The sequence below is a fragment of the Vibrio echinoideorum genome, from assembly GCF_024347455.1.
Classification (GTDB): Bacteria; Pseudomonadota; Gammaproteobacteria; order Enterobacterales; family Vibrionaceae; genus Vibrio; species Vibrio echinoideorum.
In genome coordinates this window covers 1,900,867-2,016,209 of sequence record NZ_AP025483.1, presented here as the reverse complement: position 1 = coordinate 2,016,209, position 115,343 = coordinate 1,900,867, and the positions used below count along the sequence as shown (strand labels likewise).

Below are 115,343 nucleotides of genomic sequence, written 5' to 3'. Positions count from 1 at the left end.
AGTTCTTTAGCTATTGGTAATTTAAATGCTCGCTATCAAGCTGGCATGAGAAAGGTGAACGCGAACCTTTCATTTGATTGATAAAGCCAATCATAAGTGAGCGTATTACTGGTCGGTTAAATGAGAGAATAGAAACAAAAAGCCTAGCGATAGAGCTAGGCTTTGATGGTGAGGTGTAAATATTGTGGGGTGTTAAATGTAGTGAAGTATAGAATTAAAGCGACTTAGTGACGCAGTAATTGACTAAAGCGGAGGTTGAAGGCTGCAGAGTCATCAGGGTCTAACATGATTCGAACAATATTGATGCCTTTAGGGGCTTTCAATGCTTCAAAGATGTTTGCCATATCTTTTTCTGTGTGGGCAACATAGCTATGAACGTCTTTGCCTTCGGTGCCTCCTAATGCTTCGCCAAGTTTTTCATATTTCCAAACCGCAATGTCATTATACGAGCGCTGTTTGCCTGGGTTAATCGCTCGTTCTGCACCATAACCAGAATTATCGAGAAGAAAAATAACAGCGTCCTTTTTATGGTGAATCAATGTAGCAAGATCTTGAGCGCTCATGGTAAACGCACCTTCACCTTGGATGGTAATAGATCGGCGATTGAGTTGTTCATTCGCAAAGTTTGCGCCTACGAACATACCGAACCCGGCGCCAAGTGACCCCCAGTTTCCACAACCGTGCATAATAATATCTGCAGGGAATTCAGCTTGTGTACTATTGATAAAGCCACCAGTATCGCCATACAACATATCACCTTCTTCTAGGTAATTTGAAAATTGAATGAACAGTCGATCAATAGTTAAGTCATTGTTTGTTGGTACAAAAGCGTCGCGTTGTTCAAATGCAAATTTTCTTCTTGGTTGTAATATCAATTGACCAGCTTCGATATCTTTAATCGCCCCCAATAATGTTGGCAAAAAATCACGTAAGTACACTTGGTCAAAGCGACGACCGTTGATTTCTACATAATCTTGACGGATCCAGATAGCATCTTGTTTTTTACCGAGTTGGGTGGAGAACACTCCAGTATCGAACTCGTTTAATGTGACCCCTAATGCAATAGCAACATCAGCACCGTCGACCATTTCTTTTGTATAGTCTTCGCTGACTTCACCCATATAAATACCAACATTGTTGTCATGTGCCTCAAAATCACCCATTTTGCAGGTAAATGTTGTTGCTACAGCCGCATTTAGTTGATTAACCAGTTCGATACCTTGAGGAACGAGTGCTTCACGTTGAAGTAGATGGCCTGTCACGACGCTACGGGTGCGTGAACGGTGCAATAGAATAACGGTTTCTTGCAATGCGGCTTCAAGGTTTGATATCGAAGACTGATCTAACATTAAGTCTAATGGTTTTGTTGGTGCATCGACATCCATTGTTTGCATGTCGTATGGGACTTCCAAATATACTGGCTTTTTAGTTTGCATGGCTTTACGTAGCATCTGGTCAACGTAGTAGGGTGCGGTATCAATGCTCTCAACTCGTTGGCTCACACAAGTAATATGTTTGAACATATCAACGTTGGTATCAAACTTATTACCAATAGCGTGATGATAAAGTCGTTCGGTTGGTGTTTTCAATACGCTAATGGCTGGTGCTCCGGCCAATACTAGAATCGGCGTATCGTCGGCATAAGCGCTGGCTAAACCATTGGCGCAGCTAAGTGAACCAACACCAAATGTGACCGCCATTGCCCCAAATCCATTTTGCTTGGCGTAACCATCAGCTGCGTAAGTTCCGTTAAGTTCGTTGCAAGGCATAATGTGTTGCACGCCATGGTCGCCATCAAGGATTTCGTCAAATAATGGAAGTACGTAATCACCGGGGATGCCGAAAATGTGGTTCGTATTTAGTTCTTTTAGGCGCATTAAGATGTAGGTTGATAGTGATACTTTTTTCATGGTGTTACCTCATTGAATTTTATTGTCAGCGGTTGCTGTGTTTGGATGAGGTAATATTAAAAGGATCATAAAAATCGATATAGACGACTTTTTGAGTTCGGCAATCTCATTTTTGGAAACCGTCCATTATGCTTTCGACAACAGCCCGCTGAGCTGCGGTCTGCAGATTTTTATCTCTATATAACAAGCTGAATCTAACCGGGCTGATGGTGTAGTCATCAAATATTTCAATTACCTTGTCAGCAGCGGCAATATCTTCATGGATATAGGTTGGAATGACCGCATAACCAAGAGAATCTAGTACGGCAACGACGACCATTTCCATATCCATAACAGTGAGGCGGCAATCGATTTTGAGTCGAAACTGTTCTTCGGTAGAGCGACGTAACACGGTTAGAGTAGGGTGAGAGAATGTACCAATGTAGGGCGTTTTATTGAATTCACCATTGGCGATTTCTGATTGATAAGAAGTCTGAAATTCGTGGCTTGCAACGAAGATTAACGGGACATCTATCAACTTTCTGGCGATGAGGTTTGTCTCGGGCAGTTCGCCGCTTGCAACAGCGATATCTACATCTTCGGTGAGTTCGGTTGAGCTATGGGAGTTTTTAAGTTCGATCGAGAGATCTGGGTTCTGTTTGAGTAAGTCTTTGAGGTATGGGTACATAAACTTAAGGTAGAACTGCTTAGTAGCAGATATCACCACTTTACCATGCAACTTTCCAGAGTCTTCATGTAACGCATCCAATGAATGAACAAAAGCTTCTAGGTGTTTATTGAGTGCTTGGAAGTATTTCTCCCCTTGGTTAGATAGAGTTAGCTTATTCTTACTCCGAATAAAAAGCTGGACTCCCAAGCCTTGTTCAAGCCCTACAATTCGTCGACTTACAGTAGAAAGTGGCAGTTTTACTCGCTCACTGGCTTTTTTCATACTGCCGTATTTTGCGACCTGACAAAATACATAATAGTCGTCTATTTGATTCTTCATGTTTTACCGCTCTAAATTCGCCCCTTTCTTAAAGAGTAACACATGAAAATACATGCACATTCGGTATTTAAATTGCAGTTGGTAATGTGTGTGGGAAACGGGGTAGTTAAGCGACATCCAACAAAAAAGCCCAGCGGATGTGCTGAGCTTTGGTGTGTTTCTATTTTAGGACGAGACACTAAGGTAGTTCGGTAAGAGCTACTTAGTAATAAAGATTTTCTCGGTTTCTAGTGACGTCATAGCGCGAACTTGGCGCCAAATGTAATAGAAAATGCCTAACATCATCAGCATGCTTGGGATAGCAATGGCTGGGTAGCTGTAAAGTGTCAGCTTACCAAGTTCTTCATTAAAGGCTGCAGTGCCGGCAGGGCTTGTGACAATCCAAGTTGCAAGAAAGTAGTTCATCGCAGAAGAAAAGGCGAAAGTACTCGCGAACATGTAGTTTGATGTCATGAGGCAACGGTCAAACTTTGCTTGGTTACCGAACTGTCTTAAACGCTCTTCAATTAGAGAGATGTTTAACAGTGCTGGCGTAAAGATAACTTTTTGGATGAACGGGTAGCGAGTGAAAGTAGAACCAAGAACCGCTAGACCAATCAGGCCGGGGATTAATGCTTCTTTTAATGCTAACCAACGCGTGTCTAATTCGAAGAAGCCAATGCCACCTGTTAATAACACACTCACAAAACCAAGTGCCGCGATGAAGTTAAATTTCTTGTTGCGGATTAGCTCCATACCACCGTAAGCGATAGGGAAAGCCAATGCGACAAGTAGCGCTAAACCCGTTCCTAAATGCTCTTCTCCACTGAACTTCATTAAGATGAATGACGGAAGAAATACGTTAAAAACGATTTCGAAAAGAGGGTTCGATTTTTTGTTTTCTGTGTTACTCATAATTTCTAAATACATTATGTTATGGATTTATTCTCAGGGATTGTTGTTTACCTCGCCTAAGATGTAAAGCCCTAAGGCACCATGCTGTGTAACGACATGTGACATTTACCTCGTTACAGACCGCTTAATGCCTTGAATTGAATAAAATAAACCCGTTAGGCTCTGCGTTTTTTAAAGGAATGCCAACCAGCACTTAGAATCGTTTTAATGACCACACTAAGCGCACTTAATTTGGGGTCGGCATTTTTCCCAGCGGCAATGCGCCACATTTGATGCTCGTACCAAACCAGTCCAACCATCGCCATTTTATCTAATGTCGGCTTACCTGTCGTTGGCACAGTTAATGGCATTCCGTGGTTTGGATCGTCTATCAGTTTATTGGGGAAGTCAGGGTCAACCGCCATGGTTCGTGCAATTCCAATAAAGTCAGTCGCGGAAGTTTGCAATGCTTCGTTCATTGCTGGTGCCGTTCGAAAGCCACCAGTGACCACCAAAGGTGTATCTACTAGCTTTCTTACCTTAACCATGTAATCCATAAAATAGGCTTCACGCTTTAACGTGCTTGCCTTTACAGGTTCGTTTTTATTCTTAGAACCCATCATCGAGGGGCTTTCATATGTGCCACCAGATATTTCAATCAAGTCGATGCCGTTGTTACTGAGCGTTTGTACAACTTGCATCGACTCTTCTTCGGTGAAACCGCCTTTCATGAAGTCAGCGCTATTGAGCTTAATCCCCACGGGAAAATCGTTACCCACTTCTTTGCGGATCGCACGGTAAACTTCGAGTACGAATCGAAGTCGGTTCTCCAATGAACCACCCCATTTATCGTTACGTTGGTTGTGTCTTGATGACAAGAATTGACTCACTAGGTAACCATGAGCGCCGTGAATTTGCACGCCAGTAAATCCCGTTTGCTTTGCTAGCTTAGCACTATGGGCAAACTTGTTAATCACGTCGTGGATCTCAGGATCAGTGAGCGCGCGAGGCGTGTTAAAGCCTTTCTCTAACCCGCGCTCTAAAGAGATTGCTGAAGGTGCGACTGGCTGATCACAAAGGAACTTAGGGATCTGTTTGCCTGGGTGGTTTAGCTGCATCCATATCTGTGAGCCGTTTTGTTTTCCGGCATTTGCCCAATGGCGAAAGATGCTGAGGTCACTTTTCTCGTCCAAAACAACGTTATTCGGCTCTCCAAGCGCATTTCTATCAACCATCACGTTACCTGTCATGGATAAACCGATGCCACCTTCAGCCCAACGTTGATATAGGGTTGTTAAGCCAGTTTTAGGGTTATGTTGCTTGTCGCCAAGTTGTTCACTCATCGCTGATTTGAAGAGGCGATTCTTGATGACTTGACCGTTGGAAAGAGTGAACGGCTTGCTGAGGTTGCTCGAATTCATGCGCTATTGGCTACTATCTTTTTATATGATGGCTTTAGTATGTCTTATTTTTTCGACTGTTCCGAGCAATCTGACTCATGTTTGGTTTATATGTGTTCAGTTTTGAACTTTATAGACATTGAGAATAACTGAATGTTTCCCCCTCAAGTGCCAACCACAAAAATAAGTGAGTGTGGCTTTAGGGGGATCTAAGAGGGCGGGTGTGAAAAAACTATCTGTCGAAGAGAAGATTGAAGCTTAGTGGGATCTTATCTGAAATGGCTAACCCACCAACGGTTGCTGAAAGCTTGTTTAGGTTATCTGTCGATATTCCAAAATCAGCGCCATTTACAATAATGGTTGAAGCTGAATTGACCATCACAAAGCCGTCCGCAGGAACCACCAAAACAGGGAAATTAATCTTCTTGGTCACGCCATGTAAGGTGACTTCGGCTTCGATAGTCGTGTTTTTCGGATCGCCAGAAAGTATGGAGGGATCAATTTTCCCGGATACCTTTACTTCAGGGAAAGTGATTGATTCAAAGTAGAGTTCATTGAGTCGCTGGTCACGAATCGCAACTCCGGTGCTTAGACTTTTTAAATCCAACATTATAGAAAACTGGCCATCTTCTGTGAGCCCTCCTGATAACGCTTTGATGGACGCAGGCTCAACAACAAACTGTTTCTTAATGGTTGCGAAGGTGATATTCGACAACTTTGAATCTAACGTGTAGCCGCTTTCCGCGAAAGATTGCGCAGAGATAACGGCACAAAAGAGACCGAGCGTAGGGATTAGTTTTTTCATAGTTTGGTCACCACATTGATGAATTTACAGGTCTAACGTTATAAACCGGTTCACTTTCTGAATATCTTTTGGGAAAGAAAGATAAATAAAAGCTTAGCCTAGCATGCAACAAATTACCCTAGGTAAGGGAGTACGTCGCCATATTATTGGAACCATGATCGGCTAGTTGTCCGGATTGTGTTTGTTATGTTATAACATAACTATAGATCGCTCTTACATTTAAATATTGATGATAAAAGTAAGAGGGAGGCGATAAGAATACGTAAGGAGATCACGTAATGAATGCCGTTTTAACCGAATCTTTGGCAACGAGTATCAGCCAGTCATCGAGTGCGAGTTTGATCGAAAACATTAAGGAACAGGCAAGCCAGAACCTATGTTTTAGCGCTTCAGAAGAGCCGACAGTATTATCCGATATATACAAAACTGGAATCAACATTGCGATTTGGCAGCGTAATTTTGATGAAGAACTAACGGATGAAATCAACGAGTTTATCGCTTTGAATCCCAAATTTAGTAAGTCTATTAGCCTTTCACCCGACAACGCTTTTGAGAAATTGGAGTTTGCGACGGATGGAACGGCTTCAAAGGCGCTATTAGACAATATGGCGGAGCTGGTGGATATGTTCTGTTGTTTGTTCGAGCTTGAAGAAGTCGGGCTACGCTTAGCGGTTTTGAATCAAGCAATGTGTCCACGTTTTCACTTTGATCAAGTGCCTTGCCGCTTAGTGACTACCTATCACGGCACAGCAACTCAATGGCTACCAAACTATTCGGTCGACCGCTCTAAGCTAGGTCGTGGAAGTAATGGACAACCAGATTCGGCTTCAGGGCTGTACAGTCACGAGCCTGATATTAAGCAACTCTCGAGTGGCGATGTTGCACTGTTAAAGGGTGAGCGCTGGAGCGGAAACGAGAACTCTGGCCTTGTCCATCGCTCACCAGTGGCTTCACCTGACGATACGCGGCTCTTGCTGACGTTGGATTTTGGTTAATCGAGCTATATACGCGAGACCATTTTCTGCAGTAAACGACGGATCTCTTTTTGTTCGTCTGGTTCTAATACACTTAAGTATTGTTGATTGACTTGGACAGGGATCGGCAAGAGATCTTCTTGGATCGCACGTCCGTTATCGGTTAGGTAAATATTGAAAGAGCGACGGCTGTTTGGGTCAAGCCGTCGTTCAATCAAACCAAGACGTTCGAGTTTGTCTAAGGTACGAGTCGTGGTCGAATTTTCTACTTTGGATTTTTGAGCAATCGCTCGTTGAGTCACCCCTTCTTTTTCCCATAAACACATCAATGTTGGCCAAAGAGCAATGGTTAATCCATGTTTTTTGAGTTCTGAATCAAATGTCTTTGCTGCATCGTTTGCGATTACATGGATCAACCAACGAGCGGTTTGCTGTTTATTAAGCACTTCATTCATTGATTCGTTCCTACGCTCCAGATTAAATCGGTTTAATTTACGCCAATGCAACCAGAATAACGGTAAACATTGCAGCTAAAGCAAGTACAAACAACGCACGCCATTGCGATACAAACGCTACGCTTCCATTAAATTGGATTTGTGTTTGAAAGCCTGTGATCATCGCCCAAGTTAATGGTTTTGAACGTAATTTATAGAAAAGAACGGCAAAGACGTGTACACCAACCAGAGTAGGAAGAACTTTTATCATGGCAAGGTGAACGTTTTCTAATACCGAAAACACGGAGTCATTCAACCAAACATTTGCATAGGGCAAGTGGTCAAGAAATCCAGCTAAGGCTAAACCTGAGACACACTGAAGAACTAAAGCCAGTAGCAGTGTTACAACCATCCAACCACCTGCAGGGTTATGACCCGGCTTTGTTTTTTCTTTGCCTTGTAGATAGTGAATAACCGATCTTGGTGAACGTAGAAATTGTCTGAATCGGCTTGTTTCACTGCCAACCCAACCCCAAATCAATCTCCAAATGATCAATGTCATGAGTGCCAACCCCAGTTGAATATGGGGTCCATTACCAGAAATACCCGATGCCATTAAACCTATAAAAAGCGCGGCTTGAGCCCAGTGATATAGGCGAGTTGATAGATCCCAAATTTTCATAGCTTCATTCTCTTTGTTGTTTGTTTACGTAACATCTGTTCGATTTGCATTAATTTACACAACAATAGTTGCAACCGCAACTATTGTTGTGTGAATTGAATTCATCAAAGCAAGACAAAACACCGAAACGAACCATCGATATCAGGCATCAAAATAAAATAACGAACGATAAACACAGCGAAGAGAGAACAATATGAACAAGACAATGGCGAGCCTACTGTGTACGACAACCGTTTTAACAAGTGCCTACGCAATAGGCTCACAAAACGATGCTACTCAAAGTCAAAACTTACAAAGTCATGCAAGCCAAATAGAACAGCGCCAAGACGCTTTTACACAGGTTGAAACCTTAGTTGAGAAAGCCAATGACACTTTGGATGGCAACGATACGAATTGGCTGGCGCTTGAAGAAACCAGTTTAAAGCTAACAACACATAGCGAAGCGTTACTGACATTGTTTCCGTCGGGCAGCCAAGAGGGGAGCAAAGCAAAGGAAACTGTTTGGAGCCAGCCGGAGAAATTCAATCGACTACTTGGGCAAATGGATCAGGGTTTTCAGGAACTCTACCGAGGCAGTCAAAGCAGTGATGTATCGTTAGCGGAATCAGGATTAGAAGCAGCGCAAGACACTTGCAAAAGCTGCCATCGCTCATACCGCTCTCGTTGGTAACGTCGTTTAAATTGTTCAACCAAATCGACCAGTCAAATTTACTTATCACATTTAGTCAGCCAAATTTATTCAGCAAGAAAGGAACAAACCATGAAAACTATTACATTTACCGCATTTGCCACTTCAATCTTATTTTCTGCTTTCACTAGTGCGGCAGACTACGCCGTTGAACTGGAGTGGAATACCAACAATTTAGAGCAGGTGCTCGACAACATGCCAGAGCAAAAGGCTGAATTCAGTAAGCTAATTGACCAAGGTGAAATCAAAGACATGTATGTGTCACATAGCGAGGTTGATGGCCGTTCGGTACAGTTATTACGTTTTGTTATTGAAGCGAATGACCCACAGCAAGTACAAGACAAACTGGCTCATTTACCGCTTTATAAAAAAGATTTAGTTAACATTGCCAAAATCATTCCGCTAGGTTCTAAGTGGCTAGATAACACGCCAGATTATAATAATTATGGTGTCACCATTACATGGAAACAGGGAATTGAAGCTCTTGAAATAGACCGTGTGCTTAGTATTGATTTGCAAAGAGTGATCAGTCTTAACCAAGCAGGTCTTGTAACATCCTCATATCTTGATACGCAAAAACTTGAGAACAATGTTGTTCGACCTGTGTATTCGGTTTCTTTTATTGCTCAGGATGCACAGCATGCAAAAGAGCTGAGTCACCAATTTGAGGCCGTTACGTTGGGGTACGCTGATGTGAATATTCAATATTTGGGTTACAAGCTTTCTTTGACTAATAACAAATAATCGTTGCTGATTGAGTACCGCTTATTAACGAATAACCCTAGTTATTGGTAATAGCCCCAAACTTTCTCAGATACTCAGATACTCAGATACTCAGATACTCAGATAAACAAACAAGCAAATAAATATAAAAGCGGACAGTATGAATAATCGATTGATCAATTTCCTAAACGAAATCGGCACTATTATGTATGTGGGCGGTATTTTGTCTCACATTGTTATAGGCGCAACGCTGGGGCATGAAACTGCCGAAATGGCGTACCACGTTGGTATGTACAAAGAGTTAAGTGCCTATATCCTGATTTTACCGGGCTTAGGACTAAAGCTATTTGCAGATTTATATTACTACTTCTCTGTAAAGCAGAAACCTAACTGGTTGAAAGTTAAGCTTGTGATGCTAGCGTTCTTGAGCGTCAATGCGTTCGCTTTCTTAGTGCCAATGATGCCTGAATTGGTCGAGCTTGCTAAGGCTTCAATACCTCAAGGGCAGGTTAGCCAAGCATATTTAGATAAAGCTCAAATTGAACAATGGATCGGTATGTCTAACGCGCTTCCGTTGCTCGCAGAGTTAGTGCTAGGTTCGTTCAAACCAAAACTGTTTGATGAAAGAAAGCTGAATAGTTAGATGTTTCTATTATTTAGAGAAAAGAAGCTTACATATTTAAGTATGAATCTTGACTTGAAAGAAAATAAAAACGCTATTTGGTAAGCTCTAGATTAAATAAAAGGACAGAACACCATGCGTTGTGTCCTTTTTTATTTGGTGGCTAAAAAATGCTGAAAGAATAGAGTGCACTCGATAAATCTTACTTCAAGAGATCTCTAGATATGATTTGAACAGAGGAGTTTTGGAGTATTTGTTTTGTGAATGCATCGCCGTTCGTGCCCTCGTTCACACATATCAAAATACAACTCGTTGGTTGGTTTCATTATTTATTTTAAAGCGTAAAATATATGCAGCTTGCAACCGTCTTGGCAACCAATTTGTTCGCCACGGTTTTTTACTTCCAAACTATAGGTTTCCTATGTTCAAGAAACTCTCGCTTAAAAATAAGCTAGCGATCTCAGCTAGCATGGCCATTATCCTGGGGGGGATTTTGGTCGAAGCTCTTTCTTTTCGTGCTTCATTACAAAGGCTCGATATTGAAGTCGCACAACGTTTAGAAGGGACGTCGGCATCTTACAATCAATATGTATCAGATTGGATCTTATCTAAAGAACGCGCGTTGACTTCTCTTCCGAAAGAATCACAACAAGACAGTTTAGTGACTCATCTTAAACAAGTTCGTGATTCGGCGTCTTTTGATAATGTATTTTTAGCCTTCCCTGATGGTTCACAAAAGAACGCGAACGGAGTGGTATTGCCACCAGGTAATGATGATCCTCGCCAATGGGGTTGGTACACCAATGCGGTAGCAAACCCTAGTAAAGTGTTTATGGACAACCCAACGGTTGCCGCTGCGACTGGTGCTAACGTTGTGTCATTGGGTACTGCGATGCAGTTGCATGGTCAGCAAGTCGTTTTAGGTGCGGATGTTGAGATTACCGACATTCTTAACAGCCTTGAAAAAGTGATTCTTCCTGGTGAAGGTTACATGTTTATCGCGACCAAGAAGGGCACGGTTTACACGCATCCAGACACCAAGTTATTGAACAAGAATATTAGTTCGCTTGGATTGGATTTTTCGGATGTACAAAAAGCACTAACGAGCAGAAAAGATACATGCATTGAGTTGAATGGTAGCGATTATGTTCTTTATGCGAGCGCGATTGAAGGAACAGAGCTGATTACTGTTAGCGTAGTGAATCACGACTCTTTGGTTGCACCGTTATTTGATGCTGTACTTGGCCAAGTCTTAGTGACGTTACTTGTTGTGATTGTATGTACGGTGCTGTTTAACCTGTTGTGTACGATTCTATTTCGCCCGCTAAACCATGTTTCGAAAGCCTTGGCACAAATCGCTAATGGTAGTGGTGACTTAACTCAGCGTATCCATGTTGAAAACCAAGATGAAGTTGGGGAATTAGCACATAACTTCAATACTTTTGTTGGTAGCCTTCAGCAGTTGATTGGTCATATTCGTGGTCAATCAGAACAACTTAACAACCAATCAGAGCAAAGTACTCAGCGTGCGAACCGTTCGGTGAACGAGCTTAACCATCAACAACAAGAAATCACGATGGTCGCGACGGCGGTAACAGAAATGGCGTGTGCAACGCAAGAGATAGCGTCACACGCAGAACAAACCGCAAAAGCAGCACAAGATTCAGCGACGAGTACTAACAGCGGTCACGCTCTGGTAGTAGACACCAAAGGCTCGATCAATAACCTAGCCAATGAAGTTAACGAAGCGGGTAACGTAATCAGTGAACTGAACAAGCACGCTCAAGAGATCTCGACAGTATTAGCGACGATTCAAGGCATTGCTGAACAGACGAACTTACTGGCTCTGAATGCAGCCATTGAAGCGGCTCGTGCTGGTGAACAAGGGCGTGGTTTTGCGGTAGTAGCTGATGAAGTACGAGTGCTTTCACAGCGTACTCACTCTTCTACGGAAGAGATCAAATCGACGATTGATATTCTACAGAAAACAACAGGCCAAGCCGTTGAGTTAATGGAGAGTAGTTCTAAGCTCGCATTGCATTCAGTAGAAGATGCCGACAGAGCTTCGCACGCTCTTGAAGAGATCAATACTGCCGTTGCTTTGATTAGTGATATGGCGACTCAAATTGCAACCGCAGCAGAAGAACAAACACATGTGACGGGCGAAATCACCCAGAACATCACGACCATTAAAGATGTGACTGACCACTTAGTTGTTGGTGCACAAGACAGCTTAACTGAATCGAACGAACTTAAGAGCCAGGCTGCAGGCCTAAGTGACAAGGTAGCAACGTTTAAGCTTGCTTAACTGACTTATTCGCTGATGCCTGATCGGTGAACTAGTGGTTAGCAACGCGCCAAAGCGACGTACATTACGTCGCTTTTTTTGTATTTATGAAGAACTGTTCAGCTAGGCGTTATTCTGATTCTGCAAACTCTCTAAGTGCGCTCATTGCTTCATCTGCTTTGTCTTTTTGAACAAAGATATGGTCGTGATAGTAACCCGCAACAACATTGGCACTAATGCCATATGACCCCAGCTTTGTGGCAAAAGCGGCCGTTAATCCAACCGCTTCAAGGCTAGAATGTACCGATAGAGTAATAAGGCTAAACACGCCTTCAAAATCGAGTTGGGCCTGAGTTGCAGCGTCTTCGTTTAATACCAACGTTAGGCCTTCTTTTTCACGGAATGTCGCGATTGGATCAAGCTGAATATAATCAGGCAATGCTCCATCAACCGTGCAAAAAACATAGTTCCCTTCAATTAATTCTGGCGACATGGATTTCAGAAGAATGTCTAAATCAGTAATGGCAGTCATATTTATTTCCTTGTAGGTGTGAACATGGCTTTTGGTTATGTTCACTGAGTTCTAAATTATGCGAATTACGATATGAGCTAACGGGTCATAAGTAAAATTAATAATTCTAATTAAACATCAGTTTTATTAATGATGGTGGCAGTCTACCAGCTTTTAGATTGTTCCATTTCATTGGATAAGTGATCGATAAAAGCTCTTAACAACGGCGTCACTTGTTTACGCGTTCCATAAATAGCATGCACACCCAATACTTTGGGTTTCCACTCTGGCAATAATTGTATTAATTGGCCTTCACGCACCAAGCCCTCGACGGAAGGAAATGGCAGTAAGCAGATACCGTTACCTTTGAGTGTGGCAGAAAGCAGAACTTCGGACGTATTTGCACTGATATTCCCTTTAATCGGCACTGATTCGAGCCCATTGGGGCCATTAAACTTCCACGCGGTTTTGCCAAAATAACTGAATGACAGACAGTTGTGGTGCGCTAAATCTTGCGCGTTTTTGGGTGCACCTTTCTCTTTTAGATATTGAGGTGACGCGCATGTTACAGAGCGGCACTCGCCGAGTTGTCTGGCGACGATATTTGAAGTCAGTTCATTGGTAATTCGCAGGGCGAGGTCAATTCGAGATTCGACTAGGTTGACGGTTTCATCTGTGGTGATGATATCGATAGACACCTCTGGCCATTGAGCGATGAAGTGACTGATTGCATCAATCAAAAAGCTATCAACAATAGAATAACTGGCTGTTATACGCAGTTGCCCCTTTAACTGCTGGCGGTTTTGATTTCTGATGCCGCTCAAGGACTCTTCAAGCGCGAGCAGTTCTCGCGCCACTTCAAGTGTCTCTTTTCCTGCGTTGGTTAAGCTTAGGCTACGAGTGGTTCTGTGAAGTAAACGTGTGTCCATCCAACTTTCTAGTTCTCCCAAATAGCGTGTCACTTTGGTTCTTGAGATGTCGAGGTGCTCTGCCGCTGAACTCAAACTGCCACGTTCGACTATTGTGACGAAGACATTCATTGCCTCAAGTCTATCCATTATTTTCACCATCTAAAGAAAAGGATTAACACACAGCATATGTGCGAACTTCATTATATGTCCGAAAAATGCAACAGTGAAAGTTAATTTGATGCCTATTTCATCTAAATCCAATCAAATAAGATGTTTTTCATACTCAACTAGCTGGCAGAAATTCAGCTTCAAATTACGGAATAAAACTATGACAAAGCTATCTAAGCTCCTTTTATCAAGAACCACGCTTTTAAGAACGATGAGTTTAGGAACCATATTGGCTGCATCAACGGCTGTGTCTGCAGCGGATCTAACGATCACCCATTACAATCCAGGTGAAAACGCGATATTCCCAGCAAGCTCGGTATTGGTTTCGGGTGAGAAAGAAGTGATTCTGTTTGACGCGCAATTTAGCGTCGCAGATGGAAAAAATCTGGTGGAAAAAATCAAAGCCACAGGTAAAGAGTTGTCGATGGTTTACATCAGCAGTGGCGACCCGGATTTCTACTTCGGATTGGAGCCGATTGTAGCCGCATTTCCTAACGTTGAGGTCGTTGCCAGTGAAGCGATTGTTGCGCATATCAAGCGTACCAAAGATGCAAAGCTAGAATACTGGGGCCCGATTTTAGAAGACAACGCGCCGTCTAAAGTCATTGTGCCAACCGTTCTTAACGACACTACGCTGAGCATTGAAGGTGAAAATATCGAAGTGAGAGAAATCAATACACACCAAGCTTACCTGTGGGTTCCATCTGAAAAGACTGTGTTTGGTGGTGTGTCCGTTTATAGCGGAGTACACGTATGGATGGCAGATACACAGTCAAAAGATATTCGTGAACAGTGGGCGCAATCACTAGAACGCATGAAAGCACTTGAGCCAGAGGTGGTGATTCCAGGTCATTACTTAGGTGAAATGCCAACCGGTGTTAACAGTGTTCAATTTACAATGGACTACGTGGCTGAAGTTGAAAAAGCACTAGTAAGTACCACTAACCCAACATCGGTTGATATCAGTGATTACATGAAGAAAGCATACCCACAATTCAAGGCAACAGAAGGCGACCTAGAACTAGGTGCCAAAGTACTAAGCGGTGAGATGGATTGGCACTAAGTTCATTATCTCGGTTGTGTTTCAGAAAAGCCTGAAGATTATGTGCTAGATTTAAGTTGATACACAACTGGAGATATCGATGATCTGGCTTTCAGTGAAGGTACTACAGATTGGACTTGTCTATGGATACAGGAAGTATCAAAAAACAAAAAGTGCTCCTATTTAGGAGCACTTTTTTTTGCACTTTGTTACGTGCTTTGTTGTTCATTAGCAGTTAGCAGTTAGCAGTTAGCAGTTAGCAAGTTAGCAAGTTAGCAAGTTAGCGAGATCGAAAATCATCAAGTTCGGCTTTCAACCAAACTTCACTGTTAACCGATGCTTTACCTTCACAGTGAACTTGGTAATGACGCCCACTCAACATGCTTTTTGTTGCTGAATACGCGATGAAATCTTCAGCAGACTCAATATCGTCGGCGTAATAATTAGCTTTCTTTTTTATATGCGCAGCCGCTTCTGGTCCGTTGTGAATTGCACCATTTCGTTCGTATTTGCACTGCGTTGATTCAACAAAGCTAAGCAGATGGTCAATCTCTTGTTGGGGTGAGGCCAATGCATAATTCAGCGATAGCAATTGGCTGGCCATTAACCCACATAGAAACAGTGTACGCTTCACCATCATCCTCTCCCTTCTAATCGGCTATTCATGAAAGCGATTAGAAATCAGTGTTTATAGATGGCTTTTTCTAACAAAGAAAAAAGCTGTGTAAATTCTTGCTCAATGGTGTCGCTCGTCCACTCTGATGAGTGAAGCGGGTGGTGGTAACGCACGGTACCAAAAAAGAAGCAGCGCGCAGTAATAGCACAATCCTCAATTTCAAAGACACCCTCTGTAACACCATCATTCAAAATCGACTCAACTTGCTGCAACAGATGGTTGATGTGTTTTGACTTTACGTGCTCGGGTGTTTGTTGCGCCAGTGATGAATACGACTCAAACAACTCAGGCTCGCCAATAAAAATGCTTCTCTTAATGGCCGTTAACGACTCAAACCACTCTCGAAGCTTTACTGATGCGCTTTCTGATTTATGCGTGATTTCGGTTAATGGCGCGGTGACACGCTCTAGCCATCTTAATGTTATCGCTTCATGCAGTTCCGCTTTAGTTGCAAAGTGTCGGTAAACGGTGCCGTGACTCACATTAAGGGCACGAGCTACGTCAACAACGGTCGTTTTTCTAGGGCCGAACTTACGTAAAACGATTTCCGATGCATCTAATATTTTTTCTTTAGTAAGCATTTCTAACTACCAATAAATTGTGTCTAAACCCTTATTTAAGACTTTGAAAATAAGAACTTTCGATAACGACAGTATTAGCCTGATGCTATCGATTACCGTCTACTCAGTCAAACGAGGTCATCGTTTAATGCAAAGGTATTGCCGTTTTACATAAGTTATTGCCGTTATACATAGGAGTTATTGCGCTCTTATATCAAATTGGTGCGTTGACAATGTAACAAATGACATTTATTGTAAATTGTCATTTGTTATTATCGAGTCTATCAGGATCATCACTATGCCGCTAAGTTTGATTGCAAGTCGTCCCCCTAAGGGCCGGCACCGCCGAGTGATATCGGTCATTATTGGACAGAAAAGAAAACATCATGCTTGCCCTGAGTTACCACGGCTTGATGGGAAAAGGGTACTTGTAACGGGCGGAGCCGCTGGCATTGGTGAGTTCATTACTCGTTCTTTACTTGCTAAAGGTGCGAGGGTGACGTCGTTGGCGAGAGGCTTGTCGGATGCGACGGATGACATCCTTCATGCCGAATCAATCTATATGGATCTTGCGGATCCTAAGAGTATTGTCAATGCTGTAGAACAGCTGGGGGAGACGCCATTCGATATTGTCATTTGTAACGCCGGGCTGGTGTCTAAAAAGGCTGAAATCTCACCTTCCGGCTATGAAAAAACATTTTCAGTCAATGTGTTAGGCCATCACATCCTTTACCGACTCCTTATGCAGAAAAATATGTTGGTTGACGATGCTCGCCTGGTGATCACCAGCGGAGATATTTACATTCTGGCAAATGAGTGTGCGGCTGACATCCCTTTTGATTGCACATCCAGTGCTTATTCACGAAGCAAGCTGGGCAATTTATGGCAAGTGCGGGAGTTATCAGAGCGTTACCCAAATATTCATCCAATCGCGGTTCATCCCGGTGTGGTTGCCAGTGGTTTTGCTGGCAGCAAAAAAGGGTTTCTTGCATGGTTTCGCACTAAACAGCTTGTGTCGGAAGAGCAAGGTTCTCACTCCTCTCTGATTGGTGCGACACAAGATCTTCCAAGAGGAAGTTATTGGCACAATGTGTTTGGCTTAGTTGACTTACCGGAGAATGATCCTGGTTGTGATGGATCTGGTTCTAGGAAGCTGTGGGACCAACTTGAATCGATTGCCGCACCATACTTGCAAGCGTGTGACATTAAGTTATCTGGAAAATAGAAATGAAGTTTCGTTATACATTAAGGTTAATATTTTTATGAAATACAAGTTCAATGCTCTTGTGCTCATGGGTTGTGCTTTATTGCTGATTGGATGTATTAGCAGCGAGCAGGAATATGATCATCCACTCTATGACACGTCTACTAGTGCGTTTCCAGTGCAACAGTTTGACTCGTTTCTAGAGTATCAACAAACCGTTCAAACTTGGCTTGAAGAGAATCGCGTGTTTTTGCAAGACGATCATGCGGCGGAGCTTTCTTATAATACCCCTTTTGAAATATCTCCAAACCAAGCAAACACACTGAAAAAGGGCATCATTTTTGTGCATGGTCTGGGCGACTCTCCTTGGTCTTTTGTCGATGTTGCCCAAGAGTTCGCCAATGAAGGTTACTTAGTACGTAGTGTTTTGCTTCCCGGGCATGGTAGTCGTCCCGCCGATTTGGTACCTATAAGTATATCTGACTGGAAAAACACGGTTAAAAATCAAGTCGAAATTATGCAGAGAGAGGGGCTGGAAGTCTCCTTAGCTGGGTTCTCTACTGGTGCAAATTTGGTGACGGATTATGCAAATAGCAACTCAAGCATAGAGGCTCTGTATCTGTTTTCTCCTGCCTTTAAATCTGACAGTGATATTGATTTCCTTGCGCCTGCTGGCGCTCTATTTGTGGATTGGGTGTTCCAAGGTGACCCGCAAAATCACAGCAATCAAATGAAATACAATAGCGTGCCTTTGAACGGCTTCGCGCAGTATTACTGGAGTAGTTACGAGGTTCAACAATCTCTAGAAAGCAAGCCTTTCGACAGACCTGCATTTTTAGCCGTCACTCAAGATGACAGCGTCGTTAATGTTAATGAAGTCCTTAAACTGTTTGAAACGCAGTTTACCAACGCAAACAGTCGATTCATTTGGTTTGGAGATAAACCCGATACGCTAGATAAACGCGTTGTTCATTTCGACAGTCGTGTACCGTCAAAACGCATCAGTAACTTCTCTCACATGAGCTTGTTATACCGTGAAGACAATTTCTATTATGGCGCTAATGGTCAATTCCAAATGTTCCATAACAGTACCGATCCTCTTGATTATGAAGCTTGTTTAAATAGTGATGAACCGTGGTATTCCGCTTGGGGATACAAGGAAGAAGGGAAAATTCATGCGAGGCTAACCTACAATCCATATTTTGACCAAATGTTGGATTACGCCAAATCTATCACTGCCCTATAAAGTCGATATTAGAAGGACACTAAAATATATCAAAGACTGTACCCTGCATTGTTGCTGTTGCTGTTGCTGTTGCTGTTGCTATTGTTATTACCGCCGCTGCTATTGCCGCTGCTATTGCCGCTGCTATTGATTGCGGGCCCAGCAAGCGCAAATTGGAAGGAAACGGATTCACACTTAAAGTTGGTTGCTCTATTAGATAGGGAAGATGGTTATTGTATCGGCTAAAGTGTCTTGTTACTTTTATCAGTATTTACACGGACCCTAAATTCAAGTTTAAAAGCAAAAACCTTGATATATATTTGATTGAAACCTCATTGCTCGGCGGTGATGTGTAATATAATCCGTGACAAAATATAAGAATAAAAATTAAATCATAGAATTTGTAAACGTTAGGGCTTAGTTAACAAAGTATTCCGTATGAACGCAATTCGTAAAGTTTATCAGTACGCAGAACCAAATCTTACCTTAGTGGGTTGGATGGGCCTTATCGGCTTCCCAATCTACTATGTTGTTTGGGAGTTTCTGTTCCCCCAGTCTTATGAAAACCTAACGTTGCGCTTGGTATGTTCGGTATTATTCTTCGGAATTATTTATCGTAATCGTGCGCCGTTTGAGTTACGGAAATACCTACCGGCTTATTATCAAGTCGCTATCACACTCTGCTTGCCGTGTTTCTTTTTCTACATGCTATTAATGAACAATTGGTCCAACGTTTGGGTTATGTCGTTCATGTCAGCCATTTTCCTACATATCTTGTTGGTCCATGTGACAAAGGTGATGTTCGCACAGACCTTTGCTGGAATCGCCATCGCAACATTGGGTGCATGGGTGGCTCAAGGTTTTTATCTCGAACTCTCGATGGACTGGACGCATGTGCCTATCTTTTTGTTTATCTACTTGTTCGGCAACTTATTCTATTTCCGAAACCAGGTAGAGCACGAAGCCAAGGTGTCGTTGGCAAAGTCTTTTGGCGCGGGTATTGCGCATGAAATGCGAAATCCTTTAAGTGGCTTACTGACGTCTATAGATGTAATGCAATCTATATTGCCGAACCCAAAAGTCGGTCAGCACAAAGTACAATATGAGCTGAGCGATCAAGAGGTGAGACAACTTCGTGAAGTGGGTGACGAGGCGATGGATATCATTCATTCAGGGAACGAGACCATTGATCTGTTATTGACCTCCATTGATGAAAATCGCGTTTCGCGTTCTACCTTTAAAAAGCATTCAGCGAAAACGGTGGTCGAGGATGCGATAGAAAGCTTTAACTACAAGCGTGCATTCGATAGACAGGCGATATCTCTGGATGTGAAGAGTGAATTCAGTTTCTTAGGAAGCGATACGCTATTGAAGTATGTGATGTACAACTTGTTCAAGAATGCGTTCCATCACCGAAGTCCAGAAGATTTTCATATTCATGTCACGATGCAAAGTGATGATATCGTCAATCAAATCGTAGTGACAGATAACGGTTCTGGTATTCCAAGTGATGTCATTCGCCGCATTTTCCAAGATTTCTATACTACGGGTAAATCGGGCAACTATGGCTTGGGTTTACCATTTTGCCAAAAGGTAATGAGCTCATTTGGTGGCGAAATTAAATGTCAGTCTGAAGTGGATGAGTGGACTCAGTTTACAATGGTTTTCCCCGTACTGACTTCAAGCACAGTTAAAGATATTAAGAGTGAACTGACCAAGTTAAAGAACGTGTTGATAGTGAGTGAGCAAAACATACTGATCACCAAAGCCAAGGAATTGGCTCGCACGATGGGGTTTGAGTTGACGGTCTTAGATGTTGCGTCGACACTTAATAAAAAAGAGTATCAATTTGAGTTCGACCTGATCTTTGTCGATATGGAGAGCTTAGATTTAAGAGCCAGTTGCCTTGATAAAATTGAGTCTTTGCTTTCATTCACAGAATCACGAATTGTCTATTTGTTCGAAAATCATCCGGTTAAACGCGTCCGTAACGTTTCTTTCGAGCCTATCTGGGTTGAAACACAAGCGTGGCTTTTGAATACTCAACTTACCATCGATCGCTTGCTGTTTGATTCGAGTTACGTGATACCAACCACGTCCGCAAAGCCTTTAGATACCACGATCAAACGCACCATTATGGTGGTTGATGACAACGAATCCTTACGTCGTTTTACTGCGATGCTTTTGGAAAAACAGGGCTTTGATGTGATTCAGAAAGAGGATGGTCAGCAGGCGCTAGATGCGTTGGATACCGATGATATCGACTTGATCCTGATGGATATTGAGATGCCAATTATGGATGGTGTTGAAGCTTCTCGCCGCATTCGAAGTGCTAATAAAGCGTACTCATCCGTGCCGATCATTGCGCATACTGGAGACAGTTCTCCTGTCACCTTGGAGAAGATGGATTCTTCCGGTATGTCTGATTTCATTGTTAAACCAGCAGATAAGAACCGACTGTTCGATAAAATCGCGCTGTGGATTTAGCTTTCAGTTTTCAAAACAGATAAGACAATAAGAAAGAGCTCAGCGAGATGCTGGGCTCTTTTTGTATCGAGACATGATAGCTTCCATTCCGTCCTGCCGTTTTTAATTGGTTGTTGTGGCTGTTTATATTAATTCCATGCATTTACACGAGCCAACTGTTTACAAGAGCTAACCGTTTACATGAACTAACTATGTGCTCGAGATCTAACTGTTTACACGAGCTAACGGCCTACATGAACTCTAACTGTCTACATGAATTCTAACCCTTTGCACAAACTCCAATTATCTAAACAAACTCTAAGCCAGAATGATTAAAGGCCTCGTGACACACCGTGAGAACATGATCGATGTCGCGTGGAGTCATGTCTGCATTTACCGAAAAGCGGATGATGTTTTTGTTTTTCCCAGTCGCGGGCCGACAGAATACAGCACCAAAAACGTCACGTTCCTCTAGGAAGTCACGCACACGCTCAGTGTTGCTTTCACTGCCACACTCTAACGCCACTATTTGAGATTCACTGCGAATGCTAAAACCGATTCGCTTTAGTCCCGTAGTGAGTGCTTTAGCGCGTTTGAACAAGATGTCTCGCTTGTCATCAGAGTCTTTAATGACCTCCAATGTCTTCTCTAAGCGAATGACTTCTTGTGGCAACACGGTAGAGCTAAAAATAGCGGGGTAAGCAACAAAAGGTAGCGTCTCTGACAATCGCTTAGGGCCTAGAATGGCACCGGCACGATAGGCAAAGGTTTTGGCCAAGCTGACGGTAATGAAATCCACTTTGTTGGTCAGTCCTAAAGCTTGAACCAAACCTGCACCATTTAAACCATGAGTGCCTAATGAGTGGGATTCATCGACGACCAATGCACAATCAAATTCTTGCGCCATTTCGTAGATGTCGCGTAGTGGGGCAATCGTACCAATGGTGCTGTAGACCGAGTCGACCACAATCACACCTGAACCATAGCGTTGAATCTGTTTACGCAGATGATTCATGTTGTTGTGCATAAAAGGGTGGGCCGTCGCGCCAGCAGCACGAATACCTTCCCATAAGGACATGTGTGCAAAAAAGTCGATATACACAGGCGTGTTAGGAGGGCAGATCGTTTGCAGTAAGCCAATGTTAGCCGCCCAACCTGATTGAGAAAGCAAGCAGCTTTCCATTCCCACAAAGTTAGCGAGCTCGGTTTCAAATGCAGGTTTAGACTGTTCATCTTGCAAGAAGATGGCAGACATCACCACATTATCATCGTGCTCTGAAATCGCATCCCGATGCGCTGTTTGTATCTGTTTATTATGCGACAAAGCGAGGTAATCGTTGCTTTGCATAACCACAGCATCATGGCTAGGGCGTTTCCCCAATACCAAGTGCCTTTGGCTTTCGTTTTGTGTAATGAGATCTTGAATATAAAAGTTCAAGCGTTCTTCAATAAAGGAAGGTAGTGGTTTGTTTTTAGATTTATCACTCATAATAAGTTCTCTTCGAATACAAAAAACGCCAGCGCTGACGGGAGATATATTGAAGAAAATAAATGAGCTGTCATTAGTCAAGTTGCATAATTTTGCACACCCTTGCAAACTCGGTATTTAAGGGTTTTAAGGTGATTTGAATTCCTTACGGTTCGGAATTCTAACTTGGTTTTGTATTAAGAATAATCACCGTTTTTCGCAAAAAGTTATACGGATTACGCGTCTGAATATTGGTGGATAAGCTGAATTAAACCGTCCAATTGCTGCTTTGTTTGCCCTTCGATGGAATAACCCATATTGATACGCAGGCAGTTGCCATACAGGTCTAGCGTACTGAAGAGTTGTCCAAGTCGGATATCTATCTGTTGATGAACGATACCTTCCGAGAAAGCGTGTTGATCAAGGCTTGGGATCTGTAACCACAACACCATTCCACCTTGAGGATTACTGATTTTCACGCCTTGAGGAAGGTGTTGGGTTAAATAGCTCAAGTATTGCTGCCTTAATGAAAGGAGCTGAGTACACCTTCTTCTGACATGTTTAGCGTATTGGCCTGATTCAATAAAGTCAGCGACAGCAAGCTGCGTGGGCAGAGCAACACCATAATTAGCTGCCGAGAACTGAGCCTTGTATTCATCGATGTATCTGCCGGGTAAACACCACCCTAACCGATAGCTTGGTGAGAGGCTCTTAGACACTGAACCGCACCATAATACATAACCACCTTTGTCATAATATTTTGCAGGTAGCGGGGTATGCGAGGAATAGGAAAGCTCTAAATACACATCATCTTCAATGATCGGGATTTGATATTGGTTAGCTAACTCAGCGAGTTTTTGTTTTTGGTGGGCTGACATATTGATCCCTTGAGGATTCATATGTGACGTGCAGAATATCGCAGCATCAACCTGTTTGTTTTTAAGATGGGCTTCCAGTTGTTGTAGGTCGACACCGTCATCTAAAGACGGGATCTCGATGATCTTGCGCGACATTCTTCCCAGCAGTTCTAGTATTCCATTGAAGCAAGGGGAGCTTATCGCAATCGTGTCGCCTTCTTTGGTACACGATTCCAGAGCCGCTTTAATGGCCGACATACAACCAGCAGTTATTACCATATCCTCGGGCGCGAAGTGCAGATCGAGTTTGGCGAAATGGGTAGAAAGCGCCTGTCGTAACATCGGCTCACCCTGTGTATCAGGATAATGATTGAGCCTGCTGCCCATCCGTTTGATTGAGCGACGAAAGCTGCGTTCTAGTTCAACAATCGATTGTTCATCATTGGTGGTGCTGGAGACCCCTAAAGGCCCATTGATTGAGTTGTGAGTCGATGAAGTTTGTCTAACTCGGGAAACCTTGCTTTCAAACTGTGCCCATTCCGGCGTGGAGTGAGAAGGCTTGTGAGGCGAGACAAAATAGCCCGCCTGTGGGCGTGAATGGATCCAACCCTGTGATTCTAATTCTTGGTAACAGCTCACTACGGTCGACATGCTGATGGCTTGTTGTTTAGCTAACTGGCGCAGCGAAGGCATACGCCCACCTTCGGGCCTTTTTCCTGCTTCAATCTCATCAATAAACTGATTCGCAAGCTTTCTGTAGATACTCATCGATACGACCTATCTCTAACTGTACTGGTTTTTATTGTAAAAATTGTATCTGTACTGGTTTTATTGATCAAGGGATACTCATTCAAAATAAAAGAGGAGTGAGCATGAAAAGAAATGATTTGTTGTTAGCTGTGTTTGTCATGGCAATTTGGGGATTCAATTTCTCGATGATCAAAATGGGTGTGACCAATGTCCATCCTTTATTAGCAACGGCGGCACGTTTTACTTTGGCGGTAATTCCAGTGATCTTTTTCGTCGCAAAGCCTAATGTCGCTTGGCGCTATCTAATGAGTTATGGCTTTGTGTTTGGTGTTGGCATCTGGGGTATGGCTTCGTGGTCTATCACGGCAGGCTTGTCTTCAGGGCTGTCATCGGTGCTGCTTTCAACCAACGTATTAATTGGCATGGCGGTGGGGGTATGGGTTTTCAAGGAAGCGGCTTCAGTTCGTAAGCTGATTGGCGCAATGTTGGCGATGTGTGCACTCGCGGTATTGGTATCAGCAGCGACGGGTAATGTCACTGTTAATGGCGTGATTTTGATCATGATTGCAGCGTGTAGTTGGACCTTAATGGGTGTGATTGTTAAGGCATCTAAAACGACTCAGGCTTTTGCGTTTAACGTGTGGGGAATGTTGTTTGCGCCAGTTCCATTGGTGTTGTTTGCTGCTATGTTGCATGGCGATCAGATTATTTGGCAGGGGATTGAAAAGTGGGATTGGAACACTACGATTGCCGTGTTGTTTCAGGCTTACCCAACCACGCTATTTGGTTACTGGGTGTGGAATAAGTTGTTGATCCAATATCCGTTAAGCACGACCGCACCGTTAACCTTGCTTGTGCCAATCTTCGCATTGATCAGTGGTTACTTTATGTATGACGAAGTACTGTCAGTCGCCCAAGTTGTCGCATCAGTATTGTTCTTAGTCGGGATTGGTTTGATCGTGAAACCTGCGAAGACCTTGAGTACCAAAATACCGGATAGCGCAGAGGATAACGGAAAGCTTGTTAAGCCGTTGTGATGTGATTCACTGCAAAGAAGCATGATGTAGACTAATCATTGAAACTACAGTGTTGAATAAAAACTAAGGCTTCGCAATTGCGGGGCCTTTGTGTATGCATTTTTCACCATGAGTTATCGTTGCAATATTGAATTCTCGTGTCTATTTAGGACTACCTAGTGCCTGATTATGAAGTGTTCTGGAGAAATGCTTGCTTTATTGTTATGTTATATCGTAACAATAAAGCAAGGATGACTTGCACTTTCGATATTTGGAAATCAATGATATGGACAACATTAATCAAGTCTTACTGGTTGCAGGAACACACGGTAATGAGCTCTCAGGAATCTATTTAAACAAACTCATCAAAGAGCGTTTGTATGCCGCCGATCGTTCAACGTTTTCGACCCATCCTGTTATCGCAAACCCTAAAGCGGTAGAGCAGAACGTCCGATATGTTGATAAGGACCTAAATCGTCAGTTTTCTAATGCTAACAACGACGACACTTCAGGCTTAGCTGAGTACACAGCCGCACGACAGTTTATAGATAGACACGCAAGCAGAGAGCAGCAGTTGATCGTGGATTTACACAACACGACCAGCAATATGGGGGCGACGTTAATCTTGCTTTCCAATGATGTTTTCTATCAAAAAATGGGCGCGTATGTGAAGCAGCGAATGCCTGAGGCCAACATTTTGTTTGAAGACAGAAAGCCATGGGATGAGCAGCCATACCTTTGCACCGCAGGGAAGCATGGTGTGATGATCGAAGTCGGGGCTCAAGCGCATGGTTCGCTCAAGTTCGAGACGCTCACATTGATGAAACAAATGCTGACTGCCGTACTCGATTACGTAGAGAAGCATAACCTTAAACAGATTAAAGAGTTGAAAGACTACAGTGCGTTTTTCTATGTTGAAGAGGTGAATGTACCGCTCGATCAAGACGGTATGCGAATCGCTACGGTGCACCCGAAAATATGTGGCCGAGACTTCGAAGTAGTGAAGCAAGGGGAGCCGTTGCTTGCGACTTTCTTTGGTTATGATGTTTCTTGGGAACGCGAACAAGATATCTATCCACACTTCATTAATGAGAGTGCTTACGCCAAAGCGAACATTGCGATGGCATTGGCCGAGAAGCGGTTAGTTTCGGTCAGTTAGTCCGTTGATAAGTTAATCGATTAAACAGTTAATCTAATAATCAGTTAACTGTTCGCAAAACTCATGAGTGCCGCGATTCGTTGCACTCATGAGTAATTTGGATCATCAGTGTTTTGCTACGCGCTTAATCAGTTAACCAAGCACGCGAGCAGTTGGCTTTCTAAGCCATTGTCGATGTTATGTCCGATCACTTCGATTCTTGTTTCAAGACAATCATCCAGTTCCGACTCCGTCAAACCATCTTCTGTTAAGTTGTAACCGAAGATACCACTTTGTGTAATGAACACCGCTTTCATTCGTTCCGCTTTCAAGCCCACTAAAAAGCTTCGTAAGCGCTGGTGGTCAAACTGTTTTTCGGGTGAAAATCGCCAACCCACACTTTCAAATCCTTCACCTTGGTTGCTCGCCTTTATCATACCGCTCTCTGGCATCGGTAATTCTGAAGCGAGTGGCTTATCTTGCTTATGATGATGATGATGATGATGATGGTGCCCATGAGCTTGATGATGGTAAAAGCTGGTGTTTCCATCAAACTCGTCTGAAGGGATCTTACCGTGATGGGCAAATATTAGCTTGGTGTCTGGGTGACAAACCTGCGCGACGTACTCAGCCAGTTTTTCTGCATCGCCACTTTTGTAGAGATCGACTTTATTACCCACGATGGTATCGGCAATAGTGATTTGCTGATTGAAGGTATCGTGTTCAGAATAGCGTGTGTCAGAAAGCTTACGGGCATCAACCAAAGTAACGTTCTTCTGCAGTGACAAGACTTTGCGGTAATGCTCTGAAGACAAGACTTCTAGCACTTCTTTAGGGTGACCAAGCCCGGTTGGCTCAATCAATAAGCGATCAGGTTTTGCCTCAGACAGCAGTTGATTCAGTGCGATCTGCATCGGTAAACCAGCCGCGCAACACATACAGCCGCCAGGCACTTCACGAATAAACACTTGTTGTTTGCTGTCGTTCCCTTGGATCAAACTGCCATCAACGCCAATTTCTCCAAATTCGTTCACCAAAATAGCCCAGTTTTCATCAGCGGGCTTATTCTTCATTAGGTTGAGAATCGCAGTGGTTTTACCCACGCCGAGAAAGCCGGTAATGATATTGGTTGGAATACCCAAGATAGGCTTTTTATCAGAGCTCATTGGCAATTCTCCGATAACCTTGCACAAGGGTATGGTTGGCTGAAACCACCGATTCTGAAAACGCCGAATATTCAGGTGGTACCTTTGAGATGTTATTCAAATCAAACCCTGAACCAATATTGGTCATCGGTGGTACGTGGAAGCTCTCGGGCAAGTCATGCCCGTCTACCACGCAGTTATGGCGAATTACACAGCCTTTGCCTATAAAGGCATTAAACACGACGGAGTTGAAACCGATAAATACGTCATCACTGACTTCACAAGGACCGTGAATGATAGAACGATGGGCGATCGATGAACGTTCACCAATAGTGACGGCAGCACCGGCTTTTGAGTGAATAACCACACCGTCTTGAATATTGGTATCGCGCTTAATCACTATGGCTTCCATATCGCCTTGTTCATTGACTTCGTCAGCACGAATAACGGCGTAAGGGCCAATAAACACGTTATCTTCAATGATGACCTTGCCACAGATAATGGCCGTTGGGTCAATGAAAGCGGTCTCCGAGACTTCTGGCATATGGCCGTTTGGATTTCTTCTTAACATATTGATTTCTTTATGTTGATGGGTAATGACTGTTGAATTAGCGTTTGAATGACAGCCTCATTGCTGAAGTTGGCATTTCGTTTGGAGTCTCATTTGGTACATGTACATGAGTGGTATGTGTATTGTTGTCTGTTGACCCTGGATTGCTATACACCTTGGTTCCGTTTACCCATGTATGCTTAATCTGAGCAGAGAATTTGTGTCCTGCGAATGGTGACCACCCACATTGATACAAGCTGTTTTTATTGCTGACCAAGGTTGGAGCTTGCGGATCAACCAAGACTAGGTCGGCGTAATAGCCTTCGCGAATAAAGCCGCGCTTTTGTATCGCATAACGAATAGACGGATTATGCGCGGTTTTCTCGACAACTTGAGCGACGGTCATTGTGCCCAATCGCACATGGTCAAATAGGCTCAGCAGGGCGTGTTGTACTAAGGGTAAGCCAGCCGGTGCTTGCTCATAAGGAACTTGTTTTTCATCCCATGTATGTGGAGCGTGATCAGTGGCGATGATGTCGATTTGGCCGGTGCTTAATGCCGCTAACAGCGCGTCGCGATCATTTGGATATTTAATGGCAGGATTACATTTGATTTGGTTTCCTAAGACGGCGTAGTCTTTGTTGGTGAACCACAAATGGTGCACACAAGCTTCTGCCGTAATACGTTTGTCTTGAATTGACCCTTCGTCAAACAGAGCCAGTTCTTTGGCTGTCGTGATGTGCAGCACATGAAGTTGACTGTTGTGTTTTTTGGCTAGTTCAATCGCGTAAGAAGAAGAGTCATAACAAGCTTTGTCGTCTCGAAGAATAGGGTGGTCTTCAATCGTGAAAACGTCTTTCTCTTTTCTTAATTGCTCTTGGTTTTGAGCGATCACCGGCCCGCTTTCGCAATGGGTGACAATAAGGACGGGAGAATCACGAAAGATGGCATTGAGCGCTTGAGGATCTTCAACTAACAGGTCGCCCGTTGAAGCGCCCATAAACACCTTTACACCACAATGTCGTTCTGGGTTGAGTTGCTTGATCTGTTCTAGATTGTCTTCAGTCGCCCCAAGATAAAATGAGTAATTTGCAAGTGAGCTTTGTGATGCGATTTCAAATTTTCGTTCTAAGGCTTCAATGGTTGTGGTAGCAGGGTTTACGTTCGGCATCTCCATATAACTCGTGATACCGCCTGCAACCGCAGCTCGTGACTCTGTGGCGATTGAGCCTTTATGGGTAAGCCCCGGTTCGCGAAAGTGAACTTGGTCATCAATCATTCCCGGAATCAGATAACAACCTTGGGCATCAATGATTTCATCGTCTGGTGTTGGGGCTATGTTCTTGGCGATCCGTTCAATTCGTTGGCCGACGATTAATAAGTCCGTCTCGGTGGTGATGCCTTCATTAACCACGCGGGCATTTTTGATGAGCATTGCAGACATAACGTTTCAATTTCTCCTTTTGGTTCGTTCTATGCAGTAGATATGTATAAGAGATAAGGGTTAACTTTTATTGGTATTGGTATTGGTATTGGTATTGGTATTGGTACTGGGTTCCTCTGCATCACCACATTCATCGCACACGCAACTGATCTCTAGTTGAGGCGTGACCACGGTAAAACCTTCCTGTTTTGCATGGGATTGAAGATCTTGAATAATGGTAGGGTTGATAGTCTGCTCACTGATCTTGTCGCATTTAGAGCAAATCAAAAATTGAGGGATCCCGTGTTCATGTTCGCAAAGAATATGGTCGCAAAGTATGTACTTGTTGGACACTTGTAGCTTGTGCGCTAAGTGTTGCTGTTCAAGAAAATCCAACACTCGATAAACCGACATCGCTTGAACATTTTGGTCAAAATGCTCTTTACAATAATCAACGAGTTCATACGCAGACAACGCTTTGTCGGTGTGAACCAATGCCCGCAATATCAATCGTCTTTTTGCCGTAAATTGTTGGCCATTGGCTTTGCAGCCTTGTTTTACGTGCTCAATGATCGCTTCAATGTCTCTCATTCAATCTACATAATTAATGATAATATTGATATGTTATAACATATCAAGTTGAGGTGTGAAACGTACTTTTTCTTTGTGGTGTCGAGGATAAATACTCAGGGTGATGAATATTAGTTTTGGCTGAGGTAGGTAATGAAAAGACTCGCCAAGCAATCATGGCGAGGGTTTACGGAATAATGAGCATGCTGAAATTTTTAAACCAAATTTACTGGCGCTTTGAGTGTTGGGTGGAAAATACCCTTGGCGCCCATGTCGACAATGGCATAGTCGTTGACTCCTTCAGTCATTCGGTTATGCGACTGACTAATCTTTAGTGTTTTTAACATTAACTCCTCAAGCTTAGCGTTATATTCTTTAAATTCGTCTTCGGTCAGCCTAAGCCTGGCAGTAATAAAGTAAGCCTGTTTGTTACGTGCATCGATATATTGCACGGCCTGTTTTAATGCATCTATGACTTGGTTTTTGAACGTGACGCTAAATTGCGCTTGTTCAGAGAAAGCTGTATTTGTGGGCACAATGACGTGGAATTTTAAGTCAGATAACATCGTTATTAGTTTTAACTGTTCAAGTTTCCTGAGGTAGATATGCAGTGATGGTTCGTTTAAATCATAACTGGCCATTAACTGTTGAGCGTTTGCTCCTTCATTTACAATATCTTGGAAAATAGTAAATAACGGCGGCTCTTTACAGAAGGCTGCATCTTGCTCATCCGTAAATAGTGATACCGAGGCTAATGCTTCTTCTGCTTCTGTGATAATGGCTGATAGAGGAAGCTGAATTAGTTGACATATCTTTTGTAACTTCAAAATAGAGAGCGATTGATGGCCGTTCAGCAATCGTTTAATGCTTATTTCGGAAAATTCTGTGAATTCTGAAACTTCTTTATAAGAGATACCTGCCTTTTTTAAATGGCGTTTGATTGTTGTGCAAATTTCGTCGTCAAGTGCGTCCATTACTCTATACCATCGCTATTTCATACACCTAAGGTAGCATAAAGTGTCACTTTTATTATTCCCTTTGAAATATAAGCGATCTTTTTTGATACTTCCTTTCGGTAGTCAATACTATTTGAGAGGTTGCGATGAATTTAAGGTTAGGGAATATCAATGTTGTTGTCACTGGAGGTTCTAGTGGAATTGGGGCGAAAATAGTTGAAGGCTTTGCTAACGAAGGGGCGAATGTTTGGTTCTGTGGCCGTTCTCAACATCGGATAGATAAGCTGCTTAAACAACTCGGAAAGGCGTCAAAGCAAGTTGTCGGAAAAGTGGTCGATGTTCATGATTTGGTACAAATGAAAGCTTGGATCGAGTCAATTCCGAATATCGATATTTTTGTTCCCAATGTAAGTGCACTCTCTGATGAATGGGAAGATGTTCTACAAAAAGACATTGCAGCCACGCAACAGGGCATTGCGTTAGTTTTACCTAAATTGCTTGAGTCGCGTTACGCTGCAATTACCTATATTGGGTCGAAAGCGAGTGGATATACAGTTTGTAACGCCAATGCTTATGGAGCAGGGAAGGCCGCGCTTGCCCATTATATGAAATCCTTGTCTTTGACCTACGTTCGTAAGGTGAGAGTTAATACTGTTTCGCCTGGAGACACATATATTGCTGATGGTTTATGGGGGCGGTGTAAGCGTGAAGCACCGGACACTTTCCAGAAAGTTATCGATAGAAACCCAATGGGTCGCTTAGCCACCCCTGAAGAAGTAGCCAATGTAGTCACCTTTATTTCAAGCCCTGTTGCGAGTTTTGTCTCGGGGGCTAACTGGTATGTTGATGGAGCATCGACTAGCCATGTTCAATATTAGCGATGTCGGCATAAACTATGTCGACATAAACTATTCATGTCGATTCGAATTAAATTCTGAAATGATACAAATCTCATATTTAATAACGGTTATTAAGTAACCTCTGTTGAGTTCGATATCAAATCAAGTGGCTGATTTTATTAGATATAGGAGAAAAGTCTCAGAAATTAATATTTAGAAAACTAAAGTTTTAAATTCTATTTATTAGGCCATTTATGGTTTATAACTCTATTTGGCGGCCGTTAAGTAGATGTTTTTTAGCATATATGTAAAATTCGAAGAGAGTTATCTTTCTGATTTGAAAGAATAATTCAATAGTTGAGATAAAAAAGTTGGCGAAAATCAGAAGCTTGGCATACACTTTCCTTGTAAATGACCTTATCTCATTGATTGAATAGGGTAAATGCTTTGGCGCTACTGGCGATGGTAGCAATGTTTAACATAGCTTTGAGGAAAGTTTTATGGCACTCACGAAGGCCGATTTGGCTGAGAACCTGTTTGAAACACTCGGATACAGCAAGCGGGATGCCAAGGAAACGGTTGAAGTGTTTTTCGAAGAAGTTCGTAAAGCACTCGAAAATGGCGAACAGGTAAAACTGTCTGGTTTTGGTAACTTTGATCTTCGCGAGAAAAACGAGCGACCAGGTCGTAACCCGAAAACTGGTGAAGACATTCCAATTTCTGCTCGACGTGTTGTTACTTTTAGACCGGGACAAAAATTAAAGGCCCGAGTCGAGAATATTAAAATCGAGAAGTAGCTAAGCAATAGACCACGCCTAGCGTGGTCTTTTTGTTTCTGATGGGCTTTTAAACTACGCTAAAACTGTTTCCTCTATCTTTATCTCTATCTCTATCTCTATCTCTATATCTATCCTTAGCCATTAGATTCATTAGTGACTTTTCGGTTAGTGCCCCCTCAATTCATTATCAAAACACATACCTAACTCTTTCTAATTCTCACTGTCAATTTAAGTGTTTATTTTTCGATCTAGCGTTCAAATAAACTGAACAGGCGTTAATTCTAATTGAATATAAATACCTAAATCTTTTTGCTGTAATGCGCCCAATTAATAATCGATCAAGCTAATTTATTGATCTGGATCTAGGGAGGGGCTGTGCGAAAAGCCGCTATCACTTGGGTGTTACTCTTATTACCGATTATTGGTAACGCAGCTGAATACCAACAAATTGCCAACATGTGTATCGCGTGTCATGGCAGCACTGACGACACATCATTTCCTTCTATTCCCAACTTGAAATGGCAAAACAAAGTCTATTTGACTGAGCAATTGTCAGATTTTAAAAGTGGAAAACGCACCGATCAAACGATGTCAAAAGTCGCGCAGCTATTATCTGACGAAGACATCGAGAAATTAGCCGATTACTTTTACAAACTGAATCATAAAGGGTCACCGCAATGAGTTTAGATAGAAGACAGTTTCTTAAAGCTGCAATGACGGCAACCGCAGTTTCTGCATTGCCAGTTTCTTGGGTATTTGCTGCGAACCGCCCTGAAGGTTTGGATGCTGTTGATGTAAATGCGTTGACGTGGGCGAAAGCAGAAGATCTGCCTGATTACTACACCGTTTTGAATACCAACCCTCTGAATGCTTACCCGCCAGAAAGTATGCTTGCTCCGGCAGTAACACCAGCAGATGTGCCTTTTGTTCGTTGGAATGGTCTGATGCCAGATTTTAACGCAATGCATCCAGAAACTTGGACTTTTGAAGTCAAAGGCGAGTCAGTAAAACAAAGTAAAACGTATACGATTGCAGAGCTGAAGTCGAAGTTCAAACATCATACTCAAAGCCTTGTTTTAGAGTGTGGTGGTAATAGCCGCAATAATTTCTACCCAAGTACAAAGGGCAATCAGTGGAACAATGCAGGTGTTTACTGTTCCCAATGGACGGGTGTTTTGCTCAGTGATGTTCTTAAAGACTGTGAGATCAAAGGCGATGCTGTCTATGTGGGTAACCATGGATTTGACAAACACTTAAGCGGCAAAGGAGAGGCCATCTCGCGTGGTGTACCTATTGCGGCTGCGATGAACGACAACGCTTTAATTGCATGGGAAATGAATGGAGAGCCTATTCCATATCTTCATGGTTATCCTCTGCGAACGGTATTTGGCGGACGCCCTGCATCGGTATCTCAAAAGTGTGCGACGGGTATTAGTATTCGCAACAAGATCCATGACGGTCACAAAATGGCGGCACCTGCTTATCAAGTACCAAAACATCCGATAGCGCCGGGTGAGAAGGTCGATAACAAAGATTTTAGAATTATTGAAGAGATGATCGTCAAATCGTTAATTACTTCACCAAAGAGCGGGACTGAGTTTTCACTCGGCAAAAAGGTGACGGTAAGTGGTCACGCTTGGGCTGGATTGAGAAGTGTGGAGAAACTGCAAGTCAGTTACGACTATGGTACGACTTGGCACGATGCCAAATTGAATAAGCCCGTAAATAAAGGGGCTTGGCAACAATGGGAAGCAGATCTTGATCTTCCTATGGCGGGCTACTACGAAATCTGGGCGAAAGCGACGGATAGCGAGGGGGACAGCCAACCTGTTGTTCAACCGCAATGGAATCCCAAAGGTTATCTGTTTAATGGCTGTCATCGTATTGCGGTAAGAGTGTCGTAATGAAGTCTATTGCCCAGATGCTTATCCATGAAAAATTTAATCACACCAATGCTAGTTATGGAGAAAAGCTCGGTTATCGCAAAGGAATAATGAGAGCTGCATTGGTGTGCAGTTTGTTAACGTCGATGCTTGTTCATGCTAATGAAGTCCCTGAAAATCCGGAAGAATATTACGGTGTCGATAAAGCTTCAGGTTTGATTATGGCGCCGGGGTGGGAGATTGTTAATGGTCAATGCAATGCTTGCCATACCAGTTTAATTGTTGCTCAAAATAGCGGAAACAGAGAGCAATGGCGAGAAACCATCCAATGGATGGTCGACACGCAAGGCTTGTGGGATCTCTCAGATACGTGGGATCCGGTACTGGATTATTTGAGTACGTATTATCAAGAAAAAGGTATCGATATGAATAAGTATCGCCGTAAGCCTATTGATAGCACGTTAATGCCACCGATGCCGGGAGAGCAGTAATGACGATAAATTCATTCAAATTGCTGTCTATATTCTTGGCGCCTGCCATTGCCGCAATGTCGCTTTCTGCGTGCTCTGATGAACCACCTAAAGCGAGCACAAATGTCATTCCGACGATTGAAGTGAAGGTGGAGGAAACAGAACCCTACCTACCAAACTTGGCCGCTGGTGAAAAATTGGTTCAAAATCTTTGTAGCCAATGTCATGGCGACAAAATTATTCCTTTCGTTCAATCTTACCCAAATATAAAAGGGCAAAAGGCGAGTTATATTCTCAAACAACTGCGTGATTTTAAGAGTGATGGTCGACAAGACTTGTACATGCAGTCGGTCGTAAAATCGTTATCGGATAAAGATCTTCAAGACGCGGCGGAGTTTTACAGTACTTTGAAACCGTTGGATTTATACAATCGGTCTAAAGAATATTCTCAACAATAGGTCTCTAGCAGTAGGCTGCCATAAGTAGATAAGTAGATAAGTAGATAAGTAGATAAGTAGATAAGTAGATAAGTAGATAAGTAGATAAGTAGATTAGTAGATTAGTAAGAGATTTGAGTAACAAGACTAGCGCATTGATTGGCTTGAGTAAGAATGACAAGAAAGGGCTGCAATTAATGCAGCCCTTTGATTTTGTGTTGAGTTATGTTCTAAACAGTTTACGCCGCTTTAATGTGAGTAGTGATGTACGGCTGCCATGCTTGTTGGTATAGCTCTAGAGATTGGCGTCTAAGGCTATTGATTTGCGCCGCCTCGATATCGTTGATTGGGCGTTTTTCTGCAATGGCATGACGCTCAATACCTTGAATGATTTCATACAGTTCGTGTTCAGGACCACTTTTCACATCTGCAATCGCTTTAAGGTGAAGTTGAACCTCAGCAATGATGTTGGTCTTAGGCAAACGAACCAATAGGTTAAGGTCACGGTAGCCAGAATCAGCAGGAGATTTGAATTTGTTTTTCAATTTCACTACGTCTGCTTCGCGACTTAGCGCTTCGTAGACTTCAACCAAGCTCTCTACATCATTTGCGATGATAGTGGCACGAGCTAAGTCGGTAATTCTTGTGACATCGCCATCCAGTTCCAATTCGATTTTCTCTTCTGCACGAGATTGAGACTTAACGCCAGCAAATAGCGCTTCAGAATTCGTTAGTAGGGCAGTACTTTTACAGATAGTTTCTAGTTCAGCTTGGCCTTGGTGCGCTTTGCTGTACAGAATGTCGAAGTCGGTGTAGGGCTGAGTCGGACGTGAGTCGAATGCTTTGATACCGTATAGGCCGCTTAGGCTGTGACGGAATACGTTTGACGATACTTGATTCTGCGCAGGAGTGCGCGATTGATCAGTTGAACTTGTTGAAACAGGTGCTGCTGCGAATGCAGGCGCTCGGCTCAATACTAAAAGCATTAGGGCCGTCGTACGGAGAAATACACTCATTCAAACTCCAAAATACAAGGTTACAAAAACGGGTAGTCAAAAGGGGTAACCAGTAACGCACAAGAGTAAAAACAGCTTAACTAAACTCACTACATATTAAATGGGGTTAGCTAAGGCAGAAACCAACTCTAACGTTTAATATTGCTTTAAAATGTGAACATATAGACAAATAATTCAAGCGTTTGTTCCCCGGTTTTAAGAATTTTGAACTCAGCCAGTGTTTAACTTTTAGCGGGAGCAAGGCGAACTTTAAACCAAGGTAAGGTTGCTCTTACCTTTCTATACTGTACCCTTGCATTATGACTGTTTAACATGAACGAAAGATGAATAATCCTGAATTTTGGCACAATAAATGGGCAGCCAACCAAATTGGCTTCCACCTTGAAGATGTGAACCCACTTCTGATTGAATTTTGGAAAAAGACTGAGCCTAGCTACGAGAAGAGTGTGTTCGTGCCTCTATGTGGTAAGAGTGAAGATCTGATTTGGTTAGCGACGAAGCATGAAGACGTTCAAGGTGTCGAATTAAGCCAGATCGCGGTTCGAGCATTTTTCTCTGAGCATTTATATACACCGACCGTGACTCGGATTAGTGGCCAACATGAGCTTTATCAATTCGATGAGCTGAGTGTTTACACTGGCGATTACTTCTCAGCGCCGATTCGACCTGTCGATATTATCTATGATCGTGCCTCTTTGGTTGCTTTGCCTGCTGAGATGCGCGTGCAATATATAGAACGCCTAAAGCAACGGTTAAAGCCAGGCGGCAAGATTTTACTTGTGACGCTAGATTACGATCAAAGCGAGATGGCGGGGCCTCCGTTTAGCGTACCTAAACTAGAGATTGATCAGTTGTTCGCAGGTTATAAGATCACGCTGTTGAATCAAGATATCGCAAACGATAAACACCCTAAGATTGCGAAGAAAGGCTTGTCTCGATTTAGTGAAGAAGTGTATTTGATTGAATCTGAAGCGTAAGCTCAGTTAGCTCTCAAGCGAAAAGATCCTTTCAATATAAAAGATGATAACAATAAAAAGACGGGCTCAGTAGCCCGTCTTTTTATTGTTCAGATTTGAATACATGATTGTTTAGGTGTGAAACCGTAATTGTTCAATTCTGAGTTAGTCGTTGCCAATTAGTAGTCTAGTAGTCATTAGCTAGAAAATGGTAATTAACAGCTAGTAAATCACTTTTACTTTTGACGCACTTTCAATCGCATCTTCAATTGCTGTTTCTGTACTGCTGCGACGAGTAAGCGCCACACCAAGGCGGCGACGACCATCGATGTCAGGCTTGCCAAACAAGCGAACTTGAGTTTGTGGTGCGTCTAGCGCCTCTGTAAGACCTTCAAAACGAATGTTGGTTGAAGTGCCTTGGCCTAGAATAACCGCAGATGCACATGGGCCATACTGAGTAATTGATTTGATCGGCATCCCGGTAAAAGCACGAACGTGCAGTGCGAATTCCGATGAGTCTTGAGACATCAGAGTCACTAAGCCAGTATCGTGTGGGCGAGGGGATACTTCGTTGAAGATAACGTGATCGCCTTTAACAAACAGTTCAACACCAAAGATACCGTGACCACCTAGTGCATTAACCACTTGTTCTGCGGTGTATTGCGCCGTTTTAAGTGCGTTGTCTGACATCACTTGAGGCTGCCATGATTCACGGTAATCACCGTCTTCTTGGCGGTGACCGATAGGTGCACAGAAGTGAACGCCATCAACAGCGCGAACGGTTAGAAGCGTGATTTCGTAATCAAAATCGATAAAGCCTTCAACGATTACACGACCAGCGCCAGTACGACCGCCTTCCTGTGCGTAATCCCAAGACTTCTGAATATCGTCTTGTGTTTTTATTACGCTTTGGCCTTTGCCTGATGAACTCATTACTGGCTTAACAACGCAAGGCATGCCCACGAATTCAACAGCGGCAGCGAAGTCTTCAAATGTGTCAGCAAAGCGGTATGGAGACGTGCTCAGTTTTAACTCTTCTGCGGCTAGACGACGGATACCTTCGCGGTTCATCGTTAACTTAGTCGCGTTAGCCGTAGGCACTACATTTAGGCCTTGTGCTTCCATCTCTACCAACTTGCTGGTGGCAATAGCTTCGATTTCTGGAACCACATAATCTGGTTTTTCTAGTTCAATGACAGCTTGTAGTGCATCGCCATCCAACATGTCTAATACATGGCTACGATGTGCGACTTGCATAGCGGGTGCATCAGCGTAACGGTCACATGCAATAACTTCTAAACCTAAACGTTGGCACTCAATAGCAACTTCTTTACCGAGTTCACCTGAACCTAATAGAAGTACACGAGTAGCATTTTCACGAGTAGCGGTACCAAACATAGAAATTCCTTCCGATCTTTTGAACGATTGATTGAAAACGGGGTGATCATACTTATTTGAATGATAAAAGCAAACGTTTGCGCGGTTTGTGGCGTGAATTAGAAGCACAAAAAAAGCAGCTCTATAAATTAGAGCTGCTTATTTAAAATATTGTTAACTACATGTACTTAAATTGCTAAGTAAGTCACTGGAATATCGGGGTTAATCGCTTCTAACGTAGACTGAGTATCGGCTAGGTGACTGATGCTACCATCGGCAATTTCAACTAAGGCAGCGTTTTCGATCTGTTCGAAATCGAAGCCAGCCAGTTTAAGTTGAACAAGCGCGACTTGTAGTGGCGGTAGGCTCGGGTTGAATGCCGCGTTTTCTGCGTATGCACCCGTAAAGATTTCACCCGTTGTCAGTTGTAGCGAAACGCCACTTAGATTTTTAGTATATGGCGCATGGCTACGGTTTAATGCTGTTAGTGCGCTTACCACAACAGGGCTGGTTTCTTCTGACGTGTACTGGTGATCCAGCTTAGTCATTAGGCCAGTAGTGATACCCAAATCAGCAGGGCCGAAAGAGTCTGGTAAGTATTCTTGCAGTGACATTTCATCACGCTGTGGTAATTGAACTTTAAGTTCTTTTGCCGTCGTCAGTTCGTTCATGAATTGGCGACAGTGACCACAAGGGCTGAAGTTGATCGTGATATCAGAAAGGCCTTCTTCACCTTTCATCCAAGCGTGGCTGATGGCTGATTGTTCAGCATGAACTGTTTGACCAAGTTGTGCACCTGCAATTTCCAAGTTTGCACCGAAGTACAGGCGACCAGATAGACCACGCACGATGGCACCAACATAGAATTCAGAAAGCGGTGCATAAGAGTATGCTGCTGCGATTGGCAGTAAAGCTAGGCGAGCTTCTTTATCAGAAAGGCCGCTTGCATCCAGTAAGCTTTGAAACTGCTCTTTAGAAATAGTGGCGTCAAAGTTGTCTGCTAATACGATGTCACTCAAAAGCGCTTTCATTGATGTTGGAGCACTTTCCAGCGCCAGGGTAATACGACTGTTCATGTTGAATCCTTAATTGACCTTAGGCTTTAATTCTATGCAATACTCAGGATTTTTCTGTGACAATGATCACTATTGCATTGTTGTTGTTACATTGGTTTGCATAATTAGAGTGAGGTCACAGATGAAATCGATTGCAAGGACAAAAACTGCCCTTGATATCGCATTTGCTGTCTGAAATTGGGTGCGTTTAGCTGGAAATTGATGAACAAATGAGAACAAAAAGCCCAAACAGACACTGAAATGCTCAGAGTTTCGCTTGGGCTCATTGGATGTTTTTAAAGCTTAAGTCCCAGTCTATTAGCTTAAACTGAAGCCATTAGCTGAAGTTGTAAACCATTAGGTTAAGCTGCAGCCATTAACTGAAATTGTAGGCCATTAACGTAAGCTGTTAGTTATTAGTTATTAGTTATTAGTTATTAGTTATTAGTTATTAGTTATTAGTTATTAGCTATTAGCTATTAGCTATTAGTTGCTAGTTACTAGCTTAAGCGTAGATCCAAACCACGATAGAAAATATGGTCGGTGCAATAATCGAGGTAATTACGCCACAAAGTACTAAAGCTAGGGAACTGAATGCCGCATCTTGTGGGTTCTTTTCAGCGCAAGTTGCCGTTCCCAAAGCATGCGATACTGTGCCCATGGTTAAACCTCGTGCGATAGGGCTCTTAATACCGATCAAATTGTAGATAGGGTAAGCAAAAATTGCTCCGAACAAACCGACAATAAGTACCAGAATCGCGGCAATTGCCGCTTCGCCACCTAAATGGCTTGAGACTTCCATCGCGATCGGTGTGGTGACCGACTTACCCAACAAACTCGCGATCAAACTTAAATCCGCTTTAAAAGCCACGGCGATCAGTGCGGTTGTGGTCATAGACATCACACTGCCTAGCGTGCAAGCAAACGTGATGATGCGCCAGTTGGATCTGATTTGAGGTAACTGCTCATATAAAGGGAAGGCAAGTGCCACTACCGCAGGTTGAAGCATGTAGGTAATCCAAGTGTTGTCTGCGTAATAGGTTTCAAAAGGTACTTTGAAAAACAACAGAATTGGAATGATGATGCCAATACTGATGAGCAGAGGATTACAAAACGGCGAATTAACTTTTTGGCTTACCCAACGAGCAAACAAGAACACTACAATAGTCAGTAGAATCCACATGATTATTGACCTCTCGAAAGCAAGCGGTCTAAAAACCATGATAAAGAAACTAGCACGATCAGCGTACCACCAACGGCACTTGCCATAATGGGTAATGCATTCGCGATAAGCATGTCAAAATGATCCATGAGTCCGACACTGATAGGGACAAACAATAAGATCATTAAACGAATAATCAAGCTTGCACCGGGCTGTACCCAGTGCTCAGGAACAATACCAACCACCATGGCAGCAAACAAAATCAACATGCCAAAAATACTGCCTGGGATTGAGGTATCCAATAAGTGCTGTAACGCGTTACCTGCTGTGAGTGCACCTATAATTAAGGTGAAGGAGATTAAGCAGTAAACGAGTTTGATCAATCTTTCTTTCAAAGTGTCACATCTCTTGATAATGAATTTAGCTCGCTAGCTTTTCTACGTATTGATAAACCGCTTTTAAGATAGCCATTTTCTTCTCGTCACTTTCATGTTCGTGTGCGAGGTTCTCTAGATTCAGCATGTACTCTTCCAGACGGCTTTCGTAAAACTCACGACAGTGGTTAGCCCATTTCAGTTGTTCAGCTTCGTCTAACGTCCACGGGAAATGTCGAGCGCGGTAACGGAACAACAAAGGTTTAATACGTTCGTCGCCAAAAGTGATGTCTAACGCTGCTAAGTTATTTGGGTCAGTTTCACGAATGATGTCCATTGCGGTTTTGTCGCCTGGTGAGAAGAAGCCGTCGTAAAGGTGAGTGTCTACGTCGTCGCTTTTCTCGTACTTGCGTTCTTGTGAATACAAACCGATCAGTTTTTCGCGGATCTCTGGATGTTCACGTAATAGCGCTAAGTTCTTTAAGCACTGTTGACGATCGATACCAATAGTTTCCGCATTTTCAGCCGTTAGGGTTTTCGCTGGCGCAAGAATAGGGCACTTGTTCAATTGGACGAGTTTGATGGGTACGGGAAGCTCATCTTCGCCCAGCTCACTGCGCTTAGTGTAGAGCCTTTCACGAAGGGCATCTGCATCAAGCTCTAGCAATGGGCTAGGGTCTTTGGCTAAGTCGATAACGATAACCGCATTTTGGTTGGTAGGGTGCCAAGCCATAGGCACAATCCAGCTCGTGTAATTACAATCGCGACCAAACATACCCGAAACATGCATTAAAGGCGTCATGTTTACGATGTCGACTAACTCATTCAATTTACGTTTGTGACGCATGCTGTAAAGGTAGTCAAACATTTTAGGCTGTGCAGCTTTCAACTTCTTCGCTAATTCAATGGTAGCAATAACATCGGCCATCGCATCGTGCGCGTTTTCGTGTTCAATGCCATTTGCCACTGATAGGTGTTCCAGTTTAAAACTTGGGTAACCTTCTTCATTTTCAGGCCAAGCAATGCCTTCAGGGCGAAGTGCATGTACCGCGCGCATTACGTCGAGTAAATCCCAACGAGAGTTGCCGTTTTGCCAGCTCCATGCATATGGATCGATGAAGTTACGGTAACAGGTGTAGCGTGTTACTTCGTCATCGAATCGAATGCTGTTGTAGCCAAGGCTAGTCGTGTTCGGTTTAGCAAGCTCTGCGTGGATCTTCGCGATAAATTCAGGTTCAGGTAAGCCTTGAGACATTGCTTTTTGAGGTGTGATGCGAGTAATTAGTGCAGCTTCAGGTGCAGGTAAGTAATCAGCAGGAGGTTGGCAATAGATAACCAATGGCTCTCCGATAACGTTGAAATCTTGGTCGGTACGAACACCGGCGAACTGACTCGGGCGATCTTTCGCTGGGCTGACGCCCCATGTTTCGTAATCGAAAAAGAAATAGGTTGGCTGATTATCTGAACTCATTGAATTTCCTGAACAGTAAGCGAAGACCGTCTACTGTGGCTGAAGGTTAGTTTTGTTCAGTATCTGATAGGATGCGGTACGCGTGCAACCCAGATCACAAATAAATTACAGTAAAACGGTGCATTCCTATTCGATCACGTCGCTGCACTGAGTTTTGAGTGCAATTTTGGTCATTTATTAACACGTGAACCCATCAATTGCTTACTTGGCGTTAACTGTCGGCATAGCGATAACAGCTTGACGATAACGGTACATCAAGTTGTCGACTGCAATTCGGCGAGTTATTAATCGCGAAGTATCAAGGCATAACCTGAACTTGCGTGCTGAAGTTCGAAGGAAGGCAGAGAGAAGGGGTGGGGGAGAGATACTAATCTGATTTGGTTTGAACCTTGCTTTACAAAGGGCATTGCCCACAAATGATACCGCTATTGCTTTAGCGTTTGACCCCGGCTCAAGCTAAGTGTTGTGACATTAGGTATTGGTATTGAGTGTAGATACCAAATAATCACCTTAGTTTAATTAGAATGTGAGGTTTTACGTCCATTTATTTGTCATTAATTGAATGATTACACCGCTAATATTTAATTTTTTCTTCAGTGTTTTAGTGATTTTTAAAAGGGTATATATTTCATTTTTATTACAAAATAGAATTAGTGATTGCGTGTTTCATTATTGAGACTTTATTGCAGCATGATGATCTATATAATAATATGTAAATACCGATTCTTGATTTATTAGTCCTAACTAATTCATGGTTATTTAAGTTTTATTAGTCTTTTATAAGGTAAATCGCTTTATTTCTATAAGAATATTAACTTATAAAAAGCAGGGAATTATATGTAAAACGAGTTTTATATATAATTAATACAGATGATTGAATAACACTAATTTCACTAATGTTATTTGTATCAATTTTAGTGATCTTATTCTCACTGCGCCTCATTTGTTTATAAATAAGTGTCAATATATATATTTTCTAAATAGGATTGTTGTTACTTAATTGTTAACTCTGATTGACGATTAAGTGACTCTAATAATAAAGCCAATTTTATATAAAGGATTAAAGAAATGAACAAAGTCTTTAAGGTTGTTGCTGTATCTGCACTTTCTATCTCTTCTGCGAGCGCTTTCGCTGTAAGTGACACTTTTGATGCAACACTAGAAGTAAAACAAGCAATTACGATGACAAAAACAAGTGATCTTGATTTTGGTATCATCACTTCAGACAACACAACGGATGTTGTTATCGCTCAAGCTGATGCAGGAGCTGCGGCGTTTACTCTTTCTGGAGAGTCTGGTGATGCAGTAACCGTTAGTATTTCTGATACAAACTTGGCTAACGGCGCAAATACAATTGCAGCTGAATTTGACTTTAATAACGCGATCACTCTAACAGGTGGTTCTGCGGATCTTAAAATTGGCGGTACTGCTCGTACTTCAAGTGCGACATTAGTTGCTGGTACATATACTGCAAACGTTGCAGTTGATGTCACTTACCAGTAATTATATAAAACAAGTCTAATATCTACGGCTGTTATTTAGCAGCCGTTATTACTATGAACGTTTTTTTAAAATACGCTGCCTATATCGGTTTAATTATTTATTCAAGCCCATTTCATGCTCTAGAAATTGTTCCTGAAAATATGGAAGTGAAATTTCCGGGTATGTATATCTCTGGATCGGGACAAAATGCAGATGCTAATCCGGCCAATAGTCAGATTCATGTGGTGCGTTTTTACGCTGAAGGAGAACCAGGCAAAAAAATTGTGGTCTCTCTTCCGTCTAAGCAATATCTCAACCATTCTCGTAAATCCAAACGTCTCCGTATTAGAAAGTTTTATTTTGGTTGTGGCTTATCAAAACGAGGTAGAGCAAAAATCCAAAGTAACGGAAGAAGCAAATTACTGTGTATTGGTGCAAAAGTGAAAATTGGCGCTAATCATCCTGCTGGCACTTACACCAGTACTATCCCTTTTGAGGTTAATTATAAATGAAGTTGTTTATCTCATGTGTTCTCGGCTTACTTTTCACCGTTCAAGCCCATGCCCAACTCCTTATCGCGCCAACTCGTTTTGTTTTAGACGCTGACACGTCTGTGACGGAAAAAATCGTGGTTGAAAACAATTCTGATCAACCCATTCGTCTTGAGATTAAACCGATCTATCGTCCAATCAAAGCAACTGGATTGGTACGAACCGATTCGAATGTGGCGGAATCTGAAAATATCGCCAATTGGATCAAGGTGTCACCACCCATCATTCGAGAACTAAAACCTAATCAAAGACGTACGGTTCGTTTACGTATGAATGCGCTACCCGATGACATGCCAGACGGCGAATACCGTGCTTACTTGTGGTTTTCTCCTATCGCAAAGGCGAGAGAGTTATCAGAAGTGAATTTGTCGGCTAAGGATCAATCTAATAATGGGTCAGCATTCCAACTTAATTTTCATATAAACAGCTACGTGCCTGTTTATGTTCAGAAAGGTAAGCAGATACAAGATGTGAAGTTTGCCTGCGACAACCAGAGTCTTACCATTCGCAATGATGGTAACTTTCAGTTCAATGCCAAGTTGAATGTTGATGATCACAGCGAAAAAGTGGTGTTGCTGCGTAATGCTGAACTAACGAAGCAGTTCCCTAGAGGGTCTAAGGTGTCTTTACTTCAAAACGATCAACCACTGCACGAATGCATTTTGTAATGCCTGCACTCTTGTCACCGCATATGCTGTTAACGTTTGTGCTGTTTACATCTGCGCTTTTGACATTTGTACGGTTAATACCAGTACAAGCAACTGCCGCGTCGCAATAGCGAACTGTGTAAAACAGAATGTTCAAACGCTCGGTTTGGCAAGCTCTCTTGTCGCTCCCTATATCTCTGTCTTTGTTGTCTTTTGGGGTACATTCAGAATCCATTGATGAGGCAAGCGAACTTTATCCAGCGCACATTGAGGTTCGAGTGGGGAGAGTGGGTGACAGTTTTTATCGCGTTATGATGGATGACTACGAAGAGCCGTTTATCTCGATCTCCAATGCGGCTTTTTATTTGTTAGAAATGAATGGCCAGTGTGATGAAAGCGGATACTGTGAAATCTACTTGCCACAAGATGTAGGGAGAGAATCGCCGCCGTATATCGTGGACACTCAGCAAGCCATTTGTTATCGCGATGACAACAATATCCAGACAATCAAATATGAAGTGATTGACTCGGAAACCTATATTCATTGGTATAGCTTGCAAGCCTGTATTCCGGCCAAAGTCCGTTGGGATATCGATGATTATCGGCTCACGGTCACGCCTGAATTCAGTTCCTTGACTGAACTCGAAGCGGTTATCTCTAAGATAAAGAGTGAATCTCGACAAAAAGCAGAAGACTTAAAACAGGCTGGCAATACCTCTGCGATTGAGCCACTGGCTAGCGTGGGGTTAGCGACTCGATTGGCAACCTCTGTTTATCAAGACAGTGAGACGGGCGCCGACATTTACGCTATCTCTGACACCATACTAACGACCGAAAATTCCCTGTCTCGGTTATCCATCGATACTCGCGAACAAAACCCCATCGTTTATTACAACATCGCGGTAGAAGCGCATGACGGCGAAGGCTCATTAGAAGTAGGGCATGTGTTGTTGGATGGCAGTGTTTTTACCGTCAATCAAACCTTAGAAGATGGCCTTTACTACACTAACCGAAAGCGTCAGTTGGAGTTTGGTAATCTGCAACTGGAGCGCACAACGCAACCTAATATCAGTGTCGATGTACTGGTAAATGGTATATATCAAAACACCTATCGCTCCGATGAATTTGGACGTTTTGTTGTCGAAGAAGACAATATTTCCCCTGGCGACACCATTAAGTTCCGCTATTACTTGTCCAAAGGTGTGTGGAGAGAAGAAGAGATTACGGTCGCGGGTTTAGAAGATGCATTCTTGCCTAGTAATGAGTGGGGCGTTGAAGTGGTTGGTAACGAAGGAGCCGACCGAGCGGGTGCAGTGTCACTGGAATATGGTTTGGCTGATTACTTCACGGTGGGCAGTGCTTTTATTAGGCAAGATGGAAAAGATCTTATCGGCTTGCAGGGACGATACTTACCAGCGCATTGGTTTGCTGGCCATATTGGTTGGCTCCCGGACTTTAATCGTTTTCCAATGGAGTTTGATGTTTTGCTGGGCAGCGACCAGTCTGCCTCTATTGAACTCAATAAAACTGACGAGTTGGATTTGGAGTCGATGGAATACGATGTGTTCAAATATAATCTGTCTCTTGCCAACATTACGGCATTTCTAACCGTGAGAAACGACGAAGATGAATTGAGTGTTGAGCCGAAACTGAATTCCAAGGTCTCGCGCAATCTGTTTCTCTCATATTCAGGTGATTATCGCTACACCAAGACTTCTCATCAAGATGACTATTTACACACCATTGGTTTAGCCAAAAGTGGTTTTTCAGACACGTCGTGGAATGTGTCAGGAACGGTCAATGGCTCTGGTCACCATGAACGCACAGAACTCTCTCTAAGGAATGCCTGCAAAGAATGTGTATTGGATCCGCTTAATGTTTTCCAAGAACTCACCACTAACGTATCAGCCCGATATCAAAAGCAGGATATCTCGTTTACTGCTTCGGTAGAAGCACGTGTGAATCCTTATTTCGTGTTCAAGTTAGAAGGAAATGAAGACAGATACGGCGTAGAAATGACCACTGAATTTGGCGCGAAAACCTATTTTGATGAGAACATCGGAGAGTTTGTTGAGTGGAATAAGTACAATCATTCAAAGCTAACTGGGCTTGTTTACGATCACCATAAACAGCCTATAGCCGGTGTTAGCCTACAAATACTCGATCAGCGAGCTGTCAGTGACTCGAAAGGTCGATTTGAATTCACCAGTGTTCCTGCCAGAGATAATCTACCTATTTATATAGATGAAGGCGCGCTCGACTTAAACCTGACGCCAATTCAAAACCCTGTGTTTGTGAATACCAAGCAAGTAGGCCTGACTCATGCTCATATTGAAATGGTGGTCTCTTTTGGTGTCGATGGTACGCTTGAAGGTACATTAGAAGACAATGCCTATTTGCACTTTAAGCACATACAAAAAGGCACCGAGTATTCGAGTGAGATCGAAAGCGATGGTTTCTATATGGTTGAAGGGCTCATCGCCGGGAAATACATTATCACCTTAGAAATGGGGGATAAACGATACGTACAAGGTGCCGATTTGGACGGGGATTTTTGGGTAAGCGACCTAACCTTTAACCTTATCGATTTTCATAAAGTGTATTAGGCCTGCTTAGTCTGTTTAATTTACATACCTTGCTTAATCATCTATTTGGGCTGCTTATTTTACTTAGCTTTTAGCTTACTTAGTCTGATGGAGGCGACAATATCAGCTTCATTTTTTGCCTCATGGTTAACTTTTGGTTTTTCAGATCTTTTAATATCGCCTTCCATTCCTGAAAGGTCACCGTGATCGGGTTAAAACTGTTTACGGGTTTAGTGACGCCGTAACGAACCGTTTCGACTTCAGGCTCAAACGTGCCGAACAGCTTGTCCCAAATGATCAGTACGCCCGCATAGTTTTTGTCGATGTATTGCGGATTTCTTCCGTGATGCACACGATGGTGAGAAGGAGTGTTAAAAATATACTCCAACGGGCCCAACCGTTTTATCCACTGTGTATGAACAAAGAACTGCAAACCTAGGTTGAGGAGCACAACGAAGATTACCCATTTTGGTTCGAATCCGATGATTACTAACGGCAACCAGAACAGCCACATCCCCGCGATTGGGTACATCAAGCTCTGGCGAAATGCGGTACTGAAGTTCATGTGTTCAGAACTGTGATGCGCCACATGGGCTGCCCACATCCAGCGAACTCGATGGCTTGCTCGATGGAACCAGTAATAGAAAAAGTCTTGTAGAACCACCAACACAATAAAACTTAGCACACCCATTTCGATGTCCATTAAGTGCCAACCAAATAGCCATAGATACAACTGAACCACTAACAAACCAGTTAATAAGTCCGAGAGTTGATGCATGCCTGCTAACACGAAGTTACACATCACTTCTGGCAGTTTGTATTGAGAATTATCCGGCAATCGGCCTTGTTTTTGGCCAATGAAATATTCGGCCAACATACAGATTACGAACAAAGGCGCTAAGACTAACAGCAGCCATTCTGGGTGATTGATCAATGAGTCGATGTCCATTCGCTAATCCTTGTGTCGCGATAGTTGTGTAATGTCTGACTGAGTTGATGAGTTGTTGAATTGGTTTACCGTGTTCCTTTTTTGGTAGAGACTTACCAACGAGTTACCAACGAGCAAAATGATCTTCGGTCAGGCCAAGCACATTGTCGATGTGATGGACGCTCCCATCGTTGTCTTCAATCGAACCAGAAAAGTGACCAATGAACTGGCGAAAGTTACTCTTTAGCAGCCATAAGTTGAGCTTTTCGCTGCGGTTATTCAGAGGCGTAAAGGTCAGGTTAATACGTCCATCTTGCGATGTGATCTGCCACGGTAAGTCGATGTCATCTCGATTGAATGTAAAGTTCGCTGGGTTAAGTAGGTGCCTTACACCATTCACCCATAATACATTCTCGCAACTTCCCGTTTCATTCACGCCCGCCGCTAGGTTCAAGCCAATACTTTTTCCGTTGATAAGCGTGTTGATGCTCGTCCAGCGCCAACAGGTTTCGCGCCTCATGTATCCCGCAGAAAAGTCATACCCCGCAAGCGCTTGTTCTAGGTTGATGGACTTGCTTTTAATTTTGATCTGACCCGTTACAGTCAAAGCATTGTGTTTTTGGGTGTAAGTCCAACCTGAATACCCCGTAGGGCTGCACATTGCCATCGGAAGACCGGTTTCATTTGAGACTAGAGTAATGTCGGCCTTGAGTAGTTTGGTATTGAGACGAACTCGCCATTCACCGTTGTTAATGTCGAAGACGATGCTTTGGTTAGCGATGCTGGTGGTTCCCTGAAAAGGAGATTGAGTCACTTGCTTATCAAACTCTAACGGCCTTAACCAAGAGCACTCGTCGAGTTGATTACTTTCAATATCGTATAGGTAAACAAAGGCGGAACTCAGATAACGAATATCAGCAATCGCGACCCCGATAACGTGAGTGGGCGTGACAATGCTGACAAACTGAAATTGTTTGTAGTGGAAGTGTTTTTGCCAAGCGTTGGCTTTTTTGTCCATTGTATTTCGATAGTCGAACTGTTCACTGTTTAGCGCTTTAGGCATGCCATCGAAGTGCCCAATAACGGCCTGACCATTTGAGTCAATGAGGCTAAGTGGTGCTGATTTGGTTTTTATCATCGCTCGTTTGTTCACATAAAATTAACAACCAGTGGTATTGTGATGCCTCAAGGGTTGAATTGGGAGGTCATGTTCGGACAAGAGTTAGCGATGAATCACGTCTTTGCTATGACATCGTTGTTATGATCGGCGAAGCTTGAGTGCTTATATGGAAAGTAAATTGGAAATTATTGCTGAATACATGCCAACAGAACATCGACATCAGTTGGGAACATTAGATATAGCGCTGCTGTTGAATACCTTAGAGCAACGAGGTATCGATATTGAAAGGCTACTCATGGATGTGGGTTTAGAAACCATGGATTGGCGAGACCCGAATGGAAAACTGACTTACGCTGATAAGCTTTCGTTGTTTAGCGCGGCTAATCAGAGTTTTCCGCACGATGGTTTAGGGCTTTGGTTGGGAGAACATGCCAGCTTGAGCCACTTTGGTGTGTTGGGTTATGCGCTATCAACTAGTCAAAATGTCGGGGAGGCAATCAAGTCGGGCTTTAAGTATTTGCGCCTGAATGGCCCTATATTCTCAGTGAAATTGTTTCTAGATTCCGAGCAAGCGGTGATTCAGATTGAGAACACATTGGAAGTGGGCGATCTCCTTCCTTTCTGCAGTGAGTACTTCTTAAGTTCAATCGTCTCTTTGTTCAAAGAACTGACTGGTCATGAGTTGGATATTCAAACTTTGGCTTTGCCTTATGTTCGCCCTAATTACGCCAAGCTCTATGACGAGCGTTTCCTGTGCCCGGTGATTTTTGAACAAAACCATTGTGAACTGCGTTTTGATGCGTCGGTATTGTCTCAAACGTTGCTTACTCACGATGCCGCGACACTCAAGCGTTATCTGGTGTCTTGCCAGTCCATAGTGGAGACGCTCGATTCAAAACATTTACTCACTAATCAGATCAAAACGATCTTCTATCAGACCGCCGGTAGCTTTCCGACTATTGAGCAACTGGCTGACGAGTTTGGCTGTAGTTCTCGCACACTCAGGCGTGAATTGACCAACTATGGTTCAAGTTATCAAGTATTGCTTACCGAAGTTCGAGTGGAGTTAGCCAAAGAACTGCTGCTCGGCACTACCATGAGCATTGATGATATAGGGGATAGGTTAGGTTACAGCGACCCCGCAAATTTTAGACGGGCATTCAAACGTTGGCTGAACAAAACACCGGCTCAGTTTCGTTCAGCGACTAAGAATTAACTTGGCGAACAAAGAATAAATAGGGACTCAGGATTGAGCTCTCTAGTGACCCCCCTTTATTGCTCCCTATTGACCAGAGAAGAACGACTCACGAAATTCAGAGACTTCTTTTTGATAGTAATCACCCCACGCTTGGCTATCCCAGTTTGAATGGCTTCCTGAGCGTTGCGAATCTAACGTTGCCTTGAACGCATCGAACTCTTGATGATAATCAAGAACCGTTTGTGTTTGTTGTTCGACTTGCTGCTCTCTGGCTTGGATACTTGATGTTTGCTCATCGTCCAAGTAGGTGTGTTGGAGCTCTGTTTTGATGGTGTTCATTTGAGATGGCGTATAGCTATCGGGAATCAGTGATACCGCGAGCTCGTATTGCTGAGCGGGTGTTTCGGTGTTTAAGGTTGTGGTGTCACTTTGCCAGTTGCTGATTAAGCTTTGGTAATGTTCGACAAAGTCATCAGCATCCACTTCTGTGAACTGATTTGTGCTCAAGGTGAAATCTAAATGCGTAAACTGATCAGAAAAAAGCTGGTGGGCGAGTTCTCCCCACACTTGTTCGGCCGCTTGTTTGAACAGGCCGACACGCTGTTCAAGTGAATCTAATGACTCCAAGGCTATCGAACTCTCCATCACTTGCCACTCTTGAGAAGTTTGTGGGTAGTGGCTCAACAATTGAAACCATTCCGCGGGAACTTGTTCTTTAAGCTGCGCCAGTTGTTGTTTGCAGTTGTTATCTCGTGTGCACTGAATCCAAAAACTATCGAGCTCGTTCATCAATGCTTGGCCTTGCAATGAAACGAAGTCTTCTAGTGAAACCAGAGTCTCGGCAATGCCAGTATCTTTTTCTCGTTCGCCTTTGTGTTTCTGTTTGTTATTCGCGCTAACTTCGGTAGGTTTGGCATTGCCAGGCTCTGTATTTCCAACCCCTGTATTATCGGAACTCATCGGGGTAGCCAAGGCACGGTCATTGGCGCTCTCCGTTTGGGTGAATTCGGTCGCTGGCGTGTTCGTTAATTTAGACGACCATGTGTAGCCAATCATGCTCGTCACTAGGACGAGCATGATGATTAAGATAACTCGATGCATTATTGATTCACCGGATTACTTGATAACAGCGCTGACAGGAAAGTGGTCAGATAGGTTGTAGTGCTTCCACAGCTCACTGCTGGTTGAACGCGGTACGTCCACACGGTTGTCGTTATGCGTTTTAACTGTGTATTCCGAACTTACGACCACGTAATCAAGGTATTCGACGTTTTCGCCACCCGACATAGGTTCGCCCGCAAAGTTATTGATACGAGGATCGAAAGTCGAAGCGGTATAACCAGAATACTGAGGTTCGCTTGCTTGGAGGTTGGCTAACATCTGTTGATAGTCATCTGGAAATTTGATCTTGTTAACGTTGAAGTCACCACTGTAGACCACAGTTTCAGACGTTGGGATATTCAAAGATTGAGCCAGTTTTCGCATCTGTTTGAACTGACGTTGTCGATAGTCACGCGCGGTATCGGTGTCAAATGATGCGGTGTGAGTACCAAACACGTGGTACGCCTGACCATTTTTGATGACCTCAGCGTAGTTAACCCCTTTGTCAGCGAAACAATCGGTGCCCGTGCAATCAGGGAAAACGTACTGAGCTTCATTAACGATGGGATAACGGCTGACGATGATCACGCCACCGTCGTAAATGTTGACGCCATCTTTATTCAGCATTTTGGTTTGATAAGGGTATTCTTTGGCAAGCTCTCGCAAAAACTCATCTCGTCCATTGGCGAAGACTTCTTGAAGTGCCAAGACGTCGTAGCCTTTTACATACTCTGGGATCAGGTCGTAACGGTCACCAATATGTGAAGCGATAACCGGTAACGCCCAGATGTTGTAAGTCATCACTTTCAAAGTGTTGGCGTCAGGCTCTGGCTGTTCATCCACTTTCTGTGGGGTGATGGTGTAGTAAATATCATCGTAGCGTGCGGTGTTGTCAGCTTTCAGTGCCAGTTCGGTATTGATATCGAAAGCATCGGTTGAGCTGCGGTGAATGTTACGGTCATCGTACAGTGTTAAATCAACATCGGATGCACTTAAACCATGTTGTAGTGACGAGTTATACCAATGTCCTTTCATGGTTTGGTTTAGCGTAACATTTTCTCCAACGGTGTTAGAAATCACAGTGTCGAACTCATATGTTTTTCCAGATTTTACACCCGTCCAACGATTGAAGCTGATTAGCTTTTTGGTCTCCCAAGGTCCAATCTTTTCCGCATGTTGTTGCCATTCGTTGCCAAGCTCTAGTAAGTCTGTACCAGTGTGATGGGTTTGAATGGTCATCTCTTGATTGGTGTTGTTGGTGAGATATACGTCCGTGTCTGCGATCGCAGAGGTAGAGGCTATTGATGTTGATGCCACAATTGCAGCTAACCAAGTCCATTGAGTTTTCATATTTTACATTATCCTTATTGATTGATGTCTAGGATAACGTAGTCAAGAGTTATGACATTGGAGTTATAACTCTATGGTAATTATCCAGATATGAGATATATGCCATGCTTTTATAAAATTGCTTACTCATTGAAAATGAACATATTGCTTTGTTGGAATGATAAGTGATACGCGCGTACGCTAACAAACAGAGGAATGATTTGTATCTGCGGGTAAGTCATTGTTGGTGTGTTTTCTTGGAAATCACAGGTCGGAAAATAACCAAAAGTGGATGCTGTGAATCACGGTAAGGGATAACGCTAACAGCCTTGCTCTATCAGCATAAATTTTGCCATTGTTCAGTAAACAGATTCCTCAAAAACAGGTATGATAGTGTCGTTTTTAATCCTGAACTGGGAAAGTCATGGCAAAGTTAACACTCCAAGAGCAAATGCTTAAAGCTGGCTTGGTAAATGAGAAAAAATTAAAGAAGGCGAAGAAGGGCTCTAAAAAGTCTCGCGTTCAGTCTCGTGAAGCAAAAGCGGCAGCAGAAGAAACAAAACTGGCGCAGCAAGCGAAAGACAAAGAGCTAAACCAACAGTTGAAAGAACAGCAGTTGAGCAAAGAAATTAAAGCTCAAGTGAAGCAACTGATTGAGATGAACAAGATCGAACAGAAAAATGGTGAGATCAAATACAACTTCACCGATGGTACTGTGGTTAAATACCTTTACGTAGAAGATCTGACTCAAAAGCAACTAAGTAAAGGTATTCTGAGTATTGCTCGCCAAGGCGAAAGCTATGTTGTTATTCCTACTGCGGTAGCGAACAAGATAGCAATGCGTGACGAAGAATCTATCGTTGATACTCAAGCTTCAAGCTCTGATGAAGTAGACGAAGATGACCCGTACAAAGACTTCGTGATCCCAGATGATCTAATGTGGTAATTCGCTTTACTTAGCTACAGCCCATTGGCGAGCTAGCGTAACGTCGAGATTCACAGTTTTATCTACAGGATCTAAGAATGCAGCGAACAATCACTCGATTGTCGCTGCATTTTTTTTGGTGCGAAGTGACTTCAATAATTCTTCAATTACTTCAAGCACGTCAACTACTTCAACAGTTATCCAAGAACGCCTAGCGTTCGGAGATTTCGTAAACAAGGTTATCACCTACGCGTGAATGCTCAGCAATACCAAAATTAGTGCTTTGCTCGTGTTGGTCATAACCATCGAAGTAACAGTCGCCAATTTCATTACGAGGGCAAACGTGAATGTGGTCTTTGATGACCAATTCGGTAGAACAACATGGGCAATGTTTGATATGTCCACTTAATCCAATAGATCTATTTGGTTTCATACATCCTCCTGATAGGCACTGTAAGTTAGTTGCCTATTTGCCCCCTAAGTTACGCAAATTAATGTGTCGTTATGATTTCATTTTTAAGTCAATGAAAAACGATTCAGAGAGTGAATGTTTTGGGTGCGATTGTCGATCCATTACCAAGAAAGTATGCGATGAATAAAGCCCAGAGAGAGGGCAATGGGCTTGGAAAAGTTTCAGTTTTTGTTTATATAACTTACTGTTGAGTTGAATTAATCATAAGTTGAGCACCTTGGTATCCCAATTGGGCTAGGGCTTCAGCATCAAAGTCAGTGACAATTCGAATGTCGCCAGCATGATAGGTGTTGTGGTTGTTTAATGTTGTCATCACATCGAATGAGTCTACAGAGTGCTGCTCTCCAATATCGATCATGCCTGAATATAGAGATTCAGCATTAAACTGACCAGATACGTAAGAATAGAATGGACGTACGCTTGCTCCGGCGGCATATTGCATGCTGCCCAGCCCATTGGCATTGATTGCCCAACTCCAGTCCCACCATTTCATCTCTCCAGGAATATAGCGGTGATCCCATTGGTAACGGATATTCGCTTGTTCTTCGCTATTGGTTCCCATGGTGAAGGTATGCGAGATCGTAGGTCGGTTTGTTGGGTGAGAACTCAGTGCATTACCGCTGTATCTCAGGAAACCCGTGAAGTTAACGTCGTAACTCATGTTTGCTTTGATTCGGTACGGGTAAGAAATGCTTGAGCGGAAAAGCTCGACTTGAAAGGGCAACACTGAATTGCTAGGCACGGTGATGATGGCTTGCAGTTCAGTTGATTCAGAGCGAGAGCCACTATTAGTATTTGAGAAGTGTTGGCCTTTTTCTAGAACCACTGTTACCTCCGTTTTACCGACTTGTGGCCAACTAAAGTTCTCGGTAACGGCGACTGAACCTGAAAGTTCAAAGCGGTTGGTTTTACGCCAATGTGTGGATTGCTCGAAACTAAGGTTAACGACGACCTGTTTAGGTTCATCACTTTCGTTGATCGCGTAAGCTGATACCGTTTTGATGAGTTCTTGGTTGGGCTCGTTGACCAAACCATGGCTAAATGCTGCGCCATCTAAGGTGTAGGAAAAGTTATCGATCGTGATTGCGGTTTTTTGATCGCAACGGTCACTTGTGCAGGTTCCATCACTGTTCCCTTTAATCTCCCAACCGTGGCTGAGCTGTTTGATTGCCATGTCTTGGCCAACATAGCGCCCATTGTCTCCGCCAACCCAAGCGAAACCCAGGTTATGAGCCAAGTAACTCAGTGGCCTAATGAAGCTTGCATGGTCATTCACTAAGGCTTTTTGAACATCTAGGTTGTTAGCTTCTTGAATCGCCTGATCTTCGTAATAAGGCAGACCTGCATCTGGGGTATCCGGATAGCACCAAGTGTTGTCGCTTGATTGCCCTTGTTTTATTAGGCCGTGATAACCAGACCCCATGATCACCCAATCGTCTTTAAGGCCTGTAATTTCCCACACGCTCATACGAGATATCAGGGCTGTTTTATGTTCTTGAGCTTCTGTATTAGTGAGTGGGCGATAAGCGGAGCGGCAGGTATCTTCGCCGAGCTTATCTAAGACGATTTGGTCTGAGTATATCTTTGCATAAGTGGTAAAGATATTAAAGATAGGGCAGTGGTGAATAGAATGATTTTACTGACGTTGAGCATAAATAAGTTCCTAAGTGCCATTATTTGGCTATTTTTATTGGATTCGATTTATTAGATCTTATAGGTGTTTTTAAAAGCCGAGGGTGACTAGCGGGGTGTACCTTGTCATATAAAACAATGCCAAAAATACTGAAATGAATTGAAAATAAATCCTTATAAATATCAGTTAGCTACAATAATGAACTTGTTATTTGAGAGCCGTTTATCTTGAGGTGTTCGGGTACTTTCAGTCCTTTGAATAGTGAGTGTTTAATTTTCAAGTATTTAACGTTATACAGACTGAGGTTCGTCAGTTTATTAACGACGTCTATTCGTCATCTTTATTCGTAATGTGATTGGTGAAGTGACAAAGAATAGCGGAAGGAAGTTTGAACCAATGACGAGTGTTTGTAGCGGTCGTGTTTGTAGTGATAGGCAGGATCAAAAATGCAGCAAACAACCTTTCGATTGTTGCTGCATTTTTAGTTTGTAAAACTTTAACTTAACTAAAATCAACGACTTAATGAATTAGGAGAAAGCGATTAAGCATCACCGGGCTTTTCTCGCTTACTGTTCCAACCCATGAAGTTGTAGATGTTGTATCGAGCAAAGCCTAATTGCTCATGTAAAGCAAAGTCGGTCACCGCGAAGTTATACCACAATGGCAGCCATGAAATCTGAGCCGCCATATAATCGGCTCTCACTGGAATAACATTTAAGCCGAAGTGGTTGAAGTAGAGCTCGCTACGGCGAATATGTAGGCCCGATGAAACAAGAACAATGTTGTTGAATTTGTGATGCTTCATTAGGTCGCTAGTCAGCTGAGCATTTTTCCACGTGTTGACGCTGTTAGGCTCTTGGATAAGGTCGTCCATCGGTACGCCAAGCCTAAGCAGTTGTTGCTCATAGATTTCAGCTTCAGTTACGCCGTTGTTCTGAGCATCGCCACCACTAATGATCACTTTGCATGTGGTTTGAGCTTTCGCACAATCTTTATATTGGCTAGCGGTTTCATTGATTCTTCCGTAAGAGAAGAAGGTCGGCTCGAATTCGCTAGTACTTTTGATTAACTGAGTGCCAGCACCGAGTAGAACAATTGCGTTATTTGAAGACCATTGAATGTCAGGTTTACCTTCATAATCGGCCTGTAGGTCGTTTAATAAGTAACGAGGAATTAGACCTGAACCAATCAACGCAAATGACGAGATAAGAACAAGGAACAAAAAATAAGAGGTCTTACGCCATTGAAGTAAGCGTGTGATGCCAACGAACAGCAGAATAAGTAATAGTATAATAAAGCTCATGAGGATCCTGTTATCGAACTGGTGCCAAGCTGATGTAGCATATTGAAGCGTCGCATCATATATCACTTATGTTGATAGTTAATAGCTAACTCATTGTATTATTGAACAAATGCACGATTTATTTCTATAAAATATTAAAGTCGGTAAAAGTACGAACAAAAACGCTTTATTATTGTTCGATTACTCCTTTTTAAATATATGCATATAAACTGTGAGGGTTATGCCTAACCTTTTGTCATGCTATTTAAATTCCCAGTCATCAATTTTCCTACACGTCAAATTATCAACTGGCTAAACTCAAACCATCAAAGTAATGCTGAACGAATTTAATGAACACTTGATGTTTCTTGGCTGGATAAATCACTTGAGGGTAGAACAAATAAATACTGTTGCCTTGTTGTAGGCACTCATCGGGTAGTACTTGTTCTAATTCTCCACGCTGGATCTCTTTCGCAACGTAATAGCTCGCGATACGAATGATGCCGTTTCCTGCCATTGCTTGTTGTTTGAGTAAGTGGTTGTCATTGCTAGAAAGCCAACCTGAGACATTAAGGTTGGCCGATTTTAAAGGCCACTGCGTTTGATGCAATGTCGCCAAACATTGGTGGTCGTTTAAGTCTTGAGCACTTGCTGGGCGACCAAACTGATCGAGATAGCCGGGCGTTGCGACTAAATCATGCTGATAAGCAATTAAGCGTTTTGCCACCATGTTTTCAGGTGGTGTATTAGTCGCGCGAAAGGCGATGTCGATATCGTCTTGGTTAAGGTTATAGTTGGTGTAACTGCTGTTTATTTCAAAACGGATTTCTGGATATTGCTGCTTGAAACGTTGGCAGATATCGAACAGGAATACCTCTGAAAACATCTTTGGTGCCGTTAAGCGTAACGTGCCTTTTACTATGTCGTGTTGCTCAGAAACACTGCGTTCGAGCTGCAACACTTGAGAACGAATCGTTAAGCCTTGTTGCAACGCGCGTTCGCCTTCTTGGGTTAAGCGCACACTGCGTGTGGTTCTGACTAAAAGAGGGCACTGTAAGTCGTTTTCTAAACGCTTGATTTGTTCTGAAAGGTAGCTTTTTGATATGCCGAGCTTTTCTGCTGCTTTGGTAAAGTTGAGCTGCTGAGCAAGTTCTACAAATAGGATCAGTCGTTCTATTCTTTTGTGCTCGTTCATTCACGTATTCCTTCAAAGCCATTACAATTCCATTGTTCGCCATACAGAACAATCATTTCGTAACTAGCATATTCTGTTTTTTCAAAAGAACAATATGATAGGAACATATTTCTTGGCAATAAACCTTCTAAGTGAGAACTGATATGACGAACAGTATTGAATCAACGAACAAAACGGATGGCAAAAAGATTCCGTTATCCATCCATCTCCCAAATGTCGGTCGAATTGCCTATGGCTGCATGGGCTTAGGAGGCGGTTGGAATGATAATCCTGTTTCCGCAACAGATGTAGCTCAAGCTCGTAGCGTTATAGACACGGCACTAGAGTCCGGTATTAATCTGTTCGACCATGCTGATATTTATACGTTTACTAAAGCCGAACAAGCGTTTGGCCAAGCAATGCAGCAAGCACCAGAGTTACGTGATCAGATGTTCGTTCAATCTAAGTGCGGCATTCGTTTTGAAGGTGAGGGCAATGTTGGTCGCTATGATTTCTCGGCAGATTGGGTTAGCCAATCGGTAGAGGGCATCTTGAATCGTTTGAATACAGAAAAACTCGATGTGCTGTTACTACATCGCCCTGACCCCTTGATGGAACTTGATGAACTGGCAAGAACACTTGAGAACCTGAAAGCACAAGGCCAGGTCGACTTCTTTGGCGTGTCGAATATGAACAGCCACCAAATCCAGTATCTACAATCTGCGTTAGGCCAGCCTATTGTCGCGAATCAAGTTGAGATGAGCTTAGCCAAACTGGATTGGTTGAATGATGGGGTGATGATTAATTCGCAAGGCCACCATCAATCTGACTTTGCGGCAGGCACACTAGAACATTGCCAAATGAATAACATCCAACTGCAAGCTTGGGGCTGTTTGGCACAAGGCCGATTTGCTGAGCAAGGTTTGTATTCAGAACATGAAAATGTGAAAAAGACTGCGCACTATGTGGCTCAATTAGCGAATCAATACGGCGTTGAAAGTGAAGCGATTGTGTTGGCGTTTTTACTTCGTCACCCGGCAAGCATTCAACCCGTTATTGGCACGACTAATCTAGAGCGAATCAAAGCTTCATCAGTAGCGACTCAGATACATCTGTCTCGTGAAGAGTGGTACAAGTTATACGTGTATTCACGTGGTCAGGCATTGCCTTAAGGATTGGACATGTTGAATCAGAAAATCGCGCAGCAATTAATTAGTGTTGCTTTAGAGACCGCAGAAAATAACCAACAAACGATTGCAGTCAGTGTGTGCGATACACATGGTGAGTTGTTGGCTTTTTTACGAATGGATAATGTGAGTGTACAAGCGGGATTGCTAGCACAAAACAAAGCCTATACATCTGCGAGGGACAGACAACCGAGTGGTAATTTAGGTGCTTGGGCGAGAGAAACTGGAAAAGATCTGAGTTATTGGACTGACCCAAAGATCACCGGTTTTAAAGGTGGTGTTCCAATCCAACATCAAGGGCAGGTGATAGGTGCAATTGGTATCAGCGGATTGAGCGAAGATAACGATGAAGCACTGGCTGAGAAAGTGATTCAACTTGTGCTGTAAGCGCTATTTTTGACTAAGTGACTAAGTGACTAAGTGACTAAGTGACTAAGTGACTAAGTGACTAAGTGACTAAGTGACTAAAGACAGGAACGACAGATAATAAAAAACCGACGCATGGGCATCGGTTTTTAATGGTCGAGCTGTTTGATTCAGAATTAAGCGTTCGCTTGCTCTAAATCTTGTTGCTTGTCTTTCTTACCCATTAGGCGGCTTGTAATCGTACCGGCTGTCATTGCACCAGATACGTTAAGCGCTGTACGTGCCATATCGATAAGAGGTTCGATAGAGATAAGCAGTGCTGCAATTGTTACTGGAAGGCCCATCGCGGGTAGTACAATAAGTGCAGCGAATGTTGCACCGCCACCCACACCTGCGATACCGAAAGAGCTCACTGTGATAATGGCAATTAGAGACAGAATGAAGTTGATGTCCATTGGGTCGATACCAACCGTAGGCGCAACCATGACGGCTAGCATTGCAGGGTAGATACCCGCACAACCATTCTGACCAATTGTTGCTCCGAAAGTTGCAGACAGGTTAGCAATCGCTGGTGGCACATTTAGCTTAGTGATTTGAGCTTCAACGTTCAGTGGAATCGTGGCTGCAGAACTGCGCGAGGTGAAAGCAAATGTCAGTACAGGCCAGATTTTTTGGAAGTACTCTTTCGGGTTTACACCAACAAAAGAGACCAGCACACCGTGGACAACGAACATCAGGATGATTGCTACGTAAGAAGCAACGATGAAACCCAGTAAGCTTAGGATGTCTGAAGCACTTGATGTAGCAACTACTTTCGCCATTAACGCAGCGATGCCGTATGGCGTCAGTGCCATAATCATCTTAACTAAGCGCATCACGATAGATTGAGCGGCTTCAACGAAAGTGCGGATTGGTGATTCTAGCTCTTCTTTTTCTGCCATTACCTTGCGTGCAGCGATACCTGTGAGCACACCAAAGATAACCACCGCAATGATTGAAGTAGAACGAGCGCCTGTTAGGTCTGCAAACGGGTTAGTCGGAATGAAGCTAACTAACATTTGTGGAATTGTTAGGTCAGACACGCTGCCCATGCGGCTTTCTAATGTTGCGATACGAGCTGTTTCACGAGCACCTTCTGTTAAGCCTTCTGCCGAAAGACCGAATGCTTGAGCGACGGCAATACCCACAATCGCAGAAATCGCTGTTGTTACTAGCAATACCGAAATCGTAATGCCGGAAATCTTACCCAGCGAGCCACCTTTTTCAAGCTTCACGACTGCCGCGATCATTGAAACTAAGACTAATGGCATGATCACCATTTTCAGTAGGCCGACATAACCACTGCCAACAACGTTTACCCAATCCAAAGTTTCTTTGACGGCTGGGTTGCCTTCACCCAGTAGCAGCTGTAAGCCTAATCCGAAAGCGCTACCAAAAACCAAACCTAATAGAACGAGGCGAGAAAGCGTGTTTTCTTTTTTCTGCTGTCCGTAGAGAAAGAAGAGGATACCAGTGAATACCGCTAAGGCAGCGATAGCTGAAAATGACATTTGTTTTCCTTATGAATTTCTTTAAATCGATAGGGCGCTTAGATATATGGGCGCTGATACTGTTAGCTACAGTAGCGACCTGTAACAAAACGTAAAATAAGGAAAAGTAATTTAATAGAACAATTAGTAATATCCACTCAATGGGATGGGTGGATATTCAACATTATGGTGAATAGATGACCTTTTTAGCGATATTTTGCCAATAAATTGAGCATGTCACTTGACGAGTAAATTTCGATATTTTGGAAGTTATTTTCGAATAATCTGAACAACATGGCTTGAGCGACATCTTTCGATTGAATAGGGCGTAGGTTTTTAAACTTCCCAAACATAAATGGCGATAACAGAGGAAAGACACTTTGTAGAAATTTTTCGTCGGTTCTCGGTTCATCCCTTTGGCCCACTAGCGGCCCAGGACGTGCGATGAAAAGCTGCTTGAAGCCAATACGTTTTAAGTTTTGCTCCATTTGCCCTTTGCAACGAAGGTAGTGTGAATAGGAATCAGGGGCAGCACCGTAACTGGATACCACTGCGACTCTTTGAACGCCGAGAAACTTCATCGATTGAGCAACCTGGCTAACCAACTCTACATCGACTTTACGTAATGCTTCTTTTGAACCCGCCTTTTTCTTGGTGGTTCCTAGGCAGATAACGCCAAGAGTGGGTGTTGATTTCGCGTCGTCCCAGCTGGTTACTTGCAAGTCATTGTGAATGAGTGTGTGGAGTTTGTTCGAGCTAAATTGTGAATCAAGTGATCGTCGGGATAAAGCATAGATACTTTCGACCGCGGGTTCGTCAATAAGTAACTTTATGACGTGATGGCCAATTAGCCCAGTAGCACCAGCCACAACGACCGATGTTTTATCTCCAGAAATACTCATAGCTATCCTTAACGCTTTGCAAGTGCTTGTTTAATATAAACAGTGTTTGAGTTTTAAGCGAATAAAACTTACATAAGGCAGTGTTCAGCGCTAAAGCAATCCAATGATTGTCAAAAGTTATCAGTACTGATAGTGGGAAAATAAAGTGCTAGAAAGCGAAAAGCCCGCTGGGCAACGGGCTTTTCGCTTTCTAGGTGAAGGACAGTGGGATTTTCTTCACCTTTTTACTTGTTTTCTTACTCGATTTAATTGGTTTTCTTTTGCTTTGGTTTGCGAACATTCCACCTCCTAAATCTTTGTTTTATTTATTCTTTAGTTTGTTGCTTTTTGCTAGTAGTCGACTGTTTGTTTCAAGTGAGGGCAATCACTTTTTGTTACTTGTTACGTTCTTACTTAACTTACTCTTTTGCTTAACTTGCTTTGTTGTCAACCTATCAATGGAGAGATTAATAAGTCTCTTTAAACAAAGCATAATCAATGCCAAAACGTAAGTTGTTGATTTTTCGCTTGGGTGGTTGCTTAGTGTTACTTTTCTGTCTTTTTGATTCTCAATTTGAGAAATGATGAGGTGTATTTGTTCAAATAAGGAACACTCTCTGCGTTTTCTACCAGATAGCCATAGATACGACTCTTCTTAACACGTAAACTGGCTTGAAATTTACATAGACAAGGATGAGCTATGAACCTCAAGTTCGACACTCTCGCACCCACTCAGATCTATCACTTGATGACCCAAACGGTTGTGCCTCGCCCTATAGCGTGGGCATTGACGGAGTCTTCTGAACAAGTATTCAACTTGGCCCCTTTTTCTTATTTCACACCAGTGTCGAGTAACCCACCTTTATTGATGTTGTCGGTTGGCAAGAAGCCAAGTGGTGAGATTAAAGATACCACCCGTAATGCCCTTGAAACGGGTAAAATGGTGATTCATATTGCATCAGCAAGCTCTGCAGAAGCGATGACCGCAACAGCGGCAACACTCGATCATGGTGAATCAGAAGTGACTGCGAATAATATCGAGTTGGTTGAATTTGATGGCTTTTCTCTACCTCGAGTTAAAGAGTGCGCTGTGGCTTTTGGTTGCACACTGTATGAAGTAAAAGAAGTCGGTGATGTTCCACAAAGCCTTATCTTTGCTCAAGTTGAGACCGTGTACATCTCTGAAGATGTGATCGATAAAGACAGCGATCGCCTTAAGATCGATGCGTTAGCTCTTGACCCGTTATCTCGACTCGGCGGTGGTGAATACGCCACGCTTTCCAATGTGTTCTCAGTGGCTCGTCCTAAATAGTGCGATCAATTCAGCTCAAGCAGAATCAGTGTTATTGAAACTCGTCTCCTCAAATTTAAGTGCCCTTACGTTTATGCTAGATACCAAATACTCACAATACATCCAACATCGCATTGATCAAAAAACTAAGCCGCTAGGCGCGCTGGGCTTATTAGAAAACGTCGCTCATCAGCTCGCTTTGATTCAGAGCCAAGGCAAAGAAGCTGCGGTAGAACATATCGAATTGAACAAGCCAAGTATTATCATTTTTGCTGGCGACCATGGCATAGCAGATGAAGGCGTGAGTATTGCTCCAAGTGCTGTAACACAACAAATGGTGTTGAATTTCTTACAGGGCGGCGCGGCCATTAATTGTTTCTGTACCGTAAATGATATTGATATCACTGTCGTAGATACTGGTATTTTGTTACCTGTGGAATCTGATAGCCCGATGCTGATCTCTCAGCGCTTAGGTACGCGAACCAATAATTTTGCCAACGAAGCGGCAATGAGTTTAGAAACGGTTGAACGTGGGATTGAACTAGGCACAGAGCTTGTATCTAGAACCATTTCAAATGGCACGAATATCATCATGTTTGGTGAAATGGGCATCGGCAACACCAGCAGCGCTTCAGCGATTTTAAGTGCATTAGCGAATCGTGCTGCATCGGAGTGTGTTGGCCTAGGAACCGGCATTAACAGTGAGCAACTGGAACGTAAGAAAGCGGTTGTGGAACAAGGTGTTGCTCGTTGCAAAGGTTTAGAGCTTAAAGAAGTTAAAGAGCTTAAAGATATTAAAGAAGTGCTTGCTCAAGTGGGCGGCTATGAAATTGTTCAAATGGTGGGGGGCTTCCTTGGCGCTTACCAAACCAAAACCCCTGTGTTGGTCGATGGCTTTATCGTTTCAGTTGCTGCGTATGTCGCGACCTTAATTGAACCTAATTGCCGCGACTACATGATCTTTGCTCATCGCTCTGAAGAGTCGGGACATCAAATTGTATTAGAACTGTTGGCCGCAGAGCCATTGCTTGATCTTGGATTGAGACTAGGCGAAGGCACGGGCGCGGCGTTGGCAATGCCAATCATTCGCGCCGCGGCTGAGTTTTACAACAACATGGCGAGCTTCGAGAGTGCAGGAGTCACAGTCTAATGAGTGACGCGCCACAACGATCATTGAAAGACAAAGTCAATTATCAATGGGAACTGTTTTCATTGGCAATGGGCTTCTTTTCTCGTTTACCTATGCCGAAGAACACTCCCTATTCATCAGAGCGTATGAATCGTTCTGGACGTTACTTTTCAACGGTTGGTTTGTTACTTGGTGTTCTGTGTAGCGGTGTATTCTTGCTACTCGATACGGCATTGCCGAGTGCAGTTGCTATCTTCTTGATGATGAGCTTTAGCTTGATGCTGACGGGGGCTTTTCATGAAGATGGTCTAACCGATATGGCTGATGGTATCGGCGGTGGTATGACGCTTGAGCGCCGTTTAACCATCATGAAAGATAGCCGCATTGGCACTTATGGAGCCTCGGCCTTAATCATGGCTCTGCTTGGAAAGTGGGTGCTATTGAATGAACTGGTCAACATGACTGCTTTGTTTATGGTTATCGTGACCAGTTATACCTTTAGCCGTGCAATTGCCGCTTCACTGATCTATGACATGCCTTACGTTAGTGACTTAGACACCAGTAAAAGTAAACCTCTAGCCAATAAACAAACCAAAGGTGAACTTGTCTTTTTGATGTTGGTTGGCGTGTTACCAAGCCTATGGTTTGGTCTAGAGTTTACGCTTGTCTTATCCGTAATTGCCTACCTGTTTAGAGTGGGTATCAAAAAGTGGTTGATGGCTCGAATTGGCGGCTTCACTGGAGATTGCTTAGGTGCGGCTCAACAGTTGATGGAACTGTTGATTTACCTTGTGTTCACAGCTGCTTTTTACAGTAGCTTTCTGTAACGGTTTCCTATGACAAATACGAATCAAACGAATCAAAACAATCAAGCTAATCAAATTAATCAAGCAAGTCAGCGAAATAGCCATCTGGTATTGGGTGGGGCTCGTTCTGGTAAGTCTAGTTTTGCAGAACAACAAGCATTATGTGCGCTTGTTGCATGCTCAAATGGGCGTTTGCATTATATTGCTACGGCCACTTACTTCGATGACGAAATGCGCGAGCGAATTGCACATCATCAACAACGTCGTGATCATCGTTGGATCGAACACGAAGTGCCGGTTGAGTTAGCGAGCAAACTCCTCACTTTTGATGCACAAGATGTGGTGTTAATTGACTGCTTAACATTGTGGCTCAATAACATTATTTTTGAGTTGGGTGAAGGTGCGACCAATGCACAAGTGGAAGCTGTAGTTGAAGCCTTGGTGAAAAGCGTTGAGCAAACCGACGCTCAGATCATCATGGTGTCTAACGAAGTGGGGCTTGGTGTCGTGCCTTTGGGTAAAGTATCTCGATTATTTGTGGATAACGCAGGGCGCATGAATCAATCACTGGCTCGTGTTGTCGAGCGAGTGACATTGATTGCGGCTGGATTGCCGTTGAACTTAAAACCGTCAAACCACTCTATACATTCTACAGGTTAGGTCGAGTACATGGAAAACGGAACCACCAAAAATATCTATTTGATTAGACACGGCAAGGTCGAAGGAAAAGCCGCGCTCAATGGTTTCTCTGACGTATTGGTTAAGCCCGAAATGCAGCAACGCATTTGTGAATCTTTGGCTGAGCAAAACCTCTCTTTGGATTGTGTTATTACCTCGCCATTAAGACGGTGCAGCGACTTAGCCAACTTGTATGCTAAACGTAAGTCACTGCCTTTGTCGGTAGATCTTGAATTTCAAGAGATGAACTTTGGCGAAGTCGATGGTGTCGCTTTCGATGAACTTGATGATAAATGGTCAATGCTAGAAACCTTCTGGCAAGATCCTGCAAATCATCAGCTGTCCGGTGCTGAAAGTTTACAGAACTTCCATGACAGAGTTACCCAAGGTTGGTCGCAACTTCTGACCTGTGATAGTGACAATTTATTGCTCGTTACTCATGGTGGTGTGATTCGAATGATCTTGGCACATTGCCTTGATATTGACTGGAAAAACCCGAGTCTGTACTCGAAATTGTCGATTGAGAATGCCTCTATAACCCATATTCAAATCACTCAGTTTGCACAAAGCTTTGTCAGCGTAAAGGCGGTAGGGCTGCCAGTTCTCTGAGTGTTCAGAAACACAGTTTAAGAATTAACAATCTATTAAGAGCATTAAATCTACTAAATATATTAAAAGTATAAAGTGGCGTTTACAGCCGCTATACCAGATTGGTATTACTACTTACGTGAAAGGAATTAGTCATGACAACACCTAGTTGGGATCTAAGTATCGCTTATCGCGATCTGGATGATGTGAAAATAGAACAAGATATTGAACTCATTCAGCAATGTATTGAGCTGTTGTACCTACATGTTGAAAAGCGCCACATTATTCTTGCCATGCAAAACGCAATCCAAACCTCAGAAGCGGCAGGTACGTTACTCAGCACCATCAACACATTTGCTAACTGCCATGCATCTGTTGATGCAACACATACAGAAGCGAAAGCACTGCTTGGCCGCGTCGCTAAACTGAACTCTGAGATGTCTCAAGCGTTCAGCCCTTATGAAGACACATTAATCCATGCTGAGCCGGAGTTTATCAACGCTGTGTTGGAGCATGATAGCGTTGATGTTGCAGGGCAACGATTTGCGATTGAAAGCTCTCGTAAACTTGCAAGTAGCCGACTGAGCGTAGCTGAAGAACAGCTATTAGCCGCAATGAAAGTCGATGGCCGCGACGCATGGGGGCGTTTATACGATAACCTAACCGGTTCTTTAAAACTGTCGCTAAAGCTGGACGGTGAAGAGGAAGCTCTAGGTTTCTCACAAGCCGCTAGCCTGTTATACGGAAGTGAATTCGATAAGCAAGAGTCTGCGTGGCGTGCTGTGCAAGGCGCAATGAAAACGCATCAAGAATCATTTGCTTCCATTTTAAATGCATTGGCAGGCTGGCGACTGACGGAAAACAAAAAGCGTTCGAAAATAAGCGACGTACATTTCTTAGATCCAAGCCTACACGGCAGCCGCATCGTGCCTGAAACGCTGGACACCATGATGTCAGTAGCAAAGGCAAATCGCGAAGTAGGCCAGAAAGCGGGTCTGTTGATGGCAAGAGTTCACGGCTTGGATGAAATGAAGCCTTGGAACCATTTAGCCGCGATGCCGCCGTTGGGTGACAGTGAATCTAAGGTTTATCCATTTGATGAAGCGATCGAAGTGATCAAAACTGCCTTCGCCGAAGTCAATCCAGAGATGGCTGAGTTTGTCGCATTAATGGTTGAGAACGGTTGGATTGATGCCGCACCAGCTGCCAACAAACGTTTAGGCGCTTACTGCACCAAGTTTGCTGCGACACGTACACCGCTTGTGTTCATGACGTGGAGTGGTAGCCGCTCTGACTTAATGACACTGGCACACGAGCTTGGCCACGCGTTCCACAATTGGGTAATGAAAGACATGCCACTTTGTCAAACACGCTATCCAATGACGCTCGCTGAAACCGCATCGATTTTTGCAGAGAATATTGTTCGTGATCACTTGTTGAAGCAAGCGCAAACACGAAATGAAAAATTAGAAATGCTATGGGAAGAGTTGTCTTCTTCTTTAGCATTAATGGTCAATATTCCGGTTCGTTTTGAATTTGAAAAAGCGTTTTACGAGCAGCGTGAAAAAGGCGAGCTCACGGCTCAGCAGCTGTGTGACCTGATGGAAACGACTTGGAAAGAATGGTACGGCGATGCAATGACCGAAGCCGACCCTTATTTCTGGGCGAGTAAGCTTCACTTCAGTATCTCTCAAGTGAGTTTCTACAACTACCCATACCTGTTCGGTTACCTCTTCAGTAAAGGTGTTTACGCACAACGTGATGCTAAAGGTGATCAATTCTACGGTGATTACGTCTCTTTATTGCGCGATACTGGCAGTATGATGGCAGAAGAGGTGGTTAAAAAACACTTAAGTATGGACCTGACTAAAGCGGACTTTTGGCAGCAAAGTATCGACATGGTCAAAGTTCAAATCGATGAATTTGAAAGATTACTGAATCAAGAAGATTAATTGATCTCAATCTGTTCATTGCAGGTAAGAGCTGTGTTAGCTTACGTGGCTCTTATCTTGCTGAAATAATTAAATATTAAATTGACCATTGAGAATGAAATTTGGAATGGTCATTTGAAATGGTTATTTGGAACAGACGTCGGTTTGTTGATAAGCATGAAATTTAAAATATATGGGCAGTATTTGTGAGTGATAACGGAGTTTCTGTTAATAAGTGCGATCCTAGCGACACAATTTTTATGAACAATTTATTAACATACGGCCGTGCATTTAAGGAGTAGCGCATGACGAAGACCCTCTTTCGCCAATCATTTCTTTTTGACAGCCTAGATCTTGAGCAAGAAGTGTTTGCAGGACAGACCGTACTAAGTAACGGTGTTCAAATTAAGCTTCATCAACGTGGTGTGTTGGAAGTGATTCCCGCGGAATATAATTCTGAAACCAAAAACATCATCTTTTCAACTGGTGTTCATGGTGATGAAACTTCACCAATGGAGCTTATCGATAAGCTCATCGAAGATATCGAAACAGGCTTCCAAGAAGTGAATGCGAGATGCCTGTTTATTATTGCTCACCCAGAAGCAACCAACGCACATACTCGTTTTCTTGATGTGAATATGAATCGTCTGTTTGATGAAAAACAGCACGAAAGTAATCGAGAAGTGGATATTGCGAAGAACTTGAAGTTATTGGTTACTGAGTTTTATAAGCAGACGGAACCCGCAACTCGCTGGCACTTAGACCTGCATTGTGCGATCCGCTTGTCTAAACATTATTCGTTCGCCGTGAGCCCTAAGGTTCGCCACGAAGTTCGCAATAAAGAGCTGTTCGATTTCATTAACAGCGCTCACATTGAAGCAGTGTTGCTGTCGAATGCACCAACAAGCACCTTCAGTTGGTACAGCGCTGAAAACTTTGAAGCGCAAGCACTGACAATGGAATTAGGTCAGGTAGCAAGAATTGGTGAGAACCAACTTGATAAGCTCACTGCTTTTGATTTGGCGATACGTAACTTGATTGCTGAAGCAGAGCCAGAGCATCTACCTAAGCGAACCATCATGTATCGTGTTAGCCGCACAATTGTGCGCTTGCATGATGACTTTGATTTCATGTTCTCTGATTCTGTAGAGAACTTTACCGCGTTCAAGCACGGTGAAGTATTTGGTCATGATGGTGATAAACCATTAATGGCGAAGAATGAAAACGAAGCCGTGGTATTCCCAAATCGTAACGTGGCCATCGGTCAACGAGCGGCCTTAATGGTGTGCGAAGTTGAAACACGGTTCGACCACGGTCAGCTTGTGTACGATTAATACTTAGTCGGGTTTAAACGATTAAAACAATCGCTCAACTGGTTGAAATATCAAGGTTCACATTACGGTGTGAGCCTTGAGTTTATTTGGGTATACAGGTAAGGTTACGCGAACATTTTCAAAGTAGCTTGATATGGATTTCCAACAACTTCTTCACCAAAAACAGCGCAAATGGACGCGAGCCATTTATCTCATGGCAGCACTGCTTGTCGCGCTGAGTGCGATTTACCTGATGGTTGGCGATCTTTTCATTTCCCCTCTGGGCACCTTGTCCACGTTAGAACAAAAACTACTGATTGATTTACGCTTACCTCGATTACTGGCTGCGATTGCTATTGGGGCTGGGTTAGCTGTATCTGGCGCAAGCTTACAAGTCTTATTGGGTAATGTATTAGCAGAGCCGGGTGTGCTCGGTATTTCCGGTGGCGCGAGTTTAGCCATGGTGATCGTGCTGTTCTTCTTGCCGTTTGCTCCTACGCCTGAACTCTTCATGATTGCTGCCGTATTAGGGTCACTCTGTTTCACCGTGATTCTGGTGAGCATGGTCAAAACGATGCGACTGACCACGGCCAAATTATTGCTGGTGGGTGTCGCGTTAGGCATTCTTTCTGGCGCGATGGTGACATGGGCTTTCTATTTTAGTGATGACCTCAGCCTACGCTTATTAATGTATTGGTTGATGGGCAGTTTGGGTGGCGTGACTTGGTATCAACACTCACTGACGTTAGTCATGATTCCCGTCATCATCTGGTTGTGCTTACAAGGCAGTAAGCTCGATAAACTGATGATAGGGGAGACTCATGCCGCACAACTGGGCGTGAATGTCCCTAAACTGCGTTGGCGTTTGATCTTCGCTGTATCTATTTTGGTAGGCTGCGCGGTGGCATTAGGCGGCGTAATCAGCTTTGTCGGCTTAGTTGTCCCACACTTACTCCGTTTAGCGATTGGTACCGACAACCGATATCTTCTTCCTTTGTCTGCCGTTGCTGGTGCTGCTTTGTTGGTGTTTGCCGATATCTGCGCGCGTACGTTACTCGATTCAGCAGAATTGCCTTTGGGTGTGATGACCACCAGTATCGGTGCGCCGATCTTTATTTGGATGTTAATTAAAAATCATGATTCAAATTAAGAGCCTGAGCGTCGGCGCTCGTTTATTACCGCTATCATTTGAGCTCAAGCAAGGGCAGGTGACTCACGTTATCGGCCCCAATGGTAGCGGTAAAAGCACCTTACTTGAAGCGATATCAGGAATAGGGAACAACTATAAAGGTGATATCACCATTGATGGTCAAGACTTGTCTGAATTGTCGTTACAAGACTTATCATTGCACCGCGCTTATTTGTGTCAAAGCGCAAGGCCAGCCTTCAATTTGGAAGTGTTCCAATACCTCGCGCTCTCATTACCAAGCTCGTCGCATGGTCTTGATGCTGAAATCAACTTAGCTTTGGACGAAATAAGCCAGATGTTGGACATCTCAGACAAACTTCATCGTTCTATTCAAACGTTGTCTGGTGGTGAATGGCAGCGCGTTCGTTTAGCGGGAATGTGTTTACAGATCTGGCCAACGTTGAACCCTTACGCGAAACTGCTGATCCTCGATGAACCAGCAGCTCCACTAGATATTGCTCAAGAAGCCTTGTTATACAAGCTCATTGAACGAGTAGCTGCAAAAGGCATTGCGGTGATCATGGCAAACCACGATCTGAACCGGACCTTAAGACACGCCGACCAAGTATTGCTGCTCGACAAAGGCGTTTTACAAGCGTCTGGCAGTGCAGAACAAGTGCTTACGCCTGAACAGCTAGAGTCCGTGTTTAACACTGAAGTAAAAAGTATCTCAGTCGACAATCAAACCTATCTGCTGTTTGGTTAGAGATAACGTTTGGCTAGAAAGAGTATTTGTTAAAAAGGTCATTTGGTTAAGCGGATTATTGGGTTAAAGACGAGTGAGTAAAGGGACTACATATGTTTAGATACATTCAAAGACGAAGAATCAAAAAGGTGATTAAACTACTGTCTGCAAAGATGGTGAAGAGCTACGGAAGCCGTGATTTCTTCTCGATAGGACAGGTTGAAACAAGCTCTAATGAACTGAGCAAACGCCAACAACAGATTGCTTTAGCTTTGTTTGCTGATCCACAAGATCTTGCTGTTGAGTTGGTTCCCACTATCCAGCTGTTACGTAATGATGTGTCTAGTGACTTCTTCGGCGGTGAGAATTACACCGCGCGTGATGTGCTCAACCTCTTGGGTGGAAGCGGCTGGCAGGGTGGTCGTATGGACGACGACATGTCACATCGCATGGGCATGCATAGCCGCTATTAAATCCGCCAATTCTAATTCGTCTCGTCAAAATCGTTATTTTGACGAGAAGTTTCCATATTTACTGTCCCTTATGTTTTCTAACTACTTTTAATTTATCCCTGCTTCAACAAAGTACATCTCTTACGTACCCAACGAATTATTAAAGTATCTAGCCATAGCTTCCTTTGGTTTCTTGGGTAAACCTCATATTTTTCAGATATATAATTCACTTTCTACTTCGTATGAGCTTTGTTGATTCTCAATCAGCCTTATTGACTAAATATTCACTCATTGTTCAACCATGCTCAAATTGACTGATATGCATTTGCTTTGTTAATGCTTGTGTTGAGTAAGCATTAATGACGAATCGCATATTTGCTCAACTTAGAACGTTGGTTAGGTCGACAGACAAAGATCATGTGGGCCTTTAATTGGAAATATGAAGTCTTTAAATGGAAATGTTATGAGAATTGGAATAGAGAAAACGGCTTTAGCGATCGCTTTGTCTACCGTGTGTGGTGGTGCTATGGCACACGGCTTTGTGTCATTAAATGATGAAGGCAACATAATAAGTCGTGTCGCTTTGTGCCATTTAGAAGATTCTGAAGGTCAGGCGAAGAACATGGACTGTGGAAACATACAGTATGAGCCGCAAAGTGTGGAAGGCTTCGATGGCTTCCCAGAAGGTGGACCTGCTGATGGCTATATTGCCAGTGCTGAAATATCAATCGCAAGAAATCTAGATGAACAAACTTCAGAGCGCTGGCAGAAACGCCCAATAGAAGCGGGATCTCAAGAATTTGAATGGACATTTAGGGCTAACCACATAGCGGCTGGTTTCAAGTATTACATCACGAAAGAAGGATGGGATCAGAATGAACCATTGGAACGAGCAGCCTTTGACTTAACACCTTTCTGTGAGGCTGATGGTCACGGAGATATGACACAAGACACGGCTACTCATACCTGTGATGTACCTGTGCGAGAAGGTTAGCATGTCATTTTGGCTGTTTGGGATGTCGGTGACACAGACAAAGCATTCTACAATGCGATTGATGTGGTATTTGATGGTGATGATTCGCAACTACCGGATTGGGACAAAGCAGGTCAAATAATACCGACCGCCAACCTCAGGGAAGGTGATGCGGTTTATACTCGTGTCTTTGATGGTTCTGGCGAAAATGTTGCACTAAGTACTCGTCTTGATATTACTGACAGCGCAGCTGGCCAATCAAAGAACTGGTCAAAAGCATTGGCGACCAAAGTAAATGAAGAACGTAAGAATATTAAGTCGGGCGTGTTGAGTGAAAACGGCTTTGTTCCAATTTATGGCGTAAACCCGATATACGTTAATGCAGATAGTGGTATTCAGAGCGTAGAAATAGGCTACGATGTTGACGTGCCGGAACCAGATACCTCACTCACGGTTGAAGGGTTAGAGCCTGAATACGTAGTCGGTGAAGAAGCGACAATTCTAGACTTAACACTGGTGGCTGAAGGTGATGCTAAAGCTGAGTTGACGGTGTATAACCATAGCCGAGAGTCATTGGCACACTGGAGTGGTGAAGTAAAAGATGATTCGTCAGAATCTGTAGCGCTGCCTTTATCCAAATCAGAAGCTGGCCACCACATGTTAGTCGTGAGTGTGAAAAACAGCGAAGGCAAGTTGGTAGGGCAACAGACGTTGAACTTCCATTTGGTTGAAGCTGGCACACCACCGCCTGAATATGATTATGTTTACCCAGAAGGTTTCGGTAGCTATGTGGATGGAGACATCGTTCTATTTGAAGGTGAGGGAGTCTATGAGTGTTACGGCCCATGGGCGGCAGAATGTAACAACGAAGATTACTTGCCAGGAATTGCAATTGACCCTAATTGGGTTGAACAGCAGTGGAAAAAGTTAGATTAATATTCCACTAATCGACTAGGCTCTGATTTCTATTCGATATACAAACTTCAAAACGGCTTAATCATTAAGCCGTTTTTTTATTCACTTTGAATATTGTTTCCTCAATCAAGACGGAATACTGAGATCCAATAATTCGAAGCAACATCATCTATCTACAATGCATTTGTTTGAGTTGTGTGATTCTGATTCCTATCAATATAAAACCCGCTGTTATTGATAAAATTGACGTATATATTTTTCGTTGTTCTTCAAACAAAAACTATAAACCCTCGAAGTGCGATTTTGATTGATAAGTGATCAATTGATGTTGTGTTCAGGGTAAAATAATAGAGAGTGGGAAAGTGAAAACAACAAATAATAATATTCTTAAAATAGCAGTAGGTATGGCTATGCTATCGAGTGTGCCGTCAGTGGCAAATGCTCATGGTTGGTCTGAATTTCCAAGTGCACGTCAGAACACGTGTTACGAGCAAGGCGGGGTTTGGTCAGGTACACCACCGAATGCAGCATGTGCTCAAGCAAAAGATATTTCTGGTTCATACCCGTTCGTTCAACGTAACGAGTATGCGAAAAATATCCAAGATTTCAACAACATCAACGCTGTAAAAGCGGCGATTCCTGACGGCACGTTATGTTACGCCAATGATTCGCAAAAACGCGGCATGGGTGCACCTCATACAGGCTGGACTCGCACCGAGCTAAATACTGGTACATTTGAATATGTATTCAACGCGACTGCACCTCACAACCCGTCATTCTGGGAATTCTACCTAACGAAACCAAACGCAGACCTGAGCAAAGGCCTAGCGTGGGGGGACTTAGATCTTATCCAAGAAGTGGGGAATGTTCCTGTAAGCGGTGGCAAATACCGTATCAACGTGACGATTCCTTCAGACCGCTCTGGCGACGCAATCTTATACGTACGTTGGCAACGTGATGATGCCGCGGGTGAAGGCTTCTATAACTGTTCTGACATCACTATCGCAGGTGGTACAACCCCTCCACCAGAGCCGGGTCCTGAGCCTGACCTCGTACGTGGCGACCTTTTCATTTCAGAAGGTTTTGGTACTCCACAAGTTGGTGATACGGTTAAGTACGACATCATCAACAAGTACGGTGAAGTAGCGCGCAGCTTCGACATCGTTATCGACGCTTCAAACGTTAACGATTGGGCTCGTTTGTTGGCTTCAGAAATTAATGGCTGGCACGAAGAGTTTAAAGATGGCGCGATCTTCATTGGTGATTGGCACGCTGAAATGCAGCACTACATGTACTTCCAAAACGATCCTTCACGCAACTTCTTTAACTCAAAAGATAGCCGTGCTTCTGGTCAGTTAACGCTGATTGATGGTGGCGACGGTGGTGTTGAACCACTGAAAGGCGACATCTACGAGCTAGTGAAGAGTGACAACGTAGTGAATGCTGGCGACAAAGTTGTGATTGCAACAAGCGAAGCGGCAAATCTAACTCAGACACAAGGCTCTTCAGTAAGCATTCAAAATAACGGCAGTGCGTCAGTTGTCGTAGATACGACTGGTATTGTAGCTAATGAAACCTTGTCATTCATGGCTAGTTCTATTGAAAGTGACAGTGTTGAAACCTTCACGTTTGAAGTAATTGCTGATGACGGTGGCGTAACACCAGACCCAGATCCAACGCCGGATCCAGATCCGACTCCTGACCCAGACAATGGCACTTGGGACTCTTCAGCGACTTACCTAGGCGGTGAAGTAGTAACGTACTCGAACCAGTCTTGGAAAGCACAGTGGTGGATTCAAGGTGGTACAAACCCTAAAGCGACCTACGAAAATGATCAGTGGGGCGTGTGGCGTCCAGCCAACTAATCTTAATTAGCGTTAGTTAATTAGCTTTAAAGTAATAACCAAGGCACCACACTTTTTGACGAGTGTGGTGTCTTTTCTTATGGGAGAGATAAACAAGTCGACCGTGAAGAGAATTGCGTTTAGGGTAGGGCTTTGGTTTACCTCGAATGCTCAGTTCACCTCGAATGCTTTGAATATCGGGAGTTCGGGAGGCTTAAGCGCACTGGATAAGAAAGAACTTTTTGATGAAAAAATCACAGATACTCGCCAATACAATTAAGAATCAGATAGAGCAAAACATCTGGTTGAGTGGTGAGAAGATCCCATCAATTAGAGATGCGTGTAAGCGCTATAAACTCAGTATCGAGACGGTACTGCAAGCCTATCAGCAGCTTGAGGATCAAGGCTATGTGCGCTCAAAGCCCAAGTCCGGCTATTTCGTGTTACCGCGCAGAAATGTGTTCGTTTCAGATCATTCAAAACAAAAAGCCATCAAGCCGTATCCTGTTAAAATTAGTGATTTGCTTTACGATGTGCTCCAACGTGCCAAAGACCCTAGCATCATTCCACTTAGCTCGGCATTCCCAGATCCTGCTTTGTTTCCGCATCAAGCATTGTCGCGCAGTTTAGCCAATGCCAGCCGCCAAATGCCCGATAACAGCATGCTTACTAATTTGCCACCGGGCAGTGAAACTTTACGCAGGCAAATCGCTCAGCGCTATCAAACTGGTGGGCTAGATGTATTGCCCGACGATATTGTGATCACGTCTGGGGCGATGGAGGCACTTAACTTATGCCTGCAATCCTGTACCGAGCCGGGTGACTTGGTCGCGATAGAGTACCCTGCGTTTTACGGTGTGTTACAGACTATTGAAAGGTTAAACCTGACGGCTGTTGAGATTCCAACAGACCTGACAACAGGGATTGATTTAGATGTGTTAGAGTCGGTGTTCGCTTCAATGGACATCAAAGCGTGCTGGTTTATGACAGAGTCGCAAAACCCAGTAGGCTATTCGATGAGTGATGGAAACAAGCAGCGATTGGCCGAGTTGGTGAACCAACATAAGATCCCGATGATCGAAGACGATGTGTATCGAGATCTTCACGTCGGTAATCAAAGCTCTTTGCCTGCTAAAGCCTATGACACTGGCGAGCAAATCATGTTGTGTGGTTCGTTTTCCAAATCATTGTCGCCCGGCTTTCGAATCGGTTGGGTAGTTGCAAGGAAACAAGCGCTAAAGATTCAGAGATTGCAGCACCTTTCGACGCTGTCGAGCAGTATTCCTATCCAACTTGGACTGTCTCACTACCTGACGTTTTATAGTTATGACAACCATCTTAAAAAACTTCGCAAGCTTTTGAATGAAAGGAAGAAGGCACATATTGCATTGTTAGAATCTAGCTTACCTTCAAGTGCGATGGTGCATAAAAGCCAAGGTGGCTACTTCATTTGGATAGAACTGCCTCACTCTGTTTGTGTTGAGAAGTTGTATGAACTAGCCCTTGAACAAAACATCTCTGTCGCTCCGGGAATCATATTCAGCAGTGATAAAAAGTTCTCTCATCACATTCGTCTCAACTGTTCGTATGCTTGTGACGCCAAAATAGCAGAAGCCATTCGTACGCTAGGCGGCTTGATTCAGACAATGGAATTGCAAGCCAATAGTTGCAGCTAAACTCTGACCAGTCGTTCGTCTAATAAGTAAATCTGTTCTGTTTTTTAATAATCAATCTGTTCTAGTTTGGTTCGTGAGAACTGTGCTGAAATACGCTCCAATTCTTAATATGAAAGCCATCATTATGATGTTTGGAGCTTAAATGTTTGATGTAGTTGAATTGTCGCGTTTACAGTTTGCGCTAACCGCTATGTTCCACTTTCTTTTCGTCCCTCTGACTATCGGTATGTCGTGCTTACTGGCGATCATGGAGTCGATCTATGTACTCACCGGTAAACAAATCTATCAGGACATGACCCGCTTCTGGGGCAAACTGTTCGGCATTAACTTTGCCTTGGGTGTCACGACAGGCTTAACCATGGAATTCCAGTTCGGCACTAACTGGTCATATTATTCTCACTATGTCGGCGATATTTTCGGTGCACCTTTAGCCATCGAAGCGCTTGTCGCGTTCTTCCTAGAATCCACCTTTGTTGGATTGTTCTTCTTCGGTTGGGAAAGGCTATCGAAACGCCAACACCTTATGGTGACTTGGCTGGTGGCTCTGGGCTCAAGCTTCTCTGCACTATGGATTTTGGTTGCCAATGGTTGGATGCAAAACCCAATTGGATCAGAGTTCAATTACCAAACTATGCGTATGGAAATGACCAGCTTTGCCGAAGTCGTGCTTAACCCTGTCGCACAAGTTAAATTCCTGCATACAGTGGCCTCAGCGTATACCTGTGGCTCGATGTTTATCCTTGGTGTGAGCTCTTACTACTTGTTGAAAGGGCGAGACATTGCTTTTGCAAAACGTTCGTTTGCTGTTGCAGCTTCGTTCGGCATTGCTTCTATTATCTCGGTGATCGTATTAGGTGATGAGTCGGGCTATGAACTGGGTGACGTTCAAAAAGTGAAACTCGCTGCAATTGAAGCGGAATGGCATACAGAACCTGCACCTGCGGCGTTTACCTTGTTTGGATTACCAAACCAAGAAGAGGGCAAAACCGACTTCGCGGTCAAAATCCCTTATGTGATGGGAATTATTGCAACGCGATCTTTGGATGAGCAAGTCACTGGTCTTCATGACCTACGTGACCAGCACCTCGTCCGTATTCGTAACGGAATCATTGCTTATGAATTGCTAGAGCGTTTGCGATCTGGTGATACCTCACATGAGACAGAACGAGCTTTCGATCAAACTAAGCACGATCTCGGCTATGGCTTATTGCTTAAGCGTTACACAGATACCGTAACCGATGCGACTGAACAGCAAATCCAACAAGCGGCAGATGATTCCATTCCAACTGTCTGGCCACTTTTCTGGTCATTCCGAATCATGGTGGGCTGTGGCTTCATTATGTTGTTTGTCTTTGGTGCGGCCTTCCTTCAAACCTACCGTAAAAACATTACGCAAAAGCCTTGGCTACTGAAAGCGGCGCTATGGTCGATTCCATTACCTTGGATTGCGATTGAAGCTGGCTGGTTTGTTGCGGAATACGGCCGTCAGCCTTGGGCAGTAGGTGAAATTCTTCCTGTGACCGTCGCGGCTTCTTCTCAAACCGTTGAAAACCTGCTTACGTCTCTTGCTCTCATTATCAGCCTATATACCGTATTTATCATTGTTGAAAGTTACTTGATGATTACCGTGGCTAAAAAAGGCCCAAGCAGTTTAAAAACGGGTCGCTATCACTATGAACAAAATACAACTTCACTTGAAGCCAAATTGGCACAACAAGTTCAACAATAAGGTGACTGACTGATGTTCGAATATGACACATTGCGTTTAATTTGGTGGGTTCTGATTGGTGTACTGCTGATTGGTTTTATGATCACCGATGGTTTTGATATGGGGGTGGGGGCGTTGTTACCGTTTATTGGTAAAACGAACGCTGAAAGACGAGTCATGATTAACTCTATCGCGCCCCATTGGGACGGCAACCAAGTGTGGTTAATTACCGCAGGTGGTGCGTTGTTTGCGGCTTGGCCTCTGGTTTATGCGACATCGTTTTCAAGCCTTTATGTGGCGATGTATTTGGTGCTTATTTCATTGTGGTTGCGTCCTTTGGCGCTTGAGTATCGAGCAAAGATCGACAGCGATCAGTGGCGACAAGTATGTGACTTGGCAATCTCTTTCTCAGGCTTCTTCCCACCTATCTTGTTTGGGGTGGCGTTTGGCAATTTGATGCAAGGCTTACCTTTTACGCTCAATAGTTTCTTGATGGTTGAGTACCATGGTTCGTTTATCGATTTGATCAACCCATTCGCGCTTTTGTGTGGTCTAGTCGGGTTATTGATGGCGCTGTTACAAGGCGGTGCGTGGTTGATGATGAAAGCCACAGACGCAGTGTACAAAAAGGCAAGAACAGTGACGCAGGCGAGTGCTGTATTTGTCGCTTTCCTTATGGTGATTGGCTGTATGGCGATAAACCATATTGACGGGTATGTGATAGTCAGTGCGATGGATCATAGCTCGGCTTCGAATCCTTTGAACAAAGAAGTCATCACACAAACAGGCGCTTGGTTAACCAACTTCGATACGTACCCTTGGATGTGGTTTGCACCGATCGGCAGCGTGACTATTCCATTACTGGTTTTAATTGGCGCAAGGTTGAAGTGGGATGCGATTGCTTTTATTAGTTCAAGCCTGACTAACGCTTGCATCATCTTAACGGCGGGTTTCTCGATGTTCCCGTTCATTATCCCGTCTAGCGTTAACCCGAGTAATAGCCTAACGCTGTGGGATTCAACATCGAGCGAACTGACCTTGAACATCATGACAGGCGTGGCATTTGTGATGGTACCCATCATTCTTTGTTATACCGCTTTCAGCTACCGAACTATGTTTGGACGACTCGATACCGAGTATGTCGAACGGAACGGCCATTCACTGTATTAAGGAGTTTCTCATGTGGTATTTTGTTTGGATATTAGGCTTATTTCTAGCCTCTGCATTTGCAATATTGAATGTCGTTAGCTTAGAGAAAAGCGATTCAGAAATTGAACCTTAAGTTGTATTAACTAAACGAGCTTAGATAAGTCAGACTTAGAATAAGAGACCAGAAGCGCAGGCTTTTGGTCTTTTTTAGTTTAGGGGTATGTTTTCGTTTGGCACAAAATGGTAAGACTCGAATCGAGTGAATGACTAGAATTATCTCAAACGAAACAAGTGAATTAGGGCGGATTCTAGTCACTTTATCTTATTCGAATGGACGCTTTAATTACTCTAAAGAGGATTATTTTATGTACGAACTAACACTGATTCTAAGCCTAATGATGGGTGGCGCTGACAGCACAGCAGGAATGGAAGTTAACACCCAATTTACGACTCTTGAGCAATGTAATGAAGAAGGTGCAGCACTAGCTGAGAAACTAAACACCGCCGATCTAAAAGTCATGCAAGTTCAATGTGAGCGTGATTAACTCGATCAAGATTAGCTAGTTCATAATTAATCAGGAAGTGATCAACCAAAGAATGATGAACTAAAGTAAACCAACTCCATAGGTTTCAAGATATGGGCACAATTAAGGTGCCCATACCGAATTTCTTCCAGCTCAACTCGTTTTTATTCCTCAAATCAACGTCCTCTTCAGATCATCTACGCCTATTCTCATATCAGCTCTATTAAAAACAATTCCGGCTAACCTATTGTTAAATATTTACTATTTGTTAGTGTGTCTAGGTGCACATGAAGGATGTGTTTCATATTTAGTGAAGAATAATAGTAGGAGTTGCGATGAGTATTATAGTGAGACGGTCTGAACCGTCAGATGCAAAGGGAATAAAAGAAGTCTACGAATGCACTAATGCTTATACCGGTACGCTGCAACTCCCAAACCCATCTCTGGAAAGCTGGCAGAAACGAATCTCAAATATGCCTGACAATGTGTACTCTTATGTTGCATTGATCGACGAGGAGATTGTTGGGAATTTAGGAATGGAAGTGTGTGTAAACCCGAGAAGGCGACATGTAGCTTCATTCGGTATGGGTGTTAAAGACGATGTGTTAGGCAGAGGCGTTGGGAGTCAACTGCTCGCGACAGCAATCGACTTGTGTGATAACTGGATCAACATCAAACGACTGGAGCTAACGGTGTACACCGACAATGAAAGAGCCATCAATCTCTACAAGAAGTTCGGTTTTGTTATTGAAGGGGAGTCGGCAGGGTTTGCCTTTAGAAATGGTGAATATGTAGCGGTTTATCATATGGCGCGACTGGTATAGTGGTAACACTGTGACGTTTTCAAGAACGAGAAAACACAGAAAATAAAACGATAGATATTAAAACGCCACGTTATCGTAACGTGGCGTTTGTTGTTTTGCCTCGCTAAAACATTAATGATTTAGAAAGCTAAAAGACTCGCCTAAGCCGTTAGTGGCTCAAGGTTCGCAGGACGGTAGTGTACAGATTTTAGTACTTTACCTTGGCGAACTGTCTTGCCTTCCGATACGAAATCTTCCGCACACTTAGCGATGATGTATTCGCCTTTTTGAACCGCCATCAGCTTGATGTTCTGCTCAGCATAGAAAGCTTCTGTTTCAGCATATTCAGTTTCGTTGCGACATACTTTGCTCATGTTGCTTGAGTGTACTTCGTCCCAGCAAGGTAAGAAGTCAATTGAGCGGTTTTTAGAAACATTCAACAGTAGGTCGATCAGGTAGCTGATTGCTAGGTTGTCTTCAACCTTAGCTTGGCCAAGGTGAACCAGACGTCCCATCAAAACATAAACGCTGTCTACGATAGCGTCCGCTTGTTCGATTTTAGAGTCAGCTTCTGCAAGTTCTGTTAGTTCTTCGATCGCTAGAGAGGTATGTAGCGTATCGCCTTTTTCGTCCATTGTTTCAGGAGCAGCAACAGGCAGATCAAAAGTACTGCGGAACTCTTCAATGTCGCGGTAAAGGTGATCGTAGATTTCTTGGCTTAGTTGAGAAAGGTTCATTTTCCTATCCATTCTGTTTCGTTAATGGATTATTTTACCAAAGCTAGGAATAGGGTGCTAACGCAAAGTCGAAGAAGTCGACTTTTATTCATTGGACCAATGAGGTATTTTGCATACAAACCAATTGATTATTATGTTTTTTTACACTTTACTCTTCTTAATATACCAAATATTAATGTTGCCATTAACTTCGGCTGCAGTGGGATCCCAGTTATGAACCAAGCCAGTGAAAGCGAAATTGTTATACGTCGCTTGTATCAAATCACCAATGATTACCGGAAGGGCTTCGATATTCAGATCGCTCAGCTGCTTATCATGGGGCTTGAACGCTTCAACCTTGATATCGGTATTTTATCTAAAGTCGAGGGTAATTCTTATTTAGTCGAGCACTGTGTTACGCCAGAAGGGGTTGAACTCAATAGCGGTGACACCTTCGATTATCGTTCAACCTATTGCGAAATTACATGTAAATCGATTGGTCCTATCTGCATTGAGCATTGTGGCAAACACGATAAGTATGCGACGCATCCCGCTTACCAGTCTTTTGGTTTAGAGTCTTATATTGGCATCCCGATTTTCGTTAATGATGAGCTTTATGGCACTTTAAACTTTTCAAGCCCAGCCCCCTATCATCGCGAGTTCAAAGAGTTCGATGTCGACGTGATGAGACTAATGGCATCATGGATTGAAGTGGAGCTGGTTAGAAGACAGCAAGAACGAAAACTCAAAGAGCTGAATGAGAAGTTAGAGTACCAAGCTCTTTATGACCCTCTTACACACTTACCGAATAGACGTTGCTTGTTCAAAACGTTGAACGCAGAAGTGGAGCAGTTAAAAGGATCTTTAGGAAAGGGAACCTTAGCGGTTGTCGACATCGATTTCTTTAAGGTCGTTAATGATACTTACGGTCATCAAATGGGTGATGTTGTCTTAAAGAAAGTGGCGAACGTGCTGAGCAATAACACTCAAGAAGGTGAGTTTGTGGCGCGCTTTGGTGGCGAGGAGTTCATTCTTTGGTACCCAAATAAAACACCAAGTTGTGTTGAAGATAAGTTCATGACTCTTTTGCAAGAGATGAAGAAAATCACACTGGATAGAAAGCCTGTCACTATATCAATCGGTGCGTGTCATTTTGAGTTGAGTACAGGGGATACCAAAGGGGAAAGGATGTCGGCGTTAGATAAGCTCATCAAAGTTGCCGATGAATGCCTGTATATTGCGAAACAAAATGGACGAGATCAGTTCATTTCTCGTCCATATCATCAAGAACGCTCAGGAATATGAGCCATTTTGTTAGCGATTAACTGAACAGATAAGGAAACAATTGACGACGTTCCGCTGGTGTTAAAGATTCAACTCTTGCAATGTTGGTATCAGGAATCGCTTCTGGATTCGGATAGTGCTTTAACACTTTCTCCATACTCGCTTCGCGAATCAAATGGTAAACCGGATAAGGAGAGCGATTTGTTAGGTTCTCATCGTCTTCTGGATCGGCACCACCAAAACAGTAATCTGGGTGGAAGGTGGCGACTTGATAGATACCTTCCCAATCTTCCTGCTTGATCAGTGCTTCAATCCAATCAATGAACATGTTGTAGTCGAAAAAATCTTGCAGCATGTTAGGGACAACCACCAAAGTCGTCTCTAATTCAGCAACTGGCGTGTTATCTAACTCAACGAAATGCGTCATGATATCTTCAAGTAACATTTCTTCGGTTTTTGCTTCACTCACAAAGATCTTAATCTGCTTATTTCGTTGTGGTTTTGCAGCAAAGGGACACAGGTTTAGGCCAATCACAACGTCGTCTAACCATTGTTTTACTTGGTCGTGGATGGTTTGAAGATCTGTGCTTTGAGTGTTCGACATAACAGGTTCCGAATTGAATTTTTTCGTAGGATATCAGAACCGCCACCAATCAAAAGTAATAATTGATTCGTTCGTAGGCCTGACTCAAGCCTCGGCGAGTTTAGACGTAGTCATTTGAAGCTGTTTTAACTGATAAACCCAAGTAAATATGACGATATAGAAGATTGAACCACCTGCAATCACACCATTCCAACCGAATAGTTGCCAGCAATACAAGAGCAAGAACCCGCCCAAGCTTCCGCCAATATAATAGTGAACAAGGTATAACGCAGTCGCCGTGGCTTTAGCACTTGGTGCTTTTTGACTCACCCAAGAGTAGGCAAGGGTATGGGCGAAGAAAGCTCCGCCGCTAATCAACAGCAACCCTGCTAGCATGAACGGGATTTTGTCGACTGCCGAGATCAACATCCCCAATAAACTGATACACACACCAATTAATATTCCAGTTAAAGGATCGAATCGATTTGTCCATCGGTTAGACAGCTTGGAACTTACCGTACCCGCTAAATAACATAAGAAAATGAGTGACGCTAAACCCACCGGAACCGAGTGAGGCTCAGATACCAATCGAAAGCCCATTACCGAATAGAGATTAACAAACAGTGCGAAGTTAGCACCGCCGATCAGCATTGCTAACCACAGTGTGCGATTCTTTAGATGTAGAACCACAGAGCGGTTATGGTGAAAGAACAACCCTTTCTGTGGTTTGAAGTTTTGTTGGTCAGGCAAGCTATATGCAATATAGAGAGCGCCGATTAAGGAGCCGACCACAAAAAACAACACAGTCGCATGCCAGTCGAAATAGTCTGTGATTAAGCCCCCGAGGACACGTCCGAAAATACCACCCAACGAATTGGCTGCAATATAACCACCAATCGCGACCGCGAATGCTTTCGGAGACAACTCTTCCACCATATAGGCAACCGCTACACCAGCAAAAGCGGCGACAGCAATGCCCATAAATGCTCTGGCAATCACAAGTTGCAACAGAGTCGTTGTGAATACCATGCTTAGCCCAATCAAAGGAATCGCAAAAAGGCTGAACAAGATGATAGGTTTTCGACCGAAAGTTTCTGAGGCGATAGCCCATGGCACCAAGCTAATCGATAAACCAAGAGTCGTTGCGGCAAACAGCCAGTTGATTTGAGTTTCAGATACTTGGAAGTGCTCCGCCATGTGCGGCAAGATTGGCTGAAAGAGGTAAAGGTTACAGAAAATGATAAACGAACCAATCGCCAATGATTGGGTGATACGTTTGTATTGAGGACTGCCTTTATCAAACATTTACTACGTTGTGCCTGCGCGAGTTAGTAAGCTATTTGTGAACAAGTTATCAGCACAAGTGTGATTAAAGAAATATATTAAAAATATCACCTCTATATATTAAATATATCGCCATGCTTGAATCAAAACCTCTTCGACATTTTCTGGCTGTTGCGCAGTTTGGTAACTTCACTCAGGCCGCCAAAGCGCTGCATATCGCACAGCCTGCATTGAGTATCTCCATTAAAAAACTAGAACAGACACTAGAGTTGATTCTATTTCGTCGAGGCGATAAATCCGTCACCTTAACGGAGGAGGGAAAAGTGTTGTTCGAGCATGCTAAGAGAATTGCTCAGCAATTTGATGAGCAACTCAGAAAGCTTTTTAGAGGCTATTTTATCCGATGACCTCTAGTTTATTAAATCCACACTATTTTGTCTTCTTGTGAACAGTTAATAGTTTTTCGTGTCAACTTTTTAAATCATGGGCTCGGTGTCACTAATTGTTCTGGTTGTTTTGTGATTTTGATCTTGTTTTTGGTTTGATTTTTACATAAATGAATTTACCAGGGTCATATGTTAGTTAATAATCCGCGAACCAACAGTATGGTGTTTTGATTTATTATCTATGAAGTGTAAATGTAAAGAGCAAAGGATTGTGCGAGTCCAGAGGACGTTCATTGACAAGGTGTTTGGCATTAAAGAAAAATATATATGTGTTCATTGTTACACTGTATTCAAGGTTAAGGGACGTTAATTAGGACACCATTCTTATTTGATGGTTTATGAAATGTTGCCTGTAAGTTTGCCTATACTTACAGGCAATTCAAATGGGATATATGGCGACTTCTCATGCTCGTAACTAACTTTTTACTAGAAACAACATAATATGTTTAGCAATATGTGATCTGTTAGTTAGTACAATATTTATTAAAGAAATATATTAAAAACATCACCTCTATATATTAAACATATCGCCATGCTTGAATCAAAACCTCTTCGTCATTTCTTAGCCGTCGCTCAGTTCGGTAACTTTACCCAAGCAGCCAAAGCGCTGCATATCGCACAGCCTGCATTGAGTATCTCCATTAAAAAACTAGAACAGACACTAGAGTTGATTCTATTTCGTCGAGGCGATAAATCCGTCACCTTAACGGAAGAGGGAAAGGTACTGTTTGAGCATGCAAAGCGAATCGCCCAGCAGTTTGATGATGCTCAGCTCGCGATGAATGAACTAAAGGGGCTAGAAAAAGGCGAGGTTCGATTAGGCGCTCCAAGTATGATGGGCAGCTACTTTTTCCCCCAAGTCGTGATGGCATTTAAAAGCCAATACCCAAACCTAAAGTTGACCTTGATTGATGCTGGCACCGCTTCGATTCGGGAAATGCTGTTAAACGGCGAACTCGATATTGGTGTAATTAATCATGAGAACGTTCCTGATGATTTGGAAACGGATCATCTGTTAAGTTCTGAGATGGTCGCCGTTGTCGGTAAGGAGCATCCGTTAGCACAACAGCCTTCGATGACCTTTGAAGAATTCTTTGCTCAAGAGCTGATCATGTTCAAATCAGGCTACTTCCACCGTGATTTTATCGATGCGACTTGTAAGAAGTACAACCTCGATATGACCATCGCGTTCGAAACCAATTTATTGCCAATGATTCTTTCTATCGTTAAACAAGAGTTTGCGATCACCGCGCTGTTGAGCTTAGTGACGGAATATGAGAAAGACGTGATAGGCGTGCCATTTAAAGACCCTGTAAAACTGAATCTATCTTTGGCCTGGAGAAAGGAAGGGTATTTGTCGAAAGCCGACAGAACCTTTATTGATTTCGTTAAGCGGTATGTGTGATTTAGTAAGATTTAAATAAACAAAGCCCGAACATCCTAGATTGGATATTCGGGCTTTGTTGTATAGAAGTATGACTGGCTCAGAACACGTTAGGTGTTCTTTGAGTTATACATCTTATCGAAGTTCTTTTGGTTCCAGCCGACCATCACTTGATCGCCGATTTTAAGCACAGGGATAGAACGAGCACCCATCGCTTGTAATTCTTTACGACCACGCTGCATTTTTGCATTCGTTAGACGATATTCAATTTTTTTAGAGTCCAAATAGCGCTGGGCATCTTTACAGTGAGGGCATTTGTCTGCGACGTACAATACAACACGTTTCATTTTTACAATCTCTTTTTGAGTCTAGCTCTTGGTGAATCTCGCTAAAGTGTAACGAATCCTAGGTGATTAGAAAAGTGTGATCAGTTACACTATGCGGCTCAAATTTCAAGACCACAACGTATTGTCGTGGTGTTACTGGTACGGTTTTTTTACATGCATCCTTCTTTGCGATATATCCAAGGCTATCCAAAGCACATTATCGACCCGGTGACTCAGTTAGTTGAGTCGGGTAAGTTAGTGCCGTGGTTTGAAGCTCGCTATCCAGATAATCACGAGATAAAAAGCGAGAAAGCCTTGTTTGACTATGCGATTGAGATAAAAAATCGCTATATGAAGAAAACACCGCCAATTAGCAAAGTGATTTACGACGGAAAGATCCACCTGATCAATAATGCACTAGGTCTTCACACTTATGTGGCAAAGAATCATGGTGGAAAGATAAAGTCGAAGAATGAAATTCGTATCGCGAGTGTTTTTCGAAATGCCCCAGAGCCTTTACTCAGAATGTTGGTCGTGCACGAACTGGCGCACATCAAAGAGAAAGAACACGATAAAGCCTTTTACCAACTATGCTGTCACATGGAGCCGGAATATCATCAACTTGAGTTAGATGCCCGTTTATTCATGATGTATTTAGACTTAAAGAAGTAGCCCAATGAGCCAATCACAAAATAGAACTACGCTAAGCCTGTCGAAAAACAGTACCTCATCAACAAAAACAAAAGGCAACCAAGCTGAGCAAGGTAACCGTAAGCAAGGTGATGCTAAGCAAAATACAGGTAAACCAAGCAGCGACAAGCGTACTTCTTCAAAAGATACATCAGAACAACGCCGAAAAAATACGGCTTCAAAAGGGGCGGGCAACAACAAATCGAAGCGATCTTTTGGCAAAGATAACAATGGTAAACCGGGTTCGAATAAAACGCCGTTTAACAAAACATCGTTTAACAAAAACGCAGCCCAGAAAAGACGTTCGGCTGAAAAGCCTCAAGGCGGCTTGCATCCAAGAAATCAACACACAGGTCGATACGATTTTGACCTGTTGGTCGCGGCATTGCCTGAGTTGAAAGAACACCTGATTAAGAACCCTGTAGGGGAAGATACGGTGAACTTTTCCGATCCTCTGGCGGTCAAGCTTTTGAACAAAGCCTTACTTGCTCATCATTACGGTGTGAAGCATTGGGATATTCCTGCAGGCTACTTGTGTCCGCCAATTCCTGGGCGTGCCGATTACATCCACAGAGTCGCAGATATTCTGAATAGCGATGGCCAAGGCGAACCTTATAACCATGCTTCGGTTAAAGCGCTAGATATCGGTGTTGGTGCAAACTGTATCTACCCAATCATCGGTGCGACAGAGTATAAATGGCGTTGTACTGGTACGGATGTGGATCCTATCTCAGTGAAAGCGGCGAACTTTATTGCAGAAAGTAATGCGAACCTCAAAGGTAAGGTTCGCAGTCGTCTACAAGCCGATTCTGAATCCATCTTCAAAGGTGTGATCAAGGATAATGAGCGTTACGATGTCACTATTTGTAATCCTCCTTTCCATGGTTCACAAGAAGAAGCTGAACAAGGTTCTCAACGCAAGTTAGATAATCTAGCGGCGAACCGAGCAAAGAAAGCGGGTAAATCATTCAAGCCAGAATCGAAAAAGCCGTCTGCGAAGCAAGATAAGCCAACGTTGAACTTCGGTGGACAAAAAACGGAGTTGTGGTGCCCGGGTGGCGAAGCGGCTTTCATCTTAAAGATGGCAAAAGAGAGCCACCTTTTCGCAACTCAAGTCTTGTGGTTTACAACGCTAATTTCTAAGAAAGACAACGTTGATATGATCCGTTCAGAACTTGGCAAGCTGAGAGCGAAACAAGTGAAAGTGGTTGAAATGTCACAAGGTCAAAAAGTCAGCCGTTTTGTTGCATGGACGTTCATGGATGACGAACAACGTCAGCAGTGGATTGACTTGAAGTAGCGAACTCATAACTGAAGTCACAGGTTCAAAACTCACGTCTAAAATCATGAACGGGCTTGTTGATACATTCAACAAGCCCGTTTTTGTTTTGGCTATTTGGCTATTTGGCTATTTAATTATTTGGTTCTTTGATTATTTGGCTATTTAGTTATTTTTAGTGCAAGTGTCCTAAGCCGAAAGCAGTTCGTCTAACTTACTTTGATACTTTTCTTGAATTGCATTGTTACCGGCTTTGCGTTCTAGTTCGATTAGGATCTTAAGTGAAGGAACTTGGTAACCATAACGCTGGTGGAATTTGAATAGACGCAGTCGAGCGTCGTTGTAGTCAGCTTCATTCACTTCAATCGTTGATAGTTGGAGAACTGATCTTATTCGGTTTGGATCATGGTCGATGGCTCTAGTGAAGTAATACTTAGCCTTATCGGCATTCCCTGCTTTAAACGCGCAAAATCCAGCGTTCTCATAACTAGCAGATACTAAATAATAGTAGGGCTGATCAATGGCGCGATTGAAGTATTTATCGGCTTGATCGTATTCACCTTGTTTACATAGAAAGGTACCGTAGTTATTGAGCACGTTGCCGTTTTGGGAATCTAAACGAAGCGCTTTCTGATAGGTGATTCTCGCTTCATCCACTTCACCGACTTGTTCGTAGTAATGCGCCATCGAAAGTCGTGCTCGGTAATAGCTTGGTGCATGCTTGACCGCCAGTTCGAGGTTTTCACGTGCTCTCACCATATTACCTTGTCCCATGTAACCCAAACCTAATTCGATGCGAGACTCAGACATCGCGATAGGATCACTCTTAATCTTAGGTGGCCCTTCTGTAACAGAAACACACCCCACTATTGAAAGGGAGAGGATTAATGCAAGGCTTGATAATAATATGGGGTTTGGCGATAACGAATTGGCAGGCATGTGCAGCTCCTTATGAACACAGCCCCATGATATGAAATCGAATTAGTCGAAGTGGTAAATCTGTTATGGAATGCGACTCAAACACCATAAAAAAACCGTGTCCAATTTGGTGTTTTATCAATAACCTACTGTTTTTCTGTAACCTACTGAACACGGCTTTCTTGGGAATTACCTAAGTGACTTTTCACCTAAGTAATTTGTTACCTAAATGACGTACTACTCAATCGTCTTTAGTGAAGTTTTCTTCGCTGAAGTGATCCAAATCGTAAGGTGTCTGTTGGTAAACGCAGTAGTTCAACCAGTTTGAGAACAACAAGTGCCCATGACTACGCCAGCTAGCAACTGGCTTATTATCTGGATTGTTGCCCGGGTAGTAGTTGATTGGAATAACGGGTTCCATGCCTTCACCTAAGTCACGGATGTACTCATGATGAAGTGTATGAGCCTCGTATTCAGGGTGACCCGTTACAAATACGTTTCGCTTGTCTTTGGTTGATGCCAGATAAACACCCGCTACATCGGAAGTCGCAAGTACATCAAGATCAGTATGTTCAGCAAGGTATTCCTGCGAGAAATCAGCATAGCGAGAGTGGGGAGCTAAGAAGGTATCATCAAAACCACGCAAAATAGGGTGGTAGGGGTTGTGTATCTCATGACTGTAAACACCGGAAAGCTTCTCTTTACGAGTGCGTTTTGGCAAATCATACAAAAGTTTTAAGCCAGCTTGAGCCGCCCAACATACATAGAGAGTTGACGTAACATGTTTGTTTGCCCACTCCATGATGGTTTTTAGGTGATCCCAGTAGATAACATCTTCAAATTGAACCAGACCAAGCGGCGCACCAGTGATGATCAGTCCATCAAAGTTACGGTTTTTTACCATCTCAAATTGACGATAAAAGTTATCAAGGTGCTCTGTCGGAGTGTTTTTGCTTGGTCGATCATCAATGCGTAGCAGCTCTACATCGACTTGCAATGGGCTGTTCGATAGCAGGCGTAAGAATTGAGTTTCAGTTTCAATCTTCTTTGGCATTAGGTTGAGGATCAAGACTCGAAGTGGACGAATTTCCTGAGTCGATGCTCTTGATAGCGGCATAATAAAGATGTTTTCTTCACGAAGAACATCGGATGCTGGCAATTGGTCTGGAATGCGAATAGGCACAGCTTTCTCCCTAAGCTAGATATGTAGACGTCTATACTTCTAAATCTATAGTAGTTTGATACGCTTGTCGATATACAAAATGGATAGATGTAAATTATTTGTGTTTTCTATCAGAAGCCACCTTCCGACGGCGAGGGAGTCTTATAATGTTTAACGACTACCCGAGTAAGGCATAAGTGCTTGGTTCTGTTATGTAGAACTAGGTAGTTATCAGAGCAAGCGGTTAGCATTTACGATAAACTCATGTTTTCGAATTAGCCTGTAAAGTGACAAATGAAGTTAATACTCATTCGAGGGTTGCCAGGTTCGGGCAAGTCAACAAAAGCGAAAACCTACGATGCATTGCACGTTGAAGCCGATATGTATTACGTGAATGAGCAAGGTGAGTACCGTTTTGATCCTAAGCAGTTGCAACAGGCACATGAGTGGTGTCAGAACACTGTAGAAAGTGGCTTGAAGCAAGGGCTAGATGTTGTTGTATCGAATACCTTTATTAAGCACTGGGAAATGAAGGCTTATCGCCAACTCGCGCTCAAATATAAAGCGAACTTGATAATCGAAGTTTGCAGAGAGCAATTTGGTAGTATTCACGATATTGAACCGTCGGTGATTAAACGTATGGCGAAAGATTGGCAAGAATAACCCTGTGCTTTTTTGCCAACGAGCATCTGGCTAACGAATCAAACTCCACGACCAATACTTAAATTAATAGAACAACTCCAAGGTAAAGATTGAAATGGCAAAGCGCTCTGTTGTGGTCGACATGACCTCTTATGGTATCTATTCCACATGGGATTCCAAATCCAAAGACCTTCCCAAAATCCAAGAGTTCACCACTACCGTTGATGCTGAAATCGATGTGGAGTTTGGCTATATCTTGAATATCAAGAAAGCCAAAGGTGAAAAGATCCGCTACTGCATCTATCACCCGGATATCACCACAGACAAGGGCGAAGTGCTCGAACCGTTCGATGGTGAAGAGCATGTCGGTAACAACGACTGGGATTTTTACTTAGGAGATACCATTTGGTCGCCAGTTTCGAATAAACTTGGCAAGTGGCGCATGACCGTGGAGTTAAAAGGCAACATCATTGCCGATAAGACATTCGACCTTGTTGCAAAAGACGAAGGCCAATTCTGGAAGCGTAGGGGTTTTTAGACGAAATTTCTGGTAGACGTTAGCTTTAGGCTAAACGCAGACAACAAAAAAGCCGAGTCACACGTCGTATGTGGACTCGGCTTTTTTCATAGTGCTAGATAGAAGTGACTACCTAACTAATGGATTAGATTATTGTGTTACGTAAGCTACAACAAACTCAGTGATAGCGACCATATCTTTCACTGCAATGTACTCTTCAGTGGTGTGAACTTTCGCCATACCAGTAGAAAGGTTAACCGTTGTTAGACCTTTCGCGTTGAAGTTGTTCGCATCGCTACCGCCGCCAGTGCGTTTAGTATTTGCGGTTACGCCAAGCTTCTCAAACGCTGATTTGATAGAAAGAATATGCGGGTGATCGTCTGCAATCACGAATGCATCGTAAGCACGAGTCGATTCGATTTCTACTTCAGCGCCGAATTGCTTCGCGCTTTCTTGGAATGTCGAGATCATGTGCTCAACTTGAGCCGTTAGCTTTTCGCCGTTTAGAGAACGTGCTTCAGCCACTACTTTAAGTTCCGGCATTACGATGTTGGTCGCTTGACCGCCTTGAACAATACCGACGTTTGCTGTGGTTTCTTCATCGATGCGAAGTAGGTTCATCTTAGTGATTGCGTCTGCAGCCACTTGAATTGCGCTGATGCCTTCTTCTGGCGCTAAACCAGCGTGAGCAGGGCGGCCTTTGATCTTAGCAACAATCTTCTGCTGACCCGGAGCTGCGTTTACGATGGTGCCAATTGGGCCACCTGTATCAAGTACGATAGCGTGCTCAGATTGAATGTAAGACATATCGAAGTTCAAAGAGCCGAACAGACCGCCTTCTTCGAATACAGTGAACGCAATCTCGATAGTTTTGTGCTCTTTGCCTTCAGCTTTGATGCAACGAACTGCTTCCATGATTGCTGCGATACCAGACTTATCGTCGCCGCCTAGAATCGTATTGCCTTTTGAACGGATGATGCCGTCTTCGATGATTGGTTCAATACCGATACCTGGTGTTACTGTGTCCATGTGGCAACTGAATACTGTGCTTCCTGAAAGAGTGCCATCTAGACGAGCATAGATGTTGAATCCGTTAGAGACTTCTTCAGGAACCGCCAGTTTATGTACGTCAAAGCCTAGTTCGCCTAGCTGCTCAGCCAGCGCTTCTGCGATGGCTTTTTCATTGCGTGATTCACTATCGATTTTCACAAGATCGCAGAAATGGTCGACAAGACGTTGTTCATTAATTTGGGTCATTGTTAATTCTCATTATGTTTCCGCTTGTTCAAAAGAAGCCGCGGAGGTAGGAACAGGAAAATTACTATAACGCCAATGAGGTAGATGATTATCTGAGTTAAATCAAGAAAGTTGCCTGATTATTCTAATTAGTGAGAATAACCTTGTTCAGTTCGTCGAGATGGCAACATTTTAATCTGTGTAGGGCTCGGGTATAATAAGTTTCTAATATAGATAAACAGCAGTGATATGGTCATTCAATTTGTAACGGTCTTAATACATGAATAAAAACAACGTTTTAGGTTCGTTTCTACTCGTTGTAACAATGAGTGCCGTACTCGGGCTTTATTTGCTGTATCCGCTCAATGATGTGGACTTGAGCCCTCCTCAAGCCGACAACACTTCTGTCTACACTCCAGAAAAAGAACTCTCTCAAACTGAATATGGAAAAAAGTTAATTCATATTCTCGGTTTATCACGCAGTGACCCCTCTGTTGCAAAACATCAGCTTGTTCTACTACGGCCGCCCACTGGCGTTAATGACAAGGCAATATACCAAGCTTATCGACTTATGATTTTGTCTAATGTCGCTCAACATCAACGAGATGCCGACGCCGTGATGGCCTACGTAGAACAAATAAAAGCATTGTCTGAGCATGAAGGTATGTTGTGGTTGAAGTCAGAATCATTGGTCGAATCTGCGATTGAGTATCTCAAGGAAGGGGAACTTGCAACTGCGGAAATTGAAATTCGATCCGCGATAGGCATTGCTGAATCTATTCGTTACGACAAGCTATTGGTTAAAGCGTATAACACCGCGGGAGCGATCAATAACGTGCGGAACGACTTGCAAGACGCTCAGTACTTCTTTCATAAAGGATTGCAACTTGGCAAGCAATATCCAACGCACATCTATAACAGTAAGCTAATGTCAAACATGGCGCTGCTCTATATTTATTTAGAGGACTGGCCTAAGGCCCTGCGTATTATCGAGAAAGCAAAAAAGCTCTATTTTAAAAGTGGCTTACTTGAAGATGACGCGATTGGCATTCTTTACATCAACGAGTCATTTACGCATTTGAGCAGTGGTGATGTGACGAATGGCCGTATTGCTTATGAGAAAGCAAAAGCGCTCGACAGCGACAGAGTCAGTGCTCGATACAAAATTTTACTGCTTAGAACATACAGTGATGTGTTGTTAGCAGAAGGTGATTTTAACAAAGCATTACGAGTTACTAATCAATGTCTTCAAGCACCTAATATCGAGAAGTACACGCTTCAAAACGGGCAGTGCTATCTTAATCGCGCATTAGCGAATATTGGTCTCCATCATGATGACGCCATATTGGATGACCTTGAACGCGCATTTTCGATCTTTGAAGTGGTTGGGAGCAGAAGTTGGAAGGTACTGGGCTTAAAAACACTGGCCGAATATTATGAGTCTCAGGGTGACCTTGATACTGCCCTCAATTACTACAAACAATATTATCATGGCAACAAAGCGCTGCTGTTTGATAAAAGGCAGAGCGACATTTTCTTATTAGAACAAGACTATGCAACGGCGACACTCGCCAAAGAAAATGAACTACTTAATACTGAAAAAGACCTCAACGAATTACTGCTTCAAAAGGAACAACTTAGAAACAGAATCGTGGTCGCATTAATTATAATGGTCAGTATTAGTGCTGTATTACTGGCGATTAGGCTTCGCAGCATTCAAAGCAAAAACAAAGCGCTGCTCACTCAATCTACAACGTGTGAACTTACGGGTTTATACAACCGACGCTATCTAGAGCAGTTGTTAACTCAGCCCATGCAATTTAACACTTCGCAGTTTGGTATCAGTTTAGTCATTCTAGATCTTGATCACTTTAAACGCGTTAATGACACCTTTGGACATGATATTGGTGACCAAGTTTTAGTTGAAGTCGCAAGGCGAGTAAATCAACACCTATTCCCAAATGACGTAGTAGCTCGCTGGGGCGGTGAGGAGTTTGTCCTGTTGCTATCTGGATCCGTCGATCCTGAACAACAATTGAACGCAATTCGTTTAGCCATTGCTGAAACACCAATTGATACACATTCAGGCTCTATAGACCTCACCACATCGATAGGGGCGTCGATTGGTATTGCCCAAATGAAATTCAACCAAGACACCTACAAGAAGTACCTCAAAGCAGCGGATGATGCGTTATATCAAGCGAAAGAGTCGGGTAGGAACCAAGTTGTCATCGCTGAAAGTTAATCGCTACTAAGGAAACAAAAAGCCATTCTGATCTTCGAGAGATAAGAATGGCTTCTGGAATACTCTGAGACCGCTAATATCAAAGTTTGAGTTAAATATGGGGTTTAGTTAGCGACATGTCGAGTTTGTCTATATCAATCTTGTTTAGATGAGTTATTTAGCGACACCTTGCAGCATTTCAACCAGTTCGCCCTCTGTAGCAGGTTCTCTTGCTAGTTCAATCACCGCGGAAGAACCGCCTTTTAGCATATAGGCTTTTGTTCCGCAGTGGTCATAGTGGAACCATTTACCACCTACACACACATCGGTATAACATCTTGGGTCTTGTTTTAGTTCCATATCAATTTCCTTATTAACATTTGCCTAACGTTTTTCAGGCTAATTGATCACAAACTGGCGCAAATTGATCTGCATCAATTTAAAGGCTGAATAATGACCGAATACTCAAATAAGAGAGCTGTGTCGGTTATCCAAAAGCGTTAATCAAGCAGTTAGCAAACAGTTCCAAAGAAAAGGTCGTGATTCTAGTTAACAACTGATTCTCTTTTTCTTGCCACATGATGCTTTTCTACTTACGCTACAATCACTTTAATCTCCCTACTTGCGTGGAACATGACTAATATTTTTATCGTTGTAGTGGTGCTTGTTGTCTTCTTTTACTTCATTCAGAAGTACGTATTTAAACATGACGACACAAAAGACCACGCTTACCAAAAGAAAGGGGCATTGCTCAACGTACAGCAAGCCACCTTTTATACGGCCTTGATCTCCGCAGTGGGTAATCATGGCGTGGTGTTTGCAAAAGTGAACATGGCGAACGTGCTTGCTCCTGCAAAAAGCAATACTAAGAAAAACTGGTTTATTGCCAACAACAAGATATCTCGTAGCTATTTTGATTTTGTAGTGTGCGATCCAAGAACACTAGAGCCACGTGTCATCATTGAGCTCGACAATGGCAAAGAGTTGAACAAAGGTAAAGTTGACCGAGAAAAGCTGCTCATTCACGTATGCAAATCTTCAGGGTTGCCATTAATTGGTGCATCGGTAAAACACAGTTATCAAGTAAGCCGTTTAAAGAGACTGTTAGCGGCACACATCGATCTCATTGAACCATCAAAGGAAGTTCGATTCTGTAAAAAGTGTGGTAGCCCGATGATCATCAAATTAGCTAGCCAAGGTGATTACAAAGGACGACGCTTTTTTACTTGCAGCCGCCAGCCTAACTGTACTTATACAGAGAACTACAACGTAGTATTCGATAGCGAAGAAGAGTCAAACTAATATCTAAAGCTAAAAAGTTCAGTTGGAGGTTTAAAAGACACAAAGCATGTCTATGTAGCTAGACAGTAAAGTTGACTTGAAATGTGATCTATCTCAACCCTTTGATCTGATTTGTGTTTAAAATTTATTCTGATTGTTGTTTTTAAAAGCAAACGAACCGTTTTGTGCAAATTTATCCTTGCACGCTACCCATTCACTCGTTATTATCCATCTCGTTCTGAAGCGTTAGCCACTTAGTAAAGCGGTTAGTTAAGTTTCAAAGCATTGCCCGCTTAGCTCAGTTGGTTAGAGTACTTGCATGACATGCAAGGTGTCACTGGTTCGAGTCCAGTAGCGGGCACCAAATTCAAAAAGAAAGCCCACCTAGTGTGGGCTTTTTTGTGCCTGTAATTCCTCGATTATCACACTTTTAGCTGGTTGCAAAAACAACGTACCTTGTTAATTCGACATTTTGAAATATACGCTGAAGCAGCCTTTAATAATCACGTAGTGTCGGTAGCTAATTTTAGAAGCTCAGATGGCGAAAAAATACAGCCTTTAACAGTAAATCAAACATACAAAGTGTTGAGGAGTAAAACTAATCTTGTCACTAGCTTTCTCTAGTGGTGATTTTATGTGTTGCAAAGCAGGAGGAAAGTGAATAACTGTCCTAAAAGTAATGTAAATTATTAACTAGCTTATACTTTTTACGATCCCCCTTTGGCTGATATTGGGAGCGGTGATAACATATAAATCAAAGATGCACTGGTTAATTAAGTAGTAAATTTATGTGTATAGATCCAAAAAATGTCACTGCACGCTATGTGGATGCCGCGCCTCATGCTTCATCACTAATCGAGGGACATCGAGATTTTGGCTACAGCCTGAAAACCGCTTTGGCTGATATTATTGATAATTCAATATTTGCAGGTGCTGGTAATATTCGCCTTGTTGTAGATACCATTTCAAGTACTCCATCAGTTGTAATTGCTGATGATGGATTTGGTATGTCTAAAAGTGAGTTGCTGGAAGCTATGAGGTTAGGTAGTAAAAACCCAGCGATTGAGCGCTTACCGTCAGACCTAGGAAGATTTGGCCTTGGTTTAAAAAGTGCAAGCTTTTCTCAATGCAGATCTTTAACCGTCATGACTAGATGTAATGGTATTACTTCATGTGCTCGTTGGGATCTAGACTTAGTTTCAAAAACAAATAAGTGGACTCTTGAATTAATAGAAAATTACAGAAATGAATTAGGCTGCGAATTACTTGATGAACAGGGAACGGTTGTTGTCTGGCAAAAATTAGATCGCCTAATTGGTGAAATTGAAACACCGGCAAAAATAACTGAGCATATGAATGCGGAATTCTCTCTCGCAGAGCGACACTTAAGGCTTACTTTTCATCGATTTTTAGAAACGCACAAACCTCAAATTCAATTGAGTATTAATGAACGTCTGCTGACCCCGTTGGACCCTACAGCTTCATTTCATCCATCTACGCAGAGAGATCCAGAAGATGTAATCCATTTGTTTAATGGTGATGTACGTGTTCGTAGCTACACTATTCCACACTATAAAAAAATGACTCAACTTGAGTGGGATGAGCTTGGCGGTCACGAAGGACACCTTAAATCTCAAGGCTTATATATATATCGAGAAAATAGATTAATCATTGCTGGTAGTTGGCTTGGGCTTGCGAAGCAAACGGAATTAACTAAATTAAGCCGTATTGCCATCGACATTCCTAATACAATGGATGCTCAATGGAAAATTGATGTAAAAAAATCATCGGCACAGTTGCCTCCGCTAGTCCGCGAACGACTTAGGCGGGTTATCGAACGTTTTGTTGGCACCTCGAAAAGGACTTATCGAAGTAGGGGGCAAAGGTTGGTTGATAGGACGATACACCCTATTTGGAATAGGGTTCAACTCGACGGGAAAATACACTTTAAACCAAATTCAGACCACCCAGTATTTCAAGCTTATACAAATGGTTTACCGAATGAACTTCAAGAAGGTTTTGAACGCTGTATCAGATTGCTCGGAGCTGGTTTACCGATTGATGCGCTTCATGCTGAGCTGGTGGGTAACGCAGAATCAATAGTTGCGATGCAAACCTCTGAATCAGATTTAAATCAGGTCGTTATTGATCTCACCGAAGTACTTCTGAATAACGGTATTACTCAAGACCGGGTTAGAGATATTCTTCAAAGTTACCCTCTGTTGCAATCGAATTGGGATGTATCAGAGCGATTGGTCACAAATTACCTCAAGGAAAAAGGCTTATGAATAGCAGGCAGCAAGTATTAGATATGGTCGAAACTGGACTCTTTAATCAGCCTCGTAAATCCGAGGATGAGCTGAGAATTTTTGTGAAGAGTATTGCAGGGGTTGTAGCTAGTGATTTAAGTGATTCAACAATAGAAGGGATTGCTCGTGAAATTGAGTCTAAGCAGGGTATTACGGTAGGCCTAGGCGCAATAGTAGACAGTACTGACTTTAAACCATGGTTAGATGATGCAAAGCCAAAGATAGAACCATTTTACTGGAAAAGATACGAAAAACTCCTGTTAAAAAGTGGATTGCCAAGAGACGTTATCACAGGGACCGATATTGTAACGGACAAAATTCTTGGCCGTTTAGGAAACCCTAAAGAACATTCTTCTTGGGATCGCAGAGGCATGGTCGTTGGCCATGTTCAAAGTGGAAAAACGTTGAATTACACAAGTCTGATCTGTAAAGCCGCTGACGCAGGGTACCGTCTCATTATTGTGGTTGCGGGCATACATAATAACCTTCGTAATCAAACTCAAATCCGAATTGATGAAGGCTTTATTGGTAGAGATACAGGAAAAACTTCTGATAAAAAAAGTGGCAGTGCAAAACACGTTATAGGGGTTGGACATTTTGATCCAAATAGAACCCCAGTAAGCCTGACGAATACATCAAGAGATTTTAACAAGCCGACAGCCTCAACAAATACCAGTGAGATAGATTCATATAGAGTACCAGTTGTGTTGGTTATTAAAAAAAACCACCGGACGCTTGAGAATCTACTCGAGTGGCTCAAAGACAACAGCGCTCGTGGTGATAAAGAAATGATCGATCAGCCAATGTTGCTGATTGATGATGAGGCTGATAACGCTTCGATTAACACTAAATACAGTAATAAACTAGTTACTAAGATTAATGGGCAAATACGTGACCTCTTAAAGATGTTTCATCGAAGTTGTTATGTGGGTTATACCGCGACTCCTTTTGCTAATATTTTCATAGATCCAGATGAAAACCATAATGTACATGAAGAAGATCTATTTCCCAAAGATTTCCTTATTGGCTTAGACGCTCCAACCAACTATTTTGGACCGAAGAAAATTTTTATCGATGGGCTACCTGATGAAAAAGAACCAACATGGTTACGAAGTATTTCGGATAATGAAGTTCTCCTACCAATAAAGCATAAGATTAACCACGATTTATATCAGCTGCCTAATTCCCTATTGTTTGCATTACGTACGTTTCTTTTATCACGATCTATCAGAAATTTAAGAGGCCAATCAAGTTCCCATTGTTCAATGTTGGTTAATGCTAGTCGATTCACTAATGTTCAAAGCCAACTTAAAAATCGTTTACATGAAGCGCTAGAACGGATTCAAAACGCTTTGAGGATAAACTCATCTTCAACAAGAGGGTTGATGGATCCTGAAATAAAAGCCTTATTTGATGTATGGGAAGCAGAATACAAAGATGTCGAGTTTAAGTGGGAAGAAGTACAAGTATCTATATTTGATTCAATAGCTTCAGCCAAGGTTGTTGAAGTTAACAGTAGGGCCAATGAACTCGACTACTTGAGTTCTGGTGAGCGAGGTCAAACCGTCATCGCTGTTGGTGGGTTCTCACTCTCTCGCGGGCTGACTCTTGAAGGTCTTACAGTTACATGGTTTCTGCGTAATACCATGATGTACGATACTTTAATGCAAATGGGGCGATGGTTCGGTTATCGAAATGGGTATGAAGACCTGTGTCGAATTTGGATGCCTGATGACGCGATAGATTGGTATGCCTTTATAGCAAATGCGGCAGAGGAGCTTCATGAGGAGCTAAAATTAATGGAGCAGGCCAAAGCGACCCCTGAAGATTTTGGTCTTGCTGTTCGTAGCCATCCTGCATCATTGTTGGTAACTGCAAAAAATAAGATGGGAGCCGGTCGAGAAGTTACCACTCTTGTGGGTCTTTCTAATAGATTTATTGAAACAGCTAAGGTCAGTATCAATTCTGCAGAGTTAGATACGAACCTAGATATAGCCCAAAATATGATTTATAGACTGAAAAAGACCACTATATTGATGGAAATGACTCCATGGGGATTATTACTTCGTGATGTGCCAATACAATATATTGATGAATTTCTAGCTGGTTGGAGTAATACTCCTGAGAGTGTAATTACCGAAACTGCACCGGTTAGAAGCTACTTGAATGCTCGAAAGGAAGATGAGTTAGCGCTATGGGACTTGCTAATTCCTAGTCTGAAAAAAGGTGATAAGAACGATACTCTAGGGGTTGATATTATCCCTACGAATCGTTCCGTTAACCTTGATAACTTAAAAGATGGTTTTATGTCTTTTAGCGGAAAAAAGATGAGGATTGCATCCACTGGCATCGAAAAGGCTGGCGTGGAGTCGGAAAAGGCGCAAGTTGCTGAAGATACCTACAATAAAAAAGGTAACTACCCGGATTGGATTTATCGGAAAGTAAGAAGCAAACCATTATTTATTTTGCACTTTGTTAAACCAAAGGCCCCAAGAGGTAAAGAAGGTGATAAAGAGGTTTCTTTGATTCCAAGTCACCCTGTTGTTGCTTGGGGTATTAGCCTTCCTGTATCCAAAAAACCATCAGAGAAAGTTGCCTACGTTGTTAACACCCAGCGCTATAAAGAGCTTTATGGTGAAGAAGATATAGATGAAGAGTATGAGGATGAGTTAAATGGATAGCTCTCCATGGAAAGACCTAGATCTTAGTAATGCAAGACGGGTCAATAACTCTGGTCAATTTGACTTTTTTTGGGTGGTTGTAGAAGGTGGAATGCTAGGTCTTATGCTTAGGCTGCCAATTGAGCCAATCGCCAAACTTAAACTTCCGGAACTTAAACATCTCCTTGTTAACTTTAGATTAATATCAGGGCGCTGGGCATTTGTGCTTGCCCTCAAAGAAAGTAGCCAAGGTGAGCTTTTTGAAACCCTCTGTAGAGATGTGGTTGAAGCAGGAGAGAATGCGTCCAATCTTGATGAAGCCCTTGCAAAGGTGATCCAACGAACGAAAAGATGGCATCATCTTTTACGATCAGGTCGTACCGAAGGCCTTACTGTTGAGGAGCAACAAGGCCTAGTTGGTGAGCTAGCATTTCTTCGAGAGCTTTCGGTAAATTTTGGCGTTGAAATGGCGATTGGAGCTTGGAAAGGGCCCTTTGGTGCACCTAAAGACTTTGAACTAATTGGATGTTGCGTAGAAATAAAAACCCGTAGGAGTGCTTCAACATCTGTTATTTCGATTTCATCAGCAGATCAACTAGCTAATTGTGATGGTGGGCGTTTATTTCTTAATGTGACTAATGCTGAGTCTGCAATTGTACCTGAAGGTACGACGCTACATGACTTTGTTGCGCTAACAGACTCATTATTTAAGGAAGACTGTGATACGTATATGAAATGGGAAGATGCGCTCTACTCAACAGGTTATGACCCATTAAATAAATATGATGATCGTCGTTGGCTAATAAGGTCCACTACTTACTTTGAGGTCGTAGATGGATTTCCTCGCATACAATATCCGTTACCCCTTGGTGTTCAGAACGCGAGGTACTCGATATCCTTGGATGCCTGTGCTCCTTTTAAGCTTAATAACAATATAATTGAATGTATTCGTGAGTGTTTTTAAAAATGTCAGATCTAGCAGAGTTCCATCACCAGTTTATTGCTGATGTACAGGGTGACGCAGATGCCCTAGGTTTAGTAACGGTAGAAGCATTCTTTGAAAAATCAGGAGACCTACTTAGTGAAGCTGGAGAGGTCGACAGCGCCAACCGTGCTTTTCATGAAAGTCTATACGCTCGTGGTTCTGCTCAAATTGATGGTTATGGTGGTGACCCTAGAGAAAATGATGGAATTTTGAGTTTGATTCTATGTGATTTTACTTTGGATAGAGAAATTCGCCTCCTGCGTAAAGAACATATTAAACGCTTATCCCAAAAGCTTTTCAGGTTTTTGAAGGCAAGCTTAGACGATCAGTTTAGAGGGCGGCTTGAAGAAACGAGCCCAGGATTTGCTATTGCTGATTTAATCAAAGCAACATGGAATAGTGTAGAAAAAATAAAATTCATTATCGTGACTAACGGTGACCATAGAGCAAGAACTGATGCTGCTAGCTTTGATGTTATTGATGAAAAGCCAATAACCTTGAATATTTGGGATATTAAGCGGTTGAAGCGTTTCATGGAACAAGGGCTCGTTAGGGCTGATTCCGTTATCAACTTTAAAGATGACTTTGGTGGTGGTATTCCGTTACTGAAAGCGTCTGGTGGAAATGACGCCCTTGAAAGTTATTTGGCTGTTATTCCAGGAAAACAGCTTGCAGAAATATATGATAAATGGGGTCCTAGATTACTTGAGGCTAACGTGAGAAGTTTCCTTCAAGTCCGGGGGAAAGTGAACAAAGGTATTCGAGATACTATTCGCGACGAGCCCCATATGTTTTTCTCTTATAACAATGGCTTAAGTGCTACGGCTGACAGTATAGAAATAGTTAAAACTGACTCAGGCTATCAATTAGCCAGTGTTCATAATCTTCAAATAGTTAATGGTGGTCAGACGACGGCGTCATTATATGCTGCGAGTAAAGTGCTGAAAGAGCAAATTCAGCAGGTGTTCGTACAGATGAAGTTAACCTTAACTCCGAAGGAGTGCTCTGAAGAAATAGTCCCAAGAATTTCTGAGTACGCGAACAGCCAGAATAAAGTTAACGCAGCGGATTTTTTTGCTAATCACCCATTTCATATACGTATAGAAGAGCTATCTCGTCGCATTTTAGCTCCTTCTAGTACTGACAGTTATCGAGAGACGAAGTGGTTTTATGAGCGAGCTAGGGGCCAATTCGCAGATGAAAGAAGCAGAAGAACTCAAACTGAGCGTAAGAAGTTTGATGCTGAATATCCACGGAGCCAGTTTTTTGTAAAAACTGACCTTGCGAAATATGAAAATACTTGGTTATGTTGCCCACATATAGTTAGCCTTGGTGCACAAAAAAACTTTTCAGAGTTTGCAAAAAAAATCGGCAAAAATTGGGGGGGCGAAGGCACTGCTTTCAATGATATATGGTTTAAAAGACTGATAGCTAAAGCGATCATATTTAGAACAACAGAAAAACTCGTCTCAAGTGCTGAATGGTATGAAGGTGGTTATCGAGCAAATATTGTCACTTACGCAATTGCAAAACTTGTTAATGACGCCAAGAGCATGGGTATGGTCATAGATCTTGATTTCATCTGGAAGATACAGAAGATACCAGCAGCCTTACAAACATCCTTGCTCCTATCTGCTGAGTTGGCCCAAAGGGTTATAACTACTCCTCCTGAAGGCATTAAAAACTACAGTGAATGGGCAAAAAAACCACTTTGTTGGCAAAGGTTAGCTGAGAACAAACTACCAATAAATAAAGCCTTTATGAGTATAATTATATCTTCAGATCTGGCGGCTGAAAATGTGAAGGAAGTTAAGGCTGAAAATGCATTGGATAATTCAATCAACGTTGAGGTCGAGGTGTTCAAGTTAGGTGCTAAGTTTTGGGGTGATGTTAAACATTGGGCTAAAGAGCGTGGTATGTTAACGCCTAGAGAAAATAGTATTATTGAAATTTGTGCTGCGATCCCTAGAAAAATGCCATCGTCCAAACAATGTGAAATTGCATTTGAGGCGCTTAAGAAGTTGCAGGCTGAAGGGTTTCATACATAACAAGTTTCGATATATATCTAAATCGATCAGTAGCCCTCAGGTTTACATAGGCTATAAACCTGTTTTTCTAAAGTAACCTATTGCTCATCAGTTTTAGCCTGGTATCATTGCCTAGCATTTTTATTGGTGGTAATAGTGAAATGAAAACAGGTGAAGTGCTCGTAATTGACCTTTTTGCTGGGCCTGGTGGGCTTGGTGAAGGAGTGTCATCAGTAACAGATGACGGTGGTAACAATCCATTCAAAATCGGCGTCTCGGTCGAGAAAGAATCTTCTGCGCATAAAACATTAACAACACGAGCTTTCTATCGAAAAATTAAAGTGCTGGATGGCGGGCTAGATGATTATTTTAGATACGTGCGTGGAGAATTAACTCGCGAAGATCTTTTTTGTCTATATCCAAAACAAGCTTCAGAGGCAAGTTACGAAACATTAGAGGAGCCTAGAGCGCTTGGTGACGATAATGAGTTAATTCATGCTCGAATTCGTGAACTGTTGGCAATTCATCAAGGGCCTAAGGTCGTTATTGGGGGGCCTCCATGCCAAGCTTATTCGTTAGCTGGTCGTTCTCGTAATGCTGGTATAAAAGATTATAAGGCCGAAGACGATCACAGAAACTTTCTATACAAAGAATACCTCAAAGTTCTTTCTATCGCGAAGCCTGATGTGTTTGTGATGGAAAATGTACGCGGTATCCTATCTGCAAAAATTGACGGTAAGGTGATGTTTCCCCAAATTTTGGAAGATTTAAGGAACCCAGGCAAAGTAACGGCAGTTCAAGGTGTCTCTGAATATAGAGTTTTCTCACTTGTAGTTGAGGCTGAAGATCCAAAGAACCCTGAGTACTCAGACTCCTCTGATTTTCTCATCCGTTCCGAGCACTATGGTGTCCCTCAGGCACGACATCGAGTCATTCTCTTAGGTGTACGGCAAGATATCACCCGCATCCCCAGCACGATCTATCCGATGGCAAGAACAGTATCGGTTGAACAAGTACTGTCCGATTTGCCTCAGCTCAGAAGTGGTTTTTCTAAGCAGAAAGATATATCGAAGGACTGGGAAAAACAGGTTCGGAGAAACTCCAAAATGCTCAAACGCATATTAGGAATACAATTTGATAAAGAAGCTGTAGATAATTTAAGTCTTGAGCCAATGTTGGGATTGGGGCGTCAAAGTAGTCAATTATCGGAAATAGAGCACAAGATACCTCCACATTTAGATAGTTGGTATTTAGATAATCATCCAGGTTGTGTGTTAAATCATGCGACTCGCGGACATATGACATCCGATTTGCTGCGTTACGCTTTTAGCGCCGCATTTACTCAATTAAGTGGTGGCACTTCACCTAAGGCGAGAGATTTCCCAGCTGAGCTGGCTCCTGACCATGAAAACTGGAATACTGGTTCACATGCTGACCGTTTCCGTACCCAAGCGGCAAATAGATATGCGACAACAGTTACCAGTCATATATCAAAAGATGGTCATTACTTTATTCATTACGATCCAAAGCAATGCAGAAGTTTGACAGTGCGTGAAGCTGCTCGCTTGCAGACTTTTCCAGACAATTATATATTTGAAGGAAACAGAACACAGCAGTATGTACAGGTGGGAAATGCTGTACCACCTTATCTAGCACAACAGATTGGTAAGGTCGTTATGGATCTGTTAGCTAAGTAAATCTACGCAGTTTAGGAGCTAGTTTCAATTTGATAGCTATAGCTCAGTATGCTCGTAGACTAGATAATAAAATCCAGTAGCGGCACCAAATTCGTTCTTTATGAACAAGCAAAAAGCCCACCTAGCGTGGGCTTTTTTGTGTCTGTAGTTTATTGCCTGCTAAGCTTTTAGACTTTGTTCTTCAAGGCTCTAAAGTGTGATAGCCACTTAAAAACCATTCGGGTTGTCAATTACGTATAGCCAACCTCCATCTATATACTTCATCACTTCGAGAGCGGTTCCTTTGGGGCCTCCAACTATCTCCCAATCAGACCTTATGAGAGCCGTGTCGCCGTTAATATAGATAGATACATCATGGGTCAGCATTTCAACGTCACCTTGAAGGTAACCTTTCAATATAGGCTTAATAGCCTTTGGCCCTCTAGTGCGTATTTCGGTGATTGCGATCGCTCGTTTCGGTTTATTCCGATCACCTGATCCTACCGTTTTTCTCTCTTCTTATTTTTACTCTAAGTGATCGGATTGCGCCAGTTTTCTCATTGACTCACCTCCCAGTTCTATTCTATGACTATTGTGTACTAACCGATCCATTAGCGCGTCCGCGACGGTGGCGTTGCCGATCATGTTGTACCACTCCCTTACAGGTAACTGGCTGATGACGATTGTGCTGCTGTTTTGATAACGCTCTTCCAGCACTTCTAATAAGTGACCCGCATGCTCTTGAGTGAGTTTTTCCATCCCCCAGTCGTCGAGGATCAGTAAGGTTTTCTTAGCCAGCGATTGGAGTTGCTTTTGATAGCTACCATCCAGACGACCAGCGGTCAGGTCGTCAAGCAAGCGAGTTAATCGGTAGTACTTAACCGTTTGTTGTTGGTCACAGGCGCTGGTTGCCAGTGCGCAGGCAAGATACGTTTTGCCTGCGCCTGTTGGGCCTGTAACCAAGATGTTCTGGTGTTTGTATAGATAACTGCCCGTCAGAAGTTCGCTCATCTGTTTACGATTGAGGTTTCGTCCCTCCTTATAGATGAGTTGGCTCGGCTGCGCATCTACTCTCAGCTTGGCTTGTCGTTTTAAGCGTTGGATTTTGCTCTGATTGCGATTCAAGATCTCGCTTTCCAGAAGTAGGCTTAGCCTTTCCTCGAAGTCCAGTTCTGCGTAGGTGGTCAGTTGCTCTTGCTGCTGCTCTAATGCTTTCGCTACATGGCTCAAGCGTAGGGTTTTGAGTTGGTCGTTCAGTGCATTCATATCCTTTCTCCTAGTGATAACTGTTCGGGCCACGAACATTGCTATGAACAAGATTTGGCGTACTCGTGTTGTCTTTACTCAGTTGTCCTTCACGATTGTTTTTCAACAAATTGCTGATGAAGGTGTAATTGGATTTTGTCAGCATCAGCGCATCTTTACAGGCTTGCTCTAGGCGCGATTCGCCATAGGTTTTACTGAGGCTGAGCAAGCCAAGGCAGGAACGATAAGACTGCTCTGGATGAGGCTTGGAGTTCAGCATCTTATTGACGACTTCTCGTGTGGCTGGGCCGATATTGGCTCCCCAGCTAAGCAAGCGCCCTGGCGACCACTTCTGATGTTGATGGTTGCTTGGCATGTGCTCTGGTTGGGTGCTGTTTCCTCGCTCTCTTTGGCTACGTGGATGCTGGGCCACCAAGTTACCTTGATGGTAGATCTGCACCAGGCGATTAGAGGCTTCCAACTCGACATGGTGACCAACAAGTTGATGGGGAACCGAGTAGTAATGACGGCGATATTCGATGTGATAGTCAGGGCCAACTTTGGCTCGTTTAGTTTCGGTATACAGGTAACGCTGCCTAGGCAGTGGCTTTAATGCAGGTTTGTCGAGTTTATCGAACAGCGCTTGGCGGCTGGCGCCATACTGTTTCATCTCACGCTGATTTAACTCATTCATGAGTTCACGGATGGCGAGATTCAACTCTTTAAAAGTGTGGAAGGCTTGGTGTCGCAACCGCATCATGATCCAGCGTTCTACTAGGAGCACGGCATTCTCTGCCTTGGCTTTGTCTTTCGGTTTGTAGGGGCGAGCAGGCATCACGGCTGTTTGATAGTGATTAGCCAGCTTTTGATAGCTGTCGTTCAGTCTCGGCTCATAACGATTGGCTTTGGTGACTGCGCTGCGTAGGTTATCGGGAACTAAGAGTTGTGGTACGCCACCGAAGTGTTCGAACGCATTCGCATGCGCCTCTAACCAGTAGGGCTTCCCTTGGCTGGGGAAGGCTTCAACATAAGTGTAATTGGACGCGCCTAAAGTCGCGACGAACACCTCCGCTTCGCGCACTTCGCCTGTGTCAGGGTTGACCACCTGAAGCCGAGGCCCACAGTAATCGATAAACAGTTTATCACCTGCAACATGAAGCTGGCGCATGCTGCGTTTTTGGGTTTTGAACCAACGAGTGAAGTGCTCGCAGAACTGAGTGTAAGCGTAAGCTTGCTCTTGATATTGCTCATGATACTCCTGCCAGAGCAGCATCTTTGTCATACCTTTACGCCTGAGTTCGACTGCGTATTGAGTGAAGTCTGGCATAACTTTATCTCGACTGACTTTCTTGCCGTGATACAGCGTCTGTGTGAGATCTGCATCGCTGCAACTGTCGGGTAGAGGCCAACCAAGTTGGCTTTGTTTAAAGCGAGTAAGGAGTTCTGATACGGTGGACGGGCCGAGTTTAAGGCAAGAAGCGATACCACGATTTGAGAGACCGCAGTCGTATTTAAGGCGTAATACCTCTTTGATTTTGTTCATTGGAGTTCTCTTTTTGGCCATTGTCGCTTCCTTTCCTTCTTGTTTAAGAAGTAAAGAATAGCGAGCTATTGATTTAAAAGAGAAAAAGGAAGGATTTCGGCCATTACGATCGCGGTTTTCGCTATTCCGATCACCGATTTCGGAGTTTGACTAAAAGTGATCGGATAATCGCGGAATCAGTGATCGGTTTAAACCGAAATGGGTGATCGGATAATCCCGAAATGACTGATCGGAATGCTCCGAAATATGCATCTAGCAAGGTTACCCTGGTTATCTAGGACGAATATGGCGTCTTCATGGAACAGAGTTCCTAGTCCGTCGATGTCTTGTTTTGAAAAGTATTCAGCGAAAAGTTGGTGCAGTTCTGTTGGTGACTGCGGCTTTTTGTAATCTGTTGATGCGTATGACAAAAAAGTTATCGAGTTTAAAACTATGAACAGAAATATCTTCATGGAACTACCTGCTTGTTAGTGTTTTGGGTTGAAGCCATAATAGATAGGGTACTTACTAAAAGAAATTAGCTACCTAAAAGTAACTAATTACCTTTAAGTAACTATGCAATTGATGATTTGGAAAAGCTGAGAGGCAAATATGAGTGAACAGGGTAAGCAACCTGAAGGTTACTGCAGCGCTGATAAATATTTGGCATTGATCTCTACGAAGTGGACTGCTCACATCGTTTGGTTATTAGGTCAGAGTAACGAGATACGCTTTGGACAAATTCAAAAGCAGTTGGCTCTAGTGTCCAGTAAAGTACTTAGTGAGAGATTGAAGTTACTCAGCAAAGAAGGTTTTATTTGGCGCAGGCAAGAAGAAACAGTTCCGGTGACGGTATATTACGGTCTGACAGAAAAAGGAAAAGAGCTCGCAGATATTATCGATATTATCGTTAGAAAATCTGATAGCTGGGATTAGTCTGACTTGACTACAGAAAAGCTCTTTTCTTATTCAATGCCATTATCTATGGCGGGTTATTCTTCGTTCATAGTTTTAGAGGCCTTGTTCGAGGTTTGGTGAGAAACTAGAGTGTTAATAAAGTGTCGAACACGCTTAAAAGTTTAATTTATATCTAGGTTTTATTACAAATTTATGAACGGTTATGGAATGGAAAATTTGAAGTAAATAAAAATGCATATATTAACTGATATGTTTAATATTAATTATGTGTATTTTGTATGTATATTGTGGCGTGTCTATTTGGAAAAATATCGGTATTGAAATATCACACTCGAAGCTGGAGAGTTCAATAGAGTGTGATTGTCAGATTTCAACAGAGTATTATTGAGTTAAATCAGCAACAAATGTTTGCTTGTAACTGGCAGTAGTTTGCAGCTCTTTTTTGATCCATTGGTTGAACAAGCTAAAGTCAGAATGTAATTGCCAGAAAAGGGATGCAATAACTCGCTTACCAAAAAAATCAGGGTGGTCTGTAACTATTTTAAGTTTACTATTTTCTACACTTCCCTCTAAGAGAAACCCCGGTAAAAAAGCGATGCCTTTTTGAGCCTTACATAGATCGATGATGGTTCCTAAGTCGTCCAGTCGCCATAAGTTATACGATGCTATGTTTGACAAGTTAAGCAGCTCTTCACAACCATCCATTAATAGAACTCGTTGTGATGGTGCTTGAGACTTAAAGGTTACCAGGTCTTCATGAGCCACCCACCAACAGTTGACGTGAAATAACTCCTCTATGTTGAAGTCGTAATTTGTCTTGTGATAGGGGTTACCTAAGGCTAAATCTATCTTCCCTTCATTTATATAGTTACCTAACACGAAACTTGGTTTAGTTACGACAAGTAAATCAACGTTAGGGAATGCTTCTGAAAACGCTAATAGTGTTTTCTTTACATTATTATTAAACACTAATGGGTCTATGCCTACCCGGTAGACTATTTGGTCAGATATATTCATTTGCTGTGCGATCGTGACTAGATCACGATATTTCGATACCACAGGTAAAGATAACTGGAATAATCGTTTTCCTTTTTCTGTTAGCCAAACTTTAGAGTGTTCCCTATTAAATACATTGAAACCTAAATCGGACTCAAGATTTTGAACAGCCGTGCTAACGGTTGATTGTGACTTGCCAAGCTTGCGAGCAGCAGAGCTAAATGAACCTTCCTCAACTACCGCTATGAACGAAATGATATTTTCGAAATGTAGTTTCATGATTCGACTAACCTTTTGACACAAATAAATTATATTTTTTATGGTTTGTTGATTTGAAGAACAATAGCGTGATGATAATTGTATTTCAACAAGTTTTATAAGGAGTAATAAAACTGGGTAAATTAATTCTTAGATTGGTTCCAAAGCTTATATAAAGTTTAGATAAGTTAAAATATTGACCGATGTCTTACTTTTTTAAGTTTATAAATTTTATTTAATATTGTCTTGTGAGGCCGGTTTTATATGTAACTCATTGTTAATTATAGTTTTGTTTTTAATTCCTTTGTTTTTATTGTGTTTATTTTGATCATTTTTCGTCCGGCCTATTGATTAAGTCGATAGGGGTTATTTTCCATAGATTGGTAGCGCTAATTATAATGGCGACGAATTTTCAACAGCCCTTATAGGAACACATAATGATTACTAAGCTATACGTCAAAACAAGCATGTTTTTATCACAATTCAAGAACGATGAGCGCGGTGTAACTGCTATTGAATATGGTCTTATTGCAGTAGCAATGGCTGTATTAGTAACTACTGCAGTAGGCGCTGATGGTTTCATTGGTAAGTTAGAAGGTGCTTTTGAAGATGTAGCTGCCGCTATTGACACTGCAAGCAGCTAACATCAAGCCTTATTGGCTAATGTAGATCATATCGAAAGATATTTGTGCCAGACCTATGTTTTCCATTGGTCTGGCTCAGTTAATTAGGAACATCAATTAAGACATACTTTACGCTAATCCATATAAATCTAGGTGATATTTCTAATTTTGAGTTTTGACGTGTATTTACTGATTTTGGTAATCGTGTGTGTCTATGTATCGGCTACCGATTTTCTCTATCGAAAGATACAAAATCACACCTTGTTGATATTGCTCTTTTTACAATGTTTTTTGTCACCGTTAGACATTCAAATTATGAGCTTTCTGCTGGTGTTAGGGGGAGGGTTGATTGTTTACGCCCTGATTTGGATTGGAGCTGGCGATATTAAATATGCCGCGGTTCTATCACTTACCATACCTCTCAATGATTTACTTTGGGCGTTTGTTATGACGGCTTTTGCCGGTGGATTTTTAGCCGTTATTTATCTCGTATACAACAAGCTGATAAGTAAAAGGCTAGTAAGAAAAACGTCGAACGGCCAACAAGGTATTCCATATGGGATAGCGATTAGCGTTGGATTCTACTTGGTAATTTTAACTCAAAACACGCCACATATATAAACCTCCAAGAATGAGAACATTATGAGATCTCGACTGGTATTACTTGTTGCCATTACTGCCCTAATAGTTGGCGCGCTAGGCGTTGTCGATTTGTTCAAGAGTGAACCTCAATCGACAACGACCACTGAAGTGGTGGAAGAAAAAAACGAAGAACATGTTGCCGTTTGGATGACCACGGAACCTTATGAAAAAGGACGTGCGATCGATGCGCAAGGCGTCGTTAAACAACAACTCCCTCTGAGCCAAGCATTGACGCTTGGTGTTAGAGAAGACGCTCAAATCAGCTTTGCACCCTCCACTTTACTCAATCGAAGCCTCAACGCCGGCGAGGTTGTATTGCCTGAATATCAAGTGACGCCCGGTCAGCCCGGATACATAGATCTTTTGGTCACGGAAGGCATGACGTTGTACCCACTTAAAGTCAGTGACAAAAACCTAATCAACGATTACATCCGTCCTGGAACGTCCATCGATATCTTAACTGTAAGTTCTCCAAACGATAACTTAGCTGGAAATATCGATAAACCGAAGCGCTTTAGAGGGGTGAAGGCGTCGATGTTTCTTAAAAACGTCAAAGTACTCAACATTGGAAATGATGCAACTGGCGATAGTTCTATTACCGCTCGCGCTCCGAGTAAAGAGGATG

Annotated in this window: 104 protein-coding genes, 1 tRNA gene and 5 pseudogenes (1 of these 110 running past the window's edge); 63 read left to right on the top strand and 47 right to left on the bottom strand. The window is 42.9% G+C overall.

Features of this window, described 5'->3' with window-relative positions:
* Positions 1-224 precede the first annotated feature (224 nt).
* The 5 genes from OCV36_RS09120 to OCV36_RS09100 form a co-directional block, all read right to left on the bottom strand.
* On the bottom strand, positions 225-1,910 hold the full coding sequence (locus OCV36_RS09120) for a thiamine pyrophosphate-binding protein (protein WP_135454912.1): 1,686 nt from the start codon (positions 1,908-1,910) through the stop codon (positions 225-227).
* Between the two features lie 106 nt (positions 1,911-2,016).
* Positions 2,017-2,898 (bottom strand): LysR family transcriptional regulator, encoded by an 882-nt coding sequence (locus OCV36_RS09115; protein WP_135454910.1) that lies wholly within the window; start codon positions 2,896-2,898, stop codon positions 2,017-2,019.
* 198 nt (positions 2,899-3,096) lie between these two features.
* Positions 3,097-3,792: a VC0807 family protein gene (locus OCV36_RS09110; RefSeq protein WP_017075154.1), complete on the bottom strand. Its 696-nt coding sequence runs from the start codon at positions 3,790-3,792 to the stop codon at positions 3,097-3,099.
* A 155-nt stretch (positions 3,793-3,947) separates the two neighbouring features.
* Entirely contained in the window at positions 3,948-5,192 is a 1,245-nt protein-coding gene (locus OCV36_RS09105) for an NADH:flavin oxidoreductase/NADH oxidase family protein (RefSeq protein ID WP_135454908.1), read from the bottom strand.
* Between the two features lie 211 nt (positions 5,193-5,403).
* Complete coding sequence (locus OCV36_RS09100; RefSeq protein WP_017075152.1) at positions 5,404-5,976, bottom strand: YceI family protein; 573 nt, start codon at positions 5,974-5,976, stop codon at positions 5,404-5,406.
* 278 nt (positions 5,977-6,254) lie between these two features.
* Between OCV36_RS09100 and OCV36_RS09095 the strand changes: the two genes are divergently transcribed.
* Entirely contained in the window at positions 6,255-6,971 is a 717-nt protein-coding gene (locus OCV36_RS09095) for a DUF1826 domain-containing protein (protein ID WP_135454906.1), read from the top strand.
* 5 nt (positions 6,972-6,976) lie between these two features.
* Here OCV36_RS09095 and OCV36_RS09090 read toward each other — a convergent pair whose 3' ends face one another.
* The gene (locus OCV36_RS09090) at positions 6,977-7,405 is read right to left on the bottom strand and encodes a MarR family winged helix-turn-helix transcriptional regulator (protein ID WP_135454903.1); all 429 of its coding nucleotides are present in this window, start codon (positions 7,403-7,405) and stop codon (positions 6,977-6,979) included.
* A gap of 37 nt (positions 7,406-7,442) precedes the next feature.
* Positions 7,443-8,066: a cytochrome b/b6 domain-containing protein gene (locus tag OCV36_RS09085; protein WP_135454901.1), complete on the bottom strand. Its 624-nt coding sequence runs from the start codon at positions 8,064-8,066 to the stop codon at positions 7,443-7,445.
* A gap of 193 nt (positions 8,067-8,259) precedes the next feature.
* Between OCV36_RS09085 and OCV36_RS09080 the strand changes: the two genes are divergently transcribed.
* The 4 genes from OCV36_RS09080 to OCV36_RS09065 all read left to right on the top strand — a co-directional run bounded on the left by OCV36_RS09080 (position 8,260) and on the right by OCV36_RS09065 (position 12,407).
* Positions 8,260-8,736 carry a cytochrome c gene (locus OCV36_RS09080; RefSeq protein ID WP_135454899.1) on the top strand — a complete coding sequence of 159 codons (477 nt, stop codon included), beginning with the start codon at positions 8,260-8,262 and terminating at the stop codon, positions 8,734-8,736.
* 90 nt (positions 8,737-8,826) lie between these two features.
* Positions 8,827-9,498: a hypothetical protein gene (locus OCV36_RS09075; RefSeq protein WP_017075147.1), complete on the top strand. Its 672-nt coding sequence runs from the start codon at positions 8,827-8,829 to the stop codon at positions 9,496-9,498.
* 139 nt (positions 9,499-9,637) lie between these two features.
* On the top strand, positions 9,638-10,120 hold the full coding sequence (locus OCV36_RS09070; RefSeq protein ID WP_135454897.1) for an enoyl-CoA hydratase: 483 nt from the start codon (positions 9,638-9,640) through the stop codon (positions 10,118-10,120).
* Positions 10,121-10,520: 400 nt separating this feature from the next.
* Positions 10,521-12,407 (top strand): methyl-accepting chemotaxis protein, encoded by a 1,887-nt coding sequence (locus OCV36_RS09065; protein ID WP_135454895.1) that lies wholly within the window; start codon positions 10,521-10,523, stop codon positions 12,405-12,407.
* A gap of 109 nt (positions 12,408-12,516) precedes the next feature.
* Here OCV36_RS09065 and OCV36_RS09060 read toward each other — a convergent pair whose 3' ends face one another.
* On the bottom strand, positions 12,517-12,918 hold the full coding sequence (locus OCV36_RS09060; RefSeq protein ID WP_017075145.1) for an ACT domain-containing protein: 402 nt from the start codon (positions 12,916-12,918) through the stop codon (positions 12,517-12,519).
* A gap of 143 nt (positions 12,919-13,061) precedes the next feature.
* Positions 13,062-13,955, bottom strand: a complete 894-nt coding sequence (locus tag OCV36_RS09055; protein WP_135454893.1) for a LysR family transcriptional regulator — start codon at positions 13,953-13,955, stop codon at positions 13,062-13,064.
* Positions 13,956-14,136: 181 nt separating this feature from the next.
* On the opposite strand from OCV36_RS09055, the gene OCV36_RS09050 reads away from it, so the two are divergent.
* The gene (locus OCV36_RS09050; protein WP_135454891.1) at positions 14,137-15,039 is read left to right on the top strand and encodes a Vmh family MBL fold metallo-hydrolase; all 903 of its coding nucleotides are present in this window, start codon (positions 14,137-14,139) and stop codon (positions 15,037-15,039) included.
* Positions 15,040-15,298: 259 nt separating this feature from the next.
* On the opposite strand, the gene OCV36_RS09045 is transcribed toward OCV36_RS09050, so the two are convergent.
* Positions 15,299-15,655, bottom strand: a complete 357-nt coding sequence (locus OCV36_RS09045) for a DUF5329 family protein (protein WP_017075142.1) — start codon at positions 15,653-15,655, stop codon at positions 15,299-15,301.
* Positions 15,656-15,699: 44 nt separating this feature from the next.
* A complete protein-coding gene (locus tag OCV36_RS09040; RefSeq protein WP_017075141.1) occupies positions 15,700-16,275 on the bottom strand; it encodes a TetR family transcriptional regulator in 576 nt (191 codons plus the stop codon).
* A 328-nt stretch (positions 16,276-16,603) separates the two neighbouring features.
* Here OCV36_RS09040 and OCV36_RS09035 point away from each other — a divergent pair, with 328 nt between their 5' ends.
* The 3 genes from OCV36_RS09035 to OCV36_RS09025 all read left to right on the top strand — a co-directional run bounded on the left by OCV36_RS09035 (position 16,604) and on the right by OCV36_RS09025 (position 21,170).
* Positions 16,604-17,479, top strand: a complete 876-nt coding sequence (locus OCV36_RS09035; protein WP_245300899.1) for an SDR family NAD(P)-dependent oxidoreductase — start codon at positions 16,604-16,606, stop codon at positions 17,477-17,479.
* Between the two features lie 37 nt (positions 17,480-17,516).
* Positions 17,517-18,704: an alpha/beta hydrolase gene (locus OCV36_RS09030; RefSeq protein WP_135454888.1), complete on the top strand. Its 1,188-nt coding sequence runs from the start codon at positions 17,517-17,519 to the stop codon at positions 18,702-18,704.
* Positions 18,705-19,121: 417 nt separating this feature from the next.
* Positions 19,122-21,170, top strand: coding sequence for an ATP-binding response regulator (locus OCV36_RS09025; RefSeq protein WP_135454886.1), 2,049 nt, complete (start codon positions 19,122-19,124; stop codon positions 21,168-21,170).
* Positions 21,171-21,456: 286 nt separating this feature from the next.
* Here OCV36_RS09025 and cqsA read toward each other — a convergent pair whose 3' ends face one another.
* Together cqsA and OCV36_RS09015 are read right to left on the bottom strand one after the other, a co-directional pair.
* Positions 21,457-22,638, bottom strand: coding sequence for an alpha-hydroxyketone-type quorum-sensing autoinducer synthase (gene cqsA, locus OCV36_RS09020; RefSeq protein ID WP_135454884.1), 1,182 nt, complete (start codon positions 22,636-22,638; stop codon positions 21,457-21,459).
* Between the two features lie 215 nt (positions 22,639-22,853).
* Positions 22,854-24,242, bottom strand: a complete 1,389-nt coding sequence (locus tag OCV36_RS09015; RefSeq protein WP_135454882.1) for an aminotransferase-like domain-containing protein — start codon at positions 24,240-24,242, stop codon at positions 22,854-22,856.
* A gap of 104 nt (positions 24,243-24,346) precedes the next feature.
* Between OCV36_RS09015 and OCV36_RS09010 the strand changes: the two genes are divergently transcribed.
* Together OCV36_RS09010 and OCV36_RS09005 are read left to right on the top strand one after the other, a co-directional pair.
* Positions 24,347-25,261 (top strand): EamA family transporter, encoded by a 915-nt coding sequence (locus OCV36_RS09010; protein ID WP_135454880.1) that lies wholly within the window; start codon positions 24,347-24,349, stop codon positions 25,259-25,261.
* A 265-nt stretch (positions 25,262-25,526) separates the two neighbouring features.
* On the top strand, positions 25,527-26,399 hold the full coding sequence (locus tag OCV36_RS09005; protein WP_135454878.1) for an aspartoacylase: 873 nt from the start codon (positions 25,527-25,529) through the stop codon (positions 26,397-26,399).
* 128 nt (positions 26,400-26,527) lie between these two features.
* Here OCV36_RS09005 and OCV36_RS09000 read toward each other — a convergent pair whose 3' ends face one another.
* From OCV36_RS09000 to OCV36_RS08980, 5 genes are all read right to left on the bottom strand, one after another.
* The gene (locus OCV36_RS09000; RefSeq protein ID WP_135454876.1) at positions 26,528-27,544 is read right to left on the bottom strand and encodes a CobW family GTP-binding protein; all 1,017 of its coding nucleotides are present in this window, start codon (positions 27,542-27,544) and stop codon (positions 26,528-26,530) included.
* A complete protein-coding gene (locus tag OCV36_RS08995) occupies positions 27,534-28,094 on the bottom strand; it encodes an LbetaH domain-containing protein (RefSeq protein WP_135454874.1) in 561 nt (186 codons plus the stop codon). Before OCV36_RS08995 ends, OCV36_RS09000 begins: the two co-directional genes overlap by 11 nt.
* A 37-nt stretch (positions 28,095-28,131) precedes the next feature.
* Complete coding sequence (locus OCV36_RS08990) at positions 28,132-29,517, bottom strand: dihydroorotase (protein WP_135454872.1); 1,386 nt, start codon at positions 29,515-29,517, stop codon at positions 28,132-28,134.
* Between the two features lie 60 nt (positions 29,518-29,577).
* Complete coding sequence (locus OCV36_RS08985; RefSeq protein WP_135454870.1) at positions 29,578-30,087, bottom strand: Fur family transcriptional regulator; 510 nt, start codon at positions 30,085-30,087, stop codon at positions 29,578-29,580.
* Positions 30,088-30,281: 194 nt separating this feature from the next.
* Positions 30,282-31,040: a helix-turn-helix domain-containing protein gene (locus OCV36_RS08980; RefSeq protein WP_135454869.1), complete on the bottom strand. Its 759-nt coding sequence runs from the start codon at positions 31,038-31,040 to the stop codon at positions 30,282-30,284.
* A gap of 128 nt (positions 31,041-31,168) precedes the next feature.
* Between OCV36_RS08980 and OCV36_RS08975 the strand changes: the two genes are divergently transcribed.
* The 6 genes from OCV36_RS08975 (at position 31,169) to OCV36_RS08950 (ending at position 35,451) form a co-directional block, all read left to right on the top strand.
* Positions 31,169-31,900: an SDR family NAD(P)-dependent oxidoreductase gene (locus OCV36_RS08975; protein ID WP_135454867.1), complete on the top strand. Its 732-nt coding sequence runs from the start codon at positions 31,169-31,171 to the stop codon at positions 31,898-31,900.
* Between the two features lie 461 nt (positions 31,901-32,361).
* Complete coding sequence (gene ihfA / locus OCV36_RS08970) at positions 32,362-32,658, top strand: integration host factor subunit alpha (RefSeq protein ID WP_004734853.1); 297 nt, start codon at positions 32,362-32,364, stop codon at positions 32,656-32,658.
* 438 nt (positions 32,659-33,096) lie between these two features.
* Positions 33,097-33,321, top strand: coding sequence for a c-type cytochrome (locus OCV36_RS08965; protein WP_372195664.1), 225 nt, complete (start codon positions 33,097-33,099; stop codon positions 33,319-33,321).
* Positions 33,318-34,544: a sulfite oxidase gene (locus OCV36_RS08960; RefSeq protein ID WP_135454865.1), complete on the top strand. Its 1,227-nt coding sequence runs from the start codon at positions 33,318-33,320 to the stop codon at positions 34,542-34,544. Before OCV36_RS08965 ends, OCV36_RS08960 begins: the two co-directional genes overlap by 4 nt.
* Before the next feature lie 17 nt (positions 34,545-34,561).
* Positions 34,562-35,014, top strand: coding sequence for a cytochrome C (locus OCV36_RS08955; protein ID WP_237297379.1), 453 nt, complete (start codon positions 34,562-34,564; stop codon positions 35,012-35,014).
* Positions 35,014-35,451 carry a c-type cytochrome gene (locus OCV36_RS08950; protein WP_135454863.1) on the top strand — a complete coding sequence of 146 codons (438 nt, stop codon included), beginning with the start codon at positions 35,014-35,016 and terminating at the stop codon, positions 35,449-35,451. Before OCV36_RS08955 ends, OCV36_RS08950 begins: the two co-directional genes overlap by 1 nt.
* Before the next feature lie 218 nt (positions 35,452-35,669).
* Here OCV36_RS08950 and OCV36_RS08945 read toward each other — a convergent pair whose 3' ends face one another.
* Entirely contained in the window at positions 35,670-36,446 is a 777-nt protein-coding gene (locus tag OCV36_RS08945) for a RelA/SpoT domain-containing protein (protein WP_017075122.1), read from the bottom strand.
* Between the two features lie 323 nt (positions 36,447-36,769).
* Here OCV36_RS08945 and OCV36_RS08940 point away from each other — a divergent pair, with 323 nt between their 5' ends.
* Complete coding sequence (locus OCV36_RS08940; RefSeq protein ID WP_135454861.1) at positions 36,770-37,423, top strand: thiopurine S-methyltransferase; 654 nt, start codon at positions 36,770-36,772, stop codon at positions 37,421-37,423.
* Between the two features lie 201 nt (positions 37,424-37,624).
* Here the strand turns inward: OCV36_RS08940 and purT are convergent, their stop codons facing one another.
* The 5 genes from purT to sbcB form a co-directional block, all read right to left on the bottom strand.
* Positions 37,625-38,800 (bottom strand): formate-dependent phosphoribosylglycinamide formyltransferase, encoded by a 1,176-nt coding sequence (purT, locus tag OCV36_RS08935; protein ID WP_135454857.1) that lies wholly within the window; start codon positions 38,798-38,800, stop codon positions 37,625-37,627.
* A gap of 167 nt (positions 38,801-38,967) precedes the next feature.
* A complete protein-coding gene (gene cdd, locus OCV36_RS08930; protein ID WP_017075119.1) occupies positions 38,968-39,855 on the bottom strand; it encodes a cytidine deaminase in 888 nt (295 codons plus the stop codon).
* A 484-nt stretch (positions 39,856-40,339) separates the two neighbouring features.
* Entirely contained in the window at positions 40,340-41,017 is a 678-nt protein-coding gene (locus OCV36_RS08925) for an LrgB family protein (protein WP_010441230.1), read from the bottom strand.
* A gap of 2 nt (positions 41,018-41,019) precedes the next feature.
* Positions 41,020-41,391 (bottom strand): CidA/LrgA family protein, encoded by a 372-nt coding sequence (locus OCV36_RS08920; protein ID WP_135454856.1) that lies wholly within the window; start codon positions 41,389-41,391, stop codon positions 41,020-41,022.
* Positions 41,392-41,416: 25 nt separating this feature from the next.
* Entirely contained in the window at positions 41,417-42,841 is a 1,425-nt protein-coding gene (sbcB, locus tag OCV36_RS08915) for an exodeoxyribonuclease I (RefSeq protein ID WP_135454853.1), read from the bottom strand.
* Between the two features lie 1,068 nt (positions 42,842-43,909).
* On the opposite strand from sbcB, the gene OCV36_RS08910 reads away from it, so the two are divergent.
* The 4 genes from OCV36_RS08910 (at position 43,910) to OCV36_RS08895 (ending at position 48,127) form a co-directional block, all read left to right on the top strand.
* A complete protein-coding gene (locus tag OCV36_RS08910) occupies positions 43,910-44,344 on the top strand; it encodes a DUF4402 domain-containing protein (RefSeq protein WP_017075116.1) in 435 nt (144 codons plus the stop codon).
* Between the two features lie 53 nt (positions 44,345-44,397).
* Entirely contained in the window at positions 44,398-44,835 is a 438-nt protein-coding gene (locus OCV36_RS08905; RefSeq protein ID WP_135454851.1) for a DUF4402 domain-containing protein, read from the top strand.
* Positions 44,832-45,542 carry a fimbrial biogenesis chaperone gene (locus OCV36_RS08900; RefSeq protein WP_135454849.1) on the top strand — a complete coding sequence of 237 codons (711 nt, stop codon included), beginning with the start codon at positions 44,832-44,834 and terminating at the stop codon, positions 45,540-45,542. Before OCV36_RS08905 ends, OCV36_RS08900 begins: the two co-directional genes overlap by 4 nt.
* A gap of 128 nt (positions 45,543-45,670) precedes the next feature.
* Positions 45,671-48,127, top strand: a complete 2,457-nt coding sequence (locus OCV36_RS08895; RefSeq protein ID WP_135454848.1) for a carboxypeptidase-like regulatory domain-containing protein — start codon at positions 45,671-45,673, stop codon at positions 48,125-48,127.
* A gap of 79 nt (positions 48,128-48,206) precedes the next feature.
* Here the strand turns inward: OCV36_RS08895 and OCV36_RS08890 are convergent, their stop codons facing one another.
* Together OCV36_RS08890 and OCV36_RS08885 are read right to left on the bottom strand one after the other, a co-directional pair.
* Positions 48,207-49,055 (bottom strand): sterol desaturase family protein, encoded by an 849-nt coding sequence (locus tag OCV36_RS08890; protein ID WP_135454846.1) that lies wholly within the window; start codon positions 49,053-49,055, stop codon positions 48,207-48,209.
* Between the two features lie 103 nt (positions 49,056-49,158).
* Positions 49,159-50,172, bottom strand: coding sequence for a DUF2804 domain-containing protein (locus tag OCV36_RS08885; RefSeq protein WP_135454844.1), 1,014 nt, complete (start codon positions 50,170-50,172; stop codon positions 49,159-49,161).
* A gap of 160 nt (positions 50,173-50,332) precedes the next feature.
* Between OCV36_RS08885 and OCV36_RS08880 the strand changes: the two genes are divergently transcribed.
* Positions 50,333-51,370, top strand: coding sequence for an AraC family transcriptional regulator (locus OCV36_RS08880; RefSeq protein ID WP_135455089.1), 1,038 nt, complete (start codon positions 50,333-50,335; stop codon positions 51,368-51,370).
* 66 nt (positions 51,371-51,436) lie between these two features.
* On the opposite strand, the gene OCV36_RS08875 is transcribed toward OCV36_RS08880, so the two are convergent.
* Both OCV36_RS08875 and OCV36_RS08870 read right to left on the bottom strand, forming a co-directional pair.
* Positions 51,437-52,453, bottom strand: coding sequence for a chromosome partitioning protein ParA (locus OCV36_RS08875; RefSeq protein WP_135454842.1), 1,017 nt, complete (start codon positions 52,451-52,453; stop codon positions 51,437-51,439).
* 15 nt (positions 52,454-52,468) lie between these two features.
* Positions 52,469-53,803 carry a sphingomyelin phosphodiesterase gene (locus tag OCV36_RS08870; RefSeq protein ID WP_135454840.1) on the bottom strand — a complete coding sequence of 445 codons (1,335 nt, stop codon included), beginning with the start codon at positions 53,801-53,803 and terminating at the stop codon, positions 52,469-52,471.
* Between the two features lie 403 nt (positions 53,804-54,206).
* Here OCV36_RS08870 and OCV36_RS08865 point away from each other — a divergent pair, with 403 nt between their 5' ends.
* Positions 54,207-54,728, top strand: a complete 522-nt coding sequence (locus OCV36_RS08865; RefSeq protein ID WP_017075107.1) for a DUF2058 domain-containing protein — start codon at positions 54,207-54,209, stop codon at positions 54,726-54,728.
* A 190-nt stretch (positions 54,729-54,918) separates the two neighbouring features.
* Here the strand turns inward: OCV36_RS08865 and OCV36_RS08860 are convergent, their stop codons facing one another.
* The 4 genes and pseudogenes from OCV36_RS08860 to OCV36_RS08845 form a co-directional block, all read right to left on the bottom strand.
* Positions 54,919-55,140, bottom strand: a complete 222-nt coding sequence (locus OCV36_RS08860) for a hypothetical protein (RefSeq protein ID WP_135454838.1) — start codon at positions 55,138-55,140, stop codon at positions 54,919-54,921.
* Between the two features lie 220 nt (positions 55,141-55,360).
* Positions 55,361-56,832 (bottom strand): annotated as a pseudogene (locus OCV36_RS08855) (aerolysin family beta-barrel pore-forming toxin).
* Positions 56,833-57,353: 521 nt separating this feature from the next.
* Positions 57,354-58,115: a YdcF family protein gene (locus OCV36_RS08850; protein WP_135454836.1), complete on the bottom strand. Its 762-nt coding sequence runs from the start codon at positions 58,113-58,115 to the stop codon at positions 57,354-57,356.
* 283 nt (positions 58,116-58,398) lie between these two features.
* Positions 58,399-59,289, bottom strand: a complete 891-nt coding sequence (locus OCV36_RS08845) for a LysR family transcriptional regulator (RefSeq protein ID WP_135454834.1) — start codon at positions 59,287-59,289, stop codon at positions 58,399-58,401.
* A 143-nt stretch (positions 59,290-59,432) separates the two neighbouring features.
* On the opposite strand from OCV36_RS08845, the gene OCV36_RS08840 reads away from it, so the two are divergent.
* Together OCV36_RS08840 and OCV36_RS08835 are read left to right on the top strand one after the other, a co-directional pair.
* Entirely contained in the window at positions 59,433-60,440 is a 1,008-nt protein-coding gene (locus tag OCV36_RS08840; protein ID WP_135454832.1) for an aldo/keto reductase, read from the top strand.
* Positions 60,441-60,449: 9 nt separating this feature from the next.
* Positions 60,450-60,842, top strand: coding sequence for a GlcG/HbpS family heme-binding protein (locus OCV36_RS08835; RefSeq protein WP_135454830.1), 393 nt, complete (start codon positions 60,450-60,452; stop codon positions 60,840-60,842).
* 155 nt (positions 60,843-60,997) lie between these two features.
* Here OCV36_RS08835 and OCV36_RS08830 read toward each other — a convergent pair whose 3' ends face one another.
* Both OCV36_RS08830 and OCV36_RS08825 read right to left on the bottom strand, forming a co-directional pair.
* Entirely contained in the window at positions 60,998-62,371 is a 1,374-nt protein-coding gene (locus tag OCV36_RS08830) for an L-cystine transporter (protein WP_017075100.1), read from the bottom strand.
* Between the two features lie 185 nt (positions 62,372-62,556).
* Positions 62,557-63,252 (bottom strand): NAD-dependent epimerase/dehydratase family protein, encoded by a 696-nt coding sequence (locus OCV36_RS08825; RefSeq protein WP_135454828.1) that lies wholly within the window; start codon positions 63,250-63,252, stop codon positions 62,557-62,559.
* 679 nt (positions 63,253-63,931) lie between these two features.
* Between OCV36_RS08825 and OCV36_RS08820 the strand changes: the two genes are divergently transcribed.
* The 18 genes and pseudogenes from OCV36_RS08820 to OCV36_RS08730 all read left to right on the top strand — a co-directional run bounded on the left by OCV36_RS08820 (position 63,932) and on the right by OCV36_RS08730 (position 82,906).
* The gene (locus OCV36_RS08820) at positions 63,932-64,543 is read left to right on the top strand and encodes a flavin reductase family protein (RefSeq protein WP_017075098.1); all 612 of its coding nucleotides are present in this window, start codon (positions 63,932-63,934) and stop codon (positions 64,541-64,543) included.
* Between the two features lie 73 nt (positions 64,544-64,616).
* Positions 64,617-65,672, top strand: a complete 1,056-nt coding sequence (gene cobT / locus OCV36_RS08815; RefSeq protein WP_135454826.1) for a nicotinate-nucleotide--dimethylbenzimidazole phosphoribosyltransferase — start codon at positions 64,617-64,619, stop codon at positions 65,670-65,672.
* Complete coding sequence (locus tag OCV36_RS08810; RefSeq protein ID WP_135454824.1) at positions 65,672-66,478, top strand: adenosylcobinamide-GDP ribazoletransferase; 807 nt, start codon at positions 65,672-65,674, stop codon at positions 66,476-66,478. Before cobT ends, OCV36_RS08810 begins: the two co-directional genes overlap by 1 nt.
* A gap of 9 nt (positions 66,479-66,487) precedes the next feature.
* On the top strand, positions 66,488-67,117 hold the full coding sequence (cobU, locus tag OCV36_RS08805) for a bifunctional adenosylcobinamide kinase/adenosylcobinamide-phosphate guanylyltransferase (RefSeq protein WP_135454821.1): 630 nt from the start codon (positions 66,488-66,490) through the stop codon (positions 67,115-67,117).
* A 9-nt stretch (positions 67,118-67,126) separates the two neighbouring features.
* On the top strand, positions 67,127-67,744 hold the full coding sequence (locus OCV36_RS08800) for a histidine phosphatase family protein (RefSeq protein WP_135454819.1): 618 nt from the start codon (positions 67,127-67,129) through the stop codon (positions 67,742-67,744).
* Positions 67,745-67,878: 134 nt separating this feature from the next.
* Positions 67,879-69,675 (top strand): M3 family oligoendopeptidase, encoded by a 1,797-nt coding sequence (locus OCV36_RS08795; protein ID WP_135454818.1) that lies wholly within the window; start codon positions 67,879-67,881, stop codon positions 69,673-69,675.
* A 284-nt stretch (positions 69,676-69,959) separates the two neighbouring features.
* Entirely contained in the window at positions 69,960-70,988 is a 1,029-nt protein-coding gene (locus OCV36_RS08790; RefSeq protein WP_135454815.1) for a succinylglutamate desuccinylase, read from the top strand.
* A gap of 133 nt (positions 70,989-71,121) precedes the next feature.
* Entirely contained in the window at positions 71,122-72,117 is a 996-nt protein-coding gene (gene btuC, locus OCV36_RS08785) for a vitamin B12 ABC transporter permease BtuC (RefSeq protein ID WP_019824084.1), read from the top strand.
* Entirely contained in the window at positions 72,104-72,862 is a 759-nt protein-coding gene (gene btuD, locus OCV36_RS08780; RefSeq protein WP_135454813.1) for a vitamin B12 ABC transporter ATP-binding protein BtuD, read from the top strand. Before btuC ends, btuD begins: the two co-directional genes overlap by 14 nt.
* Positions 72,863-72,954: 92 nt before the next feature.
* The gene (locus OCV36_RS08775) at positions 72,955-73,314 is read left to right on the top strand and encodes a DUF6559 family protein (RefSeq protein WP_135454811.1); all 360 of its coding nucleotides are present in this window, start codon (positions 72,955-72,957) and stop codon (positions 73,312-73,314) included.
* A 442-nt stretch (positions 73,315-73,756) separates the two neighbouring features.
* Positions 73,757-75,202, top strand: a pseudogene (gene gbpA, locus OCV36_RS25540) (N-acetylglucosamine-binding protein GbpA).
* A 383-nt stretch (positions 75,203-75,585) separates the two neighbouring features.
* Positions 75,586-77,046, top strand: a complete 1,461-nt coding sequence (locus OCV36_RS08760; RefSeq protein ID WP_135455088.1) for a lytic polysaccharide monooxygenase — start codon at positions 75,586-75,588, stop codon at positions 77,044-77,046.
* Positions 77,047-77,270: 224 nt separating this feature from the next.
* Positions 77,271-78,701 (top strand): aminotransferase-like domain-containing protein, encoded by a 1,431-nt coding sequence (locus tag OCV36_RS08755; protein WP_167853005.1) that lies wholly within the window; start codon positions 77,271-77,273, stop codon positions 78,699-78,701.
* 142 nt (positions 78,702-78,843) lie between these two features.
* Complete coding sequence (locus tag OCV36_RS08750; RefSeq protein WP_135454807.1) at positions 78,844-80,430, top strand: cytochrome ubiquinol oxidase subunit I; 1,587 nt, start codon at positions 78,844-78,846, stop codon at positions 80,428-80,430.
* A gap of 12 nt (positions 80,431-80,442) precedes the next feature.
* Positions 80,443-81,579, top strand: coding sequence for a cytochrome d ubiquinol oxidase subunit II (cydB, locus tag OCV36_RS08745; protein ID WP_135454805.1), 1,137 nt, complete (start codon positions 80,443-80,445; stop codon positions 81,577-81,579).
* Between the two features lie 10 nt (positions 81,580-81,589).
* A complete protein-coding gene (gene cydX / locus OCV36_RS08740) occupies positions 81,590-81,691 on the top strand; it encodes a cytochrome bd-I oxidase subunit CydX (RefSeq protein ID WP_017075085.1) in 102 nt (33 codons plus the stop codon).
* A gap of 232 nt (positions 81,692-81,923) precedes the next feature.
* On the top strand, positions 81,924-82,103 hold the full coding sequence (locus tag OCV36_RS08735) for a hypothetical protein (RefSeq protein ID WP_135454803.1): 180 nt from the start codon (positions 81,924-81,926) through the stop codon (positions 82,101-82,103).
* 314 nt (positions 82,104-82,417) lie between these two features.
* Positions 82,418-82,906, top strand: a complete 489-nt coding sequence (locus tag OCV36_RS08730) for a GNAT family N-acetyltransferase (RefSeq protein ID WP_135454801.1) — start codon at positions 82,418-82,420, stop codon at positions 82,904-82,906.
* A 140-nt stretch (positions 82,907-83,046) separates the two neighbouring features.
* Here OCV36_RS08730 and OCV36_RS08725 read toward each other — a convergent pair whose 3' ends face one another.
* Positions 83,047-83,622: a nucleoside triphosphate pyrophosphohydrolase family protein gene (locus OCV36_RS08725; RefSeq protein WP_017059167.1), complete on the bottom strand. Its 576-nt coding sequence runs from the start codon at positions 83,620-83,622 to the stop codon at positions 83,047-83,049.
* Positions 83,623-83,835: 213 nt separating this feature from the next.
* Here OCV36_RS08725 and OCV36_RS08720 point away from each other — a divergent pair, with 213 nt between their 5' ends.
* Positions 83,836-84,906, top strand: a complete 1,071-nt coding sequence (locus OCV36_RS08720) for a sensor domain-containing diguanylate cyclase (protein ID WP_102333263.1) — start codon at positions 83,836-83,838, stop codon at positions 84,904-84,906.
* A gap of 16 nt (positions 84,907-84,922) precedes the next feature.
* Here the strand turns inward: OCV36_RS08720 and OCV36_RS08715 are convergent, their stop codons facing one another.
* Complete coding sequence (locus OCV36_RS08715) at positions 84,923-85,489, bottom strand: DUF1415 domain-containing protein (protein WP_017075080.1); 567 nt, start codon at positions 85,487-85,489, stop codon at positions 84,923-84,925.
* Between the two features lie 84 nt (positions 85,490-85,573).
* On the bottom strand, positions 85,574-86,773 hold the full coding sequence (locus tag OCV36_RS08710; RefSeq protein ID WP_135454798.1) for an MFS transporter: 1,200 nt from the start codon (positions 86,771-86,773) through the stop codon (positions 85,574-85,576).
* A gap of 113 nt (positions 86,774-86,886) precedes the next feature.
* Here OCV36_RS08710 and OCV36_RS08705 point away from each other — a divergent pair.
* Together OCV36_RS08705 and OCV36_RS08700 are read left to right on the top strand one after the other, a co-directional pair.
* Positions 86,887-87,120, top strand: a pseudogene (locus tag OCV36_RS08705) (LysR family transcriptional regulator); the annotation flags it as partial.
* Between the two features lie 610 nt (positions 87,121-87,730).
* Positions 87,731-88,603, top strand: a complete 873-nt coding sequence (locus OCV36_RS08700) for a LysR family transcriptional regulator (RefSeq protein WP_017095361.1) — start codon at positions 87,731-87,733, stop codon at positions 88,601-88,603.
* Positions 88,604-88,692: 89 nt separating this feature from the next.
* Here OCV36_RS08700 and OCV36_RS08695 read toward each other — a convergent pair whose 3' ends face one another.
* Entirely contained in the window at positions 88,693-88,929 is a 237-nt protein-coding gene (locus tag OCV36_RS08695) for a glutaredoxin family protein (protein WP_004734934.1), read from the bottom strand.
* A gap of 153 nt (positions 88,930-89,082) precedes the next feature.
* On the opposite strand from OCV36_RS08695, the gene OCV36_RS08690 reads away from it, so the two are divergent.
* Positions 89,083-89,580 carry a YgjP-like metallopeptidase domain-containing protein gene (locus OCV36_RS08690; RefSeq protein WP_135454796.1) on the top strand — a complete coding sequence of 166 codons (498 nt, stop codon included), beginning with the start codon at positions 89,083-89,085 and terminating at the stop codon, positions 89,578-89,580.
* Between the two features lie 4 nt (positions 89,581-89,584).
* Positions 89,585-90,898 (top strand): 23S rRNA (adenine(1618)-N(6))-methyltransferase RlmF, encoded by a 1,314-nt coding sequence (gene rlmF / locus OCV36_RS08685; RefSeq protein ID WP_135454794.1) that lies wholly within the window; start codon positions 89,585-89,587, stop codon positions 90,896-90,898.
* A 168-nt stretch (positions 90,899-91,066) separates the two neighbouring features.
* On the opposite strand, the gene pilW is transcribed toward rlmF, so the two are convergent.
* Together pilW and metA are read right to left on the bottom strand one after the other, a co-directional pair.
* A complete protein-coding gene (pilW, locus tag OCV36_RS08680; RefSeq protein WP_135454792.1) occupies positions 91,067-91,816 on the bottom strand; it encodes a type IV pilus biogenesis/stability protein PilW in 750 nt (249 codons plus the stop codon).
* A 220-nt stretch (positions 91,817-92,036) separates the two neighbouring features.
* Positions 92,037-92,978 carry a homoserine O-acetyltransferase MetA gene (gene metA, locus OCV36_RS08675; RefSeq protein ID WP_017075073.1) on the bottom strand — a complete coding sequence of 314 codons (942 nt, stop codon included), beginning with the start codon at positions 92,976-92,978 and terminating at the stop codon, positions 92,037-92,039.
* 273 nt (positions 92,979-93,251) lie between these two features.
* Here metA and OCV36_RS08670 point away from each other — a divergent pair, with 273 nt between their 5' ends.
* Together OCV36_RS08670 and OCV36_RS08665 are read left to right on the top strand one after the other, a co-directional pair.
* On the top strand, positions 93,252-93,620 hold the full coding sequence (locus OCV36_RS08670; protein WP_135454790.1) for an ATP-binding protein: 369 nt from the start codon (positions 93,252-93,254) through the stop codon (positions 93,618-93,620).
* A gap of 94 nt (positions 93,621-93,714) precedes the next feature.
* On the top strand, positions 93,715-94,137 hold the full coding sequence (locus tag OCV36_RS08665; RefSeq protein WP_135454788.1) for a DUF3859 domain-containing protein: 423 nt from the start codon (positions 93,715-93,717) through the stop codon (positions 94,135-94,137).
* A gap of 129 nt (positions 94,138-94,266) precedes the next feature.
* Here OCV36_RS08665 and OCV36_RS08660 read toward each other — a convergent pair whose 3' ends face one another.
* Positions 94,267-95,373, bottom strand: coding sequence for a M20/M25/M40 family metallo-hydrolase (locus tag OCV36_RS08660; RefSeq protein WP_017075070.1), 1,107 nt, complete (start codon positions 95,371-95,373; stop codon positions 94,267-94,269).
* A 259-nt stretch (positions 95,374-95,632) separates the two neighbouring features.
* Between OCV36_RS08660 and OCV36_RS08655 the strand changes: the two genes are divergently transcribed.
* Complete coding sequence (locus OCV36_RS08655; protein WP_135454787.1) at positions 95,633-97,597, top strand: tetratricopeptide repeat-containing diguanylate cyclase; 1,965 nt, start codon at positions 95,633-95,635, stop codon at positions 97,595-97,597.
* A 153-nt stretch (positions 97,598-97,750) separates the two neighbouring features.
* Here OCV36_RS08655 and OCV36_RS08650 read toward each other — a convergent pair whose 3' ends face one another.
* The gene (locus tag OCV36_RS08650; RefSeq protein WP_017075068.1) at positions 97,751-97,936 is read right to left on the bottom strand and encodes a hypothetical protein; all 186 of its coding nucleotides are present in this window, start codon (positions 97,934-97,936) and stop codon (positions 97,751-97,753) included.
* A gap of 273 nt (positions 97,937-98,209) precedes the next feature.
* On the opposite strand from OCV36_RS08650, the gene OCV36_RS08645 reads away from it, so the two are divergent.
* From OCV36_RS08645 to OCV36_RS08615, 7 genes are all read left to right on the top strand, one after another.
* Positions 98,210-98,878: a DUF2726 domain-containing protein gene (locus tag OCV36_RS08645; protein ID WP_017075067.1), complete on the top strand. Its 669-nt coding sequence runs from the start codon at positions 98,210-98,212 to the stop codon at positions 98,876-98,878.
* A gap of 266 nt (positions 98,879-99,144) precedes the next feature.
* A tRNA-Val gene (locus OCV36_RS08640) sits at positions 99,145-99,221 on the top strand.
* A gap of 424 nt (positions 99,222-99,645) precedes the next feature.
* Positions 99,646-101,145 (top strand): ATP-binding protein, encoded by a 1,500-nt coding sequence (locus tag OCV36_RS08635; RefSeq protein WP_108194189.1) that lies wholly within the window; start codon positions 99,646-99,648, stop codon positions 101,143-101,145.
* On the top strand, positions 101,142-103,847 hold the full coding sequence (locus OCV36_RS08630; RefSeq protein WP_017080663.1) for a Z1 domain-containing protein: 2,706 nt from the start codon (positions 101,142-101,144) through the stop codon (positions 103,845-103,847). The genes OCV36_RS08635 and OCV36_RS08630 overlap by 4 nt, the downstream gene beginning before the upstream one ends.
* Positions 103,840-104,790: a PD-(D/E)XK motif protein gene (locus OCV36_RS08625; protein ID WP_135454785.1), complete on the top strand. Its 951-nt coding sequence runs from the start codon at positions 103,840-103,842 to the stop codon at positions 104,788-104,790. Before OCV36_RS08630 ends, OCV36_RS08625 begins: the two co-directional genes overlap by 8 nt.
* Before the next feature lie 2 nt (positions 104,791-104,792).
* The gene (locus tag OCV36_RS08620; RefSeq protein ID WP_029224158.1) at positions 104,793-106,859 is read left to right on the top strand and encodes an AIPR family protein; all 2,067 of its coding nucleotides are present in this window, start codon (positions 104,793-104,795) and stop codon (positions 106,857-106,859) included.
* A gap of 140 nt (positions 106,860-106,999) precedes the next feature.
* A complete protein-coding gene (locus OCV36_RS08615) occupies positions 107,000-108,535 on the top strand; it encodes a DNA cytosine methyltransferase (RefSeq protein WP_017080666.1) in 1,536 nt (511 codons plus the stop codon).
* 207 nt (positions 108,536-108,742) lie between these two features.
* Here OCV36_RS08615 and OCV36_RS08610 read toward each other — a convergent pair.
* From OCV36_RS08610 to OCV36_RS25465, 4 genes and pseudogenes are all read right to left on the bottom strand, one after another.
* Positions 108,743-108,958, bottom strand: a pseudogene (locus OCV36_RS08610) (YybH family protein); the annotation flags it as partial.
* Between the two features lie 81 nt (positions 108,959-109,039).
* Entirely contained in the window at positions 109,040-109,780 is a 741-nt protein-coding gene (gene istB / locus OCV36_RS08605) for an IS21-like element ISVch3 family helper ATPase IstB (protein WP_135459317.1), read from the bottom strand.
* Positions 109,781-109,790: 10 nt separating this feature from the next.
* Entirely contained in the window at positions 109,791-111,323 is a 1,533-nt protein-coding gene (istA, locus tag OCV36_RS08600) for an IS21 family transposase (protein ID WP_135459315.1), read from the bottom strand.
* A 230-nt stretch (positions 111,324-111,553) separates the two neighbouring features.
* Positions 111,554-111,754, bottom strand: a pseudogene (locus tag OCV36_RS25465) (YybH family protein); the annotation flags it as partial.
* 139 nt (positions 111,755-111,893) lie between these two features.
* Here OCV36_RS25465 and OCV36_RS08595 point away from each other — a divergent pair.
* Complete coding sequence (locus tag OCV36_RS08595) at positions 111,894-112,217, top strand: winged helix-turn-helix transcriptional regulator (RefSeq protein ID WP_017075065.1); 324 nt, start codon at positions 111,894-111,896, stop codon at positions 112,215-112,217.
* A 363-nt stretch (positions 112,218-112,580) separates the two neighbouring features.
* On the opposite strand, the gene OCV36_RS08590 is transcribed toward OCV36_RS08595, so the two are convergent.
* A complete protein-coding gene (locus tag OCV36_RS08590) occupies positions 112,581-113,474 on the bottom strand; it encodes a LysR family transcriptional regulator (protein ID WP_135458527.1) in 894 nt (297 codons plus the stop codon).
* Positions 113,475-113,890: 416 nt separating this feature from the next.
* Between OCV36_RS08590 and OCV36_RS08585 the strand changes: the two genes are divergently transcribed.
* From OCV36_RS08585 to cpaB, 3 genes are all read left to right on the top strand, one after another.
* A complete protein-coding gene (locus tag OCV36_RS08585) occupies positions 113,891-114,097 on the top strand; it encodes a Flp family type IVb pilin (RefSeq protein ID WP_135458525.1) in 207 nt (68 codons plus the stop codon).
* A 159-nt stretch (positions 114,098-114,256) separates the two neighbouring features.
* Complete coding sequence (locus OCV36_RS08580) at positions 114,257-114,697, top strand: A24 family peptidase (protein WP_004733955.1); 441 nt, start codon at positions 114,257-114,259, stop codon at positions 114,695-114,697.
* Positions 114,698-114,718: 21 nt separating this feature from the next.
* Positions 114,719-115,343 carry the 5' portion of a Flp pilus assembly protein CpaB gene (gene cpaB, locus OCV36_RS08575; RefSeq protein WP_004733954.1) on the top strand. 200 nt of this gene lie beyond the right edge of the window, so only the first 625 of its 825 coding nucleotides appear in the window; it begins with the start codon at positions 114,719-114,721; the stop codon falls past the right edge of the window.

Excerpts from the sequence above, each read along its gene's own strand:
- OCV36_RS09120 (WP_135454912.1), bottom strand. The coding sequence starts at position 1,910 with ATGAAAAAAGTATCACTATCAACCTACATCTTAATGCGCCTAAAAGAA.
- OCV36_RS09115 (WP_135454910.1), bottom strand. The coding sequence starts at position 2,898 with ATGAAGAATCAAATAGACGACTATTATGTATTTTGTCAGGTCGCAAAA.
- OCV36_RS09110 (WP_017075154.1), bottom strand. The coding sequence starts at position 3,792 with ATGAGTAACACAGAAAACAAAAAATCGAACCCTCTTTTCGAAATCGTT.
- OCV36_RS09105 (WP_135454908.1), bottom strand. The coding sequence starts at position 5,192 with ATGAATTCGAGCAACCTCAGCAAGCCGTTCACTCTTTCCAACGGTCAA.
- OCV36_RS09100 (WP_017075152.1), bottom strand. The coding sequence starts at position 5,976 with ATGAAAAAACTAATCCCTACGCTCGGTCTCTTTTGTGCCGTTATCTCT.
- OCV36_RS09095 (WP_135454906.1), top strand. The coding sequence starts at position 6,255 with ATGAATGCCGTTTTAACCGAATCTTTGGCAACGAGTATCAGCCAGTCA.
- OCV36_RS09090 (WP_135454903.1), bottom strand. The coding sequence starts at position 7,405 with ATGAATGAAGTGCTTAATAAACAGCAAACCGCTCGTTGGTTGATCCAT.
- OCV36_RS09085 (WP_135454901.1), bottom strand. The coding sequence starts at position 8,066 with ATGAAAATTTGGGATCTATCAACTCGCCTATATCACTGGGCTCAAGCC.
- OCV36_RS09080 (WP_135454899.1), top strand. The coding sequence starts at position 8,260 with ATGAACAAGACAATGGCGAGCCTACTGTGTACGACAACCGTTTTAACA.
- OCV36_RS09075 (WP_017075147.1), top strand. The coding sequence starts at position 8,827 with ATGAAAACTATTACATTTACCGCATTTGCCACTTCAATCTTATTTTCT.
- OCV36_RS09070 (WP_135454897.1), top strand. The coding sequence starts at position 9,638 with ATGAATAATCGATTGATCAATTTCCTAAACGAAATCGGCACTATTATG.
- OCV36_RS09065 (WP_135454895.1), top strand. The coding sequence starts at position 10,521 with ATGTTCAAGAAACTCTCGCTTAAAAATAAGCTAGCGATCTCAGCTAGC.
- OCV36_RS09060 (WP_017075145.1), bottom strand. The coding sequence starts at position 12,918 with ATGACTGCCATTACTGATTTAGACATTCTTCTGAAATCCATGTCGCCA.
- OCV36_RS09055 (WP_135454893.1), bottom strand. The coding sequence starts at position 13,955 with ATGGATAGACTTGAGGCAATGAATGTCTTCGTCACAATAGTCGAACGT.
- OCV36_RS09050 (WP_135454891.1), top strand. The coding sequence starts at position 14,137 with ATGACAAAGCTATCTAAGCTCCTTTTATCAAGAACCACGCTTTTAAGA.
- OCV36_RS09045 (WP_017075142.1), bottom strand. The coding sequence starts at position 15,655 with ATGGTGAAGCGTACACTGTTTCTATGTGGGTTAATGGCCAGCCAATTG.
- OCV36_RS09040 (WP_017075141.1), bottom strand. The coding sequence starts at position 16,275 with ATGCTTACTAAAGAAAAAATATTAGATGCATCGGAAATCGTTTTACGT.
- OCV36_RS09030 (WP_135454888.1), top strand. The coding sequence starts at position 17,517 with ATGAAATACAAGTTCAATGCTCTTGTGCTCATGGGTTGTGCTTTATTG.
- OCV36_RS09025 (WP_135454886.1), top strand. The coding sequence starts at position 19,122 with ATGAACGCAATTCGTAAAGTTTATCAGTACGCAGAACCAAATCTTACC.
- cqsA (WP_135454884.1), bottom strand. The coding sequence starts at position 22,638 with ATGAGTGATAAATCTAAAAACAAACCACTACCTTCCTTTATTGAAGAA.
- OCV36_RS09015 (WP_135454882.1), bottom strand. The coding sequence starts at position 24,242 with ATGAGTATCTACAGAAAGCTTGCGAATCAGTTTATTGATGAGATTGAA.
- OCV36_RS09010 (WP_135454880.1), top strand. The coding sequence starts at position 24,347 with ATGAAAAGAAATGATTTGTTGTTAGCTGTGTTTGTCATGGCAATTTGG.
- OCV36_RS09005 (WP_135454878.1), top strand. The coding sequence starts at position 25,527 with ATGGACAACATTAATCAAGTCTTACTGGTTGCAGGAACACACGGTAAT.
- OCV36_RS09000 (WP_135454876.1), bottom strand. The coding sequence starts at position 27,544 with ATGAGCTCTGATAAAAAGCCTATCTTGGGTATTCCAACCAATATCATT.
- OCV36_RS08995 (WP_135454874.1), bottom strand. The coding sequence starts at position 28,094 with ATGTTAAGAAGAAATCCAAACGGCCATATGCCAGAAGTCTCGGAGACC.
- OCV36_RS08990 (WP_135454872.1), bottom strand. The coding sequence starts at position 29,517 with ATGTCTGCAATGCTCATCAAAAATGCCCGCGTGGTTAATGAAGGCATC.
- OCV36_RS08985 (WP_135454870.1), bottom strand. The coding sequence starts at position 30,087 with ATGAGAGACATTGAAGCGATCATTGAGCACGTAAAACAAGGCTGCAAA.
- OCV36_RS08980 (WP_135454869.1), bottom strand. The coding sequence starts at position 31,040 with ATGGACGCACTTGACGACGAAATTTGCACAACAATCAAACGCCATTTA.
- OCV36_RS08975 (WP_135454867.1), top strand. The coding sequence starts at position 31,169 with ATGAATTTAAGGTTAGGGAATATCAATGTTGTTGTCACTGGAGGTTCT.
- ihfA (WP_004734853.1), top strand. The coding sequence starts at position 32,362 with ATGGCACTCACGAAGGCCGATTTGGCTGAGAACCTGTTTGAAACACTC.
- OCV36_RS08965 (WP_372195664.1), top strand. The coding sequence starts at position 33,097 with ATGTGTATCGCGTGTCATGGCAGCACTGACGACACATCATTTCCTTCT.
- OCV36_RS08960 (WP_135454865.1), top strand. The coding sequence starts at position 33,318 with ATGAGTTTAGATAGAAGACAGTTTCTTAAAGCTGCAATGACGGCAACC.
- OCV36_RS08955 (WP_237297379.1), top strand. The coding sequence starts at position 34,562 with ATGCTTATCCATGAAAAATTTAATCACACCAATGCTAGTTATGGAGAA.
- OCV36_RS08950 (WP_135454863.1), top strand. The coding sequence starts at position 35,014 with ATGACGATAAATTCATTCAAATTGCTGTCTATATTCTTGGCGCCTGCC.
- OCV36_RS08945 (WP_017075122.1), bottom strand. The coding sequence starts at position 36,446 with ATGAGTGTATTTCTCCGTACGACGGCCCTAATGCTTTTAGTATTGAGC.
- OCV36_RS08940 (WP_135454861.1), top strand. The coding sequence starts at position 36,770 with ATGAATAATCCTGAATTTTGGCACAATAAATGGGCAGCCAACCAAATT.
- purT (WP_135454857.1), bottom strand. The coding sequence starts at position 38,800 with ATGTTTGGTACCGCTACTCGTGAAAATGCTACTCGTGTACTTCTATTA.
- cdd (WP_017075119.1), bottom strand. The coding sequence starts at position 39,855 with ATGAACAGTCGTATTACCCTGGCGCTGGAAAGTGCTCCAACATCAATG.
- OCV36_RS08925 (WP_010441230.1), bottom strand. The coding sequence starts at position 41,017 with ATGTGGATTCTACTGACTATTGTAGTGTTCTTGTTTGCTCGTTGGGTA.
- sbcB (WP_135454853.1), bottom strand. The coding sequence starts at position 42,841 with ATGAGTTCAGATAATCAGCCAACCTATTTCTTTTTCGATTACGAAACA.
- OCV36_RS08910 (WP_017075116.1), top strand. The coding sequence starts at position 43,910 with ATGAACAAAGTCTTTAAGGTTGTTGCTGTATCTGCACTTTCTATCTCT.
- OCV36_RS08905 (WP_135454851.1), top strand. The coding sequence starts at position 44,398 with ATGAACGTTTTTTTAAAATACGCTGCCTATATCGGTTTAATTATTTAT.
- OCV36_RS08900 (WP_135454849.1), top strand. The coding sequence starts at position 44,832 with ATGAAGTTGTTTATCTCATGTGTTCTCGGCTTACTTTTCACCGTTCAA.
- OCV36_RS08895 (WP_135454848.1), top strand. The coding sequence starts at position 45,671 with ATGTTCAAACGCTCGGTTTGGCAAGCTCTCTTGTCGCTCCCTATATCT.
- OCV36_RS08890 (WP_135454846.1), bottom strand. The coding sequence starts at position 49,055 with ATGGACATCGACTCATTGATCAATCACCCAGAATGGCTGCTGTTAGTC.
- OCV36_RS08885 (WP_135454844.1), bottom strand. The coding sequence starts at position 50,172 with ATGATAAAAACCAAATCAGCACCACTTAGCCTCATTGACTCAAATGGT.
- OCV36_RS08875 (WP_135454842.1), bottom strand. The coding sequence starts at position 52,453 with ATGCATCGAGTTATCTTAATCATCATGCTCGTCCTAGTGACGAGCATG.
- OCV36_RS08870 (WP_135454840.1), bottom strand. The coding sequence starts at position 53,803 with ATGAAAACTCAATGGACTTGGTTAGCTGCAATTGTGGCATCAACATCA.
- OCV36_RS08865 (WP_017075107.1), top strand. The coding sequence starts at position 54,207 with ATGGCAAAGTTAACACTCCAAGAGCAAATGCTTAAAGCTGGCTTGGTA.
- OCV36_RS08860 (WP_135454838.1), bottom strand. The coding sequence starts at position 55,140 with ATGAAACCAAATAGATCTATTGGATTAAGTGGACATATCAAACATTGC.
- OCV36_RS08850 (WP_135454836.1), bottom strand. The coding sequence starts at position 58,115 with ATGAGCTTTATTATACTATTACTTATTCTGCTGTTCGTTGGCATCACA.
- OCV36_RS08845 (WP_135454834.1), bottom strand. The coding sequence starts at position 59,289 with ATGAACGAGCACAAAAGAATAGAACGACTGATCCTATTTGTAGAACTT.
- OCV36_RS08840 (WP_135454832.1), top strand. The coding sequence starts at position 59,433 with ATGACGAACAGTATTGAATCAACGAACAAAACGGATGGCAAAAAGATT.
- OCV36_RS08835 (WP_135454830.1), top strand. The coding sequence starts at position 60,450 with ATGTTGAATCAGAAAATCGCGCAGCAATTAATTAGTGTTGCTTTAGAG.
- OCV36_RS08830 (WP_017075100.1), bottom strand. The coding sequence starts at position 62,371 with ATGTCATTTTCAGCTATCGCTGCCTTAGCGGTATTCACTGGTATCCTC.
- OCV36_RS08825 (WP_135454828.1), bottom strand. The coding sequence starts at position 63,252 with ATGAGTATTTCTGGAGATAAAACATCGGTCGTTGTGGCTGGTGCTACT.
- OCV36_RS08820 (WP_017075098.1), top strand. The coding sequence starts at position 63,932 with ATGAACCTCAAGTTCGACACTCTCGCACCCACTCAGATCTATCACTTG.
- cobT (WP_135454826.1), top strand. The coding sequence starts at position 64,617 with ATGCTAGATACCAAATACTCACAATACATCCAACATCGCATTGATCAA.
- OCV36_RS08810 (WP_135454824.1), top strand. The coding sequence starts at position 65,672 with ATGAGTGACGCGCCACAACGATCATTGAAAGACAAAGTCAATTATCAA.
- cobU (WP_135454821.1), top strand. The coding sequence starts at position 66,488 with ATGACAAATACGAATCAAACGAATCAAAACAATCAAGCTAATCAAATT.
- OCV36_RS08800 (WP_135454819.1), top strand. The coding sequence starts at position 67,127 with ATGGAAAACGGAACCACCAAAAATATCTATTTGATTAGACACGGCAAG.
- OCV36_RS08795 (WP_135454818.1), top strand. The coding sequence starts at position 67,879 with ATGACAACACCTAGTTGGGATCTAAGTATCGCTTATCGCGATCTGGAT.
- OCV36_RS08790 (WP_135454815.1), top strand. The coding sequence starts at position 69,960 with ATGACGAAGACCCTCTTTCGCCAATCATTTCTTTTTGACAGCCTAGAT.
- btuC (WP_019824084.1), top strand. The coding sequence starts at position 71,122 with ATGGATTTCCAACAACTTCTTCACCAAAAACAGCGCAAATGGACGCGA.
- btuD (WP_135454813.1), top strand. The coding sequence starts at position 72,104 with ATGATTCAAATTAAGAGCCTGAGCGTCGGCGCTCGTTTATTACCGCTA.
- OCV36_RS08775 (WP_135454811.1), top strand. The coding sequence starts at position 72,955 with ATGTTTAGATACATTCAAAGACGAAGAATCAAAAAGGTGATTAAACTA.
- OCV36_RS08760 (WP_135455088.1), top strand. The coding sequence starts at position 75,586 with ATGGCTATGCTATCGAGTGTGCCGTCAGTGGCAAATGCTCATGGTTGG.
- OCV36_RS08755 (WP_167853005.1), top strand. The coding sequence starts at position 77,271 with ATGAAAAAATCACAGATACTCGCCAATACAATTAAGAATCAGATAGAG.
- OCV36_RS08750 (WP_135454807.1), top strand. The coding sequence starts at position 78,844 with ATGTTTGATGTAGTTGAATTGTCGCGTTTACAGTTTGCGCTAACCGCT.
- cydB (WP_135454805.1), top strand. The coding sequence starts at position 80,443 with ATGTTCGAATATGACACATTGCGTTTAATTTGGTGGGTTCTGATTGGT.
- cydX (WP_017075085.1), top strand. The coding sequence starts at position 81,590 with ATGTGGTATTTTGTTTGGATATTAGGCTTATTTCTAGCCTCTGCATTT.
- OCV36_RS08735 (WP_135454803.1), top strand. The coding sequence starts at position 81,924 with ATGTACGAACTAACACTGATTCTAAGCCTAATGATGGGTGGCGCTGAC.
- OCV36_RS08730 (WP_135454801.1), top strand. The coding sequence starts at position 82,418 with ATGAGTATTATAGTGAGACGGTCTGAACCGTCAGATGCAAAGGGAATA.
- OCV36_RS08725 (WP_017059167.1), bottom strand. The coding sequence starts at position 83,622 with ATGAACCTTTCTCAACTAAGCCAAGAAATCTACGATCACCTTTACCGC.
- OCV36_RS08720 (WP_102333263.1), top strand. The coding sequence starts at position 83,836 with ATGAACCAAGCCAGTGAAAGCGAAATTGTTATACGTCGCTTGTATCAA.
- OCV36_RS08715 (WP_017075080.1), bottom strand. The coding sequence starts at position 85,489 with ATGTCGAACACTCAAAGCACAGATCTTCAAACCATCCACGACCAAGTA.
- OCV36_RS08710 (WP_135454798.1), bottom strand. The coding sequence starts at position 86,773 with ATGTTTGATAAAGGCAGTCCTCAATACAAACGTATCACCCAATCATTG.
- OCV36_RS08700 (WP_017095361.1), top strand. The coding sequence starts at position 87,731 with ATGCTTGAATCAAAACCTCTTCGTCATTTCTTAGCCGTCGCTCAGTTC.
- OCV36_RS08695 (WP_004734934.1), bottom strand. The coding sequence starts at position 88,929 with ATGAAACGTGTTGTATTGTACGTCGCAGACAAATGCCCTCACTGTAAA.
- OCV36_RS08690 (WP_135454796.1), top strand. The coding sequence starts at position 89,083 with ATGCATCCTTCTTTGCGATATATCCAAGGCTATCCAAAGCACATTATC.
- rlmF (WP_135454794.1), top strand. The coding sequence starts at position 89,585 with ATGAGCCAATCACAAAATAGAACTACGCTAAGCCTGTCGAAAAACAGT.
- pilW (WP_135454792.1), bottom strand. The coding sequence starts at position 91,816 with ATGCCTGCCAATTCGTTATCGCCAAACCCCATATTATTATCAAGCCTT.
- OCV36_RS08670 (WP_135454790.1), top strand. The coding sequence starts at position 93,252 with ATGAAGTTAATACTCATTCGAGGGTTGCCAGGTTCGGGCAAGTCAACA.
- OCV36_RS08665 (WP_135454788.1), top strand. The coding sequence starts at position 93,715 with ATGGCAAAGCGCTCTGTTGTGGTCGACATGACCTCTTATGGTATCTAT.
- OCV36_RS08660 (WP_017075070.1), bottom strand. The coding sequence starts at position 95,373 with ATGACCCAAATTAATGAACAACGTCTTGTCGACCATTTCTGCGATCTT.
- OCV36_RS08655 (WP_135454787.1), top strand. The coding sequence starts at position 95,633 with ATGAATAAAAACAACGTTTTAGGTTCGTTTCTACTCGTTGTAACAATG.
- OCV36_RS08650 (WP_017075068.1), bottom strand. The coding sequence starts at position 97,936 with ATGGAACTAAAACAAGACCCAAGATGTTATACCGATGTGTGTGTAGGT.
- OCV36_RS08645 (WP_017075067.1), top strand. The coding sequence starts at position 98,210 with ATGACTAATATTTTTATCGTTGTAGTGGTGCTTGTTGTCTTCTTTTAC.
- OCV36_RS08635 (WP_108194189.1), top strand. The coding sequence starts at position 99,646 with ATGTGTATAGATCCAAAAAATGTCACTGCACGCTATGTGGATGCCGCG.
- OCV36_RS08630 (WP_017080663.1), top strand. The coding sequence starts at position 101,142 with ATGAATAGCAGGCAGCAAGTATTAGATATGGTCGAAACTGGACTCTTT.
- OCV36_RS08625 (WP_135454785.1), top strand. The coding sequence starts at position 103,840 with ATGGATAGCTCTCCATGGAAAGACCTAGATCTTAGTAATGCAAGACGG.
- OCV36_RS08620 (WP_029224158.1), top strand. The coding sequence starts at position 104,793 with ATGTCAGATCTAGCAGAGTTCCATCACCAGTTTATTGCTGATGTACAG.
- OCV36_RS08615 (WP_017080666.1), top strand. The coding sequence starts at position 107,000 with ATGAAAACAGGTGAAGTGCTCGTAATTGACCTTTTTGCTGGGCCTGGT.
- istB (WP_135459317.1), bottom strand. The coding sequence starts at position 109,780 with ATGAATGCACTGAACGACCAACTCAAAACCCTACGCTTGAGCCATGTA.
- istA (WP_135459315.1), bottom strand. The coding sequence starts at position 111,323 with ATGGCCAAAAAGAGAACTCCAATGAACAAAATCAAAGAGGTATTACGC.
- OCV36_RS08595 (WP_017075065.1), top strand. The coding sequence starts at position 111,894 with ATGAGTGAACAGGGTAAGCAACCTGAAGGTTACTGCAGCGCTGATAAA.
- OCV36_RS08590 (WP_135458527.1), bottom strand. The coding sequence starts at position 113,474 with ATGAAACTACATTTCGAAAATATCATTTCGTTCATAGCGGTAGTTGAG.
- OCV36_RS08585 (WP_135458525.1), top strand. The coding sequence starts at position 113,891 with ATGATTACTAAGCTATACGTCAAAACAAGCATGTTTTTATCACAATTC.